Below are 113,238 nucleotides of genomic sequence, written 5' to 3' on the forward strand. Positions count from 1 at the left end.
TTGATGCCCATCTGGATGCCGTGTCTATTCATGGTTCGTCGCCAGCCAATTGATGTAAGGGGTCGAATGATGTCTGGGGAGCAGCCATAAAGCGGCGGCCAAGCCCGCGCAACCGCGCCGGGCCCGCCAAAAGCCGGTCTTCCGCTGGGCCAATCCAACGGCATGCGCGCCCAATAAAGCATCGCTATTGCCGAAGCGGATTTTGCTGCCTGGCCATGGATTCGCGACGACGCAACTTGACTGATTTGTTTGCATGGCCTGCCGGTTTCATGGCGCTCTTGTGCGCAGTTCAGGCATTTGCGGCAATTGCTTTTCAAACCTCCCGGGATTCGGTCATTTCCCTTGACCTCACAGGAATAATCGCCTTCGATGCGTTTCGTGAATGGGAGGCAGCGCATCGGCAACCGATGCGGGTCCGGGAGTGGGCCTTGAAGTGGGAGCTGCATTCACAAACGAAAAAAGATCAAGTGTCGCCTGGCAGCAGGGGCGCCTGTAACAGAAAAGGGTCTGTGGGTCATGAAACACATTGCAATCGGCATCCTTGGCGCCGCCGCGCTCGGGTTCATGGCGTCCGCCGCTTCGGCCGGCACGCTCGACACCGTGAAGCAGAAGGGCTTCATCCAGTGCGGCGTCTCGACCGGCCTCGCCGGCTTCTCGGCGCCGGACGACAAGGGTGACTGGAAAGGCATCGACGCGGACTTCTGTCGCGCCGTTGCGGCCGCTGTCTTCGGTGACGCATCCAAGGTCAAGTTCACGCCGCTCAGCGCCAAGGAGCGCTTCACCGCGCTGCAGTCGGGCGAGATCGACATCCTGTCGCGCAACACCACCTGGACCAGCAACCGCGACAGCGCGCTCGGCCTCGATTTCGTCGGCGTCACCTACTATGACGGCCAGGGCTTCATGATCAACGCCAAGAAGCTGCCGGGGGTGAACTCCGCGCTGCAGCTTTCGGGCGCCGCCGTCTGCGTGCAGAGCGGCACCACGACCGAGCTCAACCTCGCCGATTACTTCAAGAAGAACAAGATGGAGTACAACCCCGTCGTGTTCGAGAAGCTGGAAGAGGTCAACGCCGCCTATGACGCGGGCCGCTGCGACGCTTACACCACCGACCAGTCCGGCCTTTACGGCATCCGTCTGACGCTCTCTTCGCCGGCCGACCACGTCGTGCTGCCCGAGATCATCTCCAAGGAGCCGCTCGGCCCGGCCGTGCGCCAGGGCGACGACCAGTGGGCGCATATCGCGCGCTGGACCTATTTCGCGCTGCTCAACGCCGAGGAAGCCGGCATCACGCAGGCCAATGTCGACGAGATGAAGACGTCGACCGATCCCAACATCCAGCGTATTCTCGGCACTGAGCCCGACGGCAAGTACGGCGCCGATCTCGGCCTTTCCAACGACTGGGTTGTCAACATCGTCAAGGCTGTCGGCAACTACGGCGAAATGTTCGAACGCAATGTCGGCTCGGGCAGCCCGCTCAAGATCGCGCGCGGCATCAACGCGCTGTGGACCAAGGGCGGCCTGCAATACGGCCCGCCGATCCGCTGATTGAAACGTGATCCGGGAGGCAGGTCGTCTGCCTCCTGGTTTCTCTTTTCAGGGGACGGTCCATGGCTTCGCAAGAAATCCTTCGCGAGGAGCCGAGTCGCGGCTCCTTCATCAATGACCCGAGAATACGCAGCCTGTTCTTTCAGACGCTGGTCATCATCCTGGTGTTCGGCTCGATCTGGTGGATCGTCGACAACGTCATCGACAATCTACGGCGCCTGCACATCGCCTCGGGCTTCGGCTTCCTCAAGAGCAGGGCCGGCTTCGACATCTCCGACACGCCGATCGCCTACACGTCGGACTCGACCTATTTCCGGGCGCTCGTCGTCGGCCTGCTCAACACGATCATCGTCGCGGTCGCCGGCATCGTCCTTGCCACCGTCGTCGGCTTCGCGGTCGGCATCGGCCGCTTGTCGCAAAACTGGCTGATCCGCAAGATCTGCACGGTCTATGTCGAGATATTCCGCAACATCCCGCCGCTGCTGGTCATTTTCTTCTGGTACTCCGGGGTGCTGGCCGTGCTTCCGGCGCCGCGCGAGAGCATCCATCTGCCTTTCGGTTCCTTCCTCAACCAGCGTGGTTTCTATTTGCCGCGCGCTATCTGGGGGGACGGTTCCTGGCTGATCGGCGTCGCATTGCTGCTCGCCATCGCAATGGCCTGGTTCGTCGCCCACAGGGCGCGACAGCGGCAGAGGGCGACCGGCCAGCAATTCCCGGTCTTCTGGACGTCGGTCGCTCTCATCGTGGGACTGCCGGTGCTCGCTTTCCTGCTCAGCGGCATGCCGCTTACCTTCGATTTCCCGAAACAGTCGACCTTCAACCTGACCGGCGGTTTCTGGATCAAGCCGGAGTTCCTGTCGCTGCTCCTGGCGCTTTCCTTCTACACCGCCGCGTTCATCGCCGAGATCGTGCGCGCCGGCATCAGGGGCGTAAGCAAGGGCCAGAGTGAAGCAGCCGGCGCGCTCGGCCTGCGCTCAGGCCCGATCCTGCGCCTGGTGGTTGTCCCGCAGGCGATGCGCATCGTCATCCCGCCGCTGACCAGCCAGTATCTCAATCTGACCAAGAACTCCTCGCTGGCGATCGCCATCGGCTATCCCGATCTGACGGCCACGGCCGGCACGGTGCTGAACCAGACCGGACAGGCGGTGGAAGGCGTGTTCATCATGATGATCGCCTATCTGGTGCTGAGCCTGGTGACATCCTTTGTCATGAACATCGTCAACGCCAGAATGGCGCTGGTGGAGAGGTAAGGCCATGCAGGAACACGATATGTCCTGGGTGCGCACCGAGATGACGCTCGCGCAGCCGGCGCCTGCCGGTGAGCGCGGCGCCATCGCCTGGGTGCGCAAGAACCTGATCGGTTCGGTTGGCGACGCCGTCCTCACCGTCCTCGGTATCGCCATTGTGCTGTGGATCGTGCCGCAGGTCGTCAACTGGGCCTTCATCAACGCGCAGTGGACCGGGCCGGACCGCTCGGTCTGCGCCACGGCCGCGCAGGGCGGCATCCAGCCCGACGGCTGGACCGGCGCCTGCTGGGCCTTCGTCAACGCCAAGTTCGGCCAGTTCATGTTCGGCACCTATCCGATCGAGGAGCGCTGGCGGCCGATTCTGGTCGCCATCCTGTTCGTGGTGCTGCTGGTGCCGATGCTGATCCCGCGCGTGCCGCGCAAGGGGTTGAACGCCATCCTGCTGTTCGTGGCGCTGCCGATCGTCGCCTTCTTCCTGCTGGTCGGCGGTGCCTTCGGCCTGGAGCATGTCGAGACCGCGCGTTGGGGCGGACTTCTCATCACGCTCAGCCTCTCCTTCGTCGGCATCGCCGTGTCGCTGCCGATGGGCATCGTGCTGGCGCTCGGGCGCCGTTCGAAGATGCCGATCGTCAAGTGGCTGTGCATCGTCTTCATCGAGATGGTGCGCGGCATTCCGTTGATCACGGTGCTGTTCTTCGCCAGCGTCATGCTGCCGTTGTTCCTTCCCGAGGGTGTCACGTTCGACAAGTATCTGCGGGCGCTGATCGGCGTCTCGCTGTTTGCCGCCGCCTATATGGCCGAGGTGATCCGCGGCGGCCTGCAGGCGATCCCGAAGGGCCAGTATGAGGGCGCCGATTCGCTCGGCCTCGGCTATTGGCAGAAGATGAGCCTGATCGTGCTGCCGCAGGCGTTGAAGCTGGTCATCCCCGGTATCGTCAACACCTTCATCGGTATGTTTAAGGACACCAGTCTGGTGCTGATCATCTCGATGTTCGACCTGCTCGGCGTGGTGAAGCAGAATTTCGCTGATCCGAACTGGGCGACGCCGCAGACCCCCAAGTCGGGCCTGATCTTTGCCGCTTTCGTGTTCTGGCTGTTCTGCTTCGGCATGTCGCGCTATTCGATGTATACTGAACGCCGGCTCGACACCGGTTACAAACGCTGATGCATGTCGCGTGACGGTGCGCATCTAGTCAAAAGATAAAAAGGGGAAATTGGTCATGTCATCAGAAAACGCCGTCAGCGCGGAAGACCTCAAGGTCAATGCCGGAAAGATGCATGTCTCGACCACCGATGTCGCCATCGACATCGTCGGCATGCACAAATGGTATGGCGAGTTTCACGTGCTGAAGGACATCAACCTCAAGGTGATGCGCGGCGAGCGCATCGTCATTTGCGGTCCGTCCGGCTCCGGCAAGTCGACCATGATCCGCTGCATCAACCGGCTGGAGGAACACCAGAAGGGCAAGATCATCGTCGACGGAAAGGAGCTCACCAACGATCTGAAGAAGATCGACGAGGTGCGCCGCGAGGTCGGCATGGTGTTCCAGCACTTCAACCTGTTCCCGCATATGACCATCTTGGAGAACTGCACGCTGGCGCCGATCTGGGTGCGCAAGATGCCGAAGAAGCAGGCGGAAGAGATCGCCATGCATTTCCTCAAGCGCGTCAAGATCCCGGAACAGGCCAACAAATATCCTGGACAGCTCTCCGGCGGCCAGCAGCAGCGCGTGGCGATCGCCCGCTCGCTCTGCATGAACCCGCGCATCATGCTGTTCGACGAGCCGACCTCGGCGCTCGATCCGGAGATGATCAAGGAGGTACTGGAGACGATGGTGGGGCTGGCGGAAGAGGGCATGACTATGCTGTGCGTCACCCACGAGATGGGCTTTGCCCGCAAGGTCGCCAACCGCGTGATCTTCATGGATCAGGGCCAGATCGTCGAGCAGAACACGCCGGCCGAGTTCTTCGACCATCCGCGCCATGAGCGCACGAAGCTGTTCCTCAGCCAGATCCTGCACTGAGGCGGCGCGCCTCCGCTTCGTCATGTATGGGCGGAGCAAGGAGCGAAGCGACGCGGCGCAGACCCTGGAATCCATGCCGTGACATCGAGGCGTTGCCGCGGTTCAGAATTCCACACCGTTGCGCTTGCGGCAGGGGTGGGGGCGTGGGTCCTCGGCTGAAGCCGAGGATGACGAAGTCACGAACGGCTTCAGCCAATCTCGAAAGCTGCGGCAAATGCGGCCGACTTATCGCGCCTGATGCGAAAATTCCTGCGATATCTGGCAATGCTCGTAGGAGCGGTGCTGCTCGCCGCCGCGCTCGGCACGCTGGTGCCGCGCCCTCTCTGGCCTGCGACGATGGCCGAAGGCGAGGGGACGCGGCACATATTGGTGCTGAAGAACCCGATCCACACCGACATCGCCGTGCCCCTCGACGACGGCGTGCGCCGGCGATTTGCCTTCCTCGCCGATGCCGGCCTGCCGATCGAAGCGCCGGAGGCGCGCTATATCGTTTTCGGCTGGGGTGGCCGCGCCTTCTATCTGGAGACGCCGACCTGGTCGCAACTGAAGGCCGCGCCGGTGGTGAAAGCGCTGACGCTCGATGCCTCTGTGATGCATGTCGATATCGCGGGAGCGATCAAGGAGCCACATCCGGATGTCGCCGATTTCGACATCGACGAGACGCATTTTGCAGCGCTGCTCGACTATATCGCGGAGAGCTTCCAGCAGGGGCCCGCCGGGCCTGTGGTCATCGAGGATGCGGGCTATTCAACCTATGACCGTTTCTACGAAGCCAACGGTCATTTCAACGCGCTGGTCGGCTGCAACACCTGGACGGCGGCTGGGCTGCGCGTTGCCGGCCTTCGCACGGGATGGTGGAACCCGCTGCCGGTTTCGCTGTGGTGGTCGATGGGGTTGTATGATTAGCGCTCGTCTAGGCGAGCGCCGAGTTCCGTCACACCCCTCTCTGGCCTGCAGGAAAGAGGGGGGTGCTGTCCCGCCGGCCTATCCGGCCACCAGACGCGCTACCGCCGCACGACCTTCTGCTCCTCCCACCCGTAGAGCCAGTCCAGATCCGCCGCGAGCTTCTCCGCCGGCCGAGCTGCGAGCACCAGGTTGCGGGCGATCGCCACCGGTCCCCAGGCGTGCCAGGCCAAACGGTTCAGCGCACCGCGTTTCAGCACTCGTTCGACGCGCGGCCGCCTGAGATTCTCCCAGATGGTCAGGCTCTGCCTGGGATCGCCAGGAAAATCGGCGACCAGATCGGCAAGCATCGCGGCGTCCTCGATCCCCATGGCCGCGCCCTGCGCGGCGAAGGGTGTCATGGCATGCGCGGCGTCGCCGATCAGCGCGATGCCTTCCGGCATCGTCCAGCGGCGCTGCTCGACCGTGTGGATGGGGAAAGCCGTCCAGGGGCCGGCGAGCGCCACCAGCCTCGACAATGTTGCCGCCGTGCCGCGCACGGCCCCTGAGAGGATGGCGGGGTCGGCATGGCCGGACCAGTCTTCGGCGATGCGCTCGCCCTTGGTGAAGGCGGCAAGGTTGAAGGCGCTGCCCTTGCTCACCGGATAGGCGACCATATGGAAGCCGGGATGCAGGAAGGTGGTGACGCAGTCGGCAGCGCCGATTTGCATAAAGACCTGGCCGGCGGCGCTTTCCGCCGGGATCGTCGCGCGCCAGGCGAGTTCGCCCGAAAAGCGGCTTGCCGCAAAGCCGGCCGTCCGGGCAAGCTCGGCGCGGACCGAGGACCACACGCCGTCCGCTCCGACCACCAGGCCGCCCGTGACATGCGTCGTTTCGCCCTCGGTCTCGACAGTCGCGGTTACGCTTTGCGGGTCGGCGGCGATGCCGGTCACCCGCGCCCCGGTAACGAGCTCTACATCTGGCCGGTTTGCCGCCGCAACCATCAGCGCCGCCTGCAGGTCGGCGCGGTGCGCCACCAGATAGGGCGCGCCCCAACGGCTTTCACCAGCCTCCCCAAGCGGCACGCGCGCCAGCTCACGCAGGCTACTTGCGTCCTTCAGCACCACCGCTTCCGGCCGGATCGCGTCGGCCAGCAGGCGATCGAGCACGCCGAGCCGGCGCAGGATACGGGTCGCATTGGGGGAAAGCTGGAGCCCGGCGCCGGCCGCTTCGAGCTGCTTGGCCTGCTCCAACAGCGTTACCGGGAAGCCACGCGTCGAGAAAGCGATCGCCGCCGTCAGGCCGGCGATGCCAGCCCCGGCGATAATGATTTGCCGGGACCGTGTTTCAGCCATGGTTGGGAAAAAGGGTCAGGCGGCCTGATCGACATAGAGGCAGCCGGCCGGCTGCGTTTCCGTCGCCTTCAGCGACGGCGAATAGCGGTAGAGCGTCGAGCAGTAGGGACAGACCTTTTCATTGTCGTCGCCCATATCGAGGAACACATGCGGGTGGTCGAAAGGCGGGTTGGCGCCGGTGCACATGAATTCCTTGACGCCGATCTCGATGACCGGATGGCCCGCGTCGTTCTGGAAATGGGGGATGCTGCCGCCTGCCATCGTCGTCTCCAATTGGGTTTGGCCAGTGGTGTGACTAGCCTGCATCTGGAGCATAACAGGCCAGTTTGCAAGATCGATGAAATCAAACTGTCGCAAAAGCCTGGCAGAGGATAAGTTGAGCCGGTTAAGCGCATGCGGCTGGGCGCGGAGCGATTCCGTGACGATCATGCGTCACAAACAAATGTTAGAGCGTCGCTGAACGGCAATATGCGGCGCTCCCAGAAAGTTGCGGGCAGAGCGGGAAACCATGAACGAACTGAAGCCTGTACTGAGCGAGTTCATCACCGTCGAGGCGGCCAGCCCGGACGGCGGCAATCCCGACCGTTTCGTCAATCGCGAGTTCTCCTGGCTGCAATTCAACCGCCGCGTGCTGGAGGAATCGCTGAACGAGCATCATCCGCTGCTCGAACGCGTCCGCTTCCTGTCGATCTCGGCCGCCAATCTCGATGAATTCTTCATGGTCCGCGTCGCCGGCCTCGCCGGCCAGGTGCGCGAGGGCATCGCCCTGAAAAGCCCGGACGGCCGCACCCCCGAGCAGCAGCTCGAGCAGCTGCTGCGCGAGGTCGAACGCCTGCAGGAGGACCAGCAGAAGAGCCTGTCGACGCTGATGACCCTGCTCAACAAGGAGGGCATCGAAAGCATCACCCGCGATGCGCTCACCAAGGAAGAGAGGGCCTGGCTTGAAGACCATTTCCAGGAGCAGGTCTTCCCGGTGCTGACGCCGCTGTCGATCGACCCGGCGCATCCGTTCCCGTTCATCCCCAATCTCGGCTTCTCGATCGCGCTGCAGCTGCGCCATCGCAAGAATGGCGAGGCGATGAGCGCGCTCTTGCGCCTGCCGGTGGCACTCAAGCGTTTCATCCGCTTGCCCGACCGCAAGCACCATGTCCGCTTCATCCCGCTGGAGGAAGCAGTCGGCATCTATATCGGCAAGCTCTTCCCCGGCTACGAGGTCAAGGGCTCGGGCACGTTCCGCATCATCCGCGACAGCGATATCGAGGTCGAGGAAGAGTCCGAAGACCTGGTGCGCCTGTTCGAGACGGCGCTGAAGCGGCGGCGCCGCGGTTCGGTGATCCGCATCGAATTCGACACGCTGATGCCTGCCGAATTGCGCGATTTCGTCGCCGGCGAGCTCGGCGTCTCGTCGAGCCGCATCAGCGTGCTCACCGGCCCGCTGGCGCTCAACCAGATCTCCGAGATCGTCGCCATTCCGCGCGACGACCTGAAATTCACGCCCTACAATCCGCGCTTCCCCGAGCGCATCCGCGAGCATGGCGGCGATTGCCTGGCCGCCATCCGCGAGAAGGACATCGTCGTCCACCACCCTTACGAATCCTTCGACGTGGTGGTGCAGTTCCTGCGCCAGGCCGCGGCCGATTCCGAAGTGGTGGCGATCAAGCAGACGCTCTACCGCACCTCCAACGACAGCCCGATCGTGCGCGCGCTGATCGATGCCGCCGAGGCCGGCAAGTCGGTGACGGCGCTTGTCGAGCTCAAGGCGCGGTTCGACGAGGAGGCCAACATCCGCTGGGCGCGCGACCTCGAACGCGCCGGCGTCCAGGTCGTGTTCGGCTTCCTGGAGCTCAAGACCCACGCCAAGATGTCGCTGGTGGTGCGCCGCGAGGACGGCAAGCTGCGCAATTACGTGCATCTCGGCACCGGCAATTACCATCCGGTCACCGCGCGCATCTACACCGACCTGTCCTTCTTCACCACCGATCCGACCATCGCGCGCGATGTCGCGCAGGTCTTCAACTTCATCACCGGCTATGCCGAGCCGGCCGAGGAAATGCGCCTTGCGGTGTCGCCCTTCACGCTGCGCAATCGCATCCTGAAGCATATCTCGGAGGAGATCGTCCATGCCCGCGAGGGCCGGCCGGCCCGCATCTGGATGAAGATGAACGCGCTGGTCGATCCGACCATCATCGACGCGCTTTATGACGCCAGCCGCGCCGGCGTCGAGATCGACCTCGTCGTGCGCGGCATCTGCTGCCTCAGGCCGCAGGTGCCGGGCCTCTCCGAGAACATAAGGGTGAAATCGATCGTCGGCCGTTTCCTCGAGCACAGCCGCATCTTCTGCTTCGGCAACGGCCACGGCCTGCCGTCGGACGAGGCGGTCGTCTACATCTCGTCGGCCGACATGATGCCGCGCAATCTCGACCGCCGCGTCGAGACCCTGGTGCCCATCACCAATCCAACTGTGCATGAACAGGTGCTTGGCCAGATCATGCTGGGCAACATCATGGACAACCAGCAAAGTTTCGACGTATTGGCTGACGGGACCTCCCGGCGCGTTGTGCTGGAGGAGGGCGAAGAGCCGTTCAACGCGCAGGAATATTTCATGACCAATCCGAGCCTCTCCGGACGGGGTGACGCGCTGAAGTCGCATGCGCCCAAGCGCATCGCCCAGTTCAAGCGCCGCAAGAAGAACGGCGCCGCGTGATCGCAGTTTCCCAGGGCCGGCTTCAGGACCGGCGGCCGCTGTCGATCATCGACATCGGATCGAACTCGATCCGCCTTGTCGTCTATGAGGGGCTGGCGCGCTCGCCCACGCTGCTGTTCAACGAAAAGATGCTGGCTGGCCTCGGCCGCGGCATCGTTTCGACGGGCAGGCTCGACCCCGAGGCGGTGACGCGCTCGATGGAGGAATTCCGCCGGTTCCGCGCGCTGTCCGACCAGGCGGGCGCCGAGCACATGTATGTGCTGGCCACCGCCGCCGCGCGCGAGGCAGGCAACGGTCCTGATTTCATCCATCGCGCCGAGGACGTTCTGAAGACCGAGATCCGCGTGCTCACCGGTCGTCAGGAAGCCTATTATTCGGCGCTCGGCGTCATATCCGGCTTCCATCCGGCCAACGGCATCGCAGGCGACCTAGGCGGCGGCAGCCTGGAGCTGATCGACATCAATCGCGAAGCGATCGGCGATGGCATCACGCTGCCGCTCGGCGGCTTGCGCCTGCAGGACATGGCCAGGAACTCGCTTGTCCAGGCGCAGAAGATCGCGCGCCAGGAGCTGGCGCGGGCAAAGCTGCTCAAAAGCGGACAGGGCAGGGTCTTCTATGCTGTCGGCGGCACCTGGCGAAACCTCGCCAGGCTGCATATGGAGATGACCAACTACCCGCTCGGCGTCATGCATCACTATGAGATTTCAGCCGACAGCGCGCAGGCTTTCCTGAAGCAGGTGGCCAAGGGCGAGGTCGAGAAGGTGAGGGGCATCGAGGGCGTCTCCAAGAACCGCCGCTCGCTGCTGCCCTACGGCGCCGTCGTGCTGCAGGAGATCATGACGGCAATGCAGCCCTCGAAGATCGTCGTCTCGGCGCAGGGCGTGCGCGAAGGCTTCCTCTATTCGCTGCTCGACGCCGACGAGCAGAAATCCGATCCGCTGATCTCGGCGGCCGAGGAACTGGCGCTCTTGCGTTCGCGCTCGGTGCACCACGCGCATGACCTGGTCGAATGGACCGGCAAGGCGTTCAAGGCCTTTGGCATCGACGAGACGGAAGACGAGGCGCGCTACCGCCATGCCGCCTGCCTGCTCGCCGATATCGGCTGGCGCGCGCATCCCGAATATCGCGGCAGGCAGTCGCTCAACATCATCGCGCATGCCTCCTTCATCGGCGTCGACCACCCTGGCCGCGCCTATCTGGCCTTGGCCAACGCCTATCGCCATGACGGCATCTTCAACGACGGCATCGCGCCCGAGATCAAGGCGCTGGCACCGCCCAGGCTGCTCGAGCGGGCCCGCGTGCTGGCGGCGATGATGCGCGTGGTCTACCTGCTGACCGCGGCAATGCCCGGCGTGATGCCTAGGCTCAAATGGGAAAGCCGCGGCAACGGCGCGCTGGCGCTGGTGCTGCCGGCCTCGCTCGCCGATCTTTACGGAGAGCGCCCGGCTGGCCGCCTGGCACAGCTCGCGCGCATCACCAACCGCCGCCTGGTGCTGGCGGTCGAAGGGGGCCCGAGCGTTTCGGTGAAATAGGGTCGGGCTTAAGTCACTTCGGCACCGATGCCGAAGCCGCGCCCGTCGGCCGACCATGCGCCGGCGCCGGCCATGGCGAGCGCAAGGAAACCGCCGGCAATGGCGATATCCTTCATCAGCATCTGCTGGTGCAGGAAGGCGAGGCTCGCATCCTCGCCGCCCTGGCCGTAATGGCCGATGAAACCTGCAACCACACAGAAAGCCGCAAGCAAAAGCGCCACGACCCGCGTCTGGAAACCGACAAGGATCAGAAGCCCGGCAATCAGCTCGAACAGGCCGGTGCCCCAGGCCGCCAAAGTCGGCAGCGGCACGCCGAGACCGGTGAAATAGTTGATCGTGCCGCCGATGTTGGTGAGCGCCTGGAAGCCCGACGGCACGAAGAGCGCGGCAAGAAGGAGCCGCGAGACCAGAAGCAACGCGTTGCGAAACATGGCCACCTCCCTTGCCGTCAGCCGATGCAGTTTACGCCTGCATTGGAAAACGAAAAAGCGGCGCGGAAAATTCCGCGCCGCTTCAGTTGGGATCTTGGGAGGCAAAGATCAGGCGCGCTTGGCGTCGATCGAATAGGCGCCGGCGCCGGAAGAGGCGAGCAGGATGAAGCCGCCAGTGATGGCCAGGTTCTTGAGGAACTGGATCATCTGCATCTGGTCGGCCCAGCCGGTGTGCGCGACCAGCCCGGTGGCGATCGTGAAGATCGCGAGCACCCAGGCGGCGATGCGGGTCTGGAAGCCTACGAGGATGGCAAGGCCGCCAAGCAGCTCGATCAGGCCGACGACGATAGCGGTGACGGTCGGCGCCGGGAGGCCGAGAGCGCCAAAATAGCCGGCAGTGCCGGAAATGGCGGTGAGCTTGCCGAAGCCGGAAAGCAGGAAGATGACGGAAAGCAGGATGCGGCCGAGCAGGATCGTGGTGGAGCTGTTGGACGCTGCGCCGTTGCCGGCGACGGAAGAGTTGATGGACATGGCGGTTCTCCGAACGGGTTGAATGGTCCGTCAGATAGACGATGAGGACTGTTCACCAAAAGCCACCTATGCGGCGACACATTGTTCACAGAACCTATGTCCTACTGTTCTGGGGCGGCGCGAAATTCATGTCGGCGAACTGGGCACGAGGAGCAAATTGTGCTGCCGCAAAATCCCTGGGGCTTCGTCATCCACGGGCGAAGCAAGGAGCGAAGCGACGCGGCGCAGACCCGAGGATCCATTCCGTGACTTCAAAGCCGCCGCTGCGGTGCAGATTCTGCTCTGCTGTGCTCATGCCCGAAGTAACGGCATGCATTCCAGGGTCTCCGCGACGGAGATTCGCCCTGGAATGACGACCTCGCAGGCCTTCCGGCGTCGAGACCTACCCCGGATGCGTCATGTCCTCGGGGCGCACCAGCCGGTCGTAATCGGCTTCGCTGACCAGCCCGGTGGCAAGAGCCTCCTCGCGCAAGGTGGTGCCGTTCTTGTGCGCGGTCTTGGCGATCTTGGCGGCGTTGTCGTAGCCGATGGTGGGCGCAAGCGCCGTCACCAGCATCAGCGAGCGCTCGAGCGCCGCCTTGATATTATCCTCACGCGCCTCGATGCCGACCACGCAATTGTCGGTGAAGGAGACGGAGGCATCGGCCAGCAGCTGTACCGACTGCAGGAAGTTGTAGGCCATCAGCGGGTTGTAGACGTTGAGCTCGAAATGGCCTTGGCTGCCGGCGAAGGTGAGCGCTGCATTGTTGCCGAACACCTGCACGCAAACCTGCGTCAGCGCCTCGCACTGGGTCGGGTTGACCTTGCCCGGCATGATCGATGAGCCCGGCTCGTTCTCCGGCAGCGACAGCTCGCCGAGACCAGAGCGCGGGCCGGAGCCGAGCAGGCGGATGTCGTTGGCGATCTTGAAGAGGGCCCCAGCCGCCGCGTTGATCGCGCCGTGCGAAAAGACCATGGAATCGTGCGCGGCGAGCGCCTCGAACTTGTTCGGCGCGGTGACGAAGGCGATGCCGGTGATCGAGGCGATGCGGTCCGCCACCTTTTCCGCGAAGCCGACCGGCGCGTTGAGGCCGGTGCCGACGGCGGTGCCGCCTTGCGCCAGTTCCTGCAGGCCCGGCAGCGTGAGCTCGATGCGCTTGATCGACGAGGCGACCTGCGCGGCATAGCCGGAAAATTCCTGGCCAAGGGTCAGCGGCGTGGCGTCTTGCGTGTGGGTGCGGCCGATCTTGATGATGTGGTTGAAGGCACGCGCCTTGGCGTCGAGCGCCTTGTGCAGATGATGCAGGGCAGGGATCAGATGGTGCACGACCCGCTCGGCGCAGGCGACATGCATGGCCGTCGGATAAGTGTCGTTGGACGACTGGCTCATATTGACGTGGTCGTTGGGGTGCACCGGCTTCTTCGAGCCCATCACGCCGCCGAGCATCTCGATCGCCCGGTTGGAGATCACCTCATTGGCGTTCATGTTGGACTGCGTGCCGGAGCCCGTCTGCCAGACGACCAGCGGGAAATGATCGTTGAGCTTGCCGTCGATGACTTCCTGCGCGGCGTCGACGATCGCCTTGCCGACGGCGGGATCGAGCCGCTTCATCTCCATGTTGACCTCGGCCGCCGCCCGCTTGACGACCCCCAGCGCGCGCACGATCGAAGCCGGCTGCTTTTCCCAGCCGATCTTGAAATTGCCCAGCGAACGCTGCGCCTGCGCGCCCCAATAGCGGTCGGCCGCCACCTCGATGGGGCCGAACGTATCGGTTTCGGTTCTGGTCTTTTCAGCGCTCACGGGAAATCTCCGGTCTGTCGATTTGGGCAAGGGCGTATCGCGTTGCACAAACGGCATCAAGCGGAGATTGCGGGCGGGAAAGATGCAAATCGGTTGAAGGCAAGGCCATCTCCCCCACAAGGGGAGATCAGCCAATCATAGGCGGCCCGACAATGTCGATGCCGTTCTCGGCGCACAGTCTCGTCAGCATCTCGATCATCTCCGGTGTCGGCACCGCCGCCGGCGGCAACTCGGCTCGCTCCGCCGGGCGGCTGGCCTTGCGCACCATCGTCTCGAAATCCGAACCGCGCGTCACTGTGAGCGTGTGCGCGCCTTCGGCAGACTCGACCCTGTAAGCGTGCGGCAGGCCTTTCGGCGCGAGCACCGTTTCGCCGGCGCCGGCAATCCGCTCACGCCCGTCGACGACGAAACGTATCCGTCCTTCGAGGATATGAAACACCTCGTCCTCATTGCGGTGCACGTGCAGCGGCGCGGAATCACCGTAGGGCTGGCGATGTTCGATGACACAGATGCCATCCTCGCCGTCGGCCGACGAAACCTGGATGGCGACGAGCGTGTTGTTGAACCAGAGGAGCTCCTTGCCTGCGACGGTCGTATTGATCATTGTCATCACTGCTCTCCTTTGTTGAGCGCCGACGAAACGGTTTCGACGGTGACCTAAGCAAGGACGAGCCGGTGATGGAAATCGAATGATCGTATAGGGCGGATTGATGCGATGAATTTGAACGCGCTCGACCTCAATCTGGTGCGAGTGCTCGACGCGCTTCTGCGCGAGAAGAGCGTGACGCGCGCCGGCGAGCAGATCGGCCTCAGCCAGCCGGCGGTGAGTGCGGCGCTCAACCGCCTGCGCCATGCGTTGAACGACCAGCTCTTCGTGCGGCGCGGCAACGACATGGTGCCGACGCCGCGGGCCGAAAGCCTGGCCGAGCCGGTGCGCGCGGCGCTGCGCGAGATCGAGCGTGCTTTTCAGCCGGCGACCGATTTCGATCCGGCAAGGCTGGAACGGACCTTCACCCTCATGGGCGCCGATTTCTTCTCCATGCTCCTGATGCCGCCCTTTGCTGCCCGCATTGCGGCGGTGGCGCCCGGTATATCGTTCCGCTTCCTCGACAGCGCCATCGGCGACGTCTCGAAACTGCTGCAGGAAGATCGCATTGACCTGGCGCTGGAGCGCCCGCTGGAGGTCGCGGAGTGGGTCTCGAGCGTGGCGCTGTTCGGCTCACCGTTCGCCATCATCGCGGCGAAGGACAATGGCGCGCTCGGCCAGGCGGGCATCGTCGAAGGCGAAGAGGTGCCGCTCGAACTCTTCTGCGCGCTGCCGCACGCATTGCGCTCCATCGACGGCTCGATGTCGGGATTCACCGACGATGCGCTGGGCAGAATGGGCCGGACGCGCCGCGTCACGCTCGCCTTGCCGCATTTCCAGGCCGTCGCTCTGGCCGTGGCGGGCGGACCGTATCTGGCCGCCGTCCCGACACAGTTCGCGGTTGCGGCGGCAAAATCCTTGCCGCTCGGTATCTATAGAGCGCCGATCTCGATCCCATCGCCGGCCGTGAGGATGTACTGGCACGCGCGCCGCGACGATGAGCCACCGCATTGCTGGATCCGCGAGCAGATACTCGATGAGGTCGGAAAACTCGGGTTCAAGGACTGGGACGACCCCTCGAGCGCTCACCCGGCGGTATAGCCGCCATCCACCGCGAATATGCCGCCGCTGGTCCAGGCGGCCTCGTCGCTGGCGAGATGGACCGCCATGCCCGCAACATCCGAGGGGCGGCCGATGCGGCCGAGCGGGTAGCTGTGCTCGACATAGGCCTTGAGCTCGGCTTGCGCTTCGGCCGGCAGGTTGACGATCGATTTGCGCCGCATGGCGGTGTCGATGGTGCCGGGCGCGATGGCGTTGACGCGGATGCCGCGCGGGCCAAGCTCGAAGGCGAGCGACTTGGTCAGCGAGTTCAGCGCGCCTTTCGACAGCGAATAGAGGCTCGACGGCCGCTTGGGGATCATCTTGTTGGCGAAGTAGGACGAGATGTTGATGACCGAAGCGCCGGCGCTCAGATGCGGCAGCAGCCGCTGGGTGAGGAAGAACGCCGCTGTCACGTTGAGCGCGAAGGAATTCTGGAACTGCTCCGCGCTCACCGTCTCGAACGGCACCAGATAGGCGACGCCCGCGTTGTTGACGAGGATGTCGAGCGGCCGGCCGGATTGCCCGACATGGGAGGCAACCGCATCGACGCCGGCGCTGGTGGCGAGATCGGCCGAGAGCGTTTCGAGCGAGGCGCTGCCTTTCGCATGCCCCGCTATCGTTTCGCGCGCGGCTTGCAGCTTGGCGGCGTCGCGTCCGACGATCAAAAGGTCGGCGCCTTCGCGGGCAAAGGCTTCGGCAATCGCCAGGCCGATGCCGTCCGAACCGCCGGTGACCAGCGCCCGCTTGCCTTGAAGTCGCATCGCCATGCTCCTGCAATTGAAGCGGCAATGCAGCGCCGCACGGCTCAGGCGGTCAAGCCGGGGGCCTATCGCTCGGTATGAACTTTATCCGGCGGAGGCCAGCCCGACGGGCGACGGCTGGCGCAGGGCCAGCCGGCCCGCGACGAAGTCCTTGACCTGGCGCACCGCCTGGTCGCGCGTGACGCTGCCCGGCTGCAGGCCGAGCCTGAGCCACAGACCGTCGATCAGCGCGGTGACGCCGAGCACGATCTCCTCAGCCAGTTCCGGCGAAGCAAGGCCGCGCAGGCCGGACAAAAGGTTCGAGCGCATGCGCGCGTGGATCACCCTCTGGATGCGCGCGAGCTTCTCGTCGCGCGGCACCTCGGCGCAGAGCGACAGCCATGCATGGCAGAGCGGCGGCAGGAACAGGTGCTCCTCGAAATTGCCCTCGATCACCGCGTCCAGCCGTTCCATCGGCGTCCGCGCCCGCTGCAGCCGCGCGACCACGGCGTGGCAGAGCACGGCGTTGGCCTCGCGCATGGCGTGCTCGAACAGCTCCTGCTTGTTGCGGAAATAATGCAGCACGATGCCCTTCGAGGCGCCGGCCTGGGCCGCGACCTTTTCCAGCGTCGCGCCGGCGATGCCTTCGCGCTCCAGAACGGCGAAGGCCGCCTGACGCAACTCCTTGCGGCGTATGTCGCTGAGGCGCGTGAGTTTCACTGGATCGATCCATGCATGGCGAATCCATGTTGACATTTTCGTCCGCTCAGATCAACAATTGACCAATGGGACAATAAGTCGACCAAAAGGTCAATTTAACGATAAGGGGAACCGGAATGTTGCGCATGCTTGCGAATGGCGTCTGTGTCGCGGCCCTGATACTGGCTTCCCAGGCGGCCTGGGCCGCCGAGGCCGAGAGCTGTAAAGCGGTTCGCATGGCCGAGCCCGGCTGGAACGATCTCGCGTTCACCACCGGCGTGGCCAAGGTGCTGCTCCAGGCGCTCGGCTACGAGCCGCAGAGCGAGGTGCTGGGCATCAACGTCATCTATGAAGGCTTGAAGAACAAAGACCTCGACCTGTTCCTCGGTTACTGGGACCCGGCCATGGTCACCTACTACGAGCCCTACAAGAAGGACGGCTCCATCGAGAATGTGCGCGTCAATCTGGTAGGCGCCAAATACACTTTCGCCGTGCCGACCTATGTCTGGGACGCGGGCGTCAAGGACCTGTCGGACCTGCATAAGTTCGCCGACAAGTTCGGCAAGAAGATGTACGGCATCGAGCCTGGATCCAACCAGCTGATGATGGACGCCATTGCCGATCCGCAATACGGCCTGGACGGCTGGCAGGTGGTCGAGTCGAGCGAGGCCGGCATGCTTTCGGAGGTCGGCTACGAGATCAAGGAGAAGCAGTTCATCGTCTTCCAGGGCTGGGCGCCGCATCCGATGAACACGATGTACGACTTCAAGTACCTGACCGGCGGCGACAAGTTCTTCGGTCCGAATTTCGGCGCCGCCACCGTGACGACGCAGGTGCGCAAGGGCTATCTGCAGGAATGCCCGAACGTCGCGCAGTTCCTGAAGAACCTCGCCTTCGACATCGACATGGAAAATGTCGGCATGGGCTACCTCATCAATGACGGCATGAAGCCGGAGGATGGGGCGCTGAAGTCGATCACCCTGCACAAGGATCGGCTCGATGCCTGGCTCGCCGGCGTCACCACCTTCGACGGCAAGCCCGGCCTTGCCGCGGTCAAGGAAAAGCTCGGACTGTGAGGCCGGCGCTATCGGAGCCCAGAGAGCAGGAGGCCGAGCAGGCCGCTTGGGCGGGGCGCAAGCAGACCGTCGATGTCGGCGGTCTCGACCTTGCCTATGTCGAGATCGCCGGCTCGGAGCCGCCGCTTGTTCTCGTGCATGGCTTCACCGACACCAGCCGCAGCTTCTCCTTGCTGGCGCCGCATCTTTCCGGGCGCCGGCTGATCATGCCTGACCTGCGCGGCCATGGCGGCTCGCAGGCGGGCGAAGGCTGCGGCGTTGCCGATTTCGCCGACGACATTGCCCGGCTGATCCGGCGCCTGCGCCTAGACCGGCCGGTCGTCATCGGGCATTCGCTGGGCGGCATGGTGTCGATCGCGCTGGCCGCACAATATCCGGAACTGATCCGCGGGCTGGTGATCGTGGCCAGCACGCTGAAGCCCGATTTCGGATTGGATCACCAGTTGATCGACGGCGTGGCGGCGCTTCGTGATCCGATCTCGCCGTCCGATCCGTTCTATGACTGGTGGCATGCCTGTCAGCCAAGCGTGCCGCGGGCCTTTCTCGCCGGCCTCGCGAAGGATGCGTCGGCAATTCCGGCGGCACGCTGGCGCGCTATTCTCGAAGAAGTCCGCCGCACGGATCTGACCGCCGCGGCGCGGTCCGTGCAGGTCCCGACGCTGATCATCGCAGGTGGCCGTGATCCGCTTTTTGGCGCTGCTCATCAGCAGTCGATGGCAGGGGCGCTGGCTGGATCGCGTCTGGTATGGGCGCGGGATTGCGGCCACAACCCGCATTGGGAAGACCCGGCCTTTGTCGCCGAGACCATCGGCCGGACTTTCGGTGAAGGCTGAACTCAGCCGAACGCAGAGCGCAGCATCGACACCGGGTCGCCGATGAAGCCCAACGCATGCAGGATCATCGCTATCGCGAAGGCGACGATCAGGATCCGGCTGGCGATGGCGAAGGCAAAGCCCAGCGGGTTGCTGCCGATCTCGAAACGATAGATGTCGTCATAGGCCACGCCCGAGGACACCGACCTGTATATGCCCCAGACCGCTGCCAGTGCCAGAAGGCCGAAGACCGTTGCGGTGAACCATTGCGGCATGAGCGACATCCAGTTGGATGGCGGCACCATAGGCCCTGTCGATTAAGCAATCGCTGATGTGCCGAGCAGCGAACGCGCGGTCGGCGAGAGCCGCAGCACTTCTGTCGGCCGCGCCAGTTCCGCAGATCGCTGGAAAGCCCGCAGGGCAGGCGAGGCGGCAAGGGGTGCCCGGCTCAAGGCATGGCCATCCTCGTTGTCGAAGCCGATGGCGGACAGGAAGACGTTCTCGCCTGTCCGCACCGGCAGGCGCGGAAAAGTGTTTTCGGCGCTCTCCGTCATGAATGCTCCCAGCAGGCGAGCGCCGTTCGCTGCAAGCTGCGGAACCGCTTCTGTTCGAAAGCGCTCGGTGAAGCCCGCTTCCTTGCCTGGCTGCAAATGATGAATCGAAATCTCAACAATGCCGCCTAAAGCACTTTCAGAATTTTGTTTTCCGGCTTCGGCGCAGGCTGGCCTTTGCCGTCTCGACAAGTCGAAACCCGCGCTCGGCCATGCCGGTTTCAGAAGCAACACATTGTCGGAATCGATCATCGTCGCATTAGCGGCGTCGCGATGTTCGGCCCAGACCGGCCCGCCATAGAAGGCGGTCAGTGCATTTCTCCGCGCCTCCATGTCCTCGAAGCCGCGCAGCCAAACGAACATGTCGGGGCGGTCGAGGTCGCGGAACTGGCCGATGACCGTCATGCCGGTCGCCTCCTGCGTTTCGACGAACTCGCGGTCGAAGAGGGCAATCAGCGTTTCGCGTTGTCCGGACTTCAGCGTGTATTGCCGCAGCTCCACGACAGGCGAGGCAAGGCGAGAGGGTCGGTTAATGGTTGGAATCTCGAAACAGGGTGATTGTCCTGTTTTATAAACAGACCGGTTGTCCTGTTTTGTCAATCTGCTATCGTGCTTTCACCTTCTTGTGGGAGAAGGTGGCTCGGCGCGCAGCGTCGAGACGGATGAGGGTATTCCAGCGGAGTGAGACGCTGGCGTTCCCTCGAGCACCCTTCATCCGCCTTCACTTCGTTCGGGCAAGGGGAGAAGGGGAGATGGCGATGCGCAAGAAGCGCACCAATGACCCGGAAGGCATGCGCCGGCGCGTGCTCGATGTGGCGGATGACTCCTTCCAGGCGCGCGGCTATCACGCTTCGAGCCTGGGTGATCTGATGGCGGCGGCCGGTGTCACCGGCGGCGCGCTGCACCACCATTTCCCAACCAAGAAGGCGTTGGCGCTGGCCGTGATCGAGGAGCGGGTCGCGGCCGCGGTTCGGGAAACCTGGATCGACCCCGTGCTGGCGGCGCCCTCGGCTCGCGAAGGCGTGCGGGTCGTGTTCGAGGCGGTGGCGGCGGAGCTTGAGCGCCAAGGCTATGTGCGCGGCTGCCCGCTCAACAACCTCGCGCATGAATTGTCGCTGGCCGACGATGAATTTCGCTCGGCACTGGCCAGGATCTTTGCCAATTGGCGGCAGGCGATCGCCGACAAGATGCGGGCCGACCAACCGGACGGCGGGGCCGATCCGGAGCGTTTTGCAGCGCTGGTCGTGGCGGCCTATTCCGGCGCCATGTCGATGGCCAAGACTGCGCAGGACGCCGGGGTTTTGCGGGCGTGCCTGAGGGGGTTGGAAAGTTTCGAACCGTCGCCATCGCAGGGCAGGTTGACCGCAAAGCGGCGTCGCCGCGTGTTGTCACGGGCGAAGATCGGATAGTGCCGGCGGGCGACAATTACGCCTCACTCCTTCAGCGGCTTGATCGTCTCGAACCCAACTTCGCTTTGCGCGCTCGTCCCTTCGTCGTACCGCCGCGCCAGCACCGCCTGCAGGTCCGGCGAATAGAGCGCGGTGAAGGTGTCGATGACGTTGCCCGTATCGCCGGTGATCGTTTCGCTGACCACGAGCACGTTGTATTTGCAGTCGCCAAGCTTGTAGCTGTCCTTGCCCTTGACGATCAAAGCCAGTGTCTCGGTGCCCTTTGGCGCCTTCTTCGAAGATAGCCGAACGAATTCGGTCTTGCTCTTGGCGCCTGCTTTCAGCGGGAACAGCTTCTTCAGGTCGCCGAGCGGGATCATCGATAGCCGTCCGGTGTCGCTGTCGCGGAACACCTCGATCAGCCCGGCATAGAAATACTGCGTCTGCGGCGAGTCCGACTCGTATTTGTTGGCGACCGCGACCATGCCGCCGGGCCCCGGCCGGAACTCGCTGCTTATGCCGGCCTTTTCCAGCACGAAGCCGGCCTTGGCGGTTTCGGCGTCCACGCAATCCGCGGCCTGCGCGGCTCCGGCGAGCATGGCGAACGTCATGCCGGTTGTGAGGGTTTTCATGCCTTCCTCCCCTGGATGCATGTGCCAAAGCAATGACAGACCTCCGCCTTGCTGTCGACCAGGCGCTATTCACGATTGCACCGCGCGTGAAACGCCTTCGCGGCATTGAACTGGACGAGGCGGTTCGAGGATGTTTAATCGGGTGACGATGAATCGCTCTTTGCCAGCAACCGTTTCGCGCCGCACCTTCATCGCCCGGATGGGAGGCCTCGCTGCGGCCGGCGCCTTTCCGCGCATGGCCTTCGGCCAGACCGGGAAGCGCATCCAGCCGATCGACGCCACCTTCCTCTTCATCGCTGATATCCATGCCTGCCGCATGGCGAGCGGGCTCAGTCCCAGCTGCCTGCAGGAAGGCAAGACCGATGCAGCACTTCTGCGCAATGTCGCGGCCTTGAACGCGATTGCCGACAAGCAGTGGCCGGCCGAGATCAACGGCGTTGCCACCGGCCTGCATTCGGCCGGCACTCGTATCGGCACGCCGCTCGGCCTGGTCACCGGCGGCGACATCACCGACGATGGCGGCGGCCAGGTCACCGAGCCCAGCGAAGGCACGCAGCTTCTGCAGTTCTCGCAGCGCTATCAGGAAGGCGTCGGGCCCGACCGCGTCCACATCCCGGTCTATGTCGGGCTCGGCAATCACGATCTCGACCAGAATGGCTCGCCGCCGCATGTCGACTGGTATCGCCGCGAATTGCGCGACTATGTCGAGGTCAACCACCGCCCCGGCGTGTTCTTCAAGCCGCCGGTGCCGGCGACCGAATACGACGTCGACACCGACTGCTATTCCTGGGATTGGGGCGGCCTGCATCTTATCCAGACGCACCGCTTCGCCGGCGACACCGGCCATGGCGCGCCGAGCAGCCTGCCCTGGCTGAAGCAGGATCTCGCCACCTATGCCGGCGACGGCCGGCCAGTGATCCTGTTCCAGCATTATGGCTGGGACACTTTCTCGACCGAGCGCTGGGATCCGGCGAAGCGCACCTATGACGACGATGGCGCCGGCCGCCCGCATTGGTGGAGTGAAGCCGACCGCCAGGCGCTCCTGGCCGCGATCAAGGGCTACAATGTGATCGCCGTTTTCCATGGCCACCAGCACGAAGTGCCGATGATCTACCAGCGCGACGGGCTCGATATCGTCAAGCCGAAGGCGGCCTATATGGGCGGCTTCGCGCTGGCGCGGGTGACGGCCGACAACATGGATGTGGTGCTGGGCGAAGCGGTCGGCGATCACGGCGAGATCGTCTTCACCAACGCCTTGGCCAAGCAATTCCAGACATGAAAAGGCCGCCTTGCGGCGGCCTCCGCAGTCCGGTCGTCGAGGTCAGAACGCCTTCTTGACCTTGTCCTTCACGTCGCCATAGGCCTTCTGCACCTTGCCGGCGAGCTTGTCGGCGGTGCCTTCGACCTGGGTCCGCCGGTTGCCGGTGGCCTTGCCGGCCGCCTGTTTGACCGAACCCTTCATTTGTTTGGCAATACCGGCGACCTGATCCCTGTTCACCATGCGCGCATCTCCTGGGCCTGGATAGGAAGCTGGATACGGGAACCGCATCCGGGTCTGACAACGTGCTGGAGCGGTTTGGGTTCCAGGCCAAGGCGATCTCCTTCGCGGTGCGGTTGCATCGGATAAGGCAATCCGGTTAGGGTTCGCCCCGGCTGCGCGAGAGGGTAGCCTTGGGGGAAGCGGGTTTGCGTCTTCGTGTGGTCTTTGTCGCAGTTCTGATGGCGGTGGCCGGCTGCGTCGCCGACGATGTCGGGCCGATCAACCATCTGACCCCGCAAGCCGGCCACCCGTCGCTCACCTACATCCCCGATACCGCCGATGACGGTTCGACCGTCGTCGGGCTGGCGTTCTCGGGCGGCGGCACGCGGGCCGCCGCTTTCTCCTATGGCGTGTTGCGGGCGCTCGACGATATCGTCATCGACGAACAACCGAAGCGCCGCACGCTGGTCGACGACATCAGGATGATTTCGGGCGCCTCGGGAGGCGCCGTCGCCGCCGCCTATTTCGGCTACAAGGGCAGGGATGGCTACCTGGACTTCCGCGAGCGCTTCCTGACCCAGAATGCCGAGGCCGACCTCAGGACATCGTTCTCGCCGGTCAACTTCGTCCGCGCCTACTATGGCGGGGTCAACGACCGCAGCGGCTTCGCCAGATGGCTGAACGACCATCTCTTCGACGGCGCTACATTCAAAGCGTTGCACAGGCCGAACGGGCCGATCGTCTGGATCAACGCCTCCGACATCTACAATCGTACGCCGTTCCTCTTCACCTACGACACCTTCGCCGCCCTGTGCAGCGATCTCGACAAGGTGCGGCTTGCCGATGGCGTGGCCGCGTCCGCCGCCGTGCCGGTCGTCTTCGCGCCGATCGTGGTCGCGGCGACCAGCCCGGAGTGCGGCTACCGCAGGCCTGACTGGCTGAGCCAGGCCTTGGCCGACCACAATGCGTCGCTGCGCCTCAGGGCCTATGCCGGCGCGCTCGATTCCTACCAGAACGCCGGTCCGCAGACCTATGTGAAGCTGCTGGACGGCGGGCTGACCGACAATATCGGCGTCACCGGTTTCACGCTCGAACGCTCGGCCGCCGGCACGCCCTATGGACCGCTGTCGCCCTCGGCGGCGGTGCGCCTGAACACGCTGATCTTCATCGTCGTCGACGCCGGCAGCGGCTCGAACAAGGCCTGGACGAAGTCGCTGCACGGGCCGAAGGCCAGCGAGCTGTTCAACGTCGTCACCAGCACCACGCTCGCTGCCTCGGTGCGCGACGAGTTCGACGCGCTGACGCTCGCCGTCTCGCAATGGAAAGGCGAGCTGGTGCGCTTTCGCTGCGGCCTGCCGGCCTCCACCGTTTCCGCCTATCGCGGCTCGGCTGCCGGCTGGAACTGCCGCGACGTCCGCCTGGTCGTCCAGCACCTTTCCTTCGCCGATGTCGATCCGGCGATGCAGGCGAAGCTGAACGACATTCCGACCAGGCTGCGGCTGCCGGTCGACCAGGTCGACCTCGCGATCGAGGCAGGCCGCAAGACGATCGAGGTCAACCCCGACATAAAGGCAGCGGTCACCGCGATCCAGGCCCGCGCCGGCGTCAGGCCGGCGGCGATCACGACGGCCGAAGCGGATTGAAATCATCAGGAGACGGGTCTTGGCGGAATTCACCCTTTGTATCGGCAACAAGTGCTTTTCTTCCTGGTCGCTCCGGCCATGGGTGGCGATGAAGCACCTGGAGATCCCTTTCGAGGAAGGCTTCGTGCGGCTGCGCACGCCGGAGACGGCGGCCAACCTTGCCAAGATGTCGCCGACCGGCCTGGTCCCGGTGTTGACCCATAAGGGCAGGATCGTCTGGGAAACGCTGGCCATCCTTGAATATCTTGCCGACCTCTACCCTGAGAAGAAGCTCTGGCCGCAAGACCTCGGCGCCCGTCAACTGGCGCGTTCGGTGGCGACCGAGATGCACTCCGGCTTCCGCGAGCTGCGCTACGGTTGGCCGATGAACCTGCGCCGGCCGAAATCCCACAAGCCGCTCGATGTCGAGGGTGAGGCGCAGCGGGCCCGGATCGAAGCAATCTGGCGTCAGTGCCGCGAACAATATGGCCAGGGCGGCTCGTTCCTGTTCGGCCATTTCACCGCGGCCGATGCCATGTATGCGCCTGTGGTGACGCGCTTCGATACCTATGGCGGTGAGCTGGCGCCCGTCACCCGCGCCTATGTCGACGCGGTGCTGGCGACGCCCGCGATGCGGCACTGGTATGCGGAAGCCGCCAGGGAGCCCTGGCCGGAACCCGGGCCGCACGAGCAGGATTGAACCCGGGCCGTCCGCAAATTGCGTCAACTGCTCTGATGGGGGACTTCAAGCCCTGGCGGCGCGGCCTATGTGAAGGAGCGGGGCGGGTTCCTGGAGATTCCTCATGACAACTGCAAATTCACCACTCACGGGCAAGGTCGCGCTTGTCACCGGCGCTTCATCCGGCATCGGTGAGGCCACCGCCGTGGCCCTTGCCGCGGCCGGCGCGAAAGTCGGGGTCGCCGCCCGTCGTGCCGATCGCCTTGAAGCGCTGGTTGCGCGCATCGGAAAGGCGGGCGGTAAGGCACTCGCCATCGAGGCCGACATCGCCAAGGCCGGCGACATCACCGCGATGGTCGACAAGGTCGTATCCGAATGGGGACGTCTCGACATCCTTGTCAACAATGCCGGCGTCATGCTGCTCGCCCCCGCGGCCGAAGCCGATCTCGACGACTGGCGGCAGATGATCGAGCTCAACCTGATCGGGCTGATGGCGACGACCAAGGCGGCGCTGCCGCACTTGAAGACTTCGAAGGGTCATATCGTCAACGTCTCCTCGGTGGCCGGCCGCGTCGCCAACCCCGGCGCGACAGGTTACGCGGCGACCAAGTTCGGCGTGGTGGCTTTTTCGGAATCGCTACGTCGCGAGGTCTATGCCGACAAGGTGCGCGTCACCGTCATCGAGCCGGGCCTTGTGCGTACCGAACTCGGCGATCACATCACCAACGCGCAATCCAAGGCCGGGCTCGAACACCGTCTTGCCACGATGGAAGCATTGACCGCCGAGGACATCGCGAACGCCATCTTCTATGCCGTCAGCCAGCCGCCAAGGGTCAACGTCAACGAGATACTTATCCGTCCGACCGATCAGGAACGCTGAACAATAGAAAACGCCTCTCGCGCTTTTTATGGCGCGGGAGGCGTCTTTGCCGTCAACCGTTCTCGATTGCTCATGAACTGCCGACGACAGGGATAAAACCGGCAGCCGGCGAAAGAGTTCCCGGCAAGGCGCAAAAAAATCGTGCCGTCAATTATGTTGGTAGGATCGGCAGTTCGATGAATTGCCATATTGCTTTGTGCTCGCTCATGGCTGAAGACCGGCGCGAGCGGGAGAATGACGATGGCCACCAAACGCGTGCCTTCAATCCAGATAGCCAGCAATGCCACCATCGCCGATCTTGTCGGTGGCCTGGACAAGCCGGTCGAATATGTCAGGCGCGTGCTTGAAAGGCTTGAGCGATGCAAGCGCGCCTTTGGCAATGCGCAGGTGCGGATCGCCGTGCTCAGTCGCTCCGAATGTCCGAACTATCTGATCGAATACGTCCGGGAGGACCCCAAGACGCTTCAGCGGACAACCCATCAGGACGCGGCCTATAGCGGCAGCACCCATCGTGAGCTTGGAACGCATCACATAGACGCAGCCGGGATGTGGTCGCCGGAAGAAATGAACATCACGGCGGTCTCGGCGCTGATCGGCCGCTTGCGTAACCCGAATGCGCCATCATCGCGCTTTTCCGACGAGGACTGATACATGGCCATAAAATTCGCCCCCAAGGACCAGCCCGCAGGGTCGCCCGCTGCTGCGAAACCAGCCAAGCCTCCGCAGAAGGCGCCTGTCGAGGTTGCGACCGATCTGTTCAAGACGCCGGCCGAAGCACCGACGCGCAAGACCAAGAAGAAGTAGTAGCCTTGCCGCAAGACCTCGGTCGCACCACCTCCGGCCCTGCGCTGCTTGACCCGGCCGCTCAAGCCGGTTCGTCTCCGGATGTTGACCCTGCCGTCTTCGATTGCCAGAGCTGCGGCGCTTGTTGTGCTTATGCGGCGGATTGGCCGCGCTTTTCGACCGAGGACGACGCCGAGCTCGAGCGTATCCCCGAAGCGCTGGTCGCCGCCGACCTGTCCGGCATTCGCTTCGAAAACGGCCGCTGCGCCGCGCTTCGCGGCGAAGTCGGCAAAGCGACTGCTTGCGGCATCTACGACGCGCGCCCGCATGTCTGCCACGCCTGCATGCCGGGCGACCCCGAGTGCCTGATGGCAAGGGCGGCGCACGGGCTGGCGGTGCGCTAGTTTTCCTCGCCTCCGCAAGGCGGGGGAGAGGTGGCCGCCGCGACGCTAGCGGGTTTCCTCTGATTGCTTTCCAGAGGCGGCGCCGTTCCCCTCTCCGTCTCGGCTTCGCCGAGCCACCTCGCCCCATTTCATGGGGCGAGGAAAGCGCCGGCTTGCCGCCGCCCCAGCCTCCCGGTACCTTCCCGCCGGGCAGGGCTGCGGAGGAAATCCATGAGCATCGAATTTCTACTGACGTCGCTGATTATCGTCGCTTCGCCCGGCACCGGCGTCCTCTACACGCTGAGCGCCGGCCTTTCGCGCGGCGCGCGCGCCTCGATCGTCGCGGCTTTCGCCTGCACGCTGGGCATCATCCCGCACATGGCGGCCGCCATCACCGGCCTCGCCGCGGTGCTGCACACCAGCGCCGTCGCCTTCGAGACGCTGAAATATCTCGGCGTCGCCTATCTGCTCTACATGGCCTGGAACACGTTGAAGGAAAAAGGCGGTCTCAGCATCGACGAGAACGCCGCGCCGCGCTCTACCGCCAGGACCATCACCACCGGCATTCTGGTCAACGTGCTGAACCCGAAGCTGTCGATCTTCTTCTTCGCCTTCCTGCCGCAATTCGTCAGCACCACCGAGCCGCACGCCTTTGCCAGGATGCTGGAGCTCTCCGGTGTCTTCATGCTGATGACCTTCGTCGTCTTCGCCATCTACGGCGTGTTCGCGGCATCGGTGCGCAGCCATATCGTGTCGCGGCCGAAAGTGCTGACCTGGATGCGCCGCAGCTTCGCCGCCGCCTTCGTCATGCTTGGTGCGAAGTTGGCGTTGGCGGATCGCTAGCTCTCCGATCCGGTTTCGGAAGCCTCGTCGCTTCCGGAGCCGGCCGCAGCCCGAACCCCGAGCCGCCAGGCCGAAGGCGGTACGCCGATCATCTTCTTGAAGGCGCGGCTGAACGCCGCCTCGGATTCATAGCCGATGTCCGCCGCGATGCTGGCGACGTTGCTGTTGCCGGCGCTGAGCAGCTCCGAAGCGATCTGCATGCGCCATTTGGCGAGATAGTGCATCGGCGGCATTCCGACGATTCTGGTGAAGCGCTCCGCAAGCACCGTGCGCGACAATGCCGACTCCTTAGCCAGCGCCTCCACTGTCCAATTATGCGCCGGCCGGTCGTGGACCAGCGCCAGCGCCTTGCTCAGATGCGGATCGCGCAGGCCAGCGAGCCAGCCGGTCTGCTGCGGCGGCAGCGATTCCACATAGCGGCGCAGCACATCGACGAACATCAATTCGCTGAGCTTGGTCAGCACCGTCTCGCTGCCGGCCCGCTTCTCGGCCACTTCCGAGACCGCAAGCCTGATGAACTGGCCGAGCCAGCCGCCATTACCTTTGACGTCGCCGGCCTTGATGACCGGCGGCAGCGTTTCGAGCAGCGGATTGAAGGGCAGGGCATGGCAGGCGAGATAGCCGCAGACCAGCCGGGCCGACAGCGATCCGTCCTTGACGTAGTTGATGGGGAATGGCTGTTGGCTTGTGGCCGCGATCTCCAGCACATCCGCCGTCGGCGGTTCGGCCCTGAGGTCGGGCGTGCTCGACATGATATGCGGATCGCTATGGGTGAAGACCACGACCTCGCCGGCCTCCATCGGGATCGCTTCCTGGCCGACAATGCGGGCAAAGCAGTGGCCCGCCGTCAGCACGTGGTAGGAAATGAGGTGATCCGCGCCCGGCAGTATCCTCGGTAATATCGATGAAGGCGCCGGCGAGCGGATGGCCCACGGGTCCTGGGCCTCGATGTCGAAAAAGGTCGCGCCGGTGAGGCGCACCGTTTTCAAAAGGTCAGACAGAGCATCCCCGGCCATTCCACCCATATCCCGCTAGAGCAATTCCAGGAAAAGTGTGAGCGGTTAAGTTCGGCGCCTTCGCCGTAACCTCCCGTCCGGAATTGCGTCAAAACAAGAAGATAGAGCGGTTCGCCGTATCGGTGAAACGCTCTAGCTGCGCGGCAATCCGGCGCGATATCCCTTTCCAGTTCCGGACGCGCTGTCAAGTAAGGCGGACGCCCCGTCATTCCGTTCATTGCCGGAAGCTTTAAACCCGCCGGCACTGTGCGGTGCCGTCTAAGACGGGCGCCGAGCACGGTCGAACCAAACCTGGATAAGGATCAACAGTCATGACGATACATAAGGGCGGGTGCTTTTGCGGCGCCGTGGAAATCGAAGTCCACGGAAACGCGGAGGCAATGGGCTATTGCCATTGCAGTTCCTGCCGTTCGTGGTCGGCGTCTCCCGTGAACGCCTTCACCCTGTGGAAGCCCGGGAACGTCAAGGTCACCAAGGGCGCGGAGTTTCTATCCGGCTTCAAGAAGTCCGAGATGAGCGACCGCCAGTTCTGCACCAAGTGCGGCGGTCATCTGATGACCGATCATCCGCCGCTCGGGCTGGTCGACGTCTATGCGGCCACCATACCGACGGTGGAATTCACGCCGGGGGTCCACGTCAACTACGCCGAGACGGTCCTGCCGATGAAGGATGGGCTGCCGAAGCTGAAGGATTTTCCGGCCGAGCTTGGCGGCTCCGGCATCGCCGTCCCGGAATAGGCCCGGACCATGGCCGACGATTTCAAGCAACCGCAATTCAGGACGGGAGAACAGCAATGGATATCGCGACGTTTCGCGCCACGCAGGAGCCGATCAAGGATCTTTATCGCAAGGACGCGCGGGCCGCGCTTCTTACCTTGAAGGCCAAGGGCAGCGCAGACGATACCAGGGTGACCTGCAAGGTCGAGACCGGACGCGGGCTTGCGCTCGCCGGCATCCATCCGAAGGCCGGCGGCAGCGGGCAGGAGCTCTGTTCCGGTGATATGCTGCTGGAGGCGCTGATCGCCTGCGCCGGCGTCTCGATGCGGGCGGCCGCGGCCGTGCTCGAGATTCCCATCAAGTCGGCGGAAATCTCCGCCGAGGGCGATGTCGATCTTCGCGGCACGCTTGGGGTCACCGAAGGCGTGCCGGTCGGCTTCAAGGAAATCCGCCTGCGCTTCGACATCGAGTCGGATGTCGAGCAGAGCCGGCTGACACAACTGCTCGAGCTCACGGACCGGTACTGCGTGATCTTCCAGACCATCCAGCGCAGCCCCAAGACCTTCGTGAAACTCAACAGGGTGGTGTCGTAGGCCGCGACTTTGCCCGGAATCCAATCCGGGCGGGGGCGGATTCCGGGTTGGGCCTGAGCGCGGTTTTTCGCGCCAGGCCTATCCTTTCACATAGCCCATCGCCTCGACGATTTTGCCGTCCGCCACGCGCATCAGATTGACGCCACGCAGCGAGCTGCCGTCGGACTTCCAGAAGCGCCAGCGGATCGTCGCCCGGTCGCCGGCCACATATGTCTCTTCGAGGTCGAAGCGCGTGCCGGGTCCGGTGGCGATAGCCGACCACAATTCGACGCAAGCCGCCTTGCCGGTACGGCGGGCGCCGTCCGGCGCCGGCGTGGTGTTCTCGATCACGCAGTCCTGCGCCACCAGTTCGTCCAGTGCGGAAGGGTCGTGACGCTGGAAGACGTCGTTGTAGCGCCGCATGATTTCCGCTGTCCCGGCGGAGCGATTGGCCATCGCGATGTCGATGATCAGTTCCTGGCTCATTGGGTTTTCTCCTGTCGTTTCACTGAGCTGCGAGGCTCGCCTTGAGCGTGATGGTTGCGACACCGGCCAGCGCCCGCGAGACGAGGCAGGTCGCCTTGGCCTTTTGCGCCAGCCGCTCGAAATCCTCTGCCGAGATGCCGACGACGCGGGCCTGCGTTTCGAGCTCGATGCGGGTGAGCGTCGGTCCCGCCGTGGTGGCGCCGAGATGCACCTTGGCGATCGTATGGATGTTCTCGGCCGTATGGCCCTCGGCTCCGAGTATGGCGGTGAGCGCCATCGAGAAGCAGCCGGCATGCGCGGCCGCGATCAGTTCTTCCGGATTGGTGCCCGGGCCGTTCTCGAAGCGGGACGGGAAGGAATAGGCGCCTTCGAACACGCCGCTGCCCAGTCGCAGCCGGCCGGATCCTTCCTTGAGCGTGCCTTGCCATTGGGCCGAGGCTTCACGGATTGTCATGGCTGATCTCCTCTCTGTTTGCGGAAAGTACGGTGGTCACGCGCCGTCGATGACGACCTTGCCGAAGACGTCGCCCTGCTCGAAATAGCGGTACGCCTCGCGCGTCTTGGCGAAGGGGAAGACCTTGTCGATGACCGGTTTCAGCCTGTGCGTGGCAACGGCGGCAAGCATTGCCTCAAGCCCGCCGCGGCTGCCGACGAACAGGCGGCCGATGGTGACCAGGCTGCGCTGGTAGACGGCGCCCTGGATCTCGATCGACTTGCCGTTCTTGTCCTGAACAGTGAGCAGCACGATGCGCCCGTAAAGCGCGCTGGCGATCAGCGATTGCGGGAAGGCCGCCGGACCGCCGGTCTCGACGACCAGATCGATCCCGCCGGTCGCTTCGCGGAGGTTCATGCCCCATTCCGGCGTTTCGGCCGAAGCGACGACGAGGTCGGCGCCGAGCGCCCGCAACCTGTCGGCCTTTTCGGCGCGCGAGGTGACGGCGGCCACGCGGCAGCCCATGAGCTTGGCGAACTGCAGGGCAAACAGCGCGACACCGCCTGAGCCGATCACCAGAACCCATTGTCCGGGCTTTGGAATCTCGGCGCCAGTCAGCGCGCTCCAGGCGGTCAGCCCGGCGCAGGTGAAGGTCGCGGCCTCCTGCCAGGAAAGATGGTCGGGCAGCCGTACCGCCCATTGCTCGTCGAGCAGCGCGTATTCCGACAGCATGCCGTCCAGCGTGCAGCCGAGCTGGTCGATGATGCCTGGATGCATGCGGCCGTCGATCCAGCGCGCGAAATAGCTGCCGGTCACGCGGTCGCCGACGGCAAAGCGGGTCACGTCGTCGCCAACCGCCACCACTTCGCCGGCGCCGTCGCTCAGCGGCACGGTGCCCGTGCGGGGTGCCAGCGGATAAGTGCCGTTGAGGATCATCGTGTCGCGGCGATTGAGCGAGGTGGCGCGCACCCGCACCAGGATCTGGTTTGCTCCCGGCTCGGGCATTGGCACCTCGCGGGCCACCAGCTTCCCAATGTCGCCGAATTCCTCAAGCCGATAGCTCTGCATCGTTGCCTCCAAAATATGTAGACCGATTTACATATTATGTAGACCGATTGTCATATTATGGGCAAGCCTATAATGCGTACTGCTGACAAAGGTTGACATTCGAGAGGTCGACGTGGCGACGGACACACGCACCCGCATGATCGAGGCGACGGCGCTGCTTATCCGGCAGCGCGGCTATCACGGCACGTCGCTGAACGACATCTTGAGCGCCAGCGGCGCGCCGCGCGGCTCGCTCTATTTCCATTTTCCGGGCGGCAAGGACCAGCTTGTCATCGAGGTGACGCGCGCCAGCGTCGCCGACGTGACCGAGCGGCTGGGCGCCGCGCTGTCGGAGGAAAGCGATCCCGCCGTTGCCGTCCACCACATCTACCAGTCGGTGGCCCGCATGCTGGAGGAGAACGAGTTCTCGCTCGGCTGCCCGGTGGCGCCGGTCGTGCTCGACGCGCCGAACGATGTGCCGGACCTTGTTGAAATCTGCCGGTCGGCCTTCGAGCAGTGGATCGGACTGCTGCGTCAGGCATTCGTCAGGGCAGGGGTGCCGGAGCGGCGCGCGCAGGCGCTGGCGCTGCTGGTCGAATCCTCGCTCGAGGGCCTTATGGTGATCGCCCGGGCCACCCGCGACCGTACCCCGGTCTCGACCGTTGCCGATGAAGTGGCCGCGCTGGTCGAGCAAGCGGTGCTTGCGGGCAAGGTGGCGCAGCAGGCCGATGCTACCGCCTGACGGCAAAGGGCTTTGCCGGCTCCGAAAATATCGGCTTAACTTGCCGGACCTTGCCGCAACGGGCGGCAGGCGGAGTGGCTTCGGGAGCAGGCGTTGGGGCGCAAACAGTCGGATCAGGCGGTTCGCGGACCGCAATTCGCCAGGAATCTCGACTGGAATCTGCTGAAATTCTTCCATGAGATCGCCGACGCCCGTTCGGTGACCAAGGCGGCGCAGGAGCTGAACCGCAAGCAGCCGGCGCTGAGCCTCGCGTTGCGGCGCCTCGAGGAAAGGCTTGGCGTCACGCTCTGCCATCGCGGCCCGACCGGCTTCGAGCTGACGGAGGAGGGCCGCATCCTTGCCGAGCGCTGCCGGGAATTCGCCGGCGCGATCCGTGAAATCCCGGCGAAGCTCTCGGACGTCAAGTCCGAGATACGTGGACATTTGCGGGTGATGCTGGTCTCCAACCTCGTCGCGCCGCCGCTCGATGAGGCGATCGCCGCCTTCCATGCCAAATACCCGGCCGTCGAGCTGATCGTTGAAGTCGCGGCCTGGACCGAAGTGGTCAACTCGCTCATCCAGCACCGGATCGACGTCGGCATCTCGCCTTCGCGGGTGAAGCGCGCCGAGCTCGCCTACCTCCACCTCTTCACCGAGATCCACCGGCCCTATTGCGGGAGGCCGCACAGGCTCTTTGGCAGGAGCGTCGCCGATCCCGGCGATCTGGCGAGGGAAGCCTTCGTGCTGACCGGCGCCGACGAGGGCGACGAGCTCACCCAGTTCCGGCTCGAGCATGGCTTCGGCCGCAACATCGCCGGCATGTCCGATCATCTCGAGGAAGCCAAGCGGCTGGCGATCCTCGGCGTCGGCCTCTGCTTCCTGCCGGAAGGCTATGCGCAAACCGATGTCGAGGCCGGGCGGCTGTGGCCGCTGATCGCCGGCGCCGACGTGCCTCGCAACGACATCTTCATCGTCACCGATCCGCAAAGCCCGGCCCACATCGCGCGTGACCTTTTCATTGCGGAAATTGTCGAGCAGACGCAGGCGGACGGAGGAAGTGCATTGATCTGATTAATGCTTAACGTTCGATCTTTGGGCGTTGAAGGGAGGAAGTCTGGGTTTCATGGTCAAGCATGGCGACATTGCATCGGTTCCGTTGATGCTGCCGTAAGGCGAAGACGGGCCGGCACGTCGACCAGGGGAACACCTCGCAAAGGGGATACTGAGATGACCTTGCAAACACCGACTTCGTCCAGGCAGCCGTTGCCGGGCGAGGCGCAGCCGGCGATTGCCGACAGCGTCGAGACCATCCTGTCCGTCACCGAGGCGGACATTGCCGACTATACCGAATCCGTCGTGCCGCAGGCAAAGCGGCGTTCCAACTTCCGCATGCTGGCGCAGTTCCTGTCGATGCAGGCGGTGTTCGGCACCGTGCTGGTCGGCTATGGCGCGCGCTTCCAGGGGCTGACGCTTTCCGAACTGACTGTGGCGATGCTGATCGCCGCGGCCGTCATGAGCCTTTATTGCATCGGCTCGGCCAATGCTGGCGCCGCCACCGGCCAGACCCATTCGGTGATGGCGCGCAGCATCTTCGGCACCATCGGCAGCGGCCTCGTCTCGCTGCTCCTGGTGGTCAACGGCATGGCCTTCTACCTGTTCACGGTGAAGTTCATCATCGACATCGCCGGCGGGCTGATGACGGTGCCGGCGGTCGGGGCCATCACCGCGCTGCTGGCGATCGTGATGATCGTCAACACCTATTTCGGCTTCGAGGGCGTGCAGCGCTTCGCCCAGTTCGTCGCCGTGCCGGTCATCCTGGTCTGGGGCATCTTCGCCACCATCCTCGCCTTCACCACCGTCTCGCATGATGTGCTGGCGGCAGTGCCGCATGTCGACAGCAAGACCGCCATGATCATGGTCATCGGCTCGATGGTCGGCCTGTCCACCTGGGGCAACGAGCCGGACTTCTTCCGCTACGCCAAGGCCGGCCGCGCCTCCTGGTGGAACATCCCGACCATCGTCATTTCCTATCTGGTCGGTGCGCTGCTCTTCCCGGTCATGGGCTACATGATCGCGGCGCTCTCCAACCAGCCCGATTTCGGCCCGAGCATCAGCTACTTCGTCAACTTCACCATGTTCGGCAGCGCGTTGCTCGGCATCGCCGTCATCGTCATCAACCAGTGGGCGGTGCAGGACGGCAACCTCTATATCGCCGTCAACGGCGCGCAGAACGTTCTCTCCGGCATTCGCGGCTGGAAGCGCCAATATACCGTCGTCGGCCTCGGCCTCATCGCGGCCGTGCTCACCTTCTACCTGCCCAACCTGCAGGATACGTTCAACCTTGTCACCAGCATCGGCTCGACCACGGTGCCGGTCGCCAGCACGATCATGGCGATCGACCTTTTCCTGCTGCCCTGGCTGTTCGGCATCAAGCGGCCGATGTACCGCGTCGCCAACTGGAGCGAGCTCGGCATCGCCAACTGGCCGGGCGTCATAGCTCTGGCCGCCGGCACGGTGGTCGGCGTCTACACCGCGGGCCTCATCCCGGCGGTCAACAGCGACTATATCGGCTTCCCGGCTCTCCAGGCCTGGCTGACCGGCGCGGTCGTCTACCTGATCGGCGTGACGCTGGTCCACAAGCGGGCCGACGTGAAGGCTCTGCTCGGCTTCGCCCGTATCTGACGCGCAATCTGTCCGGAGGCTGCAGCCAGCCTCCGGACAGGGACCCCAAGCTCCAGTTCCGTCGCGGCAGGCCGCACGGGGAGGAATTGCCATGACATCCCTCGATCTCCTCATCCGCGCTCCGCGCGCCATCCTGCCGGAAGGCGAGCACGCCGTGTCGGTCGGCGTCGTCGGCGGCAAGATCGTCCGTGTCGCCGCGCTCGACGCTCCCGCCAACGCCCGTGAAACCGTCACGCTCGATGCCGACACGGTGCTGCTGCCCGGCCTCGTCGACAGCCACGTCCATATTTGCGAACCCGGCAACACCGGATGGGAAGGCTTTCTGACCGCGACCCGCGCGGCCGCGGCCGGCGGCATCACCACGCTGGTCGACATGCCGCTGGACAGCGTGCCGACCACCGTGACGCTCGAGGCATTTGCCGCCAAGCGCGAAGCCGCCGACGGCCAGTGCCATGTCGATGTCGGCTTCTGGGGCGGCGCCATCCCGTTGAACCTCGACGACCTGCCGAAGCTGCATGCCGCCGGCGTGCTCGGCTTCAAGTCCTTCCTCTGCGATACCGGCACGGACGATTTTCCGGGCATCGCGCCCGGGCATATGCGCAAGGTGATGGATGTCGTCGCCGGCCTCGGCTCGCTCTTCATCGTCCACGCCGAGAGCGCCGACGCGATGGCCGCGATGCCGGAGGTCCACACCCGCCATTATGCCGACTACCTCGCCTCGCGCCCCAAAGGCATCGAGAACCTGGCGATCGCCGAGGTGATCGAGGCGGCCCGCGCCAGCGGCGCCCGCGCGCATATCCTTCATCTCTCCAGCGCCGACGCGCTGCCGATGATCGCTTCGGCAATCGCCGACGGCGTGCGGCTCAGCGTCGAGACCTGCCCGCACTATCTTGCGCTTTGCGCCGAGGAGATCGGCGAGGGCGAGACCGCCGCCAAGGTCGGCCCGCCGGTGCGCGAAGCCGTCAACCGTGAACGGCTCTGGGGCGGCGTCGGGGAGGGCACGATCGGCATGATCGTCTCGGACCATTCGCCCTGCACGCCTGAGATGAAGGAGCTGGCCTCCGGCGATTTCGGCGCCGCCTGGGGCGGCATCTCCTCGCTGCAGCTCGGCTTGCCGGTGACCTGGAGCGAGGCGCGCAAGCGCGGCCATTCGCTGACCGACGTCGTTCGCTGGATGGCCGAGCGTCCCGCCGCGCTCGCCGGCCTTGCGCACAAGGGCCGCATCGCGACCGGTTGCGACGCCGATTTCACACTGTTTTCACCCGATGCCGAATTCGTCGTCGACGCGGCCAGCCTCCACCACCGCCATCCGATCACCCCCTATGCCGGCAGGACGCTGAGCGGCGTGGTGCAGGAAACCTTCCTGCGCGGCCGGCGCATCGACCTCTTCGGCCGCCCGATGGGCGAACTGATCGCCGGAAAAGCGCAGGCCGGAGAAACAAGCCGGACGCAAGAATTGAAAAGGAGTGCCTGAGATGAAGATCCTGGTCGTCAACGTCAACACCAGCCAGTCGATGTCCGATGTCATCGACGCGGCCGCCAAGACCGCCGCATCCCCCGGTACCGACATCGTCACGCTGACGCCCTTCTTCGGACCCGAAGCGGTGGACTGCAATTTCGAGAGCTACATTTCGGCCGTCGCCGTCATGGACCGCGTGGTGGCCTATGACGAACCCTTCGATGCCGTGGTCATGGCCGGCTTCGGCGAGCATGGCCGCGACGGGCTGCAGGAACTGATCGAGCAGCCGGTCATCGAGATCTGCGAGGCCTCCGCCCATATGGCGATGATGATCGGCCGCAGCTATTCGGTCGTCACCACCTTGCAGCGCTCGGTGCCGCCGATCGAGGACCGGCTGCGGCTCTCCGGCCTTGCCGACCGCTGCGCCTCGGTGCGCGCCAACGGCATGACGACGCTGGAGGTGGATCAGGATCCCGCCGGCGCCATGCGCTCCATCGTCGAGGAAGCGCGCAAGGCGGTCGAGCAGGATCATGCCGAAGTGATCTGTCTCGGCTGCGCCGGCATGGCCGGCCTGGAGGAAGCGATCACATCCGAGCTTGGCGTGCCCGTCATCGACGGCGTGGCCGCCGCGGTGCGGCTCGCCGAGGCGGTCGTCGGCCTCGGGCTCAAGACTAGCAAGGTCTCGACCTACGCGAAGCCGGATGCAAAGCGCATCGACGGCTGGCCGCTGTCGGAGGCGCTGGGGCTGAGGCCGCGTCCGGCGGGCTTGGCGCTGCGCGCGGGAGGCCGGCGATGAACATGATCGAGAAGGGCCCGGCGCATGACGCTTACGCCATGCCCGAGCTGAAGGAGGATTTCGCCGCCGAGGTCGATCTTGCCTCGCGTTGGCTGGGTGGCAGCGTGCTGGCCGCGAGCGACGAATCCTTCGGCGACAAGGAGAGCCTGCTCACGCCGACGCCCTCGGCTTTCGTCCCGGGCAATTACGGACCGCGCGGCGAGATCGTCGACGGCTGGGAGACGAAGCGGCGGCGCGAGCCCGGGCACGATTGGGCGTTGGTGCGGCTGGGTGCGGCCGGCATCATCACTGGCATCGATGTCGATACGTCCTTTTTCACAGGCAATTTCCCGACCACGTGCCGCATCGAGGCCTGCGGTGTCGAAGGCTATCCCGGCCCTAAGGCTCTGCAGTCGGCCGAGACCGAATGGATCGAGATCGTGCAGCGTTCGCCGCTCAAGGGCGACGCGCACAACCGCTTCGAGGTTTCCGATCGCCGACGTTTCACGCATATCCGCCTCTCGGCTTTTCCCGACGGCGGCATCGCCAGGCTGCGCGTCTATGGCCATGTCGTGCCGGACCCGCGGGTCTTCGACGGGCTTACCATCGACCTCGCCAGCCAGGACCATGGCGGCCAGGTGGTGGCCAGCAGCGACGGCTTCTACACCTCGGCCGCAATGCTCAACCGTCCCGACAAGGCGCGCAACATGGGCGACGGCTGGGAAACCCGGCGCCGCCGCGACGGCGGCAACGACCACGCCATCATCAGCCTTGCGCTGCCGGGCCATGTTAGGCTGGTCGAGATCGACACCGCGCATTTCAAATACAACGCCTCGGCCGAAGTCGCGCTCTCCGGCGCGGGGGAGGCGACGCCCGGCGACGATGGCTGGGCGCCGCTGCTGTCGCGCCGGCCGCTGCAGCCGGACACACGCCATGTTTTTCGCGTGGCGCGAACGAGCGAGCCGGTTTCTTGCGTCAGGCTCGATGCCTATCCCGATGGCGGTATCTCGCGGGTGAGATTGTGGGGCAAGGTCGACCCCGCCGCGCGTCTCGCCGCTGGTTATCGCTGGTTCAACGCGCTGCCGACAGGGCAGGCCAGGCAGGTGCTTGCGGAGCAGGGTGTTTCGGCCGAGATCGCCGAACGCCTGATCGCGGCGCGACCGCTGGCGGAAGAGTCTATCGCATCCTTCGCCGGTCTTGGGTTAACGGGCGTGAAAGCGATGCTCGAAGGATCGGGCGATGAGAACTGACGGGAAGATCTTGCTTGCATTGAAGATGCTGCGGCGGCTCGTTTTCGCAGCTATGCAATTCCGCTTCGGGCTGCATTCGCTCCGCCGCTAGCGCGGGAGAGATTGTGCTCCGGCGGCGGCGATTGGCCGGAACAATCCGTATGTCGTCATCCCAGGGCGGAGCAGCCGCGACGCGGCGTCGCGAAGACCCTGGGATCCATGCCGCGACCTTCGCTATGGAACACGGCAGGGCAGAATTCTGAACCGCTGCAACGCCTTGGCGTCGCGGCATGGATCCTCGGGTCTGCGCGTCGCTGCGCTCCTTGCTTCGCCCGTGGATGACGAAGTTGCGAAGGATACGCCAATCTCCCTTCGCCGCCATGAGCATATTTCAATGAAAAGGGCGCCTTTCGGCGCCCTTTCCGTATGTGCGATGGGTAGGACTTCTTAGAAATCCATGCCGCCCATGCCGCCCATGCCGCCGCCGCCCATGCCGCCAGGCATGCCGCCGCCAGCCGACTCCTTCTTGGGAGCCTCCGCGATCATGGCTTCGGTGGTGACGAGCAGGCCGGCGACCGAAGCCGCGTCCTGGAGAGCCGTGCGAACGACCTTGACCGGATCGACGATGCCCATGGCGATCATGTCGCCATACTCGCCGGTCTGGGCGTTGTAGCCGAAGGTGGCGCCCTTGTTGTCAAGGATCTTGCCGGCAACGATCGAGGCTTCCGCACCGGCGTTCGACGCGATCTGGCGGGCCGGAGCCTGCAGTGCACGACGAACGATGTTGATGCCGGCAGCCTGGTCGGCATTGACGCCGTTGGCCTTGATGTTGGCCGAAGCGCGCAGCAGCGCGACGCCGCCGCCTGCAACGATGCCTTCTTCCACGGCCGCGCGGGTCGCGTTCAGCGCATCGTCAACGCGGTCCTTCTTTTCCTTGACTTCGACTTCCGTCGCACCGCCGACGCGGATCACCGCAACGCCGCCCGCCAGCTTGGCGAGACGTTCCTGCAGCTTCTCCTTGTCGTAGTCCGACGTGGTCTCTTCGATCTGCTGCTTGATCTGGGCAACGCGGCCCTGGATCTCGGCCTTCTTGCCGGCGCCGTCGACGATGGTGGTGTTCTCCTTGGAGATCGACACCTTCTTGGCGCGGCCGAGCATGTTGAGGCCGACATTCTCGAGCTTGATGCCGAGGTCTTCCGAAATGACCTGGCCACCGGTCAGGATGGCGATGTCTTCCAGCATGGCCTTGCGGCGATCGCCGAAGCCCGGAGCCTTGACGGCGGCGATCTTCAGGCCACCGCGCAGCTTGTTGACGACCAGCGTGGCCAGGGCCTCGCCTTCGACGTCTTCCGAGATGATGAGCAGCGGCTTGGAGGTCTGCACGACGGCTTCGAGAACCGGCAGCATGGCCTGCAGGTTGGAAAGCTTCTTCTCGTGCAGGAGGATGTAAACGTCCTCAAGCTCGGCAACCATCTTGTCGGCGTTGGTGACGAAGTAGGGCGAGAGATAGCCGCGGTCGAACTGCATGCCTTCGACGACTTCCAGCTCGGTCTCGGCGGTCTTGGCTTCCTCAACCGTGATGACGCCTTCGTTGCCGACCTTCTGCATCGCTTCGGCGATCATGGCGCCGACCGACTCGTCGCCATTGGCCGAGATCGTGCCGACCTGGGCAACTTCCTCGGAGGTCTTGATCTTCTTGGCAGCCTTGCCGAGCGCCGCGACGACTTCGGTCACGGCCAGATCGATGCCGCGCTTCAGGTCCATCGGGTTCATGCCGGCGGCAACCGCCTTATGGCCTTCCTGAACGATCGACTGCGCCAGAACGGTCGCGGTCGTGGTGCCGTCGCCGGCGATGTCGTTGGTCTTCGAAGCAACTTCGCGGACCATCTGCGCGCCCATGTTTTCGAACTTGTCTTCAAGCTCGATTTCCTTGGCGACGGTGACGCCATCCTTGGTGATGCGCGGGGCGCCGAATGACTTGTCGATGACGACGTTGCGGCCCTTGGGGCCGAGCGTGACCTTCACGGCGTCGGCGAGGATATTGACGCCGCGCAGCATGCGCTCACGGGCGTCGCGGGAGAATTTTACGTCTTTAGCAGCCATGTTTTAGCTCCTGGCAAGGGCTTGCGATCAAGCCCGGAATTCAGTTGACGGTGAGGCCGATAATCAGCCGATGATGCCCATAATGTCGGATTCCTTCATGATCAGAAGGTCTTCGCCATTGAGCTTGACTTCGGTGCCCGACCACTTGCCGAACAGGATGCGGTCGCCAGCCTTGACGTCCAGGGGAACCAGCTTGCCGGCTTCGTCGCGGGCGCCGGAGCCGACAGCGATGATCTCGCCTTCCTGCGGCTTTTCCTTTGCCGTATCCGGGATGATGATCCCGCCGGCGGTCTTGGATTCGGATTCGACCCGGCGTACGACCACGCGGTCATGAAGCGGGCGGAACTTCGACTTTGCCATTTTTTCTTCCTCGATGAGAACGGTGAGAACAGTTCCTCCATCCGGCGATGCCGGATATCAGTTAGCACTCACCCAAGGCGAGTGCTAACGTGGCGCTGAAATAGGCTGGCGCCTTGCGAGAGTCAAGGCGCGCGCAAGGGGGCGGCGGCGCGAAATTTTTCTCGCGCGAAACGCCAGCACGAAAAAAAGCGCCGGCTGTCGCGAGACACTGACGAGCAATCTCGTCCGTTAGTCCCGGCGCCTCGGCGAGCGCAGTACCAGCAGCGGACACCGCTCGGCGAGCCCGTATGTGCCGGTCGAAGCCAGCCGGACATCACCGAAAAAGGTCCGGGCTTCCTCGATCGGCGCTGCCGCGGGGGCGAAACTGTAGACGACGGACGACTTCCGGTAGACATCGATGGTGCCGATGATCGGCAGCTCCCAGCCTGTGCGAGCCGAAAGCTCCGCACGATCGGGGAACAGCGCATCGAACTGCTCGAGAATTCCCGTCACCGGTATGATGTAGTCGGGCGCGCCGCCGATCGCGGTCATGGCCACGCGCCATTTGAGCTCATGGAAAGTCGAGACGCCGCCGCTGAGCACCATGGCGCGGACATCCTTCGGGTCGTCCGGTGTCTCGGGAGAGGCGTAAAGCCTGATGCCGGCGCGGCCGTCGGACTTGAGCGCACGCGCGATCGACGCGAACAATTTGCGCCTGAGCTCGGCGGCGCCGATGACCGAGAGACATCCGTCGCCGATCAGTGCCTCGACGCTTGCATCGCCGAACGGCAGATCGAACCAGTCGCCCTGCATCGCCTTGCGCGTATCGGTGTCGCCAGGCCAGATGCCGGCAATCATGGCGGCGGACTCGTCGACCGACGTTATCGTGGCGCCCAGCCCGGCGAGCTCCGGCGTCACACCGAGCATCACGACATGCGACCGCGCAAGGTCGAGCTCCCGGTCATAGGTTTCGACCACCTCCGCCGGCGGCCGCAGGGGCGAGCCGAGCAGCTGCCAATGTTTGCGAATTGCATTCCAATGCTCCGTCATGCAAACCCCAGCCCGGTAGCGCGTTGTATTCGATCGAATAATCGACGGCACTTGATAAGCCAAGTGAGGAACAATGGCGCGCATCGCGGTCATCACGCATGAGTTCGACCGCTTCCAGAGCCGGCGCGGGCTGCTGATGCGCCGCGACAGTCCTTACCTGCTCTTCGACGTGCTGGAAGAACTGAAGCGCCGCGGCCATTCGGTGCAGATATTGAAAGGCACCTCGGCGAAGCCGGCCGCCGATATCGCGGTGCTGCATCTCGACGTGACCGTGACGCCGCCCGAGTACGCCGACTATGCGCGCCGCTTTCCTTTCTGTCTCAATCTCGGCGCCACAGACATTTCGAAGCGCCGCGTCAGCGGCGCCGCCATTGGCCGGGGCGATGGCTGGAAGGGACAGGTCATCGTCAAGAGCAGCCTCAACCATTGGGGAACGCCGGAACAGCAGTTGAACCAGCGCGCGCGGCGCGCCGCCAAGCCGATGCCGTTTCCCGGCGTCGAAGCTTTCGACAAATACGAGATCCATGCCTCGCTCGCCGACGTTCCGGCCGAGGTCTTCGAACGTCAGGATCTGGTCGTCGAGAAATTCATTCCCGAACCCGAACCAGACGGCTTCGGCGCACGGTTCTGGCTGTTCTGCGGTGAGCGTGAGCGCTGCACCCGCCATGTCTCGCCGCAAAGCCTCGTCAAGGGCGACGACACCATCCGCCGCGAGGCGGTTCCGGTGCCGGACGAGCTTCGCGCGCTAAGGCGCCAGCTTGGCTTCGATTACGGAAAATTCGATTTCGTGATGCATGACGGCAAAGCGGTGCTGCTTGATGCCAACAAGACCCCCGGGCGCGCCAGGAACCTTTCGAGCTTCATCGCCGCCGGCAACGCCAATCTTGCCGACGGCTTCGAAGGGTTGATCCGCCAAGTCACATAACCGATCACCTAGATGTTCATGCCGCCCGACACTTCGATCCGCTGCGCGTTGACCCAGCGATTGTCGTCGGAGAGCAGCGAGGCGATCATCGGACCGATATCGTCGGCGACCCCGGCGCGGCCAAGTGCGGTGACGCCGGCCACCATGCGGTTGATCTCGGCATTGTCACGCACATGACCGCCGTTGAAGTCCGTGGCGATCGCGCCGGGCGCCACAGTGTTGGCGGTGATGCCGCGTTGGCCGAGCTCCTTGGCGAGGTAGCGCGTGAACACCTCGATGCCGCCTTTCATCATCGCATAGGCCGACGATCCGGGCGCTGCGAAGCGGGCCAGCCCGCTGGAGATGTTGATGATGCGGCCGCCATCGTTGATCAGCGGCAGCAGCGCCTGGGTGAGGAAGAACACGCCCTTGAGATGGGTGTTCATCAGCGTGTCGAATTCCTCTTCGGTCGTCTCGGCGATCATCTTGCGCAGGCCGGTGCCGGCATTGTTGACGAGATAGTCGAAACGGTCGCGCTGCCAAGTCTCCTGCAGCGTCTGCTTCAGCGCCGCGACGAAGGCGGGGAAAGTGGCGACGGCGCCGGTGTGGAGTTCAAGTGCCGCGGCACGGCCGCCGGCGGCCTCGATCTCGACGATTGCGGTCTTCGCCTCATCGGCGCGCGAACGATAGGTGACGATGACGTCGACGCCCTTGCGGGCGAGGTGGAGCGCGGTGTTGCGGCCGAGGCCGCGGCTGCCGCCGGTGATGAGGGCGATGGGACGGGTGGTCATGGCGAAATCTCCTTCTGTCTGGATGGAGATGCATATACTCGCCTGAGTGAGCGATATAATCGGGGATGGATTGCCAACACTATTCAGTCCGTGCGAACAATCGGCCATGGATCGGTTCGACAGCATGCGGCTTTTCACCCGCGTCGTGGAGCGGCGCAGCTTCACCGCGGCCGCCGCCGATCTCGGCCTGCCGCGTTCCAGCGCCACCGCCGCGATCAAGCAGCTCGAGGAGCGGCTCGGCGTGCAACTGCTCCGGCGCACCACCCGCCATGTCACGACGACGCTCGACGGCGAAGCCTATTACCAACGCTGCATCGGCATCCTCGCCGAGATCGAGGACGCCGAAGGGGCCTTCGGCGCGCATGAAGTGCGCGGGCGCTTGAGCATCGACATCAACGGCAACATGGCCCGCACACTCGTCATTCCAGAACTGCCGGCGCTGCTTACCCGCTATCCCGGGCTCAGCGTGCATATCGGCGAGGGTGACCGCTTCGTTGATCTGGTGCGCGAGGGCGTCGATTGCGTGGTCCGCGCCGGCACGCTCCCCGACAGCGACATGATCGCGCGCCGCATCGGCATGGCGCGCGAGGTAACGCTTGCCAGCGCCGCCTATGTCGAGCGCCACGGCCTGCCGAAAACCCTGGAGGAGCTTGCCGGGCATATGATGATCGGCTTTGTTTCGTCTCGCACAGGGCAGGTGATGCCGCTGGAGTTCACCGTCGATGGCAAGATCCGCGAGATCGTGCTGCCGTCGCGCGTCACGGTTTCCAATTCCGACACCGCCGCCACGCTGGTGCGCCAGGGGTTTGGCCTCTACCAGGCGCCGCGCCGCCGCTTTGCCGCCGACATCGATGCCGGCCGGCTGGTAGAGGTGCTGCCCGGCAACCCTCCGACGCCGACGCCGATCTCGGTGCTCTATCCGCCGAGCCGACAGTTGTCGCCGCGGGTGAGAGTGTTCGTGGATTGGCTGGTCAAGATTCTGGGGCCGAAGCTAGACGCCTGATCGCGTTCAGAGAAACAGCTTCAACTGCGTGTGGATGATCGAGCGATAATCCTCGATCGTGCGCCGGCCTTCTTCCTTGTCCTGCGTCAGCGCCAGCCGCACGACGCCGCCGGCAAGCTGGAAGATCAGGAACACCACGCGCCCGAACGCCTCGCGCTGCTCGGCTTTAAGCATCGGCGCGACATGGTCGCAGAACATCTTCGCCTGGTGCCGCGTCTCGGCGATGTCGAGATGCTGCAATGCCTTGTCGGCCTGGATGGCGTTCTGCAGGTCCTGGATCGCCGGGTCCGCCGCGACGCGACCGTAATAATCATCGAGCAGCCGGTCGGCCGCCGCGGTCACGTCGCCCGGCCCGCTTATCCCGGCGATGATCGCGCCGAAACGCGCGCGGCTTTCCTCGGAAAACCGCTCGTAGAGCATCGCCAGGATCGCCGATTTGCTCGGAAAATAATGATAGACGGTGGCGATCGGCCCGCCGGCCAGCGCGCCGACTTCCTTCATCGTCACCGCGTCGATGCCTTTTTCGCCGATCAGCCGCATGGTGGTGGCGAGGATCGCGTCGATGCGCTCGCGGCTGCGCTCCTGTTTCGGCCTTCGCCGCGGTTCCGTCGCCGCTCGCCTAATCTGCGTCATGCGCCAAATCTCGTGAGAACTCGCGAATTCGCGGTTGACAAGAAACATGATCAAGTATCAGTTTCGCCAAATGCTGACAACTTGTCAGTTTTTCGATCGAGCTGCAAGGGAGGGCACCTCGTGACTGCATCGCAAGCCGTGCAAGCGGAAAACGGCGATTGGCTTGTCGGCAACCCGACCGGCCTGCAACTGGCCTCGGCGCTATGGATCGGCTCGGTCGGCCTGCTCATCCTCGGATTGCAGCCGGTGCTGCTCGGCGCGCTCTACACGGAAGGCCATGTCAGCGGCGACGAGCTGGCGCTGGTCGCCACCGCCGAGATGATCGCGATCGCCATCGGCTCGGCGATCGTGGCGATGCTGCTCCCCGCCAGGAACATGCGCTGGAAGAGCGCGGTGCTGCTCGTGCTCTTGGCGCTCGCCAACTTCTGGACTGCTTATGCCGGCAGTCCCAATACGCTGATCGGCGCACGCACGCTGGCCGGTCTGGCGGAGGGCGGGCTGGTCGCCGTCGCGACGGAGCTGATCGCCCGCTCGCGCCGGGCCGAGCGCATCGGCGGCTATTTCGTCACGCTGCAGACCTTGGCGCAGTGCGCGCTGGCGCTGATCCTCGCGCTCTATGCGGTGCCGAGAGCGGGTTCGGCCGGCGGCTTCATCGCGCTCGGCATCGTCTGCCTGCTGTCGCTGGTCGTCGCCTGGACCGTGCCGGACGACTATGCCGACCTGCCCAAGGAAGAGCAGTTTGCCAATGTCGCGACCGTGCCGGCGATCACCGCGCTCTTGTCGATCTTCTGCTATTTCATGTTCTTCGGCGCCGTCTGGGCTTTCCTCGAGCCCATCGGCGCGCAGTTCGGCATCGACGGCCGGACCGTCGGCCTGATGGTTTCGGCAAGCCTTGCCGCGCAGGTGATCGGCGCCCTGACCGCGACAATCTTCGAGGCCCGCATCGACTACCGTTTTGCCATCACGATCATCGGCATCGTCGCGGCGATCAGCTCGGTGCTGCTTGCCTCCGGCCCGGGGGTTTCGGTGTTCTGGGCGGTGGCGCTGGTGATGGGCTTCATCCTGCTCTTCATCGTGCCTTACCAGATCCGCCTCGCCATCACCGCCGACGAGACGCGCACCGCGGCACTTCTGGTGCCGGCAGCCCAACTCTTCGGCCTCGCCATCGGCCCGATCGCCGCCTCGCTGCTGATCGACGGCGCGAATTTCCGGCCGGTGCCCGAATTCGCCGCCGCCACCGCTTTGGCCAGTGTGCTTCTGCTCGGCGTCTTCGTGCTGGTCGCGCGGCGGCGCGGCCGGGCCTGAGCGGGAGAACCAATATGGCAAACGCCTGGAGCAACTGGTCCGGCTTCGTCAAGGCTTCCCCGAAGCGGATCGCGACGCCGGCCGATGCCGGCGAACTGGCCGAGCTGGTGCGCTCGGCGCCCGGTCCGCTGCGCGTCGCCGGCGCCGGCCATTCCTTCACGCCGCTGGTGCAGTCCGAGGGCACCATCGTCTCGCTGGAGAAGATCGAAGGGCTGGTCTCGCATGACGCCGCGGCCAACCGGGCGCGGGTGAGAGCGGGAACGCGGCTCGGCGCCCTGATGCACATCCTCCAGGACATCGGCCAGGGCCTGCCCAATATGGGCGACATCGACAAGCAGGCGATCGGCGGCGCGCTGGGCACCGCAACGCATGGCTCAGGCCCGACGCTCGGCGCTTATCACACGCAGCTCGAGGCGCTGCAACTCGTGGATGGGCGAGGCAAGCTGCGTGAGTTCAGCCGTGCGAACGACCTGGATATGATCCACGCCACCGGCGTCGCGCTGGGCGCTTTCGGCGTGCTGACCGAAGTGGCGGTGAACAACATTGCGACCTATCGGCTGCGCCGCCGCAAATGGGTGCTGCCGGTCGGCGACATGCTCAAGAATTTCGAGACGATGATGGCCGCGCATCGCTCGGCGGAATTCTACTACATCCCCTTCGCCGACTATGTGCAGTTCATCGCCAGCGATATCAGCGACGCGCCGACGACGGCGCGGCCGACCGAGGACGATGAGGAAGGGCTGGCGACACTGCGAAAGCTGCGCACGGCCTTGCGCTGGCTGCCGTCGCTGCGCCGCGCGCTGATCCGGGGCGCGGTGAAGAAAGTGTCCTCCGAGGATTATGTGCAGGACTGGCTCAACGTCTACGCCAGCGACCGTCGCACCAAATTCAACGAGATGGAGTACCACCTGCCTTACGAGGAAGGTCCCAAAGCGTTGGCCGAGATCATCGCGCTGACGGAAAAGCACTTTCCGGAAGTCTATTTCCCGATGGAGGTGCGTTCGGTGGCGCCCGACGAATTCTGGCTTTCGCCTTTCCACAAGAGGCTGACCTGCTCGATCGCCATCCACCATGATGCGGCCAACGATCCGCTGCCCTTCATGCGCGCCGCCGAACCGATCTTCCGCAAATATGGCGGCCGGCCGCATTGGGGCAAGATGCATAGCCTGAAGGCGGCGGATTTCAAAAAACTCTATCCGCGCTGGGACGACGCGCTTGCCGTGCGCCGAGACATCGATCCGCAAAACCGTTTCGTCTCGCCCTATATGGCCGGCCTGTTCGGCATCCAACCATGAACGCCTATTTTGCTGCCCTGTCCGAAGCATTGAGGGCCGCCGACATTTTCCGGCCCTGCCTGGTGCTCGACCGCGACCGGCTGGACCGCAACATCGCGCTGGTGAAGGATAGGCTGGCGCCAGGCCTTGGCGTGCGGCTGGTCGACAAGTCGCTGCCTTGCTTGCCGCTGCTTTCGCATATCGCCAGGGCGCTTGGCACCAACCGCTTCATGACCTTCCATCCGCCGGTGTCGCAGGCCGTGCTTGACGCCTTTCCCGAGGGCGACTTGCTCTACGGCAAGCCGATGCCGGTCGGTGCCGCCAAGGCCGCGCTGACCAGGGGCGGCGCTGGCTGGTGGTCGCGCGTCTGCTGGCTGATCGACACATCGGAGAGGCTAGCCGAATATGGCGCCTTGGCCGCCGCGCTCGACACCGAATTGCGCTTTGCCTTCGAGGTGGATGTCGGCCTGCATCGCGGCGGTTTTGCAGACCCCGCGCAGATCAAGGCGCTGACGATACCGGAGCGCCTGCACTGCGAAGGCCTCATGGCCTACGAGGCGCATGCGCCGGAGATTCCTGGTCTGTTCGGCGGTGCGACCAAGGCGCTGAAGCAGGCCTCGGCCAAGGCCGCGGAGTTCGTCGCGGCGCTGGAGCCAGACCAGCGCCGCATCCTCAACATCGGCGGCTCGAAGACGGCGCTGCTGCATGGCGCGGCAGTCGCCAACGAAGTCTCGATGGGCTCGGCCTTCGTGCTGCCCAAGGATTTCGACACGCCCGGCCTGGACGGCCTCCAGCCAGCCGCCTTCATCACAACGCCGATCCTGAAGACGGGTGATGCGCTGCTGCCGGGACCCGCGTGGTTGTCCACGGCCTTGCAGGCGCTTGGCCTCTTTCCGCGCAAGGGCTGCTACCTCTATGGCGGCAAGTGGATGGCCGAGCCGGTGTTTCCCGAAGGCATGAAGCCGAACGGCCTGATGGGCCTTTCCTCCAACCAGCAATTCATGGGCTTGCCGGCGAGAGTGGACGTGAAGCCGGGAGACTATGCCTTTCTGCGGCCGACGCAGAGCGAGGCCGTGCTCCAGCATTTCGGTGCGATTGCGGTGTTCGCCGGCGGACGGATCGTGGAGTTCTGGCCGGTTCTGCCGATGGGGTGAGGGGCACCACTGCGGGCGTACTTGGCGCTGGCCTTCCGGCAACCTCGTCATTCCAGGGCGTAGCGACGCGAAGCGGAGCGCAGACCCTAGAATCCATTCCGTTACCTTTCCGCTATGCAACGAATTGGATCCTTGGCACCTGATGCAGGGTCCATGAACTCCGTTCTGCGGCGTAGCACTCCCTGACCACCGTCCCGGCATGGATTCCAGGGTCTGCGCGCGTCGCTCCGCTCCTTGCTCCGCCCTGGAATGACGAAGTTGTGAGGCGGCTCGCCACAACCATTTTATTGACTCAGTCAACTAAATGATTGATCCTGTCCAAGACAGGAGGACTTCCCATGACCATCCACGATCATCCCGGCAAGGAATGCATCGATACGGTGCGCGCCTTCAACCGCTTCTACACGCGACAGATCGGCCTGCTCGACGAAGGCCTCCTGAAGAGCCCGTTCTCGCTGACCGAGGCGCGGGTGCTTTATGAACTTGCCAATCGCGACGGGCTGGTCGCCAGCGACCTGGTGCGCGATCTCGGTCTCGACCCCGGCTATGTCAGCCGTCTCCTCAAAAAATTCGAGGAACGCGGCTTGGTCGAGCGCGAGGCAAGCGAGGCCGATGCGCGCCGCGCCTCGATCGCGCTGACGCTGGCGGGCAGCCAGGCCTTCGCGCCGCTCAACCAGGATTCGCACGACCAGGTGCGTGCGCTGCTCGATCGCCTGGCGCCGGCCGACCAGGAGCGGCTGGTCAAGGCCATGCGCACCGTCCACGATCTGCTCGGCGACAGGCCCGAACCGAAGGTGCCGTATATCCTGCGGCCGTTGCAGGTCGGCGATATCGGCTGGGTCACGCGTCGCCAGGGGATGCTCTATGCGCAGGAATATGGCTGGGACGAGACCTTCGAGGCGCTGGTCGCTGAGATCCTCGGCGAGTTCGTCAAGAACTTCGTCCCGCAATGGGAGCGAAGCTGGATCGCCGAGCGCGAAGGCGAGGTGGTCGGCTCGGTCTTCGTCGTGCGCAAATCGCCCAAGGTCGCGAAGCTCAGGCTGCTTTATGTCGAACCATCGGCGCGCGGCCTCGGCATCGGCGCGCGGCTGGTCGACGAGTGCATCACCTTCGCTCGCGCCAAGGGCTATCGGACGCTGACGCTTTGGACCAACGACATATTGGGCGCGGCCCGCCGCATCTACCAGGAAGCGGGCTTCAGGCTGGTCGACGAGGAACGCCATCATTCCTTCGGCAAGGACTTGGTCGGCCAGACCTGGAACCTGGAGCTTTAGTTCGCGGGTCGCCCAGCAGCGTTTGCCCGAACCAGTCTGCAATGCTATCACGAAATGGTCGAAAAGGACCTGGAGCGGCACCCGGTAAGTCCGCTCCCTTCCGCCTTATGGAAGCTCCGTTCCCGCCCGATAACGCTCGCCGAGGCCGGCGATGAGGAAGGGCCGGCTGGTTTCGAAGCGCGGCGGCTCGAGTGCGGTGAGAAGCGAACTGTCCATCAGAATGGGCTCCACGAGGTCGAGGTTTTGGGTCGAGCCTTGCGCGCGCACCAACTCCGGCGTGGTGCCGAATTGCTCGCGAAAAGCCCGCGTGAACGCCTCATGCGAGCCGTAGCCGGCATCGAGCGCGACGCAAAGAATGTCGGGCGCGCCGCCGGCCAGCTTGCGCGCCGCTTCGCTCAGGCGGCGCGCCCGCATATAGCCCATGACCGATCGTCCCGTGGCCGCGCCGAAGGCGCGCGTCACATGGAAGCGCGACACGCCACTGCTTGCCGCTATTTCGTCGAGGCTGATGGCGTCGGGCAGGTGGCTTTCGACAAACCACAGCGCTTTCTCGGTCGGGTTCATGGTTCCTCGCATTTGGCAGGCCGACCCTAGCCGCCGCGCCGCGCGCCAGTTTGATCGAAATTGCGTTTCAAGCGAAGTCGAACGACGTTGACAGGCCAAGTAGCGTACGCTAGTTGGTAATGTTATTACATATCAAAAGGGTCAGAAACTTGCGGCAACGACACGACGATCCCGCCACGTCTCTCGCGCAAGGAGCGGACAGAGGCCCGTTGCGACTCGGACGGCGACAACCTACGATGGCTGCGTCATGGTCCCCGAGCCGCAAGGCGAGGGGTGAAAAGGGAACACGGTGAGATCCGCTTTGGGTCGAACCCGTGGCTGCCCCCGCAACTGTGAGCGGCGAGCTCCATCCGAAATGCCACTGGCCGGCAAGGCTGGGAAGGCGGATGGCGCAGCGACCCGCGAGCCAGGAGACCTGCCATCGACACGAGTTGACCGGACGGGGTGTGCCGGGAGGAGACGCGGGCACCGTCCTGTCGGCCGGCTCGCCCAGCATCCTTCCGTCGCCATTTTGGAAAGTGACGGAAATGTTGGAAGCCTCAAGCCATCGTATCATCGTCTGTTCGCTGTGCCGCGACACCCTGACCGGGCTGAGGTGCGGCGGGGATTTATGCGCCGACCTTCGCTCCAGGCTCTCCTTGCGGCAGACACCTTCCTTTGCCATCGAGACCATCGACTGCATGGCCGGCTGCGCGCGGCCGCTGACCGTGGCCTTCAAGGCGCAAGGCAAAGCCACCTATCTCTTCGGTTCCATCGACAGGGGCACCGATGCCGGCCCGCTGGTCGAATTCGCCAGGCTCTATGCCTCGCTGCCCGACGGCTGGTGCAATTCCGGCCAGCGTCCGGCAAGGCTCGCCGGCAAGATACTGGCGCGCATCCCCACCGCGGGTAAGGCAACGGAGCAAGTCCGGTGAGCGCGCCCCTGCTTGAAGCCCGCGATCTGCGCGCCACGGCAAACGGCCGGACCCTGGTCGAGGATCTCAGCCTGTCGCTGGCGGCGGGTGAGCGCCTTGCCATCATCGGCCCGAACGGCGCCGGCAAGACGACGCTGCTGCGCATGTTGTGCGGGGCGTTGTCGCCGAGCCGCGGCGAGGTTCGCTTGGCCGGGCGTCGGCTGGACAGGATCACCGCCGCCGAGCGGGCCCTCAGCATCGCCGTCGTCGGCCAGACCGACCAGCCCGATCCACGGCTGGCGCTCATCGACTATGTCGAGCTTGGCCGCGTCCCGCACGCCGGCCTGAGGCGCCGGCACGACGACCGCGACATCGTCGTCGAGGCGCTGCGCCGAACCGGGCTCTTGCCATTGCTTGCGCGCGCCATCGGCTCGCTCTCCGGCGGCGAGCGCCAGCGCGCGCAGCTCGCCCGTGCCATCGCGCAAGAGCCGAAGATCCTGTTCCTCGACGAGCCGACCAATCACCTTGACCCGCGCGCCCGCGCAGAACTGCTCGAGCTGGTGGCCGAATTCAACATGACCGTGGTCGCCGTGCTGCACGACCTCGCGCTTGTGGCGCCCTTCGCCACTCGCGTCGCGGTGATGAGCAACGCCCGGCTGCATGCGCTGGCGCCGCCGCGCGAGGCGTTGGCGCAGCCGCTTATCCGCGAGGTGTTCGGCATCGATGTGCTGCGCCTGCGGCACCCGACCGAGGACCGCGAGCTCACCGTTTTCGAGCTGCCCACGCGCGCGTCGCCATCCTGAACCTGCCCACCCCAAAACAAGGAGCACCATCCCGTGAAACGCCTCGCTTTGTCGTTTGCCTTCTCGCTTCTCGCCTCGGCCGCTTTCGCTTTCCCCGTCACCGTCGACAGCTGCGGCAAGCCGCTCACCTTCGACGCGCCGCCGAAGCGCGCTGTCATCCAGGACCTCAACATGGCCGAGATGGCTTTTGCGCTGAAGCTGCAGCCGTCGATCGTCGGGCTTACCGGTATCACCGGCTGGTACAAGGTCGGGCCGGAGTTCAAGGCCGAGCAGGGCGCCATCCCGGAGCTGGCGCCGAAATATCCGACGCTTGAAAACCTCGTCGCCGTGCAGCCGGATTTCTTCTTCGCCGGCTGGTATTACGGCATGAAGCCGGGCGGCGAGGTCACCCCCGACACGCTCGCTCCGCACGGCATCAAGACGCTGGTGCTGACCGAGAGCTGCGTCCATCTCGACAAGAACCGTCCCGCCGCCTCGATGGACCTGCTCTACGGCGACGTCGAGAAGCTGGGCAAGATCTTCGGCAAGGAGGCGGAGGCCGAAAAGCTGGTTGACGGCTGGAAGGCCGAGCTTGCCGGCATCACCGCGAAAGTGGGCAACGCCAAGGGCACGCGCGTCTTCCTCTACGATTCCGGCGAGGACAAGCCCTTCACCTCCGGCAAGTTCGCTATTCCCAACGCCATGATCGCCGCCGCGGGCGGGCAAAACATCATGGCCGACATGGAGACGAGCTGGGGCAACACTGATTGGGAAACGGTCGCGTCGCGCAATCCGCAATTCCTGATCCTGCTCGATTACCAGGATGGCGGCGGCTACAGGAAGCTGATCGATTTCCTTAAAGTCCACCCGGCGATGAAAGAGACGGACGCCGTCAGGAACGAGCGCTTCGTCGCCTTGCGCTACGCCGAGCTGACGCCCGGACCCGCCAATATCGAGGCGATCGGCAAGATCGCCAGGGCCATGCATCCGGAAGCGTTTTGAGACCACACCGCAAGCCCTTCGTCCTAGCGATGGCGCTGGGCGCGATCCTGCTGGTCGCGCTCGCGCTGCTTTCGATCGCCTATGGCTCGACGCTGATACCCTTGCGCGAGGTCGTCGGCGCGCTGGCGCATGCGGCGGGGCTCGACAGCCAGAGCCCATCCGGTCCGGTCGGCAGCATCGTCGTGGACTTGAGGCTGCCGCGCACGCTGCTGGCGATCGCCGTCGGCGCTGGTCTCGGCGTTGTCGGCGCGCTGTTGCAGACCGTCACCCGCAACGACCTCGCCGACCCGTTCCTGTTCGGCCTCTCCTCGGGCGCGGCCGCGGGCGCCGTTTCGGTCATCACCGTCTTTGGCGACAGTTTCGGCATCTGGACGCTCCCGCTCGCCGCCTTCACAGGCGGCATGCTGGCAGCGGCGATCGTGCTCCTGCTCGTTCCGCGGGTGAGGGGGCAGGGACCGGAGCGGCTGATCCTTGCCGGCCTCGCGGTCTCCTTCCTGTTCACCGCGCTGACCAACTATCTCGTCTTCGCCGGCGACCAGCGCGCCGCGCATTCGGTGCTGTTCTGGACCATGGGCGGGCTCGGTCTTGCGCGATGGGACAATATCGGCCTGGCGGCGCTGGGTGCCGGCATCATCCTCGCCTACGGCCTGTGGAACCACCGCCGTTTCGATGCCTTCCTCGCCGGCGAAAGCGCCGCGGAGAGCCTCGGCGTGCCGGTGGCAAGGATGCGTCGAACGACATTCCTCGTCGCTGCCCTGGCGACCGCCATTCTCGTTGCCGTGGCCGGCGTCATCGGCTTCGTCGGCCTGATGATCCCGCATCTCGGCCGGCCGCTGGCCGGTCCGCTGCACCGGCCCCTGATAGCGACCTGCGCGCTGTTCGGCGCGATCCTGCTTCTGGCCAGCGATCTGCTTGCCCGTACGCTTTTGCCGCCGCAGGAACTGCCGATCGGTATCATCACCAGCTCGCTCGGCGCCTTCTTCGTCGTCACCATGCTGATGCGACGTCGGCCATGACCTCCCGGTCTTCGGGCACAGTTGCGCAGGCGCCACTGGTCGTTCAGTTCCGTCGGCCCAACATCTCCCTGCGGATCCATCGGCCGATCTCGCGCGGAACGTTGCGCAGCGGCGTGCCTGGACGCGAGCGTTTGCCTGGCGCCGCTGCGATTGAGATCGGCAGCGAGAAGGCGGCGTTGAGCGACTGCCGGCGGCCAAGCCGTTCCCAATGGATCAGCCCGCGCATGATGCGATCCCATGCAAGCACGGTGGCCACGGCGGTCGAAAGCTCACCGTCCTGCGAGGGCTCGTGTCGCCTGGCGAATTCGGCATGAGCCTCGGCCAGGTAGATGCCGAAGTCGAATTTTTCGGGATCGGGGTCGTAGTCGTCGGTGAGCGCGTAGCGCACCTGCTTGGCGATGAACGAGGCGATGTCGGGATAGTTCTCGTGGTGGATGTGCACGCAATGCGGCGGCTCCAGCTGGCGAAGCCGTTGGCGGCCGGTCAACACCTTGGGCAGGCGATGATGCCCGGGCTGCCACGCCACGGTTCCTCTGCGAAACAAGCGCACCTGGTGGTCGGGATAAAAGCCGGACCCCCGCATGACATGGCCGGCGATGGAATTGAAGCGCGGAATGGCGAAGGCGTCGGCATTCGCCCCGTGCTCGCGGATCAGCTGCTGAAGCGCCTCATGCGCGTCTGCCGCGAGGTATTCGTCGGAATCGAGCACCAGGATCCATTCATGACTGGCCTCGGCCAGGTACTGATTGCGGATCGGATCGACGGCATCGACGACCGCCGTGAACATCACCCGGCAGCCGGCGGCGTTGGCGATCTCGACAGTCTTGTCTCGGCTTTGCATGTCGACGACGATACGCTCGGCCGCCCATCGCGTGCCATCCAGGAGCCGCGGCAAGGTGGCTTCCGAATCCCGCGTATGGACGATCAGCGATATTGCGTGTTCCCGCGTCACCCGTTCTCGTCTCCATCGATTGCGTAGCGGCCCCGCCAGCGCTCCAAGAATAGGCGTCGCGATGCCTGATGGCGATCGGGCCGCCGGTCGGAAAAGGATTCCAGATGCAGGGAATCCCAGCCTTGCGCGCAGGCTATGCGGACGCCCAGCTGCCGTGCCCGCAGGCATAGGTCGGCATCTTCATAGCCGAAGGGAAACACCTCGTCGAAGCCGCCAAGCGCCGTGAAGACGGCATGGTCGATCACCATGGCGGCGCCCGTGACCGCCTGGGGAAAGCTCGTCACCCGGGTGACGATGGCGCTAGGCTTGCCATGGTCCTGATGATAGGGCCCGCGCTCGCCACCATCGAACCTCACGCCGCAGTGCTGGATCGTGTCGTCGGGCAGTACGAGTCTGGCGCCGACTATCCCGGCCTCATGATCGCGCATGACGTCGAGCATCTCCAGCAGCGCCTCGGGATGGAGAAAGACGTCGTTGTTGAGGAAGAGATAACGCGCGGCGGGTATTTCGCGGGCCCCGCGGTTGCAGGCGACCGAGAAGGGATGCCGGTTGTCGAAACGCACGATCCGCGCATCGGCGACGCCGAGCTCGGCGGGGCGGTACGGTATGAGGGTGCCGTTGTCCATGACGACAATCGCCGTGCTGCGAAGTTCTGCACGCGCCAAGGCACGTTCAAGCATTATCAGGCAGGTGCGCAGCAGCGCGGGCTGGCCGTAGGAGGAGATGACCGCGGTCAGTTCCATGAAAGGGCGTTCCGCAAGCCGGCCTGCATGGCGTCACGCAGTTTCCTGCGCTGCGCTGCCATGCGATAGCGGCCGGCCATCGCCGCGCCTTTCTCGCGCAGCATGGCGCGGGCGCCGCGGGCATGTTCGGCGCTGAGTTCGGCCAGCGCCTCCGGCAGATCGACCGGAGCAACGACCCGCGCGTTTTCGCCGTCCTTGAGGTATTCCATGCCGCCGAGGACGGGAACCGAAACGACGGTGCAGCCCGCGGCCATGGCTTCCAGGGCCGGCAGTCCGAACCACTCACCCTCGGCCGTGGCCAGGAAGTAGCCGCTTCGTTTCAGGATGGCGGCGCAGGAGATCTCGTCGCTGTCGCCGATCGGTGCGTAGTGGAGATGCCGCACGCGCGCCATCGCGGCCTGGGCTGTCGCCGCGCCGCGGCGCGGCATGTAGGCGACCGTCCGCTCGTCCTTCGGCGTGCCGTCATGGAAGAAGACGTCGGAGATCGAGATGCCGACATCTGTCGGCTCGCGTCCGGCGATGGCGTTTACATAATGCGCGGCCTGCTCCCAGCAGGTCAGCAGGACCACATCCTTGTCCCGCAGCACGGGATCGATCAGGGGATCCGTCCCTTGGCAGTGGAACATCAGCCGGGCGCCCGTGGCCTTGAGCACCGGATAGTCGTGCGGCAGCGAGAAGATCAGCGTGTCGTCCCTGCCGACCCTGGCGATGGTCTCTTCCCGGCTGACCACCGGCCGGTCCGACCCGAACCAGCGAGGCGCCATGCCGCCGGGTGTCGCCACCGCGATTGGAGCGCCCAATTCACCAAGCAGTCGCGCGAACTGGAAGCCGACCTTTATGCCGCCGTAGATCCCTATGCCGGGCAGGACGTAGTAATTCATCCGTTTGCCAGGAAGGTGACGGCGCGCCGCCCGTGCCGGAGCGCATCCTTGACCGCACGACGACCGTGCAGAAGCGAGCGCAGGGCTGTCAGCGCGATGGCGAAAGTCCGGCCGTAATACAGGCGGGCAAACTGAATCCGCGCCGCGCTGAGCATCTGCGCGCGCAGGACGGGAGCGACGTCGGCGCCGTGCCGACCGAAATGCGGCAGAACCTGGTCGAGCCTGACGATCTCGAGTCCCCGCTTGACCATTTCGACCCCGATCGCGACGTCCTCCATATAGCAGAAATAGCGCTCGTCGAAGCCGCCGAGCCGCGCGAAGCTGCTGCGGTTTGTAAAAAGGGCGGCGGCAAGCGGCCAACTCCAACTGTCGCAGTCATAACCCGGCAACTGCTTCAGCCGCTCGGCAAGCCGGGCCTTGCCGTGACTGTGCAGCATGTCGGCAATGAGTTTGATCCGCGAATAACCGGGCTGCCGGCCTGCCGTTCGTTTCCCATGCCAGTCGACATAATCAGGCACCGCTATCGCTCCGGGTTTTGCCCGAAGAACCGCCAATGCCGCTTCCGCCGCCGCAAGCGTCATCACGCAATCCGGGTTGAGAAAACAGAGTTGGTCAGCCCGCGCCGCCTTGGCCCCGCGATTGGCCGCTGCCGCGAAGCCCTCATTGCGCGTATTGCGCAGGATCGTGACGCCCGGCCGCGCGATCTTCTCAAGCGTGTCGTCCATCGAGCCGTTGTCGACGACGATGATCTCGCTTGGCAGGTGCGCCGAGAGGTCGGCAAGCTTGTCCAGACAATAGCCGATCAACTTGCTCGAATTATGTGTGACGATAACGAAGGCCAGCGCGGCTGGCTTGTCGCCATCAGGCGCGGCTGGGATACGGGCTTCGCCGGCCAGCGCGTGCATTGCCGCGACCGCCTCGATGTCGGGGCCGTTGCAGAAATTGCTGAAATGAGCAATCAGCGCGCCCTCTCGCGGAAAGCCGTCATCCCAGTGGCGGCAGTGGTTCCATTGCCAGGGAAGCTCGCGCCGCCGCTCAGGGGCCAGCGTGTTCGTCCAGATCTGGAAATAGTCTTGGTCGGCCACCATTTGCCCGCCGATCGCATGGTCGGGCGGAAGCAGCCGAAGGCGTGCGCTCGTCCAGTCGAGGAAGCGCCGCAACTCGTCGGCGCGCGCAATCACCACGCCGCTGTTGAAATAGCGGAAATCCTCTTCGCCTGGTGCTGCCAGGGAGCCGTCGACGAACGCCAGGGTGTAATTGCGGTAATGCGCAAGGAAATCGCGTCGGCCCATGGCCGACCCGGCGATGCCGGTCTGCTCGACCATCGCCATGCCGCGATCGCCGAGGGCGTCCGCGACGTCCTGCGCCGTAAGCCGGCGCAAGAGCACGGCATCGGCATCGACCTGCAGCACGATCTCCGCGCCTGACCGTTCGAGGCACCATGCCAGCGCCTCGAATTTGGCGAGAAAGCCGCTGGCCCGGCTGGATTGGCCGGTTGTGTCGACCAGATTGAGATGAAGGCGCGGCGAGCACGGAAGCAAGGCGGACGAGCCTGGATCCGTCGTCACATAGATTTCGAAATCGCTGTGGCGAAGGAATGATTGCAACGCCTCGTGAGCCGCCAGCGCGTAGCCTGGTTTGCCCGACGCAAGCGTGCATATGACGACCTTCCGGTGTCCGGTCACCTTCTCCAACGGTCAGATCACACGCGTCGACATAGGCGATCCGCGCCAGCTTCGCGGCTTCGCCAGCATGTATTGGTGCATTGAGTTCAGGCCCCCGAACGCCTGGTGGATGACGGTAGTCTGGCCTGATCCCCGAGCCGCCGTCAACAGGGGTTGGATTGAGGGTGAATTGGTTTCCGGGAAAGCCGAGGTGCAATATTTTGCCGATTGCATCGGCAACGTCTTCACTGGCCGCTAACCATGAATGCATCGAATGCCTGATATGTCGATTTGCCGGCTTCTGGCGCGAAGCATCCACTTGAATAGTAAGCACGCTTATTATATGTATCGCTCATGGTTTCAGATGGTATCGACAGACTGGGATTTTTGATCCACGATGTGCAGCGCCTGATGCGCAAGCGTTTCGAGGCGCGCGCCAGTGGATTGGGTCTTTCATCGGCGCAATGGCGGCTGCTCGTCCGCGTCGCCAAGGAGGCCGGCGTCGCGCAGGCGCGGCTTGCCGAGCTCCTCGAAATCGAGCCGATCAGCGTCTCGCGCCTGGTCGACCGCATGGAGGAGGGCGGCTGGATCGAGCGCCGCCAGGACGCGACCGACCGGCGCGTGCGCATGATCTTCCCGACCGAGAAGGCGAACGCGGCCTATGCCGACGTCAAGAGCCTTGCTGGCGAGGTCTATGAGGAATCGCTGACCGGCGTGTCGGCGGAAGAACGCCGCGTCCTGATCCGCGTGCTGGACACCATCGTGCAGAATTTGACGGACGCCGAGACGTCGTCCCTGGAAAAGATAAAGAGTGCGGAAGGCGCAGCAGCATGAACGCGGCAGCCAAGGTAGAAGACGACAACGTCACCAAGCTTGCGCCGGCGCAGCCGGTTGCCGAAGCGCCGGCCCAGCCGGTCGCCGCGCCGGTCGCGATGGCTCCCGAGCCGCAGCGGGCCGCGCCGAAGAAGAAGCGCCGCCTCGGCCGTTTCCTGTTGATGGTCGCGTTGCCGCTCGCTCTGCTCGCCGGCGGCGCGTATGTCTGGGTGACGGGCGGACGCTATCAGGAAACCGAGAACGCCAATCTGCAGCAGGCCAGGATTTCGGTCGCTTCCGACACGGCCGGCCGTATCGTCCAGGTCGGCATCGCCGACAACCAATTGGTCAAGCAGGGCGATCTTCTCTTCGTCATCGATCCCGAGCCCTACAGGATCGCGCTCGCCCAGGCCGATGCGGCGGTCGCCGCCGCGCGCCTCAATGTCGAGCAGTTGCGCGCCGCCTACAGCCAGGCGACGGCGCAGGAAAAGTCCGCCTCCAGCGAGGTCGACTATGCGCAGTCGCAATATGGCCGCGCCGCCGATCTCGCCCAGAAAGGCATCAATGCCAAGTCCTCGCTCGACCAGGCCCGCAACGACCTCGACAAGGCCAAGCAGCAACTGGCCGTCGCGGAGCAGGGCATCGTCAGCGCCAAGGCCGCGCTCGGCGGCAATCCGGACATCGAGACCGACAAGCATCCGACCGTGATGGCGGCGCTCGCCGCGCGCGACAAGGCCGCTTACGACCTGGCGCAGACCACCGTGAAGGCGCCGGCCGAAGGCGTCATCTATCAGGCCGCCTCCTTCAAGGTCGGCCAGTATGTTTCCGTCGGCACGCCGCTCTTCGCGCTGGTCGAGACAGGCGACACCTGGATCGACGCCAACTTCAAGGAGACCCAGCTCACCAACATGAAGCCGGGCCAGAAGGCCGAGATCGTCGTCGACACCTATCCGGGCCGCACCTTCGAGGCGACGGTAAAGGCGATCGGCGCCGGCACCGGCGCTGAGTTCTCGTTGCTGCCAGCGCAAAACGCCACCGGCAATTGGGTCAAGGTCACGCAGCGCATTCCGGTGCGCCTGGAACTGACCGATCCCGATGCCAAGATGGCGCTGCGCACCGGCATGAGCGCCACCGTCACCGTCGACACCGGCGTGGCGCGCGGCCTGCCGTCGATCTTCGGCAACGCCACGGCAGGGGAGCACGCGCAGTAACGACAGCGAAGCCCGCCGCGATCCGGCGGGCATCGAGGGGATTGGTCCGATGGGAGGAGTGGCGAGGATCAGCAAGGCAAGCCGCATGGCGGCTCGTTCGAAAGCTGGGACCTCGGCGCGGACCCGTTGGTCCTCAGGTTTCCGGGCGGCAGGCATCCGCTCCAACAGAGACTTTCGGTCGATGTAACCCCCACATCGATAGTCGCGTCCCACCGCGATGAAGGTCTCTCAACGGAAGGCTTTGCCGCCCGGAAACCTAGTCTACACGTTTTTGTTACCTGCTGGAAGTTCAGCATCATGAGCACGCCCGAAGCCTTCAAGGAAGTGCCGCATCGCGGACTGATCACGGTCGCGCTGATGCTGGCGACGATCATGCAGGCGCTCGACACCACGATCGCCAATGTCGCGCTGCCGACCATGACCGGCGACCTTGGCGCGTCGCCCGACAACATCAACTGGGTGCTGACCTCCTATATCGTGGCCGCGGCGATCATGACGCCGGTCACCGGCTGGCTCGCCGACCGGCTCGGCCGCAAGGAACTGTTCCTTGGCTCCGTCGTCGGTTTCACGATCTTCTCGATGCTCTGCGGCCTTGCGTGGAGCCTGGAGACGATGGTGCTGTTCCGCCTATTGCAAGGCGTGTTCGGCGCCGCAATCGTGCCGCTGTCGCAAACCTTCCTGCTCGACATCAACCCGAAGGAACGCCACGGCCAGGCGATGGCGATCTGGGGCGCCGGCATCATGCTTGGGCCGATTTTGGGGCCGACGCTCGGCGGCTGGCTGACGGAAAACTTCAACTGGCGCTGGGTGTTCTTCATCAACCTGCCGGTCGGCATCCTCGCCTTCCTCGGCATGGCCGCCTATCTGCCCGTCGTCGCCAAGCGCGTGCGGAGCTTCGACTTCTTCGGCTTCGCTATGATCTCGCTCGGCGTCGGCGCGCTGCAGCTCATGCTCGATCGCGGCGGCGAGATAGACTGGTTCAACTCGGCCGAGATCTGGATCGAGCTCGCTTTGTCGCTCACCGGCTTCTGGGTGTTCATCATCCACACGGTGACATCAGAGCATCCTTTCATCGATCCCAAGATCTTCCTCGACCGCAATTTCGTGACCGGGCTGGGCTTCATCTTCATCATGGGCGTGCTGATCCTGGCGTCGATGTCGCTGTTGCCGCCGATGCTGGCCAACATCTTCGGCTATCCGACCGTGACCATAGGCGTCGTGCTGGGGCCGCGCGGCATCGGCACGATGATTTCGATGCTGGTCGTCGGCCGCATCATGCACAGGATCGACGCGAGGATCCTCGTCGCCATCGGCTTCCTGCTCACCGCGCAGTCGCTCTACACGATGGCGAGTTTTACGCCGCAGATGGACAATTGGCTGATCATCTCCTCCGGGGTTATCCAGGGCCTTGGCATGGGCATGGTGTTCGTGCCGCTGTCGACGGTCGCCTTCGCCACGCTCGACGCGCGCTACCGCACCGACGCCACCTCGCTGTTCAGCCTGGTGCGCAATCTGGGCTCGTCCATCGGCGTGTCGGTGGTCGCGGCGCTGATGGTGCGCAACACGCAGATCAACCACACCGAGCTTTCGGCCTTCATCAACCCGTACAATCCGAATCTCTGGGCGGCCTCGCCTGCGGCGGCCAGCGGCGATCCGGCCGCGCTTTCGCAGGTCAACTTGGCCGTCAACGCCCAGGCGATGATGATCTCCTACATCAACGACTTCAAACTCCTCATGGTGATGACGCTGGCCGCGATCCCGTTCGTGATATTGCTGCGCAAGCCGAAGGCGGCGCCGGCGGGTGGGGCGCCCGCAGCCCATATGGACTAGGACCGCCACGCCGGTTGGTCCTAGATCACAGCCGGGACAGACTGCATCGTTCCGGTATTGAGCGGTTGGATGAACGTGATGCAGAACCCGTCATTTCCTGTATTCGATCTCGGAAAGTTCGAGGCTGCGAGCCCCGCGGAAAAGAAGGCGCTCGGCCGCGAGGTCGACCATATCTGCCGCAGCACCGGCTTCCTGGCGGTCACGAACCACGGCGTTCCGCAGGCCGTGATCGACGCCGCCTGGTCGAAGGCGAAGGCCTTCTTCGACCTGCCGCCCGAGGAAAAGCAGCGCTCGAAGGCGCCCTACAAGGGTTATCCCTATGGATATCTCGGCCCGGAGCTCGAGGCGCTGGCGAAATCCCGTAACGTCGACACGCCACCGGACTTGAAAGAGAGCTTCAACGGCGGGCCTCTGCGCGTGCCGCCGGGCGTCAAGGACCCGGAGGCGCTGGCCTTCTGCTATGCCGAGACGATCTGGCCGGCCGAGCCCCTGGGCTTCGTCGATGCCTGGAAGACCTATTACGCGGCTCTCGAGGATCTGGCGTTGCGCATCATGCGGGTCTTCGCTACCGCGCTGGGCTTGCCGGAAGCCTATTTCGACGCTTTCCTCGATGCGCCGATCAGCGCGCTGAGGGCGCTGAACTATCCCGAGCAGCATGTCGCGCCGAAGCCCGGCCAGATCCGCGCCGGCGCCCATACCGACTATGGCAGCCTGACGATCCTGCTGCCGCAGCCAGGGTCGCGCGGACTTCAGATCGTCACGCCGGACGGCGAATGGGCGGAGGTGCCCCCGATCCCCGGCGCCTTTGTCATCAACATCGGCGACCTGATGGCGCGTTGGACCAATGACCGTTGGGTGTCGACCGTGCATCGCGTCGTCAACCCGCCGCTGGAGGAGGGCGGCAAGGATCGCCGGCAGTCCATGGCCTTCTTCCATCAGCCGAACTGGGACGCGGAGATCACGGTTCTGGGCGCATGCCTGGCCGAGGGTGAGACGCCGAAATACGGGCCGGTGCGCTCCGGGCCCTACCTGATGGGCAAGTTCAAGGCGACGACAAAATAGGGGGGCCGCCGGCTATCGGCCCAGCACGAGCGCCCAGTAGCGCAAGGCGGGATCGCGGCCGTCGCGCACATAGGCCAGCCCGAAGCGGCTGAAGTCGGGGTCGAGCATGTTGCGGCGATGGCCGGCCGAATGCATCCAGATGTCGAACAATTTCTCAAGGTCGAAGCGGCCCTCGGCGATGTTTTCGGCCGCCGCGCCCCGTACGCCATTGTCCTTCATGCGCGAGGCGAAATCCTTGCCCCAGCCGGTCGTGTGGCTCATGCGCTCGCGCGACGCCATGTAGCCGGCCTGCTGCAGCGCCGCCTGTTCGAGCTGGGCGTCCGGCGTCAGCACCGGCAGTCCGGCGGAGGCGCGAATGCCGGCCAGCGTCGCCGTGGCGGACGAAGAGGCGCCGGCGCCTTCGCCGGTCGGGACCGTGACGGTGCTGCAGGCGGCGATGCCGGCAAGTGCTGCAAGGCCGGCGGCCTTGAGCAGAAAACGGCGGTTCAGGTCGGCTGTGGTGGCGATGCTCATCCGGCTTCTGATACCGGCGATCGTGGCTTTTGCCGGGCAGGGCGGTGAAAATCGCCAGGACGGCGCAGCGATTCGACGACAGGAGGTCCGCCATGCTCCACCACATTGCCCTCGGCGTTTCGAACATCGAGCGCGCGGCCGCCTTCTATGACGCGGCGTTGGCGCCGCTCGGCTATGTTCGCGTCTGGGACGATCTCAGGCCCGGCGAGGCCGATCAGGCTGTCGGCTACGGTCCGCCCGGCGGCGGCGACAAGCTGGCGATCAAGTTCCGCCCGAAGGGTCAGCGTCCGCCCGGGCCGGGATTCCACCTGGCGTTTGCCGCTCCGGATCGGCGGAGCATCGCGCGGTTCCACGCGGCCGCGCTCGCCCATGGCGGCAAGGACAATGGCGGGCCAGGCCCGCGTCCCGACTACGGCCCGCACTATTACGCGGCCTTTGTCATCGACCCGGACGGGCATCGCCTCGAGGCGGTGTTCAACGCGCCCGAATAGGCAGAACGAGCTTCGCCGCGATGAAAATCGCGTGAAGCGACGACTTTTCCCGGAAGATCGATTATGATGCGATCGTTCTTGAAGTGGCAGCCACGGGCGGCCACCCACAGGCGGTGACCGACCCGCGTTGATCTGGCGCATGATTGCTTGGCGAGAACCTCCCGGTTTTCGGGCTCATGCACTGACAAACGGAGGACGGTTATGGCCGGTTTTCATGTCATGGCGGATGCGTACGGGATGCATGTGCAGCCCACGGTGCGCCACATTTCCACCTCGGACCTCTGGGACGCGCTGAAGCTCGGCGCCGAGGATTTCTGGGCCAAGCCCTCGCACTACGTGTTCCTGTGCCTGGTCTACCCGATCGTCGGCTTGATCCTGACGCAATGGACCTCGGGCTCGAACGCCATCCAACTCGTCTATCCGCTGATGTCCGGTTTCGCGCTGATCGGCCCGTTCGCGGCCATCGGCCTCTATGAGATCAGCCGCCGGCGCGAGCTCGGCATGAACACCCATTGGCGGCATGCGCTCGATGTTCGCCATTCGCCTGCGCTGCCGTCGATCGCGGTCATCGGCATCCTGCTCTTCGCGCTGTTCCTGTTGTGGCTGTTCACCGCGCAGTCGCTCTACACCAGCCTGTTCGGCGCCGAGCCGCCCGCTTCGGTCGGCGCTTTCGTGCGCGACGTGCTGACGACCGGCAAGGGCTGGACGCTGATCCTCGTCGGCAACGCCGTCGGCCTCGTTTTCGCAATTGTCGTCTTGGCCACCACGGTCGTCGCCTTCCCGCTGCTGCTCGACCGCGACGTCGGCGCCGTCTCGGCGATCGAAACCTCGGCCCGCGCGGTGATGGCCAACCCGCTGACAATGGCGCTTTGGGGGCTGACCGTCGCCGTGTTGCTGGTGGTCGGCTCGATCCCGCTGTTTGCCGGGCTCGCCGTGGTCATGCCGATCCTCGGCCATGCCACCTGGCATCTCTACCGCAAGGTGGTCGAGCCGGAGCAGATCCGGCCGGTCCGCCGGCCGATGTAGACGGCTGCGTTCTTGGGGTGACGGCTATCTTTGCGCTTCGGTCGCCATCCTCAGGGCCAGCCCCGTCAACACCGTGCCCATCATCCAGCGCTGGACGACCAGCCAGAACGGTCGTCCGGCGAGGAAATTCGCGATGGAGCCGGCCGTCACCGCGATGATGGCGTTGACGGTGAGGCTGATCGAAATCTGCGTCACGCCGAGCACCAGCAACTGCGACAGAACATGGCCCTTGGCCGGATTGATGAACTGCGGCAGCAGCGACAGATAGAGCACCGCCACCTTCGGATTGAGCAGGTTGGTCATCAGCCCCATGATGAAAAGCTTGCGCGGCCTGTCCCTGGGGAGTTCGCGGACCTGGAAGGGCGAGCGTCCGCCGGGCTTCAGCGCCTGCCAGGCGAGCCACAAGAGATAGAGCGCGCCGGCAAAGCGCAGCACGTCGTAGGCGTAAGGCACGGCGAAGATCAGCGCGGTGATGCCGAAGGCTGCAGACACGACATAGAACAGGAACCCCAGCGCCACGCCGCCGAGCGAGATCAGCCCGGCTTTCGGCCCTTGCGATAGCGAGCGCGAGATCAGGTAGATCATGTTCGGGCCCGGCGTCAGCACCATGCCGAGGCAGATCAGCGCAAAGGTCAGATGATTGGCGGCGTCGGGCATTGATGGCTCCAGCAAAGCGCGGCGGCAGATGTGCGCGGCTTCGCGGGAGGGCGCAAGGGCTTGCGGTTAGCACCTGTTGCGCCAGCGCAAGGCGTGTTGAGATTCAGGTAAGGCCGGCCTCACCTGAAATATCGGCATGCCTTACCCGACCACCCGCAGGTTCGACAACTCGTTGGCGATTTCCTTGAAATTGTCCGACAGCGTTGCGCCGGTCGCGTTCCAAAACAGCTTGGCCGGCTTGCTGGGATCGGTCGGATCCTTGCGGAAGCGGGAGTCGGAAGAGCAGGCTTTCAGCGCGGCCATCGCCTTCTGGTCGCTCGAACTGGTCGACGACATGTCGAGCGCCACCGTCATCACCATGACATTGGCCGCCTTGGCGTTGTCGCACAGCTTCGCCATCTGCTCGTTCATCGCCGCGGTGTAGTTGCTCGACGAATAGTTGAACTGGCCGATGGCGCTCGACGTGCCGCCGAACAGGCGGGTGACCGAGGTGCCGTTATAGCCGACGCCGGTATAGCCATAGGCGGCATAGGTCGACTTGTTGCCGGCCGGGTCGGGATTGACCGTCGAATAGGTGTTTTCGCCGTCGGTGAGCACGATGACGACCTTGTCGTTGCCGCGCTCCGTCTCCGGCCGTCCCTCGGTGAAGGGCGCAGCACTCGACACGGTGCGCCAGCCCCAGGCCATGCCTTCGGGCACATTGGTGTTGCCGTTGGGCTGCATCAGGTCGATCGCCGCCTTGATGGCCGCAAGCCCATCCGTCTGCGTGACATCGGTGAGCGGCGTGATCGGTGTGGTGGTGCAGCTGTAATTCGGGCCGGCGCCGGTGCTCAGCGTCGGGGCATCGATCGGCCGCGGCATGAAGTATTTGGCCATGTTCGACTGCCTGGTCTTGCCGGTGGTGCTTGACGGATCGTCGTTCCACCAACTGTTGGCGGCGCCGTAGGTGACCGGGTTCGGCTCGTCTGGATCCTGCGTCACCTTCCAGCGGTTGCCGGGCTCATCGGGCGCGAACATCGGCACGAACATCGTCGCCGGGTCGCCGACGCCGATGCCGGTGTTGTTGGGGCCACCCGAGGCCGGCGTGTCGTCGATATTGTATGGATAGGGTCGTACTTCCACGCAGCCCTGCCAGCTGGCGAACGGCCCGTAGGTATCGGTGTAGTCGTATTCGTTGTGGCTGCGCTTGCAGGTGTTGTCGGAGCGGTATTGGTCGCACACGACGCGCTTGCTGCCGACGATGCGCTCGTGGCTGGTCACCACCTGCATGTCGCGATAGAGCGAAAAGCGGCTGAGCACCTGGTCTTGCGTGTCACCCCAACCGGCGCCCTTCTTGTACCAGATGCCGTTGACCTTCTGGGCGTATCTGTCGGGTGCGTTCAGCGTCGACCAGTCGAAATTCTCATTGGCGACCGGTGACAGCCCATAGACGTCCATCCAGGGGGCGTTGTCGTTGTCCGGCCCCACATTGACCGAGGCCGCGAACGGCACCAGGCTGAATTGGACCGGCTTGTCGATCTGCTTGATCTGCGCCGCCTGCTGCGCCAGCGTGTCGACAAGCTGCTTGGCGGCCTGCTTGAGCAGGTCGATGCGCTTCTGACCCGAGCCGGTGCCGGGGGTCGTCATCGAGCCCGAATTGTCGAGCACCATCGCCACTTCCAGCGTGTTCTTCAGCCGGACCTGGGAGTCCATATCGAGGTTGATCGACTTGTTTGCATCGACCGTGGATGCGCCGACGAGCAGCGAGGAGGACGGATAGAAGTAAGGGTGATAGTTCAGCGTCGCGCTCATCTTAAGCAGGCCGCCGCCGGCCTGGCTGGTGGGCAGCGTGATGTTGAGCGAGATGTTGGCGGGGTCGATATTGTTGAGGTTGGCGTTGAAGAAGTCGGCCGCGTAGGCTCTGATCTGATCGTCCGTGGCGCCTTCGGCAAGCCGCCGCGCCGCGGCGAAATTGGCGGCATCGAGCGCATTCAGCACCATCTGCTTCTGGCGGTTGAGCTCGCTGAAGTCGACCGCCATCGCCACCGCGCCCATCAGCGGCACCATGGCGATTGCTGTCATAAGCGCATAATTGCCGCGGCGGTCGCGGCAGAATTGATGCCAGAATTTGCGCATTGTAGTTGAAGCGGCCCCCCGCCGACGGATTCTCTGTCGGGCCACACTTCCACAAAACGCTGAAGGACCGGTTTGGCAAACCGCTCGATTGCTTAATGGCGGCTTCACCAACCGCTAACCAAATCAATTCCATGGCATGGCCACGATGAAAAACGCCCGCCTTGCGGGCGGGCGTCGTCGATCGTTTGTCCGAGCAGATCAGCTGACGATGCGCAGGTTCGACAATTCGTTGCCGATCGCCTTGAAGTCATCGGACAGCGTGGCGCCGGTCGAGTTCCAGAACAGCTTCGCCGGCTTGCTCGGATCGGTCGGATCCTTGCGGAAGCGCGAGTCCGACGAGCAGGCCTTAAGAGCAGCCATGGCTTTCTTTTCGTCGGTCTTGGTGTCGACCAGATCGAGCGAGACAGTCATCACTATGACCCCGGCAGCTTTGGCGTTGGCGCACAGGGTCTGCATGTTCTCGTCGAGCGCTGCGGTATAGTTGCTGTCGGTATAGGTGGTCTTCGGAACGGCACTGCTGGTGTTCATGAACAGGCGCGTAACGCTGCCTGAGCCGGGGTAAGTCAGCCCGGTATATCCGTAAGCTGCGTATGTGGACCGGTTGTTGGCATAGCCGGAATCGCTGATGGCGCTATAGGTATTGGCGCCGTCGGTCAGGACGATAACGACTTTATCGTTGCCCTTTTCTGTATTCGGTCGTCCCTCGGTGAAGGGCTCATTGCTGGACACGGTTCGCCAGCCCCAGGCTAGACCTTCCGGCACATTAGTGTTGCCGGTCGGCGCCATGTCGTCGATGGCGTCGTCCAACTCCTGCTTTTCAGCCGCCGCCGTGACGTCTTTAAGCGGAGTGATCGGACTGGTGGTGCAGGCCGCATTCGGACCGTCGCCGGCACTCGCCGAAGCCGACCCGTAGGGCTTTACCAGAAAGTATTTGCGCATGTCGGACTGGCGCTGCGACGCCGTCGGGTTGGGCGAGTACGGCCAGTCGGCCCACCAGTTGTTGCTGTAACCATAGCTGGCGCTACTGACGTCATTGACGCCGTCGCGATTGAAGTCGCGCCACAATGTGCCGGCCTCGTCGGATGCGAACATCGGCACGAAAAGCGTAGCGGGATTGGATGTCGTAGGCGTGGTGTCGTCATCGTTGTATGGATAGGGCCTGGCCTCGACGCATCCCTGCCAACTCGCATAGCGGCTCGTGGTGTAGACGTATGTCGGGGACGGAGTGACCCAATGGCCTTTGCTGCAGGTGCCGTCCTTCTTGGTGACGTCGCAGACATACTGCTTCGGAGGCTGCACTGTTTCGCGGTCGGACTCGACGGTCATGTCGGAATAGAGGCTGAAACGGGTGATGGCCTGACCCTTGGTGTCTCCCCAGCCATCACCGCGTTTGTACCATATGCCGCCGGCCTTCTCGACATACTTGTTGGGATCGTTGGCGGCGTTCATCGTCGACCAGTCGAAATCCTCGTGGTGGATTGGCGAGACGCCATTTAGATCCATCCACGCATCCTGATCATGTGTCGGGCCAATATTGACGGAGGCGGAGAACGGAACCAGCGAAAACTGCACTGGTTTGCTGACCTGCTTCATCTGCTGAGCCTGCGCGGCCAGCGTGTCGACCAGTTGCTTGGCCGCGTTCTTCAGCAGATCGATACGTTTCTGGCCGGTCCCGGAGCCGAGGGTCGACATCGAACCGGAGTTGTCGAGCACCAGCGCAACTTCAAGCGTATCCTTTAACCGGATTTCGGACGTCGCGACGACGTTGATGTCGGTTTCGCCGGCAGTTTTACCGAGCAGCATGGCGGCTGCCGGCAGAAAGTAGGGGCGATATTTTAGCGTCGCCTGCATTTTCAGCGTGCCGCCGCCGGCGTTGTTATTGGGTAAGGTAACCGTCAAGGTCGTGTTTGCCGGGAGAACGTGTCTCAGATTGGCCTCGAAGAAATCCTTGGCGTAGGCTTTTACGGCGTCGTCGCTAACACCGGAGACGATCTGCTGCGCTGTCGCAATGCCAGCGGCGTCCAGCGCATTCAGCATTTCCTGCTTTTGCCGCACCAACTCGGTATAGTCTATCGCCAATGCCACGCCGCCCATCAGCGGTATCATCGTGATGGCCGTCATCAAGGCATAGTTGCCTCGTCTGTCACGTAAAAATTTGCGGATCAATGCCCTTAGCCCCCGCCAAGATCCTATAGTTTCTGGTTCAGCATGATCATAAATCGTTAAATTTTAGCCCTCCCGAAAGCAGCAAGATCGCCCGGCCCCCTTGACGGGGCATTAACCCTGTGCACCCGACAAACCGCCGAAGGTCGATGTCGGAAAGCGAGTGACAGGATGAAGCGCTTCGGTTATGCGGAGCCGACTGCCGCGGAGCCTTGGCTTTGCATCAAGACAAGACCAGGAGCGCGTCGCTGGAATCCGTTTCAGCGCTAGGCGCCTCAAGACCAAATCAGGGACACGGCATGGCGGATTCGCCTGACATCATCGCTGGGCTCGACGATCTGGCGGGGCGCTACGCCGCCATCCTGTGCGACGTATGGGGCGTAGTGCACAATGGCGAATGGCACTTTCCGCCTGCCGCCGCGGCGCTTGCCCGGGCACGCGCGGCCAACGTGCCTGTCGTGCTCATCACCAATTCTCCGCGTCGCAGCGCCGACGTCGTCGCCCAAATGAAGGTCATCGGCGTCCCCGCCGATGCCTGCGACCGGGTCGTCACGTCCGGCGACGTCACCCGCGACCTGATCGCCGATGGTCCGAGGAAGATCTTCCATATCGGCCCCGACCGCGATTTCACGCTCTATGACGGGCTCGACGTCGATCTCGTCGAGGAATTCGAGGCCTCCGGCGTTGTCTGCACGGGCCTCTATGACGACGAGGTCGAGAAGCCCGCCGACTATGCCGAGCTGCTGCAGCGGCTGCGCGCCCGCAATCTGCCGTTCATTTGCGCCAATCCGGATATCCTGGTGGAGCGTGGCGAGCGCACCATCTGGTGCGCCGGCGCCTTGGCCCGCGACTATGCGCAGCTTGGCGGGCGTACGCTGATTGCCGGCAAGCCCTTCGCGCCGATCTACGATGTCGCCATGAAGGAGGTCGCCGCCGTTCTTGGCCGTGCCGTCGAGCGCTCAGAGGTTCTCGCCATCGGCGACGGCATGATGACCGATGTCAAGGGCGCGGCCGACAATGGCTTCGACGTGCTCTATGTCTCGGGCGGCATCCACGCTCGCGACTATGGCGATCCGCTCCGCCCCGATCCCGAAAGGCTGGCTGGCTTCCTTGAAAAGCACGGCTACCAGCCGGTTGCCGTCATTCCGCGTCTGCAATAGGTGGTCTGGCCATGACGGGCGCCTCGACATGATGCAAGCCTTCGAACGTCTTTCGGCGGTCGCGCCGCTGCCCGCGCATCTGCGCGGCGGCGTCGTGGCGATCGGCAATTTCGACGGTGTCCATCGCGGTCACCAGTCCGTCCTGGAACGCGCGCTGGCCGAAGCCCGCCGCAATGGCGTGCCCGCTTTGGTGCTCAGTTTCGAGCCGCATCCGCGCAAGGTCTTCCGGCCGGAGGTGCCGCTCTTCGTGCTGACGCCGCCGCCGATGAAGGCGCGGCTGCTCGCCGGACTTGGCTTTGTCGCTTTGGTCGAGCAGCCGTTCACGCGCGATTTTGCCTCGCTCTCGCCCGAGGCTTTCGTGACCGACGTGCTGGAGAAGAACCTCGGCATCCGCCACGCCGTCACCGGTTTCGACTTTCATTTCGGCAAGGACCGCCAGGGCGGCCCGGCCTTTCTGATGGCGGCCGGAGAACGGCACGGCTTCGGCGTGACGCTGGTCGACGCCTTTCGCGACGAGGGCGCGGAGGTGGTTTCGTCGAGCCGCATCCGGGGGCTGCTTGCCGAAGGTCACGTGGAGGAGGCCGCCGGCCTGCTCGGTTACCGTTTCACCGTCGAGGCTAAGGTGATCGGCGGCCAGCAGCTTGGCCGCACGCTCGGGTTCCCGACCGCCAACATGCGGCTTTCGCCGGAAGCGGCCTTGAAGGAAGGCATCTACGCCGTCCGCTTCCGTCGCGCCGACGGCACGCTTCACGATGGCGTCGCCAGCTTCGGCCGCCGCCCGACCGTCGACGACAATGGCGCGCCGCTGCTCGAGACATACGTCTTCGATTTTTCCGGCGATCTCTATGGCCAGAACTGCCAGGTGTCGTTCTTCGGCTTCCTGCGCCCGGAACTCAAATTCGATGGCCTCGACGCGCTGGTGGCACAGATGAAAAAGGACGAGGCCGAGGCGAGGGCGCTGCTGGCGGGCGTGCGCCCACTCTCGCAACTGGACGCCCAGATCGCGTTCTAGATCGTTTCACGGAAACGGTGAAACGTGGGGCAATTCCTGACGGGAGGTTACGGCAAAGCCGCCGGGCCTAGCCGTGTCAAACCTTCCCGGCTGCAGGCGAGGACTATCGCTTCAGCGCCAGCCCGATGGCGATGAAGCTCCAGCCCTGGAACACCAGGTCGATCGCCAGGAAAATGCCCAGCACCCAGAGACTGTTTACCGGCCAGCCCATGGCGATCATCAGGCCGAGCAGGATGGTGATGATGCCGGCCGCGAGCAGCCATCCCCAGCCTTGCTGCGGCCGGTGATTGAAGGCCACCCAGGATCGCAGAAGGCCCGAAGCGACGAGCGCGATGGCCAATAGCAGCGTCAGTACCGCCGAGGCGAGCAACGGGTTGTCGAAGGCGAAAAAGCCGGCGACGGCGTAGAGCAGGCCGCTCAGCAGCCAGTAGAAGAAACGTCCCCAGGTCTTGACCCCGAAGGCGTGGATGATCTCGATGACCCCTGCCATCAGCATCAGCCAGCCGACGACATAGACCGAGGCGACGGTGGCGATGAACAGATTGCCGAAGGCGATGCCGCCGAAGATCAGCAACAGCACGCCGAGCGCCACGAACCATCCCCATTTGTCCCGCGTCTGGCCGATCGCGTCCTTGAGAGCGTCGCTTGGCAGAGTCATGGTTTCATCTCCCTCGAAATTCACCACCGGTCGTGCGGCGAAAGGAAGCTAGACCCAACCGCATTGTCCGTCCAGCAACACGGGCCGAACCCGCGGCCGGCCGGCTGTCCGTGACCGTAACGCGGTCATTGTCGCGATGGCCGGACTTCGTCCGCGAACGGCGCAAGCGTCGCCTCCAGCGTCTCCCGGCCGGCCTGCTCCCAGCTTCGCGCCACGAATTCCGCAGCCTTCGCTTCGTACGGAGCACGGGCCGCGGGCGAGGCGATCCACTCCCGCATGGCGTTTTCCCATCCTTCGACGTCGAGCGGATCGAGGCACAGTCCCGACGAGCCGACCACTTCGGCGATGGCTCCGCCCGTAGAGGCGATCAGCGCCTTTCCGTAAGCCAGCGCCTCGACGGGCGGCAGCCCATATCCTTCATACAGCGACGGATACACGCAAAACGCACTGTTGCGGTAAAGCAGGGACAACGTTGCGTCATCGACATTGTCGAGATGGACAAGGCTCTTGCCGTAGTCGGGATGACTGTGAAGCTTCGCCAGGACCCCGTCGACCATCCAGCCGCTGCGACCGACGAAAACCAGCTTCATGCCGCTACGCGCGATCGTTCCGTCCAGGACGAGGCGCCTCCAGACGTCCATCAGCAGCGAATGGTTCTTGCGCGGTTCGATGGTGGAAACGAACAGGATATAGCGATCCGTATCGAGCCCGTCCGGCAGGCGGCCGTCCGCCTTCGATTTGCGGGCGCTGTCGCAGCCGAGAGGAACCTGTTTTAGCTCCGGCAGCCGGACGTCGAGCTTGGCGGCATAGTCCTCGACGTCAGTGGTGACGCGCCTCGACGTCAGGATGAAGCGGTCCGCCAGGCCGACCGCCAGATTCACATAGTCCGTGAATCTCTTGACGTCGTGCGGCTTGTACCATTCGGGAAACTGGATCGGAATGATGTCGTTCAAAAGCACGACCAGCTTTGCGCCGGCCAAGCGCGCCTCGCGCGAAATGACCTCGATATCGGTATGCGCCCAGTCGTTGTTCATCAACAGCAGATGGTCGCCGGGCGAAAGATTGTATTCGTTGCCGGCCACCGTCCTGAGCGGGACGATGCGGGCGCGTGAACCGTCCTCGCGAGCGACTTGCCGCCGCTCGTTTTCCTTCATCAGCCGGCTTTCGATCCGCTCGAGGAAACGAAGAAAAGGGCTGCCGGGATTGCGTCGGCCAAACGCGCCGATCTCGGTTATCAGGATACGGCGCGGTCTTATGATCGCCATCAGCAACCGCCGCGCCCAGTTCGGCCAGCGATCGTAAAAACGCATCTTGATGCGGGCCGGGTCCGGATAAAAGCTCATGTCGCACGAAATGTCGCCGGCGATGATTTCCGCCGCCATACCAGGCGAAACCTGTCTAAGGGCCCGCTCGATCGGGTCGAACACCGTGAATGCCACCTCGGAGGCCTTAAATGCGGCCGCCGCGGCCGCGTAGTGGCGTTGCACGCTGACCAGGCCGACAGGAGGGCCGAGCCAGCGCACCATGCTCGAGAGATCGACGACAAGACGCATCATTCGGGCCGCATCAGTTGAGCCGCATTCTTGGCGAGCACGCGATCATCCTGCGCCAGGCCAGTCGAGGTCCCAACGCGAACGTCCTGAAGGAGGGGGCGCCGACAGCCGCGAGGAGCAGCAGCCTGCAGGTGACGGCCATCGGTATCTCCGGGGTTCGCAACAGCAACTCGATGTCGCGTCTTTCCTGGCTGGAGATGCCGACCCCCGTGGCGGCGCGCGATGCCAGAAAGCTTGCGATGGCCTGCGCGGGTTGGCCGTTCGCATCGAAGGGCTCGGCGCGATGGCAACGCAGCAGCGCCGACTGCCTGGCCAATGCCGCGGCCGCCTTTTGCTGATCCTGCTTCACACGCGATACCTGTCCCGGATGCGATCTCAGCTTAACCAGTCGCGCACCCATGTTGGTCAGTTTCCCCGTCTCGGAAAGCCGCAGCCATAGATCGTAGTCTTCGGCATAGGTGAAGGCGCGGCGGTAGCCTCCCGCGCGCCGGACGGCCTCGGTCCGGAACATCACCGTCGGGTGAAGCATGGGATTGTATCTGGCGAGCGCGTCCCGCAACGGGTTGTCGCCGACAGGCACGTCGATCGGCCTCAACAGGTTTCCGTCCCGGTCGATCTGCAATCCCGCCGTACCGAGCAGCTGCAAATCGGCATCCGCCTCGAAACACGCCACCTGCAGGCGCAACCTGTCGGGCAGCGAGACATCGTCACAATCCATGCGCGCCACGAGAGGGGCCCGCGCGAGTGAAATCCCCATGTTCAGCGCATCGACGATCCCCTTGCCGCTGTTGGCGACAACTTTGACGCGGCCGTCGCGCTCGCCGATCGACGTCGCGATCGCCGCGCTGTTGTCGCGGGATCCATCGTCGACGACGATGACTTCGATATCCGCCAGATCCTGGTCCAGGATGCTTTGCAGGGCTTCGCCGACATATTGCGCGCCGTCTCTCACCGGAATGATCACGCTTACCGTCGGCAATAGAATGTTCCTTGCAATGATCGACCGTCTCAATGGCCGTTGGATTGTCGGCAGGCTGGTCTCGAAACTCCAATTTCAAAGTTCCGTCGATCTGTCGACTGTCAATTTTCTCTGTCCGGCCGATCCGAGCGCGACCTCAAGGGCGGGGCGAGCAGTCGCACGACCGATACGCGCCCTCTTGGCCTTCGAAGAAAGGTCGCCGTCGAGGCCGACTTTATGGAGCCAGCTTCCCCGCCATCCGCAACAGGTCCGTCTGAACTCGATCCTCGGCAAGACGGCGAATGCGGTTATCGGCCGTTGCGGCACCGCGTTCGGGCCTGCATCGATCCCGCGCGGCGCGCTCGAGTCGGCTTTTGGGGAAAGGCCGAACGCGACAGCATCCAGGTCTCTTGATAACCGGCTATATACAGCATATTCGTCTTTTCAACACGACCAACATTTGAGCGCCCGGCTGTGTTTGTTTGTATGGGGAAGTCTGGGGCGCACCCGGAGATCTCTCCGTCCGATCTGACTTTGGGGGTAGGCGGCGCTCTGGAAAATGTGATGAGAATCTGCTGCGCAATCTCTGCCCTCTTCATGAACGGGGGGCTGCAAAGGGATTGTCTCAACATCAGTGAGCGACTGGTCGGCCGAGGCCATAACGTGACGATCCTGACAACCCGTCAGGTGGGTCATGTCGAGAGTTCGGCGACGATAAAAGTCCATCCGGCACGGGTCCTTTCCAACCCGGGCACCGAATATGCGTTGGGAAGGACCGTGCAGACAGCCAGGCGCGACTTCGACTGCGTCGTCGGTTTCAACAAGATGGCGGGCCTGGATATCTACTATGCCGGCGACCCGCCTTATTTTGCGTCGAAGCTCGGGTGGTGGCGGCCGTTTTCCCCCCGTTTCATGCGCCAGCAGAACCTCGAATCGATGATCTTTGCTCCCGGCAACGCCGTGCAGATCATTGCGCTCAGCGAACAGCAGGCAGCGCTCTACCGCGGCTTCTGGCGGACCGAGGAATCCCGCATTCACGTCGTCGGGCCAACGCTTGATCCGAAACGCCGCAGACCGGAGCTGCTGGCCGTCGACCGCAATGAAATCCGCGATCGTTTCGGGCTTCCGCGCGAGGCGGTCATCGCCTTGACCATCGCCAACAGGTTGAAGGTGAAGGGTCTCGACCGGGCGGTGAAGGCCCTGCAACCGTTTCCGGGAATCCACTGGCTGATCGCCGGTCTTCGGAAGAATAGCGAGGAAGAGACGCGGCTTCGCGGCATGATTGCCAAATTCGGCATGTCGGAACGGGTTACCCTGCTGGGCATCCAGGAGGATATCCCGGCGATCGTGGTTGCGAGCGATTTCATGATGCACGCGGCTCGCCTGGAAAATACCGGCACGGTGATCCTCGAGGCGCTTGCGAACGGCCTGCCGGTCATTGCCTCGGACGCTTGCGGATATGCAAAATATGTCGAGGCCAGCGGTGCCGGACTGGTTGTGGCCAATCGCGACGATCCCGAAATCTGGCGGCAGGTGATTCAGAAGGCCGGCAACCCGGCGATCCGGGGCCAATGGCGCGAGGCGGCTCTTGCCTACGGCGCATCGAACTCGCTTACCGGCGGACTGGAAGCGGCCTGCGACCTGATAGAGACGTTCCGCCGCAGCCGGCGTGTCGCCTAGTTGGCCAGTCGGTTCCGATGTTACCGATTTTAAGTCAAATTTTACCGAATGCACGGCATGGCTGGAGCGTCGGCAGGTGGTGTTGCCGGCCTGTTTCGCGTAAGGGGTGACGATGCGTATTGTCGGGAAGATTCCTCTGGCCGTCGCCTTGGGCCTGTTCACCGCGCCTGTCGCCCAGGCGGGCGAAGGCGGCAGCTGGATATCCGGCGATTGGTACCTGACGCTCGGCGCCACCGGCCTGGTCGCGCCGAATTTCGAGGGCGGCAAGAAATATATGTTCAGCGCCCAGCCGATCATCTCGCTGGGCAAGGTCGGCCCAGAGGCGCGCTTCACCTCGCGCAACGACAACATCTCGCTGGCGCTGATCGACGACGGCTCCGTGCGCGCCGGTCTGACCGGCAAGTTCCTGTTCCATCGCACCAGCAAGGACGAGCTCCAAGGCCTCGACCCGGTGCGCTTCGGCGGTGAGGTGGGCGGCTTCTTCGAGTTCTATCCGCTGGATTGGCTGCGCGCCCGCGCCGAGTTGCGGCATGGCATCCGCTCCCACAACGGCTTCGTGGCCGACATCGCGGCAGACGCTTTTTACGACATCACGCCGACGGTGCGCGTCTCGGGCGGGCCGCGGGTGTCCTTCGCCTCGTCCAACTATTTTGATGCCTATTACGGCGTCAACGCCACCGAGGCGGCGGCATCGGGGCTCAGCGAATATCATCCAGGCGGCGGCGTGAAGTCGACAGGCCTCGGTGGCGCGATCACCTGGAAAGTGACCGAGCCGATGACGGCGAGCGTCTTCACCGAATATTCGCGCTTGATGGGGCCGGCAGCCGATTCCAGCCTGGTCAAGGAGCGCGGCGACCGCAACCAGTGGATGTTCGGCGTGTCGACCACCTACCGCTTCAATTTCACGATGTAGGCACCAAAACCGGCGCTAGCCCTCGAAATCCGTGCTTTATTCCTGCCGCGCCATCCGCTAAAAGCCACGCCATGACGAGCTTTTCGCGCCTTTTCGCGATCGCGATACGAATTACGGGCCCGGTGTTCCGGGCGGCCTGAGCGCCGCTGGAGCCGCCGGGAGTTTTCGCGCGCGCCCCTCGCGCTTTTTCAAGAAAATGCTGGTTCAACGCCCGGGCTTTCCGCCGCCGGGCAACGCAGATGGCAGATCAATGACCGACATCCCGATGACCGACACTGCTGAGACGATCGACTATTCCAAGACGCTTTATTTGCCGCAGACGGATTTCCCGATGCGCGCCGGGCTGCCCGAGAAGGAGCCTGGCCTGGTCAAGCGCTGGGAGGACATGGACCTTTACAAGAAGCTGCGCGAGGAGGCCGCAGGCCGCGAGAAGTTCGTGCTGCATGACGGCCCGCCCTACGCCAACGGCAACATCCATATCGGCCATGCGCTGAACAAGATCCTCAAGGACGTCATCAACCGCTCCTTCCAGATGCGCGGCTATGACGCCAACTACGTGCCGGGCTGGGACTGCCACGGCCTGCCTATCGAATGGAAGATCGAGGAGCAGTACCGCGCCAAGGGCAAGAACAAGGACGAGGTGCCGGTCAACGAGTTCCGCAGGGAATGCCGCGACTTCGCCGCCCATTGGATCAAGGTCCAGGCCGGCGAGTTCCAGCGCCTCGGCGTCATCGGCGATTTCGACCACCCCTATACGACCATGGCTTACCATGCCGAGTCGCGCATCGCCGGCGAACTGCTGAAATTCGCCATGTCCGGCCAGCTCTACCGCGGCTCCAAGCCGGTGATGTGGAGCGTTGTCGAGCGCACCGCGCTCGCCGAGGCCGAGGTCGAGTATCAGGACTATGAGAGCGACACGATCTGGGCGAAGTTCCCGGTCGCGAGCCTCGCCCAGCCGGTCGCCGGCGCCGCGCCGGCGCTGGATGGAGCCGCGCTCGACCTGGTCGAGGCCCATGTCGTCATCTGGACGACCACGCCCTGGACCATCCCCGGCAACCGCGCCGTGAGCTATTCGCCGCGCATCGCCTATGGCCTCTATGAGGTGACGGCGGCCGAGAACGCTTTCGGCCCGCAGCCCGGCGAGAAGCTGATCTTTGCCGACGCGCTGGCCGAGGAATGTGCCGCCAAGGCCAAGGTCACCTTGAATAGGCTTCACAGCGTCTCGGCCGAACAGCTTGGGAAGCTTACGCTCTCGCATCCTTTCAAAGGGCTCGGCGGCGGCTATGAGTTCCCCGTGCCGATGGTTGCGGGCGAGCATGTCACCGACGATGCCGGCACAGGCTTCGTGCACACCGCGCCCGGCCATGGCCGCGAGGACTTCGACGCCTGGATGGAAGCGGCCGCCGATCTTCGGGCACGCGGCGTCGACACCACGATCCCGTTCACTGTCGACGATGCCGGCTTCTTCACCAAGGATGCGCCGGGCTTCGGTCCGGGACGCGAGGGCGGTGCGGCGCGCGTCATCGACGACAACGGCAAGAAGGGCAACGCCAACCAGGCGGTCATCGACGAGCTGATCAAGCGCAACGCGCTCTTCGCGCGCGGCCGGCTGAAGCACAGCTATCCGCATTCCTGGCGCTCCAAGAAGCCGGTCATCTTCCGCAACACGCCGCAATGGTTCGTCTATATGGACAAGGACTTCGGCGACGGCACGACGCTGCGCAGCCGCGCGCTGAAGGCGATCGACGACACGCGCTTCGTCCCGGCGGCAGGCCAGAACCGCATCCGCGCTATGATCGAGGAGCGCCCCGACTGGGTGCTGTCGCGCCAGCGTGCCTGGGGCGTGCCGATCGCCGTCTTCGCCGACGAGGACGGCAATGTGCTGAAGGACGAGGCCGTCAACCAGCGCATCATGGAGGCTTTCGAGAAGGAAGGCGCCGACGCCTGGTTCGCCGAAGGCGCCAAGGCGCGCTTCCTCGGCAACCACGATGCCTCGAAATGGCACCAGGTGATGGACATCCTGGACGTCTGGTTCGATTCCGGCTCGACGCACGTCTTCACGCTGGAGGACCGTCCGGACCTCAAATGGCCGGCCGACGTCTATCTCGAGGGCTCGGACCAGCATCGCGGCTGGTTCCATTCCTCGCTGCTCGAAAGCTGCGGCACCAGGGGCAGGGCGCCTTACGACACGGTCATCACCCATGGCTTCACCATGGACGAGGAAGGCCGCAAGATGTCGAAGTCGCTCGGCAACACCGTCGTGCCGCAGGACGTCATCAAGCAGTCCGGCGCCGATATCCTGCGGCTCTGGGTGGTGACGACCGATTATTGGGAAGACCAGCGGCTCGGCAAGAACGTGCTGCAGACCAATATCGACGCCTACCGCAAGCTCAGGAACACCATCCGCTGGATGCTGGGCACGCTCGCCCATGACGACGGTCAGGATGTGCCGGTCGAGGCGATGCCGGAACTGGAGCGGCTGATGCTGCACCGGCTGTCCGAGCTGGACGAGGTGGTGCGCCAGGGCTACGACGCCTTCGAGTTCAAGCGCATCACCCGCGCGCTGCTCGACTTCATGGTGGTGGAGCTTTCGGCCTTCTATTTCGACATCCGCAAGGATGCGCTGTACTGCGACGGGCCGTCGAGCCTGCGCCGCAGGGCAGCCGTGCAGGTGGTGCGCCACCTCTTCGAATGCCTGGTGAAGTGGCTGGCGCCGATGCTGCCCTTCACCACCGAGGAAGCCTGGCTAGACCGCCATCCGGAAGCCGTCTCGGTGCATCTCGACCAGTTCCCGGCGATCCCGCGGAACTGGCGCAACGAGGCGCTGGCCGAGAAATGGCGCAAGGTGAGGCAGGTGCGCCGCGTCGTCACCGGCGCGCTGGAGATCGCGCGCGCCGAGAAGTTGATCGGCTCCTCGCTCGAGGCCGTGCCGGTGGTGACGCTCGACGACGCGGCGCTGGAAGCCGCGATCGCCGATGTCGACATGGCCGAGATGGCGATCACCAGCGACCTCGTCGTCAAGCACGGCAAGGCCCCGCAAGGCGCCTTCGCGCTCGACGATGTCAAGGGCGTGGCGGTGGTGGTGGAGAAAGCCGAGGATCGCGGCCTGGTCAAATGCGCGCGCTCCTGGCGTTACACCGCCGATGTCGGGCAGGACCCGGAATTTCCGGACGTCTCGGCCCGCGACGCCGCCGTGCTGCATGAGCTAAAGGCGCTTGGCCGTTCATAAGCCGGTGCAAAAGTGCCACGCCGGGCGGCCCGAAACGGCCCGTGCGTTGCCCTTAACAAGTGGTTGAGGTAAACACGCGACACTCCGGAAGACAAATTGTCGCCGGATTTCCATCGCAAGTGCGGGGAAGAAGGGGACCGCGCCGTTGGCCGGTGGCGACCGAAAGGCTGTTAGAGTGGGACTTTTTGGCATGACCGACAGAACGTTTGCGCGCGCCGTGCTGGTCGCGCCGCTTGTGGTATCGGCCATCGCCCTGTCGGGCTGCATGAGCTCGCCCACCTACGGAACCGACAAGACGGCTGCCGCGCAGCTCTTCGACGATGTTTCCGCCGCTGCCTCGATCACGCCGAAGCGTAAAGATCCGATCGACTACAAGCCGCGTCCCGACTTGGTGAAGCCCGCTCCCGGGCAGAAGGAAAGCCTGCCGCCGCCGCAGCAGAGCATCGAGACGGCGAGCGCCGACTGGCCCGAATCGCCGGAGGCGCGCCGCGCCCGCATCCGCGCCGACGCCACCGCGCACCAGAACGATCCAAACTACCAGCCGGAAGCAGTCGAGGATATCCAGACCGATCCCGAGGCGGTGAAGAAGGCGTTGGCCGAATCGGGCTCCAGCCATCCGCCGCGCTGGACGCCGGACGATTCCAGCGGTGCCGCCCGCAAGGCCGCGATTCAGCGCAACCTTGCGGAACAGAAGCAGGGCGACCCGACCACGCGCAAATATCTGAGCGAGCCGCCGCTTGCCTATCGCCAGGCCTCCGCCGACGCGCCGCAGAACGAGCTCGGCGAGGACGAGTACAAGAAGGAGCGCCGGCTCAAGGCGCAGGCGGAAGGCAAGAAGGGCGGCTGGTTCGACTGGCTCGGCCTGTAGGTCGGAACGGGCCGCGCAGGCCTACGTTTCCCGTCTCTCGCGAAAGAAATCCTTGAGGATGAGGGCGGCTTCGCTTTCGCCGATCCCCGGATAGATGTCCGGCGCATGGTGACAGGTCGGCGAAGCGAAGAAGCGCGTGCCGCTCACCACCGCGCCGCCTTTCTCGTCGGCGGCGCCGAAATAGAGCCGCCGCAGCCTGGCGAAGGAGATCGCGCCGGCGCACATCGCGCAGGGCTCCAGCGTCACATAAAGGTCGTGACCGGTCAGCCGCTCGCTGGCCAGCTCCCGGCAGGCCTCGCGAATCGCCAGCATCTCGGCATGCGCCGTCGGATCGGCAAGCTCGCGGGTGCGATTGCCGGCTTTCGCGATCACCGTGTTGCCATTGGCGATAACAGCGCCGACCGGCACTTCGCCGCGGCTGGCGGCCGCCTCGGCCTCTTCAAGCGCCAGGGCCATGAAATCCGGTCGTTTCAAGCGGTTTCCACTCCGATTACGCCTCGCCACCCGAGAGCGATCCTGTTATCTAGCGCGAGACCCTGAAAACCGGAATCGGTTTTTGCCGCGCCGCCGGATGCGCAAAATCAAGATGATACTGCCTGCGTTGGCGTCCGCGAGGGCGCGCGACGCCGTAGCAGGCGAAGACGAGCAAAGTAATGGACGACGACAAGAAATCTTCACGCGGGCCGCGCAAAGGCGGCTCGAAACCGGCGGACCAGCGTGACCGCAACGGCAAGCCGGGCTTCGGTGCCAAGAAGCCGTTTGTGAAGCGCGATCGGCCGGTGGCCGCCGAAGGCGAGCGCCCCGCGCGCGACTTCAAGCGCAGTTACAAGCCGCGCGAAGCGGGCGAGAGCGCCGAGCGGGCCGAAAGGCCGTTCCGCAAAGGTCCGCCGCGCGACGGCAAGCCCTTCGAGAAGCGTGAGGGCCGCAAGCCCTACGCACCGCGCGGAGACCGGCCGATGGCCGCCGAAGGCGAGCGCCCGGCCCGCGATTTCAAGCGCAGCCACAAGCCGCGTGAAATGGGTGAAGGTGGCGACAGGCCGTTCCGCAAAGGCCCGCCGCGCGACGGCAAGCCCTTCGAGAAGCGTGAGGGCCGCAAGCCTTACGCACCGCGTGGCGACCGGCCGGCGGCCGCCGAAGGCGAGCGGGGCGAACGACGTTTCGAGCGCCCCAAGCGCGAGTTCGGCGACCGCCCGGCACGCGACTTCGCCGATCGGCCGAAGCGCGATTTCAGCGATCGTCCGCGCGGAGCTGGCGGAAAGCCGGAGGGTGGCTTCAGGCCGAGGCCGCGTCCCGCGGAAGCCGCGCCGGAAAGCGGCGAACGCATCGCCAAGCGGTTGGCGCGCGCCGGCATCGCCTCGCGCCGCGACGCCGAGGAACTGATCGCGGCCGGCCGCGTCAAGGTCAACGGCAAGGTGCTGGACTCGCCGGCCTTCAATGTCAGCGCCTCCGACGTCATCCATCTCGACGGCACCGAGATCCCGCCGATCGAGCGCACGCGCCTCTTCCTGTTCCATAAGCCGGCGGGCGTCGTCACCACCAACCGCGATCCGGAAGGCCGCAAGACCGTCTTTGACGTGCTGCCGTCCGATCTGCCGCGATTGATGACGATCGGCCGGCTCGACATCAACACCGAGGGCCTGCTGCTTTTGACCAATGACGGCGGGCTGTCGCGCGTGCTCGAACTGCCGGCCACCGGCTGGCTGCGGCGCTACCGTGTGCGCGTCCACGGCAAGGTCGAGGAGAGCGCGCTCGCCGGCTTGCGCGACGGCATCGCCGTCGACGGCGTGTTCTACGGTTCGATCGAGGCCTCGCTCGACCGCGAGCAGGGCACCAACGCATGGCTGACGCTGGGGCTCCGCGAAGGCAAGAACCGCGAGGTGAAGAACATCCTGGGCGCGCTTGGCCTCGACGTGACGCGGCTGATCCGCATCTCTTACGGACCGTTCCAGCTCGAGGATCTTCCCGAGGGCCATGTTCTGGAGATCAAGGGCCGGGTGCTGCGCGAGCAGCTCGGCGAAAGGCTGATCGAGGAATCCGGCGCCAATTTCGACGCCGAGATCCAGAAGCCGTTTTCCAACAAGCCGGTGCGCGGCGGCGGACCCCGCCACGAAGAGGCCGACCGGCCGAAATTCACGCGCGACGGCGACCGCAGGCCGATCGGCGAGGGCGGGCTGATCAAGGCGCGCAAGCGCCGCGAAGGCAGCCGCGACGAGGCGCTGAGCAAGCTCTCGACAAAACCTGACAGGGCATTTGGGCCGGACAAGGCCTTCGGCGAGCGCGGCCCGAAACCCGATCGCGGCGGCTTCGGTGACAAGCCGCGTGGTGGTTTCGGCGACAAGCCCCGTTTCGGCGGCAAGAAATCCGAGCGCGAGCAGCGGCCGATCGAGCCGCCGGGTCAGCGCAAGGCCAATGTCTGGATGGCGCCTGGCGCCCGGCCGATCGGCAAGGGAAGGGCGGAGGCCGATGCCGCCAGGGCTGCCGAGGCGAAGGCGCGCAAGGCATCCTATAAGCCGGGCGGCAAGGGCAAGCCGGGCGCGAAACCGTTCGGCAAGCCTCGCGGCGAGCGCCCGGAAGGCGATGGCGGCGACAGGCCGCGTGGTCCGAAGAGGGGCGGCGATGCGGATCGTCGGCGGTGAATTCCGTGGGCGTCCGCTGGCGACGCCGAAAAGCAATGCCATCCGCCCGACCACAGACCGCACCCGCGAGGCGGTGTTCAACGTCCTGGCGCACCGTTACGCTGAAAAGCTCGAAGGCGGCCGCGTGCTCGATCTCTTCGCCGGCACGGGCGCGCTCGGAATTGAGGCGCTGTCGCGCGGCGCCTCCTACTGCGTCTTCATCGAGGAATCGACCGAGGGGCGAGGCCTGATCCGCGAGAACGTCGAGGCCTACGGGCTCACCGGTCGCACCAAGATCTTCCGCCGCGACGCCACGCATCTCGGCGAAGCCGGTACGATCTCGCCCTTCGGGCTGGTCTTTGCCGATCCGCCCTATGGCAAGGGGCTCGGCGAGCGCGCGCTGCGCTCGGCCAAGACCGGCGGCTGGCTTCTGCCTGGCGCGCTCTGCGTCGTCGAGGAGGCTGCCTCGGCGCCGTTCGAACCGGGCGCCGGTTTTTCCGTGATGGATGAACGCAATTACGGCGAAACCATTATCCGCTTCGTCGAGGCGGAGTGAGCGAGGCGCGTCTTCCTTCTTCCGCAAGGGAAGAAGGAAAAGGCACAAGCGCCTCGAAAATGCCGAACAATTCACTTTGCCTCGCCTGCGAACCTTGCCTATCGTCGCGCAACCGGAACCGGAGACCTTGATGACACCAACGGGGATTGGGCTGCGAGCGGCGCTTCTTGTCGGCACGCTGGCGCTCGCCGCGGCTCCGGCCCGCGCGGCCGATGACGGCGCGGTCAAGGATTTCCTGCTCGACAACGGCATGGAAGTGGTTGTCATCCCCGACCATCGCGCTCCGATCGTCACGCACATGGTATGGTACAAGATCGGCAGCGCCGACGAGCCGCCCGGCAAATCCGGCATCGCGCATTTCTTCGAGCATCTGATGTTCAAGGCCACGACCACCCATGCCGCAGGCGAGTTCGATCGCGCCGTGTCCGAGATCGGCGGCTCCAACAACGCCTTCACGTCCTACGACTACACCGCCTTCCACGAGACGGTGCCGCCTTCCGCGCTCGAAGAGATGATGGGCTTCGAGGCCGATCGCATGCGCAACCTCATCCTGACCGACGATGTCATCAAGACCGAGCGCGACGTCATCCTGGAGGAACGTCGCTCGCGCATCGACAGCAATCCGCAGGCGGTGCTCGACGAGGAGGTCGACGCGACGCTCTGGCAGAACCAGCCATACCGCATTCCGGTCATCGGCTGGATGCAGGAAATGGAGCAGTTGAACCGTCCGGACGCGAAAGCCTTCTACGACGCCTACTACCGGCCGAACAACGCCGTGCTGGTGGTGGCCGGCGACGTCGATCCCGACGCGGTGAAGGCGATGGCCGAAAGGACCTATGGCAAGGTCGCCCGCGGCCCGGACCTGCGGCCGCGCATCCGCCCCGTGGAGCCGGAGCAGAACACCAAGCGCACGGTGACGCTCACCGACGCGCGCGTTTCCGTGCCGAGTTTTTCGACGCAATGGGTCGTGCCGTCCTATCACACGGCCAAGCCCGGCGAGGCGGAGGCGCTCGACCTGCTTGCCGAGATCCTCGGCGGCGACAACCGCAGCAGGCTGTACCAGCAGCTCGTCGTCAAGCAGGGTATCGCGTCCGAGGCCGGCGCCTACTTCCAGGGCACCATGCTCGACGCCACCAACTTCACCGTCTATGGCGCCCCGCGCGGCGACGCCAAGCTTGCCGACGTCGAGGCAGCGGTCGATGCCGAGATCGCCCATATCGTCAAGGACGGCGTGAGCGACGATGAGCTGGAGCGGGCAAAGACCCGCTATGTGCGCTCCATGATCTTTGCGCGCGACAAGCAGGACGACATGGCCAACATGTATGGCTCGACGCTTGCCACGGGCGGCGATGTCAAGGACGTTCAGGAATGGCCGGACCGTATCCGCAAGGTGACCGCCGATGAGGTCAAGGCGGTGGCTACCCGCTATCTGGTGCTCGATCGTTCCACCACCGGCTATCTTCTGCCGCAGCAGCAGGCGGGGAATTGACGATGAGCATGGTTCTTGGCCGTATGGTCGTTTCTCCTTCTGCGGCGAATGAGGAAGGCAAGCTCTATCGCGCCGTCGTCACCCTTTGCTTCGCCCTGTTCTTCCTGCTTTTGCCGGTGCTTGCCGCGCGCGCCGAAATGAACATCCAGGAGGTGAAGTCGAAGAAGGGCGTCACCGCCTGGCTGGTGGAAGACCATTCGATCCCGCTGGTTGCGATCCGTTTCGTCTTCGACGGCGGCACCGCGCAGGACCCTGCCGGCAAGGAAGGCCTGGTCAGCCTGATGACCGGCCTGTTCGACGAGGGCGCCGGCGACCTCGACAGCGAGGCCTTCCAGCTGAAGCTCGACGATGCCGGCGCCGAGATGAGTTTCCAGGGCGCGCGCGATGGCACCTATGGCTCGATGCGGATGCTGTCCGATCAGAAGGACGAGGCTTTTGGCCTGCTGAAGCTGGCGGTGAACAGCTCGCGTTTCGACCAGGCGCCGATCGACCGCATCCGCGCCCAGATACTCTCCGGCATCCTCGCCAATGAACGGGACCCCAATACGATCGCGCAGCAGCGCTGGCTGCGCGCGATCTATGGCCAGCATCCCTACGCGCGGCCGGACGAGGGCAACAAGGGCAGCCTCGCCACCATCACCGCCGCCGACCTCAGGGCCTTCCACAAGGCGAACTTCGCCCGTGGCGGCCTGCATGTGGCGGTGGTGGGCGATATCGACGCCGCCACGCTGAGCGGCAGGCTCGACGAGGTGTTCGGCGACCTGCCGGACAAGCAGACGCTGGCTCCGGTTGCCGACGTCAAGCCCAAGCTCGGCCAGCAGCTCGAAGTGAATTACGACCTGCCGCAGACATCCCTGCAGCTTGCTTGGCCGGGCGTGAAGCGCAGCGACCCCGATTTCTACGCCGCCGTGCTGATGAACGAGATCCTCGGCGGCTCGACATTTACCTCGCGCCTTTACGAGCAGGTGCGCGAGAAGCGCGGCCTTGCCTATAGCGTCAGCTCCGATCTCGTCGATCACGAGCATTCCAACGCGCTGCTGGTGACGACGGCGACGCGTTCCGACCGCGCCGCCGAAACGCTTTCGATCGTGCGCCAGGTGGTGAAGGACATGGCGCAGAACGGCCCCACCGAGGAGGAACTCGCCGCGATCAAGAAATACATGGTCGGCGCCTACGCCATCAGCAATCTGGATTCGTCCAGCTCCATCGCGGCGACGCTGGTGGAGCTGCAGATCGACGATCTCGGCATCGATTACATCAAGCGGCGCGCGGCTCTCATCAACGCGGTGACGCTGGCCGACGTCAAGGCGGCGGCGAAGAAGCTCCTGTCGACCGACCCCGCGGTGATGGTCATCGGGCCGCCGCTGGTGCAGGTGGCGGGAGGCGGCAAGGGATGAGCCCGACCTTCGGGGTGGCCTTCGGCGGCGGCGGCGCGCGCGGTCTTGCGCATATCCACATCATCGAGGCTCTCGACGAGCTGGGCATCAAGCCGGTGGCGATCGCCGGCTCCTCGATCGGCGCCATCATGGGCGCCGGCATGGCGTCGGGCATGAAGGGCGCCGAGATTCACGATTATGCACGATCGATCCTCGGCAGCCGGGCCGAAGTGGCGGCGCGCATGTGGCGCTCGCGGCCGGGCACGATCGCGGAGGCCATGCAGGGCGGCATCCGCGTCAGCCAGTTCAACATCGAGCGCATTCTGAAGGCTTTCCTGCCCGAGGCGATCCCGCAGAATTTCGAAGCGCTCAAGATCCCGCTCAAGGTCACGGCGACCGACTATTTCGGCCACAGCCTCGCGGTGTTTGCCGAGGGCGACCTGCATTCGGCGCTTGCCGCTTCGGCGGCCATCCCGGCGGTCTTCCGCCCGGTGACGCGCGAGGGGCGTGTGCTGATCGATGGCGGCATCTACAACCCCGTGCCTTTCGACCTCATCGAGAAGGACGCCGACATCATCATCGCCGTCGATGTCGTCGGAGCGCCGAGCGAGGCCGAGCGCCGGCACCCGACCACCGTCGACCTGATGTATGGCGCCACGCAACTGATGATGCAGTCGATCATCGCCAACAAGCTCAGGCAGCACCCGCCGGACATTCTGATTCGGCCGAATGTCTCGAAATACCGCGTGCTCGAATTCCTCAAGATCGAGACGCTGATGGCCGAGACGGTCGAGATCAAGGACGAACTGAAGCGCGCCGTCGAGAAGGCCGTGGAAGCGCATGGCGGCAGGCGGGGCAAGAAGAAGGTGGTCTGAGAGGCTCTCCCGACCGCATCCCTTCAGGCGCATGCAATGGCGACCGAGGTCCGACAACCGAAGTCCGATAGGTCGGCGCATAGGTCTTCACTCAAGCTGGACCTAAGAATAACGCAAAGTATTCTTTATACTGATTAGTCGCCTTTTATGCATAGATTTCAGGCATGTCGCAAACTCTTCATTGAGTTACCCGTTGACGCACGCTCCGGTAGAGTTAATAATCTCCTAATATAAGGTAGCGCAAAAAATCTCCCGACCGGCAACAACGAGTTACGGCGCTACCAGGGGTAGGGAGGCACCGGGCGCGGCTTTTATAGTCGCCTCAGCCATCAACCACCGCGTCACCGCCTGTCCGTGAGCCGCCATTGGGCCGGCTGTTCATGGGCCGGCCTTGTTCGGGGCGTGGCTGGTCGCATGGCTTTGTGATCTTTCTGCTCCCGCGAAGTTGGGCGCGAACGCTTTCGGCATGAGGTAGCCAGCCGCCTGGCGCGGCAGGTATGCCTGCGGCCGCAGCTGACGCGTTCGCGGATGTGAGAGGCGTGTCGTGGCTGTGGGGTTCAGTAACGCGTCGCCCAGGTTGATGGGCACAACCTTGGGCTCGGCGCAGGCGAAGGTGAGGCTTGTCGGCCTTATCCTCGTCGCTTGCGTCGCCATGTTTTTCCTCTTCGGCTCCGGCCGGCATGCATCGATAGGCTCGATGCTCGTCGCGGCAGCGATGGCGGGTTTCGGTGGCCTGGCCATGTTCCGCGCCCGCGGCGATGCGGCGCAAAGTGCCGTGGATGCCGCAACCCCCAGCGCTGTGACACGCAGCAAGTCATCGGCGAGAGCGGCCGGCCGTCGGCCGACAGGCTCCGCTCGTTCGGAACTCTCTGCGGCGCTTGCCAGCTGCCGCTCGGCCTTCCTCGCGGTCGGCCTGTTCAGCGGCATGCTCAACGTGCTGATGCTTGCTGGCTCGCTTTACATGCTCGAGGTCTATGACCGCGTGCTGCCAAGCCGCAGCCTGCCGACGCTCGTCGGCATTTCGATACTGCTCGTCATCCTCTATTGCGGGCAGGGCTTTCTCGATTTCGTGCGCGCGCGGGTTCTGGTGCGGATCGGCGGCGCCCTCGACGAGGCTCTTGGTCACCGCGTCTATACCTCGATGCTGAGATTGCCGCTGAAGGCTGGGCGCGAGGGCGACAGCCAGCAGCCGATGCGCGATCTCGACAGCGTGCGCGGCTTCCTGTCCGGCATGGGGCCGACGGCGCTCTTCGACCTGCCATGGATGCCGATCTATCTGATCATCATCTTCATGTTTCACTGGGTGCTCGGCGTGGCGGCGCTGTTCGGGGCGATCGTTCTGGTCATGCTGACCTTGTTCGCCGAGCGGTTGACGCGGAAACCGGTATCGTCCGCAACCATGAGCGGGAACCGGCGCAGCGGGCTGATCACGGCTGGCAGCCGCAATGCGGAAGTCGTTGCCGCCATGGGCATGGCCGGTGGGCTCGCCGCCCGCTGGGAAAATGCCAACCTCGAATACATTGCCGACCAGCGCAAGGTGAGCGACGTCGCCGGCAGCTTCGGCGCGGTATCGAAAGTGCTGCGCATGCTGCTGCAATCGTCCATGCTCGGCATTGGCGCCTGGCTGGTCATCGAGGAGCAGGCGACGGCGGGCGTCATCATCGCCGCCTCCATCATCAGCGGCCGCGCGCTGGCGCCGGTGGATCTTGCAATCGCCAATTGGAAGGGCTTCGTCGGCGCGCGCCAGGGTTGGCAACGATTGAGTCGGGTGCTTGCGGCCTTGCCCGCCGAGACTGAACCGATGCTGCTGCCGGCGCCAAGCGCCAATGTCATGATGCACGGTGCGGCCATCGCGGCCCCGGGAACCCAGCGGCTGCTGGTGCAGGATGCCAGCTTCGCCATGGAGGCCGGTCACGGGCTGGGCATCATCGGCCCGAGCGGCTCGGGAAAGTCGACCTTGGTGCGGGCACTCGTCGGGGCCTGGCAGCCCGTAAGCGGCCGCGTCAAGCTTGACGGCGCCGATCTCGACCAGTGGTCCTCGCAAGAGCGCGGCCGCCATATCGGCTACCTGCCGCAGGACGTGGAGCTGTTTGCCGGCACTGTCGCCGAAAACATCGCCCGCTTCGAGCCGGACGCCGACGCGGACGCAATCATCGCCGCGGCCAAGGCCGCCGGCGCGCACGAGCTGATCGTGGGTTTCCGCCAGGGCTACGAGACCGAGATCGGCGAGCATGGTGAGGCGCTTTCGGCCGGCCAGCGCCAGCGCATTGCGCTCGCCCGCGCGCTCTACCGCGATCCGTTCCTGGTGGTGCTCGACGAGCCGAATTCCAATCTCGACATGGATGGCGAGCAGGCGTTGATCCGGGCCATGCTTGGCGTCCGCGAGCGCGGCGGCGTGGTCGTCATCGTCGCCCATCGTCCGAACGTGCTGACCGCCGTCGATTTCGTCCTGGCGATGAACCAGGGGCGCATCCACGACTTCGGCCCGAAGGACGAGGTTTTCGCCAAGATGTTCCCGACGCTGCGGCCGGTCCCCTCGGTCAATCCGCCGCTGAGGGTGGCCGCGGAAGGCGGTGCCCCGGCAGTCGCCAACGGAACCGAGGGAGGGAACTGACATGGTTGCGTCGGGCGCCTCGCACGCGTCGATCCGCTTCTACACACGGCTTGGGCTAGGAGCCGTGCTGCTGCTTGGCGGAGGTGTCGGCGGCTGGGCCTCGGTCACCGAGATTGCCGGCGCGGTCATTGCGCCCGGCACGCTCGTCGTCGATTCCCACGTCAAGAACGTGCAGCATGCGACGGGCGGCATCATTGCCGAGATCGATGCCCGCGACGGCGACAAGGTGAAAGCCGGCGATCTTTTGCTGCGCCTCGACCGTACCGTTTCGGCCGCCAATCTCGCGGTGGTGAGCAAGGCGCTCGACCAACTCACGGCGCGCAAGGCCCGTCTCGATTCAGAACGCCGTGGCAGCGACGCCATCATCTTTCCGAACGAGCTTTTGGACCGCGTCGCCGATCCCGACGTCGCCGAGGCGGTGGCCGGTGAAAAGCAGCATTTCGAGACCCGACGCACCTCCCGCGCCGGCCAGAAAGGCCAGCTCGGGGAGCGCATTGCCCAGCTCGAGAAGGAGATCGCCGGCGACGTCGCCCAGGCCGATGCCAACAGCAAGGAGATCGAGCTGGAGCAAAAGGAGCTCGCTTCGGTGCGCGCCCTCTGGGCCAAGAAGCTCATTTCCATCGATCGCCTGACCTCGACCGAGCGCGAGGCCACGCGCCTCGACGGCGAACGCGGCCAGCTCGTTGCCGCGCAGGCGCAGGCCGAGGGAAAGATCGCGGAAATCAAACTGCAGATCATCCAGATCGACCTCGACCTCAGCACCGAAGTGAACAGCGACCTACGCGACATCGACGGCAAGATGGGCGAGCTCTTGGAGCGCAAGGTCGCCGCCGAGGATCAGTTGAAGCGGGTCGACATCCGCGCGCCGCAGGACGGCGTCGTACAGCAGTCGCTCGCCTACACGATCGGCGGTGTGGTCACGCCCGGCCAGACGATCATGCAGGTCGTGCCGGACAATGACAGCCTCGCGGTCGAAGTCAGGATCGCGCCCAGCGACATCGACAAGCTGTGGGTCGGCCAGTCGGCCTCGCTGCGCTTTTCGGCATTCAATACACGCACGACGCCGCAAATCGACGGCGTGGTCGAGAGAACCTCGCCCGACGTCACCACCGATCAACGCACCGGCGTCAGCTACTACACCGTGCGCATCAGGACGACCGCCGCACAGGTTGCGCGCCTCGGCGAGGTCAGGCTTGTGCCCGGCATGCCGGTGGAATCCTTCATCAAGACCGAAGACCGTTCGGTGATCTCCTACCTGGTGAAGCCATTGCAGGACCAGATCACCCGAGCCTTCAGACAGTAGGCCCGCCTGGAGCGGGAAATGAAAATAGAAACGACGATAAGTAACCGCACCCGACGGGTGCCGCATTCAAAGTTAAGGGGAATGTCATGACCTCTAGCGATATCACCGACAATCTGACGACCGATCAACTCGCGACAACGGACACCACCACAACCGGAAGCACCGACCCTGTTCCGCCGCTTGCAATCTCGCTCGACCAGGCGGATGCGGACTACGCGCCCGGCGAGGCGGTAGGGATTAGTGCCACCGAAGTCGCTGATGGTGGCACACTCACGTTCCAGGTCGCCCACCTCAGCGCCGGCGCCGACGGCGTCCTCGGCACCGCGGACGACACGCTCGCCTACGATCTTACCGGCACCGGCACGCCCTGGACCGTCACCGACGGCGGCGCCGGCGATCTCGACGGCGTTGTCAACGGCTCGATCCAGACGTCGTGGTACGTCAACGGCGACGCGGTAGGCCAGGCATTCGTGCTCACGGCGACCGATCAGGCAAGCGGCCAGACCGCGACCGCGAACTTCACCGATGCCCTGACGCCCAACCCGCCACCCCACGATCTGACCTTTCAAAACACCGTAAACATTAACGGTGCGCTCTTTTCGTCCTCGAACGTCATCGTCGGTGCCGGAACGGGTCTGCTCGATCCTTTCTCCCAAGTCCAGGCCCAGGGCAACGGCACCACGGAGCAGGGGTATAACACCGATTATAATAATTTCGTCCTGGATAACGCCGGAAAAGGCGGTACAAACTTCATTCATTCATTGAATATTGCCGACATCCCGATTCAATTCGTAAACGGTGTTGGCTATTATCGGTTTGATCTTGATATCAATCAGGCCAACAAAGCGGTCGGTCAGAACCTTTCCCTGGATGCGGTCCAGATCTGGCAGGCGTCTGCCGCTGATTTGCACAATTACGATCCCGGAGTCACCCCGCAACAGGGTACCGGCAGCTTCCCGGGAGCATCGCTGCGCTACAACATGGATGCCGGCGGCGATACGTTCGTCGGGTTGAACGGCCAACTCCAGCCGGGCAGCGGCAACACCACCGACATGTCGCTGCTGGTTCCGGTCGCCAATTTTGATCCAAGCCAACCCTATATCTATCTCTATTCCGCGTTCGGCTACCAGACCGGCGGTTATCAAGGACCGGGCGAAACCGACCTGAGCACGTGGACGGCTAATTCCGGCTTCGAGGAGTGGAACCGCCAGACCGGCCAGGTGATCGATGGTCACAAGTTCAACGACCTGAACGCCGACCACATTTGGGAGGCCGGAGAACCAGCGCTTGCCGGCTGGACGATCTATCTCGATGCCAACAACAACAACGCATTGGATCCGGGCGAGCCGTTCGCGGTCACCGATGCAAGCGGGTATTATAAATTCACCGTCACGCCTGGCACTTACACGATCCGCGAGGTCCCGCAGGCGGGATGGGGCCAGGACGCGCCAAACAACGCGGAGGGCGAGTACTCCGTCACCTTGGCGGCGGGACAGGCCAGCCACAATAACGATTTCGGAAATTTCCAGCTCGGCTCGATCTCGGGCACCAAGTGGCAGGACGCCGACGGTCTGGCCTCGACGACGAACGACCGCACGACGCTCGCCGGCTGGGAGATCACGCTGCATGGCGACACCAATGGCGACGGCGTGGTCGACGTCACCTTGACGACGACGACGGATGCCAATGGCCACTACACCTTCTCCAACCTGAAGCCCGGTCTCTACACCACCGACGAGACCATGAAGAGCGGCTGGTTCCAGGTCTCCGGCTCGAGCGCCGAGACGCTGACCTCGGGCGAGAACGACACCACCGGCAACGACTTCGTCAACACGCAGCTCGGTTCCATCCATGGCTTCAAGTTCAATGACATGGACGCCAACGGCAAATACGATGGAACCGATGTCCCGATGCAGGGCATCACGATCCAGTTGGTGGGCGATGTAGACGGCAACGGCACGCTGGACACCCTTACGACCACGACCGATGCAAAGGGCTACTTCTCGTTCGAGAACCTTCGTCCGGGGACCTACACGGTCAGCGAGCTGTTCACGGATGGAACGACTTGGGGTGCGACCGTCGATCACAACAATGACGGTACCGGTGACGCCACCACGACGGTGAAAGTCCTGAGCGGACAGGAACTCGTCGCGGTCGCTGGAGAAGAGGGGCAGCTCGACTCGTTGCATACGGAAGTCAATGTCGGCAACGCCCTGACCTTCGGCAACCATGAGCTTGGCGCTCTCGGGCTCACCCCGGGCTTCTGGTACAATCACGAATATGTATGGGACGCTCCGATCCTTGGTTCCGACACCAGCAATGGCGGCGTGGACGGCAAGGGCGTCTCGCTCGCCTCCAAGCTCGCTGCTGCCGGTACGATCGTCGCGCCGGACATCGCCAATCTGTTGCCCGGGAATCTCGATGTCGACAAAGACGGTCACAAGGACCTGCTATTCACGGATGCAAGCGGCAAGTCCCTGGTGATCGAATGGGACGACGCTCGCGAGATCGTCGGCGGGGCCAATGGTACAGGCGGCGACAAGCTCGGCGATTTCGTCCGCTATGCGATCACCACGCTGCTCAATGATGCCGGTGTCCCGAACTTCAGCGCGCCAGCGGGCATGATTGCCAACATCGCCGACTGGCTGATTGCAAATGGCGGTGTGACGCATACCGACTTCAACGGAGACGGCCAGATAACAAATGCCGACCCTTATATTCTCAACTACAACAACGCCAAGGAACCCGGCAAAGACGGCTTCACCAAGACGGTCAAGGCAAGCAGCGCCGCCTGGCAGAGCGGATCCGGCGGCCTGCCGTCCGGCGCCCAAATCTTTGCCGACATGAACGCCACGACCGATGGCGCCACCGGCAACAATATGATGATGTCGTTGAACCAGTCGCATGTCTTCACGACGCAGGACGAGGGCGATCACTTCGGCGTCATATCGTCCGTGCTGAATTACTCGGGCAGCTACCTGCAGCTCCACGTCTGACGAAGCCGTGCGCAAATCTGATGCAAACACCGATCGAGGGCGATTCCATGTCGCCCTCGATCCCTCCGCGCCGGTGCGATCGGCATCTGGATCGCGCGATCAGAGGTCAAGAAAAGGCAGAGAGGACCGATATGAACCAGCGCGTTGAGAAGATCATCGACCGGCCCGACGCGCCGGAGATTTTTTGCGACGGCACGCTGGCCATAAGTTTCCGCCAGGACGTGTTGCGCCTTACGCTCTATTCGGATCGCATCGATGCCGCAGAGCGCGCGAACATCAATCGCGTCGTCGTCGGGCAACTGTCAATCCCGCCGGCAGGTTTCGTCGATCTCTACAATCAGATGACCGCGGTCATGGCGCGACTGACGCAAGCCGGAAAGGTGCATCCGGTCGAACTACCCCAGCAGCAGGCTTCCCAGGAGCAATTCCAGCAAAAGTAACGGTTTCCTGGAATTGCCCTCGGGCTTTCGCAACCGGCCTGTATTCCATTGCCACCACACCGTTGCCAAGCGGCGCGGCCGAGACCAGCTCGAGCGCGACCGGCGCGTCGGGCGGGAACAGCTGGTTACCCTGGCCGGCAGCCCCCGGATAGACGAGCAGCCGCACGCGATCGACCAGACCGGCGCCGAAAAGCTGCCGGGCGACGCTCAGGCTGCCATGCACATAGACGTTGCCGCCGGACTGTTGCTCAGCCCGGCGACGGCCGCGGGCAGGGGGCCTTCGAGGAGCTCGGCCGGTTTCCAATCGACCGCCTTGAGGCTGGCCGATGCAACATATTTCGGCAGCGCGTTGAAGCGGTCGGCGAAGTCGCCGGTCTCCGAGGGCCAATGGCGGCAAAGATCTCGTAGGTAACGCGTCCGAGAAGCATGGCGCCGCTGTCGGCAAGCTCATCCTCCTTGAACCTGTTCATCGCGTCGTTCCAGACGACATTGGGCAGCCGCTCATGCTCGGCAATGCCGTCGACGGTAATGAACTCCGTAACGGTCAATTCCCGCATTGCGTCCTCCGCATTCGACCAAATGCCACATTAATTCGAATATCGAATAATATGGCAATGGAAATATGGCGAGGCGAGGCGAGGCTCAACTGCCCGATTGTCGTGCACCTTTGGCCGCCGACTTACGCAGGACAATCCGCACAAAAAAACCCGCCATTCGGCGGGCTTTCTTTGCTTTGGCTGGAGGCCTTTGCTTAGTTGAACTTGTACTTGGCGCCAAGGCGGACGGTCTGGATCCGCGGGGTGTCTTCGAGGAAGCCGCCGGAGCCGAAGTCTTCCTTCTGGTACTGGGAATAGCGATATTCGAGACCGACGGTCATGTTGTTGGAAACGGCAGTTTCGAGGCCGCCGCCGATCGAGAAGCCGCTGGAGCCCCAGTCGTAGATATCGCCGCCACCACCGCCTGCGACGGAGCCATGCAGGTTGAAGTGCTGCCAGCTGTAACCGCCGATGACATAAGCCAGGGTCGATTCGTTGACCTTGGCGCCGATACGCGCCAGTGCATCGAAGCCGTAATCGGCGTCGCCCTTGATCGAGAGCGGGCCGAGGTCGAGCTTGGAACGGATGCCGGAGTACCGCGCGTCGAATTGAACGCCGGCGACCCAGGCGCCAAAGTCCTGATCGTAGCCGACACTGGCTTCGCCGAACACGCCTTCGCCGCCGATGCCGTCAAGCTCCCCTCCGGTGATCGAAAGGTCATGCACCTGGGCGCCTGAGCCGAGGGCGCCGCCGACATAGAAGCCGGTCCAGTTATAGGTCGGCGCGGCAAACGAGGAACCGCCGCCATTCTGGGCGTTGAAGCGGTAGTTGGCGCCGATGAGGAAGGTGTGGGTCGAAGGCTCGACATTGAGCGACGCGCCGCCCAGATCGAGCACCGACTTGTCACCATAGTCGGCATAGCGGTATTCGGTCTTCAGCGTCCAGTTGCCGCGGAGGACCGTTTCCATGCCAACGCCAAGCACATAACCGCTGCGATTCTGGGTGAAGCTGAACCCATCGCCGCCGATCGACCCGTCAAGCTTGAAGTGCTGCCAGCCATAGCCGCCGAGCACGTAACCCAAGGTGCTCGGGTTCAGCAGGTAACCCGCGCGTAGGCCGACATCGAAGCCGTAGACGTTCTGGAGGTCGGCGTCGATGAAACCGGACGCGTTCAGCGACGGGCCGATATTGCCGTAGTGAGCGTCGATGAAGCCGCCGAGCAGGAAGCGATCGCTGACCATGAAGTCGTAGCCGGCCGACAGTTCGCCGAAGACGCCATTGCCGCCAATGCCGTTGAAGCTGACGCCGGGAACGCTGATCTGGTGAACGGTCGCGCCGGCGCCGACGCCGAAGCCGACATAGACGCCGCTCCAGTTGTAGCCGGGAGCCGCCTGCTCCTGGACGACATCAGCGGCGTGCGCGGCCGACATCAAAGCGACGGCCGAAACAGCGCCCAACAGAACGGATTTCGCAGAAAGACGAAGAAACATAGCCCCATAACCCCAAGTTAAAACCCGGCGACTTTCTAGCAGGGGTTGTTGAAATTTGTAGTTGCATAAATGCCACACCGATGTGCTGACCTGCCCACCCTTGGGTGGTTTTCCGCGGGATTCGGGCAGTTCAGGTAAGATGCACCCAGAAAAGGTCAGTTTGGTTGTGGTGGCGCGTCTTCTGGCCCGACCACTTGTCCGACGGTGGACCAAGTCGCAGAAATGATCCTTGCGCGACGTCGGCCTTCAGTCTACCCTCAATCTGAGAAAACCTTTTCTCAAACCGTCGCTTTCGACATCCGCCCCCCGTCCGAATGCAACAGGCTCTTATGAGAAAAGGTTTTCTCAACTGGGAGGTCCTTCGCCGAATATGTCTTCCGACGCCGAGTCAGCACCTGTCTTTGCCCGGCCGCCGGTCACGCTGCGCGAGGTCGCCGCCGCGGCCGGCGTCAGCGTCGCCACGGCCTCGAAGGCGCTGAACGGGCAGGGGCGCATGACGGCGGAAACGCGCGAGCGCATCCGCGAGACGGCGCGGCTGCTCGGCTTCCGGCCGAACAGCCTGGCGCAGAGCCTGCTCAGAAAACGCTCCTTCACCGTCGGGCTGCTCACCAACGATACCTATGGCCGCTTCTCGCTGCCGCTGATGGCCGGCGTTTCGGATGCGCTGGTCGACAAGGGCGTCTCGGTGTTCCTGTGCAATGTCGAAGACGATCAGCGGCTCGGCCAGCTGCATGTCGAGGCCATGCTCGACAAGCGCGTCGACGGCATCGTCGCCACCGGAAAACGCATCGACCGCCATTTGCCGGTCGATCTCTCCAATCTGCGCATTCCGGTCGTCTACGCTTTCACCCAGCCCGACCCCGGCGCGGTCGGCCTCGTCTCCGATGACGCCGGCGGCGCGCGGCTGGCGGTCGAGCAGTTCGTGCGGCTCGGGCGCCGCCGTATCGCCCATGTCGCCGGACCGGCAAGCTTCGCCGTGGTGCACACGCGGGCCGATGCCTGGCGCGACGTCCTGAAGGAGAACGGCCTGGCCGCGGGCGAGCCGCTGCTCGGCGCCTGGTCGGAGGCCTGGGGCCACGATGCGGTGGCGCAACTGTTCGGCAAGGCGGGCAGGGAGGGTTGGCCGGACGCGGTCTTCTGCGGCAACGACCAGATCGCCCGCGGCGTCATCGACGCGCTGCGCGAGCGCGGTATCCGCGTGCCCGACGATGTCGGCGTCATCGGCTTCGACAATTGGGAGATCGTGGCCGAGGCGACACGTCCGCCGCTGACCTCCGTCGACATGAACCTGGCAAGTCTCGGCCGAGAAGCCGGGCTTGCCCTGCTTTCGCTCGTCGACGGCCATCCAGCCGCGCCGGGCATCAGGAAACTGCCGTGCCGGCTGGTGGTGCGTCAGTCATGCGGCAGCCCGCCGTAGTGGAGCAACAAGGCCGCGCCTCCGCATCCGCCGGGCGGCGTGGCCAAAACAGGGAGGAGAACCATGAGGAGGAGTAACGTGAAGACCATGTTTGCCAAGCTGGCTTTGGCCGCGGCCGTCATCGGCGGCGGCCTGCAGGCGGCGTCCGCCGAGACCGCCAACATCTGGGTGCGCGCCGACGGCTCGAACTTCATGCCGCGCATCGTCGACGCCTTCAACAAGGCGAACAAGGACCAGATCAAGCTCGACATCATCCCCAATGCCGAGATCATCCCGAAATATGGCGCCGCCGCCGCCGGTGGCACCGCGCCCGACGCGCTCTCGCTCGACCTGATCTACACGCCGTCCTTCGCCGCCGCCGGCCAGCTGGAGGACATCACCGACTGGGCGAAATCCTTGCCCTATTTTGCCAGCCTCTCGCCAGCGCATGTAAAGACCGGCACCTACAAGGACCGCATCTACGGCCTGCCGTTCTCGGCCGACGCCTCGGTGCTGATCTGGAACAAGAAGCTGTTCAAGCAGGCGGGGCTGGACCCAGAGAAGGGGCCGACCAACTGGGCCGAGATCGAGGCCGACGCAGAGAAGGTCAACGCGCTTGGCGGCGACATCAAGGGCTTCTACTTCTCCGGCAATTGCGGCGGCTGCAACATCTTCACCTTCACGCCGCTGATCTGGGCCTCGGGCGGCGACATCCTGTCGGAGGACGGCTCAAAGGCGACGCTCGACAGCCCGCAGCTGCGCGGCGCGATCGACCTCTACCGCTCGATGGTCAAGAAAGGTCTGGTGCCCGAGGGCGCGCAGACCGATACCGGCGCCAATTTCTTCGCGGCCTTCGCCGGCGGCAAGATCGGCCTCTCGCCCTCCGGCGCCTTCGCCATCGGCGCGCTCAACACGCAATATCCGGACGTCGACTACGGCATCACCTTCCTGCCGGGCAAGGATGGCGGCTGGTCGTCCTTCGCCGGCGGCGACAATTTCGTCGTCACCAAGGGCACCAAGAAGATCGCCGTGGTGAAGGAGTTCCTGGACTTCGCCTATTCGCTGGAGGGCCAGACGATCCTGGCCAAATATGGCAGCCTGCCGGTGCGCAACGACATCGCCAAGGACGCGCTGAAGGATCTCGACCCGCGCTACCAGGTGGCGGCCGAGGCGATGGCCAAGGGCAAGACGCCCTATTCGGTGGTGTTCAACGACCTGATCAACTCCGCCAACGGTCCGTGGACACAGATGGTCAACGAGGTGTTCTTCGGCGACGATGTCGATGGCGCCATCAAGAATGCGCAAGACACCATGCAGTCGATCATCGACCAGGCGCCGAACAAGTAGACTCCAGGGCCAGCCGGCGGCGAGGATTGCGAAACGCCTCGCCGCCAAGGCTCTGACCGGCCGCCCGCCCCGTCTCCCTGGCCGGGCGGCCGGATGATGCATCGCTAAAGATAGGGCTAGGCGTTTGATACAGCTCACTTGCACTGTCGGTTCAGGGCGACGCGAGGTTCGCGCCTCCCTTCTCCCCTTGTGGGAAAAGGTGGATCGGCGCGCAGCGCCGAGACGGATGAGGGGTGTTCCAGGGAAAGCCAGCGTCTCACTTCGCTGGAACACCTCTCATCCGTCGCCTTCGGCGACACCTTCTCCCACAAGATGGGGAGAAGGGGGAGCGCGACCATGACCTCCATCACCGCAACCTCCGTTCCCGCTCGCGCCAGGACACGCGCCGGCGTCGGCCTGCGGCAATGGGTAGGCCTGCTCTATGTCCTGCCGGCCGTCGCCTTGGTCACCGTCTTCTTCGTCATCCCGCTCGGCATGACGGCCTGGATGTCGCTCAACAACTGGCCGCTGATGGGCGAGCATTCCTTCATCGGTCTCGACAACTACGTCGCGATCCTGCGCGACACGCGCTTCTGGAACGCGCTGAAATTCACCTTCTACTATACGGTGATCGTCACCATCGCGATCTTCGCCGTCGCCTTCCCGCTGGCGATCTTCATCGAAAGGCCGCGGCCGCTCACCAATCTCTACCGCACCGCCTTCTTCATGCCGGCGGTGGTCGGCTTCGCCTCGGCGAGCCTGCTCTGGTCCTGGCTGCTCAATGTCGATTCCGGCCTGTTCAGCCCGGCCGCTTACGACCTCGGGCTGACCGCGAAGAAGGTCAATCTTCTCGCCACCTTCCAGCCGGCCTTCTGGTCGATCATCGCCATGGTGGTGTGGAAGGTCGCCGGCTTCACCATGATCATCCTGATGACCGGCCTGCAGTCGATCCCGCAGGACCTGCAGGAGGCGGCCGTCATCGACGGGGCAGGGCCGTTTGCGAGATTCCGGGCGATCACCTTGCCGCTGATGCGCCGCACGCTGGCGCTGGCGCTGATCCTGTCGGTCGCGGGCTCGATCCTTGCCTTCGACCAGTTCTACATCATCCTGCGCGGCGGCCCACGCAACCAGACGCTAACGGCCGTCTACTGGATCTTCAACCAGTCCTTCGTCTCGTTCAAGCTCGGCTACGGCGCGGCGCTCTCCATGGTGCTGCTGGCCATCCTGGTGGCGCTCAGTCTCGTCCAGCTCTGGCTGCTGCGCAAGCCCGAGGGGCTCGACTGATGGCCGAGGCGATGGCGCAGAACCGCAGGGCCGCCTTCAGCCTCGCCAGGCATTCCACCGGCGTCATCGCCTCGGTGCTGTTCCTGGCGCCGATCGTCTGGACCGTTCTGTCGACCTTCAAGCCGGCGCAGGAGGCACGCCAGCCGCCGCTGCCGCCATGGCCGACGACCGGTTTTTCGATCGAGAATTACGAGACGCTGAACTCTTTCGGCGACGGGCTGTGGGTCTCGGCGCAGAACAGCATCTATGTCTCGGTGATGACTGTGCTGCTCTCGGTGCTGGTCAGCGTGCTTGCCGGTTACGGCTTCTCGCGCTTCCGCTTTCCGTTCCGCGATTTCTTCTTCGTCCTCATCCTGTCGACGATCATGATCCCGTTCCAGTCGATCCTGACGCCGATCTTCCTGGTGCTGACGAAGCTTGGCCTGCACAACACGTTGACCGGGTTGGTCTGCGTCTATGTCACGCTGCAGCTGCCCTTCTCGATCTTCATGATGCGCAACGCCTTCGACGCCGTGCCGCGCGAGATCGAGGAGGCCGCGCGCATGGACGGCGCCAACAACGTCACCATGCTGGTCAAGGTAATGCTGCCGCTGGTCTGGCCGGGCGTCGTCACCATCGCGCTGTTCGCCTTCCTCGGCGCCTGGAACGAGTTCCTGGCAGCCCTTGTGCTGATGACCGACCAGTCCAAATTCACCTTGCCGGTGATGATGACCGCACTTCAGTCCGGCCGCTTCGGCGCCATCGACTGGGGCGCGGTGCAGGCCGGCGTCACGGTGATGATGGTGCCTTGCCTGATCCTGTTCCTGGCGCTGCAGCGCTTCTACATCCGCGGCCTCATGGCCGGAGCCGTCAAGTAATTCGAATGGAGTGACGTTCATGACAGCATCGCAGCCCGCCGCGCAGACCGGCACCTCCGCCAGGCTGAAGCTCGCTTTCCGCCCACTGCCCGTGCCGCAGGTCGATGTCCGCGGCTTCTGGGGCGACCGTGTCGACGCCGTCGCCGCCAAGACCGCCGGCATCCTCTACGACCGCTGCGTCGAGGCGCGCATGCTGGAGCAGATCGACCCGGACGTGCCATCGCCCGGCGTCGTCATCCCGTTCCATGTCAGCGACGGCTTTACCGCGCGCACCGTGACGACGCAGATGTTCTGGGATTCCGACTGGGGCAAGACCATCGAGACCGCGGCCTATTCGCTCTACCGCCGCCGCAATCCCGAACTCGAAAAGAAGATCGACGCCGTCATCGACATGTACGGCAAGCTGCAGCAGGAGGACGGCTATCTGTCCAGCTGGTACCAGCGCATCCAGCCCGGCCTGCGCTGGACCAACCTGCGCGACTGCCACGAGCTCTATTGCGCCGGCCATCTGATCGAGGGCGCGGTCGCCTACTATCAGGCGACCGGCAAGCGCAAGCTGCTCGACATCATGAGCCGCTATGCCGACCACATCGCCGACACTTTTGGCCCGGAGCCCGGCAAGCGGAAGGGCTATTGCGGCCATGAGGAGATCGAGCTGGCTCTGGTCCGGCTGGCGCGTGCCACCGGCAGCGACAGATATATGAAGCTGGCTAAGTATTTCATCGACCAGCGCGGCCAGCAGCCGCATTATTTCGACGAGGAGGCCCGCGCCCGTGGCGCCGACCCCAAGGACTTCCACTTCAAGACCTATGAATACAACCAATCGCACAGACCGGTGCGGGAGCAGGACAAGGTCGTCGGCCATGCGGTCAGGGCGATGTATCTCTATTCCGGCATGGCCGACATCGCGACGGAGTATGCCGACGACACGCTGAAAGTCGCGCTCGAGAGGCTCTGGGACGATCTGACGACGAAGAGCCTTTACGTCACCGGCGGCCTCGGCCCGTCGAAAGACAATGAGGGTTTCACCGACGACTACGACCTGCCCAACGAAACCGCCTATGCCGAGACCTGCGCTTCGGTCGGCCTGGTGTTCTGGGCAAGCCGCATGCTCGGCATGGGCCCGAACGCCCGCTACGCCGACATGATGGAGCGCGCCCTCTACAATGGCTCGATCTCCGGCCTGTCGCTCGACGGTTCGCTGTTCTTCTACGAGAACCCGCTGGAGAGCCGTGGCGGCCACCATCGCTGGAAATGGCACCGCTGCCCGTGCTGCCCGCCCAATATCGGCCGCATGGTGGCGTCGATCGGCAGCTATTTCTACGGCCTGGCCGACGATGCGCTGGCGGTGCACCTTTATGGCGACTCGACCGCCCGTTTCGAGATCGCCGGCCGGCAGGTCACCCTGGTCCAGACCAGCAACTATCCCTGGGACGGCGCGGTCGCTATCGAGGTCGGACCGGAGGCGCCGGTTACGTTCACGCTCCATCTGCGCGTGCCTGCCTGGTGCCGCAAGGCAGCACTTCGGGTCAACGGCAAGATGCTTGATCTCGAAGCGGCGACGGTCGAGGGCTATGCCGCGATCCGCCGCGAATGGCGTCAGGGCGACCGGGTCGAACTCGACCTCGAAATGTCGATGGCGCGCCTCTTCGCCAACCCGAATGTGCGCCAGGACACCGGTCGCGTAGCACTTGCGCGCGGCCCGCTGCTCTACTGCGTCGAGGAAACCGACAATGGCGGCGGACTGCATCGCATCGCCTTGCCGCGCGAGGCAAGGCTCGAGGCGCACAAGGAGCCGAACCTGCTCGGCGGCGTCGTCACCCTTTCGGCCATCGGCAGCCGGGCCGAAACGGAGAACTGGGGCGCCGATCTCTACCGTCCCCAACCGCCCGCCACACAGGAAACGAAACTCAAGGCGGTTCCCTATTTCGCTTGGGACAATCGCGATCCCGGCGAGATGCTGGTCTGGCTCAGGGAAGGGTGAGCGCGGCTCCGGCTTCCGCATATGGCGGGCCGGCCGTTCTCATCGAGGATGGCCGTGCAAGCCTATCGAGGATCGGCAGTTGGCGCGGACTGCGCCGGTGCCTGTACATGCGTGTCGATGTTCATGCTCACTTCCGTCACCAGCTTGCGGCGAAGGGCCGTGACGTAGTCGTGCGGTTCCTTCGGTGACATCACAAAGGCTTGTGAGCCGCCGATGACGGATCGGGCAAAGTAGGAAGCCAGCGGCTGGTGGGGATCCTCGTCATCCGCCGGGATGGCGATCGCGTTGATCGTGTAGCCCTTGGCGATCGCGTTCTCCCGGCTCGGCTGAACAGGCAGCCCGTCATTGTTCTCGCCATTTGAAGAGATGTCGATCACCTTCTTCATGGCGGTCCCGGGGAACTCGTCGAGCAGGAGGCCTCCGACATCGATTGCCGTCGACACCGAAGTTCCGCCCCGGCCCCTGCGGATATGACCGGTATCGCCTTTATTCCTGATCACCGACGCGGCCGCCTTGGCATCTTCCAGTCCGCAGATGCGTGTCCACGGCAGCACGGTGCGCGAGCGGCCTGGGCTCGACCATTCGAAATAGGCCACGCCTATGCAGCCGAGGTAATTCTGGGCGATGGCTCTGATGATCTCGGGCGAGGTGAGTGCCGTGGCATGCCCTTCGCGCTGCAGGTCGGCGATCTTCGGATCGATCGAAGAGGAGAAGTCCACCGCGAAGACGACGGCGACGTCAACCTTCATCGATGCCGGATCGATGTTGGTTGCATCAGCGGCATGCCCCCAAAGGACCGCGGCAGCCAGCGTCGTCAGCCTGGCCAATGAAAGGGCATGCCTTGCCCGCCCGGCGTCAGTATCCGATTTCCCGTGAGGACCTTCGAGCATCCTACCCTCCATCTCGATACAGGTCGTTTTCGATGCGATGCGGTTTCGGCCGGTGAGATGAGCGCGAGTAGCCGCCAGCAAGGTCAACCGAGGGCGTCTTTCCAGCCTGCATTGGCGATGACGCGCGGCTCGCAGCCGGCCAGGCGCCTGCTGGCGAAGCCGAGTCGGCTCTGCCGGGATTGGTTCGCAAAGACGCGGTCGGCGTCCGGCTGGACATCGCGACCGACAGGATCGATCCAAGGATGATCGCCGCGCCGAGCGCGCCTGCCGGCGAAGACCGCTCGCCGAGGAAGATCGCCGCGCCCACAGCGCCAAAGGCGCTTTCCGCGCTGACCATCACCGCGGCGTGGCTGGCTGAGGTGAAACGCTGGGCGGCAATCTGCATGCTGAAGGCGATCGCGGTGGAGAAAACTCCGAGCACCACCAGTTCAGGGCCAGCCTCCAGGACAGCGGCCGATGACAGATTGCCTTTCACCGCCCCGAGCGGCAGGGCAATCGCGGCGGCGCCGAGGAACTGCGCGGCGGCAGCCGTGAAAGGGCGGGCATGGGCGTGCATGTGGCGCCCGAGCTCGACCGTCCACAGCGCATAGCAGCCGGCCGACAAGAGGGCGGTGAGGTCGCCGCCGCCGAAACCGGCAACCCCGCCTGACAACAGCAGGCAGCCGATCACGGTCGATCCCGCGGCGACGATGAGACCTGCCGTCGGATGTTCGCCTATGAGCAGCCAGGCGGCCAGCGGCGTGATCACCGTTGCCGTGCTTATGAAGAAGCTTGCATTGGTGACGCTGGCGCCGAGATAGCAGAGCTGTTGCAGCATGACGGAGATGGCAAACAGCACAACCACCCGGGCCAGGCTGGAAGAATGCGCGGCGTCGGCCGGCGTTCGCCGTTCCGTCAAGACGAAGGGCAGCACCAGCAGCCCGCCGATCAGGCAGCGCAGCCCAACAGCGCTTAGCGCGTCGAGGTGATCGAGCACCGTCTTTTGCGCCACGTTTCCGAAGCCCCAAAGCGCGGCCGCAAACAGCAGCAGCAAATTGGCTGTGAGTTTTGACATTCGCCGCACCCCTGGGCAGAACCATGTTTCGGGTTCAGCTACCCCTAATTCAGCAAACTCTAAATGAAGTGCGTCATGGTAACGCTTGAGTCGCGCGGCTGTGGAGCTTGCGAGGCGTTAGTTTTGAGTTAGGATTTCGTCAGGCTGGGGGAGCTATTAAGCAATGCAAAGTGCGGAACGCCTTGCCGCCAGTAGAATCTTGCTTTTCGGCGGCTTCCAGATTGAGAAGGAAGCTGGCGGTCCAATTTGGCTGACCGGAAAGCGTGGCCCTGCAATCCTTGCCTACCTGGCTCGGTGTCAGGGTATGGCAGCGCCGCGCGAGAGGCTGGCCGACCTTCTTTGGAGCGATAGCGACAGCGGACATTCGCGCAACAGCCTGCGGCAAACGCTCAGCGTCCTGCGGCGGGATCTGTCGCGTCAGGGCCTGGATATCGTCTATTCCCACAAGGATCTGATCGGCCTCAGGCCGGAAGCGGTGCGGGTCGACGTCGACGAGTTTGAAGCGGGTCTGTCGGCCCGTTCCGCCTCCGAACTCCAAACTGCCTTGGCTCTCTACAATGGACCGTTTCTCGACGGTTTTTATGTCGGCACCAATGCTTTCGACGATTGGGCGGCATCGGAACGCGAAAGGCTGCTGGGTCGGGCGCTTGGATCGCTGGAGAAGCTCACCTGTCTTGTGGACCCTGAAAGCGGGCTGGCCGTGGTCGATCGAATTCTCGCCATGGAGCCGACGCGGGAGGAAGCCTACCGGCTGAAAATGGAACTGCTCGTTGCATGCGGTCAGCGCGACAAGGCGTTGCGAACCTTCGAGGCTTGCAGAAGCGTCTTGAGGAAGGAGTTCGGTGTCGACGTCAGCGCTGAGACGCGCGCGCTCTGGCAATCGCTGCTTTCCTCCACCGAGCCATCGTCAAACCCTCAGGCGGCCAATGGAGCCATCGCCGGTCAGCGCTCGGGACGCCCATCCATCGTCGTGGCCGACATCGTCAATCTGACGGGACAGCGCGGTGACGACTTTTTCGCCAAGGGTCTCGTTCACGATATCACCACGGCACTTTCCGAGGTGGCCGACTATATCGTGCTTTCGGCCCCCGAGAAAAACGGCGGGGAACCGAGGGCGCCGGCTGGCGTGCGGGCGCGCTATACGCTCAAGGGCAGCATCCAGCGGTCCGGAGACGAGCTCAGGGTGAACATCCAGCTTGTCGACGCCGCCGACGGGCGCAATGTCTGGGCGCAGAAATTCGACGACCACTCGCAGAACGCACTCGATTTCCAGGACAGGATCGCGCAGTCGGTCGTGTTGGCTGTCAGCCTCGAGCTTCAATTGACCAACTGGAAGGTTCGCGACAAGAGCCCGCCCGGTCCCCCCGAAGTGCGCAGGCTGGTGAACGAAGCCCTGATGAAATACTTCGAGATGACACGGGACTCGCTCCTGGTCTCGAAGGATCTCGCCGAAAAGGCTCTTTTGCTGGCGCCCGATAACGTTCGCGCGAAACGGACGCTGTCCATCGCGACGACCATGGGTGTTGCGTTCGGTGCTTTGCCTCGCGAGCAGGAGCACATCGACCGTGCGATTGAGCTTGCCGAGGACTCGGTAAGGGCTGTGCCCGATGACGAAATTGCCCGTTGCATCCTGTCATTCGCCTACGAATGCGATGGCCGGATTGACGAGGCAATCGTGCAATGCCAGCACGCGATCAGTCTCAATCCGAGCTACCCCAGCGGCCACGGCGATATTTCGATGCTCTTCGCCTTGCGCGGACAGGTCAGCGAGGCAATGCGCGAGGCCAACGAGGCGGTCCGGCTTGGAACGCATGACGTCATCGACTTCTGGCGCCATCACGGCTTGGTTATAGCGCTGTTCGCCGGCGGAGACGATCGGCGGGCGCTCGAAGTCGCCCGCAAGGTGGTCAGGACAAAGCCGGGATTCGTGCGCGGCGCCCTTTATTGGGCGGCCGCTGCTTCCGCGACGGGAAACAATGAAGAGGCGTCACGGGCTATCCACCATTGCCTGTCACAACTTCCGCATCTCAATATCGACAATGTCTGCCCAGGCTTTCTGCCGCGATATGTGAATGACAATCATCACGCGCGCTTCCTCGACATGCTCTCGAAGGCCGGCCTTCCTGCCGCTGATCCGCGTTGAAATTGCCGCACCCGCGACAGCCCTGGCGGTTCTGTCTGGTATCCTACAGATGCACGAAGGCTGTCAGCGGCAAATGGTCGGAGGCGACGCGCGACAGCGGCGTGTCATGCGCTTCGACGCCCGAAACCAGGTCGTGCCGGTTGCCCATGATGCGGTCGAGCGCCAGCACCGGCAGGCCCGACGGGAAAGTCGGCACCGCCGGCGGCGTCGGGCCGAAGGTCGTGTGCAGCGTGTTCAGCGCCGAGCGGTTGCCGAGCCGCCATTCGTTGAGATCGCCGAGCAGCAGCGTCGGCCTTTCGTCAGCGCTGCTCATGATGTCGAGCACGACGCGGGCCTGTTCGGAGCGTGAGCGGCGCAAGAGGCCGAGATGGGCGGCAATGACGCGTACAGACCGTTTCTCGTCGAGATCGATCTCGGCGACCAGCGCGCCGCGCGGCTCCAGTCCCGGCAGCTTGATCTGGTGGACGTCGCGCACGGTGCCCCGCTTGAACAGAAGCACGTTGCCGCGCCAGCCATGCCCCTTGCCATTGCCGCTGACCGGCACCGGCACCAGCCCCGTTTCCAGTTCCAGGCGGGCAAGGTCGAGCAGCCCGGCCCTGTCGCCGAAACGGTTGTCGGCCTCCTGCAGCGCGATCACGTCGGGGCTCATTTCGCGGATGACGCGCGCCGTCCTTTCGGGATCGAACCTCCGGTCGGTGCCGATGCATTTGTGGACGTTGTAGGAGGCAACGACGATTTCGGTGTCGTTGACGCGCTTGCGCGGCGTCGCCTTCGCCTTACGCGCATTTCTGCCGCGTATCGACAAGATCACGGTCTCCGGCAGGCTGCGTCCTTTGATGTCGTCTATCTCCATGATCCTGCTGCTCGATTTCCTGCTCTAAAGATAGGGCGATCCCAGCCACAGCAAACGGTCGAAGACGCGGATTATGAATGGCCTTTCCTTCAACGTCTGCAGCGTCACCGGCTGAGCCGTGGAGATGGCCGCCGCGATGCGGGCGTCGATCTCGGCGGCGAAGTTTTCATCCAGCACTTCCATGTCGATCTCGAAATTCAGCCTCAGCGAGCGGGCGTCGAGGTTGGAGGAGCCGACATAGGCCCACACGCCATCGATCGCCATCAGCTTGGAATGGTCGAACGAGCCCTCGTGGCGCCAGACGCGGCAATAATGCTTCAAAACCTGGTCGAACTGCGCCGTCATCGCATGGTCCACGAGGAAAAGGTTGTTCACCGCCGGCACGACGATGTCGATCTCGACACCGCGCCGGCCGGCCGTGGTCAACGCGCTGATGAACTCGCGGTCCGGCAGGAAATAGGGCGACATGATGCGGATCGATTTGCGGGCGACCGAAAAGGCGCCCATCAGCAGCTTGAGATTGGTTTCGTTGGACGCGTCCGGCCCAGTCGCCACCGCGCGCACCAGCATCGGCTGACCGGGCGGCGGCACCGGGCGCTCGACCTGCCAGGGCCCGTCTTTCAAGGCCTCGTTGCCGGCAAAGCGCCAGTCCTCGGCGGCAACCGAGAACAGGTCGGCCACCACCGGCCCGGTGACCTCGAAATGGGTGTCGCGCGAACTGTCGGAACCGGCGAATTCGGCCGAGAATCCCTTGCGGATGTTCATGCCCCCCGTGAACGCCACCGTGCCGTCGACGATCAGGATCTTCCTGTGGGTCCTGAGATTGGCGTAGGGAAGTCTCAACCCCATGACGATGTTGCCGTTGAAGAGATCGACCGGGACGTCGGCCTCCCTGAGTTGTTTCAGAATGCTGGGTACCGAATAGCGCACGCCGACCGCGTCGATCAGCACCCGCACGGCGACGCCGCGCTTGACCGCGCTGCCGAGCGACTGGACGAAAAGCGCGCCTACCGCGTCATTGTCGAAAATATAGGTCTCCAGAAGCACGCTGCTTTGCGCAGCGTCGATCCCCCGGCACATCGCCGTATAGGCCTCGTCGCCGGTCTTGAGCACGGCGATGGTGTTTCCCGAGGTGAGCGGACGCCTCGCCACCCTGTCGCCAAGCGTCTTCAGCCCGGTGAAACGCTGGCCAAATTCGGCGCTGATCAGGGCTTCTAGCGCGACGTCGCGATCGTGCGTGGCCGCGGCCGCCTCGCTGGAGACAGGGCGCATGGCGCTGATCGTCGCCCGGCGGATGCGGTTGATGCCGGCAATGGCGTAGATGATCGCGCCGAGGAAGGGCGACAAGAGCATCACGCCCACCCAGCCGGTGGCCGCGCGCACGTCCTCCTTCGTCATGATGGCGTGCACGATGCCCACCGCCGCCATCGCCAGCGAGAGGAGCAGGATAAGCGTCGACCAGTGACTCGCAATCGCCTCGAACATCGGCCCGACTATTGT

General features: G+C 64.3%; 103 protein-coding genes, 1 pseudogene and 1 riboswitch. Of the genes and pseudogenes, 64 read left to right on the plus strand and 40 right to left on the minus strand.

Going from position 1 to position 113,238, the window contains the following annotated elements; all coding sequences use genetic code 11:
- Positions 1-516: 516 nt before the first annotated feature.
- The 5 genes from FJ471_RS00005 to FJ471_RS00025 all read left to right on the plus strand — a co-directional run bounded on the left by FJ471_RS00005 (position 517) and on the right by FJ471_RS00025 (position 5,722).
- On the plus strand, positions 517-1,545 hold the full coding sequence (locus FJ471_RS00005) for an amino acid ABC transporter substrate-binding protein (RefSeq protein ID WP_140801128.1): 1,029 nt from the start codon (positions 517-519) through the stop codon (positions 1,543-1,545).
- 62 nt (positions 1,546-1,607) lie between these two features.
- On the plus strand, positions 1,608-2,795 hold the full coding sequence (locus tag FJ471_RS00010; protein ID WP_140801129.1) for an amino acid ABC transporter permease: 1,188 nt from the start codon (positions 1,608-1,610) through the stop codon (positions 2,793-2,795).
- Positions 2,796-2,799: 4 nt separating this feature from the next.
- Positions 2,800-3,957, plus strand: a complete 1,158-nt coding sequence (locus FJ471_RS00015) for an amino acid ABC transporter permease (RefSeq protein ID WP_140801130.1) — start codon at positions 2,800-2,802, stop codon at positions 3,955-3,957.
- Between the two features lie 55 nt (positions 3,958-4,012).
- Positions 4,013-4,816, plus strand: a complete 804-nt coding sequence (locus FJ471_RS00020; protein WP_140801131.1) for an amino acid ABC transporter ATP-binding protein — start codon at positions 4,013-4,015, stop codon at positions 4,814-4,816.
- 237 nt (positions 4,817-5,053) lie between these two features.
- On the plus strand, positions 5,054-5,722 hold the full coding sequence (locus FJ471_RS00025) for a TIGR02117 family protein (protein ID WP_140801132.1): 669 nt from the start codon (positions 5,054-5,056) through the stop codon (positions 5,720-5,722).
- Positions 5,723-5,820: 98 nt separating this feature from the next.
- Here FJ471_RS00025 and FJ471_RS00030 read toward each other — a convergent pair whose 3' ends face one another.
- Together FJ471_RS00030 and FJ471_RS00035 are read right to left on the minus strand one after the other, a co-directional pair.
- Positions 5,821-7,053 (minus strand): FAD-dependent monooxygenase, encoded by a 1,233-nt coding sequence (locus tag FJ471_RS00030; protein ID WP_140801133.1) that lies wholly within the window; start codon positions 7,051-7,053, stop codon positions 5,821-5,823.
- 15 nt (positions 7,054-7,068) lie between these two features.
- A complete protein-coding gene (locus FJ471_RS00035) occupies positions 7,069-7,314 on the minus strand; it encodes a zinc-finger domain-containing protein (RefSeq protein ID WP_027169907.1) in 246 nt (81 codons plus the stop codon).
- A gap of 247 nt (positions 7,315-7,561) precedes the next feature.
- Here FJ471_RS00035 and FJ471_RS00040 point away from each other — a divergent pair, with 247 nt between their 5' ends.
- Both FJ471_RS00040 and ppx read left to right on the plus strand, forming a co-directional pair.
- On the plus strand, positions 7,562-9,757 hold the full coding sequence (locus tag FJ471_RS00040; protein ID WP_140801134.1) for an RNA degradosome polyphosphate kinase: 2,196 nt from the start codon (positions 7,562-7,564) through the stop codon (positions 9,755-9,757).
- Positions 9,754-11,289: an exopolyphosphatase gene (ppx, locus tag FJ471_RS00045; protein ID WP_140801135.1), complete on the plus strand. Its 1,536-nt coding sequence runs from the start codon at positions 9,754-9,756 to the stop codon at positions 11,287-11,289. Before FJ471_RS00040 ends, ppx begins: the two co-directional genes overlap by 4 nt.
- 8 nt (positions 11,290-11,297) lie before the next feature.
- On the opposite strand, the gene FJ471_RS00050 is transcribed toward ppx, so the two are convergent.
- The 4 genes from FJ471_RS00050 to FJ471_RS00065 form a co-directional block, all read right to left on the minus strand.
- The gene (locus FJ471_RS00050; RefSeq protein WP_140801136.1) at positions 11,298-11,720 is read right to left on the minus strand and encodes a DoxX family protein; all 423 of its coding nucleotides are present in this window, start codon (positions 11,718-11,720) and stop codon (positions 11,298-11,300) included.
- A gap of 108 nt (positions 11,721-11,828) precedes the next feature.
- Complete coding sequence (locus FJ471_RS00055; protein WP_140801137.1) at positions 11,829-12,251, minus strand: DoxX family protein; 423 nt, start codon at positions 12,249-12,251, stop codon at positions 11,829-11,831.
- Between the two features lie 382 nt (positions 12,252-12,633).
- Complete coding sequence (gene fumC / locus FJ471_RS00060; RefSeq protein ID WP_140801138.1) at positions 12,634-14,031, minus strand: class II fumarate hydratase; 1,398 nt, start codon at positions 14,029-14,031, stop codon at positions 12,634-12,636.
- 127 nt (positions 14,032-14,158) lie between these two features.
- Positions 14,159-14,641, minus strand: coding sequence for a cupin domain-containing protein (locus FJ471_RS00065; protein ID WP_140801139.1), 483 nt, complete (start codon positions 14,639-14,641; stop codon positions 14,159-14,161).
- A 105-nt stretch (positions 14,642-14,746) separates the two neighbouring features.
- Here FJ471_RS00065 and FJ471_RS00070 point away from each other — a divergent pair, with 105 nt between their 5' ends.
- Complete coding sequence (locus FJ471_RS00070; protein WP_140801140.1) at positions 14,747-15,718, plus strand: LysR family transcriptional regulator; 972 nt, start codon at positions 14,747-14,749, stop codon at positions 15,716-15,718.
- Here FJ471_RS00070 and FJ471_RS00075 read toward each other — a convergent pair.
- Positions 15,703-16,479, minus strand: coding sequence for an SDR family oxidoreductase (locus FJ471_RS00075; RefSeq protein WP_140801141.1), 777 nt, complete (start codon positions 16,477-16,479; stop codon positions 15,703-15,705). The two genes, FJ471_RS00070 and FJ471_RS00075, sit on opposite strands and share 16 nt — an antisense overlap.
- An 84-nt stretch (positions 16,480-16,563) precedes the next feature.
- Positions 16,564-17,214, minus strand: coding sequence for a transcriptional regulator BetI (gene betI, locus FJ471_RS00080; RefSeq protein ID WP_140801142.1), 651 nt, complete (start codon positions 17,212-17,214; stop codon positions 16,564-16,566).
- An 80-nt stretch (positions 17,215-17,294) separates the two neighbouring features.
- Between betI and choX the strand changes: the two genes are divergently transcribed.
- Together choX and FJ471_RS00090 are read left to right on the plus strand one after the other, a co-directional pair.
- Entirely contained in the window at positions 17,295-18,233 is a 939-nt protein-coding gene (choX, locus tag FJ471_RS00085) for a choline ABC transporter substrate-binding protein (protein ID WP_140801143.1), read from the plus strand.
- Positions 18,230-19,066: an alpha/beta hydrolase gene (locus FJ471_RS00090; protein WP_140801144.1), complete on the plus strand. Its 837-nt coding sequence runs from the start codon at positions 18,230-18,232 to the stop codon at positions 19,064-19,066. The genes choX and FJ471_RS00090 overlap by 4 nt, the downstream gene beginning before the upstream one ends.
- 2 nt (positions 19,067-19,068) lie before the next feature.
- On the opposite strand, the gene FJ471_RS00095 is transcribed toward FJ471_RS00090, so the two are convergent.
- Both FJ471_RS00095 and FJ471_RS00100 read right to left on the minus strand, forming a co-directional pair.
- A complete protein-coding gene (locus FJ471_RS00095) occupies positions 19,069-19,350 on the minus strand; it encodes a hypothetical protein (protein WP_140801145.1) in 282 nt (93 codons plus the stop codon).
- A 12-nt stretch (positions 19,351-19,362) separates the two neighbouring features.
- Entirely contained in the window at positions 19,363-20,139 is a 777-nt protein-coding gene (locus FJ471_RS00100) for an NIPSNAP family protein (protein ID WP_140801320.1), read from the minus strand.
- A gap of 209 nt (positions 20,140-20,348) precedes the next feature.
- Between FJ471_RS00100 and FJ471_RS00105 the strand changes: the two genes are divergently transcribed.
- Positions 20,349-21,005 (plus strand): TetR/AcrR family transcriptional regulator, encoded by a 657-nt coding sequence (locus FJ471_RS00105; RefSeq protein WP_140801146.1) that lies wholly within the window; start codon positions 20,349-20,351, stop codon positions 21,003-21,005.
- Between the two features lie 23 nt (positions 21,006-21,028).
- Here FJ471_RS00105 and FJ471_RS00110 read toward each other — a convergent pair whose 3' ends face one another.
- Positions 21,029-21,616 carry a hypothetical protein gene (locus tag FJ471_RS00110; protein WP_140801147.1) on the minus strand — a complete coding sequence of 196 codons (588 nt, stop codon included), beginning with the start codon at positions 21,614-21,616 and terminating at the stop codon, positions 21,029-21,031.
- Positions 21,617-21,746: 130 nt separating this feature from the next.
- Between FJ471_RS00110 and FJ471_RS00115 the strand changes: the two genes are divergently transcribed.
- Positions 21,747-22,895, plus strand: coding sequence for a metallophosphoesterase (locus FJ471_RS00115; RefSeq protein ID WP_140801148.1), 1,149 nt, complete (start codon positions 21,747-21,749; stop codon positions 22,893-22,895).
- A gap of 42 nt (positions 22,896-22,937) precedes the next feature.
- On the opposite strand, the gene FJ471_RS00120 is transcribed toward FJ471_RS00115, so the two are convergent.
- Positions 22,938-23,117, minus strand: coding sequence for a CsbD family protein (locus FJ471_RS00120; protein ID WP_140801149.1), 180 nt, complete (start codon positions 23,115-23,117; stop codon positions 22,938-22,940).
- A 218-nt stretch (positions 23,118-23,335) separates the two neighbouring features.
- Here FJ471_RS00120 and FJ471_RS00125 point away from each other — a divergent pair, with 218 nt between their 5' ends.
- From FJ471_RS00125 to FJ471_RS00150, 7 genes are all read left to right on the plus strand, one after another.
- Positions 23,336-24,739: a patatin-like phospholipase family protein gene (locus FJ471_RS00125; protein ID WP_140801321.1), complete on the plus strand. Its 1,404-nt coding sequence runs from the start codon at positions 23,336-23,338 to the stop codon at positions 24,737-24,739.
- Between the two features lie 19 nt (positions 24,740-24,758).
- Positions 24,759-25,418 (plus strand): glutathione S-transferase family protein, encoded by a 660-nt coding sequence (locus FJ471_RS00130; RefSeq protein WP_140801150.1) that lies wholly within the window; start codon positions 24,759-24,761, stop codon positions 25,416-25,418.
- A gap of 103 nt (positions 25,419-25,521) precedes the next feature.
- Positions 25,522-26,277 carry an SDR family NAD(P)-dependent oxidoreductase gene (locus FJ471_RS00135; protein ID WP_140801151.1) on the plus strand — a complete coding sequence of 252 codons (756 nt, stop codon included), beginning with the start codon at positions 25,522-25,524 and terminating at the stop codon, positions 26,275-26,277.
- A gap of 240 nt (positions 26,278-26,517) precedes the next feature.
- Positions 26,518-26,925: a hypothetical protein gene (locus FJ471_RS00140; protein ID WP_140801152.1), complete on the plus strand. Its 408-nt coding sequence runs from the start codon at positions 26,518-26,520 to the stop codon at positions 26,923-26,925.
- Positions 26,926-26,928: 3 nt separating this feature from the next.
- Positions 26,929-27,081: a hypothetical protein gene (locus FJ471_RS34645; protein ID WP_181179021.1), complete on the plus strand. Its 153-nt coding sequence runs from the start codon at positions 26,929-26,931 to the stop codon at positions 27,079-27,081.
- A gap of 44 nt (positions 27,082-27,125) precedes the next feature.
- Positions 27,126-27,464 (plus strand): YkgJ family cysteine cluster protein, encoded by a 339-nt coding sequence (locus FJ471_RS00145; RefSeq protein WP_140801322.1) that lies wholly within the window; start codon positions 27,126-27,128, stop codon positions 27,462-27,464.
- A gap of 210 nt (positions 27,465-27,674) precedes the next feature.
- Complete coding sequence (locus tag FJ471_RS00150) at positions 27,675-28,286, plus strand: LysE family translocator (RefSeq protein WP_140801153.1); 612 nt, start codon at positions 27,675-27,677, stop codon at positions 28,284-28,286.
- Here FJ471_RS00150 and FJ471_RS00155 read toward each other — a convergent pair.
- Positions 28,283-29,302: an AraC family transcriptional regulator gene (locus FJ471_RS00155; RefSeq protein ID WP_181179023.1), complete on the minus strand. Its 1,020-nt coding sequence runs from the start codon at positions 29,300-29,302 to the stop codon at positions 28,283-28,285. The two genes, FJ471_RS00150 and FJ471_RS00155, sit on opposite strands and share 4 nt — an antisense overlap.
- A 311-nt stretch (positions 29,303-29,613) precedes the next feature.
- Between FJ471_RS00155 and FJ471_RS00160 the strand changes: the two genes are divergently transcribed.
- Together FJ471_RS00160 and FJ471_RS00165 are read left to right on the plus strand one after the other, a co-directional pair.
- Positions 29,614-30,039 carry a GFA family protein gene (locus FJ471_RS00160; RefSeq protein ID WP_140801155.1) on the plus strand — a complete coding sequence of 142 codons (426 nt, stop codon included), beginning with the start codon at positions 29,614-29,616 and terminating at the stop codon, positions 30,037-30,039.
- 56 nt (positions 30,040-30,095) lie between these two features.
- Positions 30,096-30,611 (plus strand): OsmC family protein, encoded by a 516-nt coding sequence (locus FJ471_RS00165; RefSeq protein WP_140801156.1) that lies wholly within the window; start codon positions 30,096-30,098, stop codon positions 30,609-30,611.
- 78 nt (positions 30,612-30,689) lie between these two features.
- On the opposite strand, the gene FJ471_RS00170 is transcribed toward FJ471_RS00165, so the two are convergent.
- Genes FJ471_RS00170 through FJ471_RS00180 form a run of 3 tightly spaced genes read right to left on the minus strand, consistent with a single transcriptional unit; the run spans position 30,690 to position 32,577 of the window.
- Positions 30,690-31,076, minus strand: coding sequence for a nuclear transport factor 2 family protein (locus FJ471_RS00170; protein WP_140801157.1), 387 nt, complete (start codon positions 31,074-31,076; stop codon positions 30,690-30,692).
- Between the two features lie 19 nt (positions 31,077-31,095).
- Positions 31,096-31,530, minus strand: a complete 435-nt coding sequence (locus FJ471_RS00175) for an OsmC family protein (protein WP_140801158.1) — start codon at positions 31,528-31,530, stop codon at positions 31,096-31,098.
- A 36-nt stretch (positions 31,531-31,566) separates the two neighbouring features.
- Positions 31,567-32,577: an NAD(P)-dependent alcohol dehydrogenase gene (locus tag FJ471_RS00180; RefSeq protein ID WP_140801159.1), complete on the minus strand. Its 1,011-nt coding sequence runs from the start codon at positions 32,575-32,577 to the stop codon at positions 31,567-31,569.
- 112 nt (positions 32,578-32,689) lie between these two features.
- On the opposite strand from FJ471_RS00180, the gene FJ471_RS00185 reads away from it, so the two are divergent.
- The 6 genes from FJ471_RS00185 (at position 32,690) to alc (ending at position 39,443) form a co-directional block, all read left to right on the plus strand.
- Positions 32,690-33,298: a TetR/AcrR family transcriptional regulator gene (locus FJ471_RS00185; protein WP_140801160.1), complete on the plus strand. Its 609-nt coding sequence runs from the start codon at positions 32,690-32,692 to the stop codon at positions 33,296-33,298.
- Between the two features lie 93 nt (positions 33,299-33,391).
- Positions 33,392-34,348, plus strand: coding sequence for a LysR family transcriptional regulator (locus FJ471_RS00190; RefSeq protein ID WP_140801161.1), 957 nt, complete (start codon positions 33,392-33,394; stop codon positions 34,346-34,348).
- A 156-nt stretch (positions 34,349-34,504) separates the two neighbouring features.
- Complete coding sequence (locus tag FJ471_RS00195; protein WP_140801162.1) at positions 34,505-35,959, plus strand: hypothetical protein; 1,455 nt, start codon at positions 34,505-34,507, stop codon at positions 35,957-35,959.
- A gap of 91 nt (positions 35,960-36,050) precedes the next feature.
- Positions 36,051-37,433, plus strand: a complete 1,383-nt coding sequence (gene allB, locus FJ471_RS00200; RefSeq protein WP_140801163.1) for an allantoinase AllB — start codon at positions 36,051-36,053, stop codon at positions 37,431-37,433.
- 1 nt (position 37,434) lies between these two features.
- Positions 37,435-38,214: an aspartate/glutamate racemase family protein gene (locus tag FJ471_RS00205; RefSeq protein WP_140801164.1), complete on the plus strand. Its 780-nt coding sequence runs from the start codon at positions 37,435-37,437 to the stop codon at positions 38,212-38,214.
- On the plus strand, positions 38,211-39,443 hold the full coding sequence (gene alc / locus FJ471_RS00210) for an allantoicase (protein ID WP_210241986.1): 1,233 nt from the start codon (positions 38,211-38,213) through the stop codon (positions 39,441-39,443). The genes FJ471_RS00205 and alc overlap by 4 nt, the downstream gene beginning before the upstream one ends.
- A 426-nt stretch (positions 39,444-39,869) precedes the next feature.
- Here alc and groL read toward each other — a convergent pair whose 3' ends face one another.
- The 3 genes from groL to FJ471_RS00225 all read right to left on the minus strand — a co-directional run bounded on the left by groL (position 39,870) and on the right by FJ471_RS00225 (position 42,914).
- On the minus strand, positions 39,870-41,525 hold the full coding sequence (groL, locus tag FJ471_RS00215; RefSeq protein WP_140801165.1) for a chaperonin GroEL: 1,656 nt from the start codon (positions 41,523-41,525) through the stop codon (positions 39,870-39,872).
- Positions 41,526-41,588: 63 nt separating this feature from the next.
- The gene (gene groES / locus FJ471_RS00220; protein ID WP_006203049.1) at positions 41,589-41,885 is read right to left on the minus strand and encodes a co-chaperone GroES; all 297 of its coding nucleotides are present in this window, start codon (positions 41,883-41,885) and stop codon (positions 41,589-41,591) included.
- 228 nt (positions 41,886-42,113) lie between these two features.
- Positions 42,114-42,914, minus strand: coding sequence for a methyltransferase domain-containing protein (locus tag FJ471_RS00225; protein ID WP_140801166.1), 801 nt, complete (start codon positions 42,912-42,914; stop codon positions 42,114-42,116).
- Between the two features lie 73 nt (positions 42,915-42,987).
- Here FJ471_RS00225 and FJ471_RS00230 point away from each other — a divergent pair, with 73 nt between their 5' ends.
- Positions 42,988-43,839: a hypothetical protein gene (locus FJ471_RS00230; protein ID WP_140801167.1), complete on the plus strand. Its 852-nt coding sequence runs from the start codon at positions 42,988-42,990 to the stop codon at positions 43,837-43,839.
- 8 nt (positions 43,840-43,847) lie between these two features.
- Here FJ471_RS00230 and FJ471_RS00235 read toward each other — a convergent pair whose 3' ends face one another.
- Positions 43,848-44,609, minus strand: coding sequence for an SDR family oxidoreductase (locus FJ471_RS00235; RefSeq protein ID WP_140801168.1), 762 nt, complete (start codon positions 44,607-44,609; stop codon positions 43,848-43,850).
- Positions 44,610-44,715: 106 nt separating this feature from the next.
- On the opposite strand from FJ471_RS00235, the gene FJ471_RS00240 reads away from it, so the two are divergent.
- Positions 44,716-45,612, plus strand: coding sequence for a LysR family transcriptional regulator (locus FJ471_RS00240; RefSeq protein WP_140801169.1), 897 nt, complete (start codon positions 44,716-44,718; stop codon positions 45,610-45,612).
- Positions 45,613-45,618: 6 nt separating this feature from the next.
- Here the strand turns inward: FJ471_RS00240 and FJ471_RS00245 are convergent, their stop codons facing one another.
- Entirely contained in the window at positions 45,619-46,245 is a 627-nt protein-coding gene (locus tag FJ471_RS00245; RefSeq protein ID WP_140801170.1) for a TetR/AcrR family transcriptional regulator, read from the minus strand.
- A gap of 120 nt (positions 46,246-46,365) precedes the next feature.
- Between FJ471_RS00245 and FJ471_RS00250 the strand changes: the two genes are divergently transcribed.
- From FJ471_RS00250 to FJ471_RS00265, 4 genes are all read left to right on the plus strand, one after another.
- Positions 46,366-47,550: an MFS transporter gene (locus FJ471_RS00250; protein WP_140801171.1), complete on the plus strand. Its 1,185-nt coding sequence runs from the start codon at positions 46,366-46,368 to the stop codon at positions 47,548-47,550.
- A 14-nt stretch (positions 47,551-47,564) separates the two neighbouring features.
- On the plus strand, positions 47,565-48,845 hold the full coding sequence (locus FJ471_RS00255; RefSeq protein ID WP_140801172.1) for a D-arabinono-1,4-lactone oxidase: 1,281 nt from the start codon (positions 47,565-47,567) through the stop codon (positions 48,843-48,845).
- Positions 48,842-49,978: an alanine racemase gene (locus FJ471_RS00260; RefSeq protein WP_140801173.1), complete on the plus strand. Its 1,137-nt coding sequence runs from the start codon at positions 48,842-48,844 to the stop codon at positions 49,976-49,978. Before FJ471_RS00255 ends, FJ471_RS00260 begins: the two co-directional genes overlap by 4 nt.
- A 338-nt stretch (positions 49,979-50,316) precedes the next feature.
- Positions 50,317-51,252 carry a helix-turn-helix domain-containing GNAT family N-acetyltransferase gene (locus FJ471_RS00265; RefSeq protein ID WP_140801174.1) on the plus strand — a complete coding sequence of 312 codons (936 nt, stop codon included), beginning with the start codon at positions 50,317-50,319 and terminating at the stop codon, positions 51,250-51,252.
- 129 nt (positions 51,253-51,381) lie between these two features.
- Here FJ471_RS00265 and FJ471_RS00270 read toward each other — a convergent pair.
- Positions 51,382-51,816, minus strand: a pseudogene (locus FJ471_RS00270) (AraC family transcriptional regulator); the annotation flags it as partial.
- 231 nt (positions 51,817-52,047) lie between these two features.
- Positions 52,048-52,254: riboswitch (cobalamin riboswitch) on the plus strand.
- A gap of 89 nt (positions 52,255-52,343) precedes the next feature.
- Here FJ471_RS00270 and FJ471_RS00275 point away from each other — a divergent pair.
- From FJ471_RS00275 to FJ471_RS00290, 4 genes are read left to right on the plus strand one after another with little or no spacing between them, the layout of a single operon-like run.
- Positions 52,344-52,730 carry a DUF1636 family protein gene (locus tag FJ471_RS00275; RefSeq protein WP_140801175.1) on the plus strand — a complete coding sequence of 129 codons (387 nt, stop codon included), beginning with the start codon at positions 52,344-52,346 and terminating at the stop codon, positions 52,728-52,730.
- On the plus strand, positions 52,727-53,512 hold the full coding sequence (locus FJ471_RS00280) for an ABC transporter ATP-binding protein (protein ID WP_140801176.1): 786 nt from the start codon (positions 52,727-52,729) through the stop codon (positions 53,510-53,512). The genes FJ471_RS00275 and FJ471_RS00280 overlap by 4 nt, the downstream gene beginning before the upstream one ends.
- Before the next feature lie 33 nt (positions 53,513-53,545).
- Positions 53,546-54,493, plus strand: a complete 948-nt coding sequence (locus FJ471_RS00285; RefSeq protein WP_140801177.1) for an ABC transporter substrate-binding protein — start codon at positions 53,546-53,548, stop codon at positions 54,491-54,493.
- A 29-nt stretch (positions 54,494-54,522) separates the two neighbouring features.
- Entirely contained in the window at positions 54,523-55,509 is a 987-nt protein-coding gene (locus FJ471_RS00290) for an iron ABC transporter permease (protein ID WP_140801324.1), read from the plus strand.
- Positions 55,510-55,552: 43 nt separating this feature from the next.
- Here FJ471_RS00290 and FJ471_RS00295 read toward each other — a convergent pair whose 3' ends face one another.
- From FJ471_RS00295 to FJ471_RS00310, 4 genes are read right to left on the minus strand one after another with little or no spacing between them, the layout of a single operon-like run.
- The gene (locus tag FJ471_RS00295; RefSeq protein ID WP_140801178.1) at positions 55,553-56,461 is read right to left on the minus strand and encodes a glycosyltransferase family 2 protein; all 909 of its coding nucleotides are present in this window, start codon (positions 56,459-56,461) and stop codon (positions 55,553-55,555) included.
- The gene (locus FJ471_RS00300; RefSeq protein ID WP_140801179.1) at positions 56,458-57,204 is read right to left on the minus strand and encodes a glycosyltransferase family 2 protein; all 747 of its coding nucleotides are present in this window, start codon (positions 57,202-57,204) and stop codon (positions 56,458-56,460) included. Before FJ471_RS00300 ends, FJ471_RS00295 begins: the two co-directional genes overlap by 4 nt.
- Positions 57,195-58,085, minus strand: a complete 891-nt coding sequence (locus tag FJ471_RS00305) for a glycosyltransferase (RefSeq protein WP_140801180.1) — start codon at positions 58,083-58,085, stop codon at positions 57,195-57,197. Before FJ471_RS00305 ends, FJ471_RS00300 begins: the two co-directional genes overlap by 10 nt.
- Positions 58,082-59,497 (minus strand): glycosyltransferase, encoded by a 1,416-nt coding sequence (locus FJ471_RS00310; protein WP_140801181.1) that lies wholly within the window; start codon positions 59,495-59,497, stop codon positions 58,082-58,084. Before FJ471_RS00310 ends, FJ471_RS00305 begins: the two co-directional genes overlap by 4 nt.
- Before the next feature lie 606 nt (positions 59,498-60,103).
- Here FJ471_RS00310 and FJ471_RS00315 point away from each other — a divergent pair.
- The 4 genes from FJ471_RS00315 to FJ471_RS00330 all read left to right on the plus strand — a co-directional run bounded on the left by FJ471_RS00315 (position 60,104) and on the right by FJ471_RS00330 (position 64,665).
- The gene (locus tag FJ471_RS00315; protein ID WP_140801182.1) at positions 60,104-60,583 is read left to right on the plus strand and encodes a MarR family transcriptional regulator; all 480 of its coding nucleotides are present in this window, start codon (positions 60,104-60,106) and stop codon (positions 60,581-60,583) included.
- A complete protein-coding gene (locus FJ471_RS00320) occupies positions 60,580-61,773 on the plus strand; it encodes an HlyD family secretion protein (protein ID WP_140801183.1) in 1,194 nt (397 codons plus the stop codon). Before FJ471_RS00315 ends, FJ471_RS00320 begins: the two co-directional genes overlap by 4 nt.
- A gap of 297 nt (positions 61,774-62,070) precedes the next feature.
- Complete coding sequence (locus FJ471_RS00325) at positions 62,071-63,603, plus strand: DHA2 family efflux MFS transporter permease subunit (protein ID WP_140801184.1); 1,533 nt, start codon at positions 62,071-62,073, stop codon at positions 63,601-63,603.
- A 69-nt stretch (positions 63,604-63,672) separates the two neighbouring features.
- The gene (locus tag FJ471_RS00330; protein WP_246684554.1) at positions 63,673-64,665 is read left to right on the plus strand and encodes a 2-oxoglutarate and iron-dependent oxygenase domain-containing protein; all 993 of its coding nucleotides are present in this window, start codon (positions 63,673-63,675) and stop codon (positions 64,663-64,665) included.
- Positions 64,666-64,677: 12 nt separating this feature from the next.
- On the opposite strand, the gene FJ471_RS00335 is transcribed toward FJ471_RS00330, so the two are convergent.
- Entirely contained in the window at positions 64,678-65,178 is a 501-nt protein-coding gene (locus FJ471_RS00335; protein WP_140801185.1) for a CAP domain-containing protein, read from the minus strand.
- Positions 65,179-65,270: 92 nt separating this feature from the next.
- Here FJ471_RS00335 and FJ471_RS00340 point away from each other — a divergent pair, with 92 nt between their 5' ends.
- Positions 65,271-65,669: a VOC family protein gene (locus tag FJ471_RS00340; RefSeq protein WP_140801186.1), complete on the plus strand. Its 399-nt coding sequence runs from the start codon at positions 65,271-65,273 to the stop codon at positions 65,667-65,669.
- Between the two features lie 201 nt (positions 65,670-65,870).
- Positions 65,871-66,695, plus strand: coding sequence for a DUF2189 domain-containing protein (locus FJ471_RS00345; RefSeq protein ID WP_140801187.1), 825 nt, complete (start codon positions 65,871-65,873; stop codon positions 66,693-66,695).
- Positions 66,696-66,719: 24 nt separating this feature from the next.
- On the opposite strand, the gene FJ471_RS00350 is transcribed toward FJ471_RS00345, so the two are convergent.
- The 3 genes from FJ471_RS00350 to FJ471_RS00360 all read right to left on the minus strand — a co-directional run bounded on the left by FJ471_RS00350 (position 66,720) and on the right by FJ471_RS00360 (position 71,633).
- Entirely contained in the window at positions 66,720-67,352 is a 633-nt protein-coding gene (locus tag FJ471_RS00350; protein WP_140801188.1) for a LysE family translocator, read from the minus strand.
- 141 nt (positions 67,353-67,493) lie between these two features.
- The gene (locus tag FJ471_RS00355) at positions 67,494-69,467 is read right to left on the minus strand and encodes a pilus assembly protein (protein WP_181179025.1); all 1,974 of its coding nucleotides are present in this window, start codon (positions 69,465-69,467) and stop codon (positions 67,494-67,496) included.
- 198 nt (positions 69,468-69,665) lie between these two features.
- Positions 69,666-71,633: a pilus assembly protein gene (locus tag FJ471_RS00360; protein ID WP_140801190.1), complete on the minus strand. Its 1,968-nt coding sequence runs from the start codon at positions 71,631-71,633 to the stop codon at positions 69,666-69,668.
- Positions 71,634-71,929: 296 nt separating this feature from the next.
- Here FJ471_RS00360 and FJ471_RS00365 point away from each other — a divergent pair, with 296 nt between their 5' ends.
- Both FJ471_RS00365 and FJ471_RS00370 read left to right on the plus strand, forming a co-directional pair.
- Positions 71,930-72,790, plus strand: coding sequence for a TIGR01459 family HAD-type hydrolase (locus tag FJ471_RS00365; protein WP_140801191.1), 861 nt, complete (start codon positions 71,930-71,932; stop codon positions 72,788-72,790).
- A 31-nt stretch (positions 72,791-72,821) separates the two neighbouring features.
- Positions 72,822-73,802 carry a bifunctional riboflavin kinase/FAD synthetase gene (locus FJ471_RS00370; RefSeq protein ID WP_140801326.1) on the plus strand — a complete coding sequence of 327 codons (981 nt, stop codon included), beginning with the start codon at positions 72,822-72,824 and terminating at the stop codon, positions 73,800-73,802.
- Positions 73,803-73,905: 103 nt separating this feature from the next.
- Here FJ471_RS00370 and FJ471_RS00375 read toward each other — a convergent pair whose 3' ends face one another.
- From FJ471_RS00375 to FJ471_RS00385, 3 genes are all read right to left on the minus strand, one after another.
- Positions 73,906-74,460 (minus strand): HdeD family acid-resistance protein, encoded by a 555-nt coding sequence (locus FJ471_RS00375; protein ID WP_140641117.1) that lies wholly within the window; start codon positions 74,458-74,460, stop codon positions 73,906-73,908.
- Between the two features lie 125 nt (positions 74,461-74,585).
- Entirely contained in the window at positions 74,586-76,016 is a 1,431-nt protein-coding gene (locus FJ471_RS00380; RefSeq protein WP_140801192.1) for a glycosyltransferase family 1 protein, read from the minus strand.
- Positions 76,017-76,026: 10 nt separating this feature from the next.
- Entirely contained in the window at positions 76,027-76,992 is a 966-nt protein-coding gene (locus tag FJ471_RS00385; protein WP_181179029.1) for a glycosyltransferase, read from the minus strand.
- Between the two features lie 513 nt (positions 76,993-77,505).
- On the opposite strand from FJ471_RS00385, the gene FJ471_RS00390 reads away from it, so the two are divergent.
- The 4 genes from FJ471_RS00390 (at position 77,506) to FJ471_RS00405 (ending at position 83,661) form a co-directional block, all read left to right on the plus strand.
- Positions 77,506-78,651 carry a glycosyltransferase family 4 protein gene (locus FJ471_RS00390; RefSeq protein ID WP_181179031.1) on the plus strand — a complete coding sequence of 382 codons (1,146 nt, stop codon included), beginning with the start codon at positions 77,506-77,508 and terminating at the stop codon, positions 78,649-78,651.
- A gap of 112 nt (positions 78,652-78,763) precedes the next feature.
- Complete coding sequence (locus tag FJ471_RS00395) at positions 78,764-79,564, plus strand: MipA/OmpV family protein (protein WP_140801195.1); 801 nt, start codon at positions 78,764-78,766, stop codon at positions 79,562-79,564.
- Between the two features lie 265 nt (positions 79,565-79,829).
- Positions 79,830-82,793, plus strand: coding sequence for an isoleucine--tRNA ligase (ileS, locus tag FJ471_RS00400; protein WP_140801327.1), 2,964 nt, complete (start codon positions 79,830-79,832; stop codon positions 82,791-82,793).
- Between the two features lie 190 nt (positions 82,794-82,983).
- Complete coding sequence (locus FJ471_RS00405; RefSeq protein WP_140801196.1) at positions 82,984-83,661, plus strand: hypothetical protein; 678 nt, start codon at positions 82,984-82,986, stop codon at positions 83,659-83,661.
- A gap of 21 nt (positions 83,662-83,682) precedes the next feature.
- On the opposite strand, the gene FJ471_RS00410 is transcribed toward FJ471_RS00405, so the two are convergent.
- The gene (locus FJ471_RS00410; RefSeq protein WP_140801197.1) at positions 83,683-84,135 is read right to left on the minus strand and encodes a nucleoside deaminase; all 453 of its coding nucleotides are present in this window, start codon (positions 84,133-84,135) and stop codon (positions 83,683-83,685) included.
- 179 nt (positions 84,136-84,314) lie between these two features.
- Here FJ471_RS00410 and FJ471_RS00415 point away from each other — a divergent pair, with 179 nt between their 5' ends.
- The 9 genes from FJ471_RS00415 to FJ471_RS00455 all read left to right on the plus strand — a co-directional run bounded on the left by FJ471_RS00415 (position 84,315) and on the right by FJ471_RS00455 (position 97,925).
- Positions 84,315-86,297 carry a pseudouridine synthase gene (locus tag FJ471_RS00415; RefSeq protein ID WP_140801198.1) on the plus strand — a complete coding sequence of 661 codons (1,983 nt, stop codon included), beginning with the start codon at positions 84,315-84,317 and terminating at the stop codon, positions 86,295-86,297.
- Positions 86,278-86,832, plus strand: a complete 555-nt coding sequence (gene rsmD, locus FJ471_RS00420) for a 16S rRNA (guanine(966)-N(2))-methyltransferase RsmD (protein WP_140801199.1) — start codon at positions 86,278-86,280, stop codon at positions 86,830-86,832. The genes FJ471_RS00415 and rsmD overlap by 20 nt, the downstream gene beginning before the upstream one ends.
- A 130-nt stretch (positions 86,833-86,962) precedes the next feature.
- The gene (locus FJ471_RS00425; protein WP_140801200.1) at positions 86,963-88,321 is read left to right on the plus strand and encodes a pitrilysin family protein; all 1,359 of its coding nucleotides are present in this window, start codon (positions 86,963-86,965) and stop codon (positions 88,319-88,321) included.
- Positions 88,322-88,323: 2 nt separating this feature from the next.
- Positions 88,324-89,718 (plus strand): pitrilysin family protein, encoded by a 1,395-nt coding sequence (locus FJ471_RS00430; RefSeq protein ID WP_246684555.1) that lies wholly within the window; start codon positions 88,324-88,326, stop codon positions 89,716-89,718.
- Positions 89,715-90,572 carry a patatin-like phospholipase family protein gene (locus tag FJ471_RS00435; RefSeq protein WP_140801201.1) on the plus strand — a complete coding sequence of 286 codons (858 nt, stop codon included), beginning with the start codon at positions 89,715-89,717 and terminating at the stop codon, positions 90,570-90,572. The genes FJ471_RS00430 and FJ471_RS00435 overlap by 4 nt, the downstream gene beginning before the upstream one ends.
- Positions 90,573-91,152: 580 nt before the next feature.
- On the plus strand, positions 91,153-93,186 hold the full coding sequence (locus FJ471_RS00440) for a type I secretion system permease/ATPase (RefSeq protein WP_246684556.1): 2,034 nt from the start codon (positions 91,153-91,155) through the stop codon (positions 93,184-93,186).
- 1 nt (position 93,187) lies between these two features.
- Entirely contained in the window at positions 93,188-94,489 is a 1,302-nt protein-coding gene (locus FJ471_RS00445) for an HlyD family type I secretion periplasmic adaptor subunit (RefSeq protein ID WP_140801202.1), read from the plus strand.
- A gap of 86 nt (positions 94,490-94,575) precedes the next feature.
- On the plus strand, positions 94,576-97,485 hold the full coding sequence (locus tag FJ471_RS00450; protein WP_140801203.1) for an SdrD B-like domain-containing protein: 2,910 nt from the start codon (positions 94,576-94,578) through the stop codon (positions 97,483-97,485).
- Between the two features lie 20 nt (positions 97,486-97,505).
- Complete coding sequence (locus FJ471_RS00455; protein ID WP_140801204.1) at positions 97,506-97,925, plus strand: hypothetical protein; 420 nt, start codon at positions 97,506-97,508, stop codon at positions 97,923-97,925.
- Here the strand turns inward: FJ471_RS00455 and FJ471_RS00460 are convergent.
- Both FJ471_RS00460 and FJ471_RS00465 read right to left on the minus strand, forming a co-directional pair.
- Positions 97,837-98,376 (minus strand): dihydrofolate reductase family protein, encoded by a 540-nt coding sequence (locus FJ471_RS00460; protein ID WP_246684557.1) that lies wholly within the window; start codon positions 98,374-98,376, stop codon positions 97,837-97,839. The genes FJ471_RS00455 and FJ471_RS00460 overlap by 89 nt on opposite strands.
- A 300-nt stretch (positions 98,377-98,676) precedes the next feature.
- On the minus strand, positions 98,677-99,951 hold the full coding sequence (locus FJ471_RS00465) for an outer membrane beta-barrel protein (RefSeq protein WP_181179033.1): 1,275 nt from the start codon (positions 99,949-99,951) through the stop codon (positions 98,677-98,679).
- A gap of 370 nt (positions 99,952-100,321) precedes the next feature.
- Here FJ471_RS00465 and FJ471_RS00470 point away from each other — a divergent pair, with 370 nt between their 5' ends.
- The 5 genes from FJ471_RS00470 to FJ471_RS00490 all read left to right on the plus strand — a co-directional run bounded on the left by FJ471_RS00470 (position 100,322) and on the right by FJ471_RS00490 (position 106,798).
- On the plus strand, positions 100,322-101,368 hold the full coding sequence (locus tag FJ471_RS00470; RefSeq protein ID WP_140801205.1) for a LacI family DNA-binding transcriptional regulator: 1,047 nt from the start codon (positions 100,322-100,324) through the stop codon (positions 101,366-101,368).
- 78 nt (positions 101,369-101,446) lie between these two features.
- Positions 101,447-102,694, plus strand: coding sequence for a sugar ABC transporter substrate-binding protein (locus tag FJ471_RS00475; RefSeq protein ID WP_140801206.1), 1,248 nt, complete (start codon positions 101,447-101,449; stop codon positions 102,692-102,694).
- A 336-nt stretch (positions 102,695-103,030) separates the two neighbouring features.
- Positions 103,031-103,957 carry a sugar ABC transporter permease gene (locus tag FJ471_RS00480; protein WP_140801207.1) on the plus strand — a complete coding sequence of 309 codons (927 nt, stop codon included), beginning with the start codon at positions 103,031-103,033 and terminating at the stop codon, positions 103,955-103,957.
- On the plus strand, positions 103,957-104,814 hold the full coding sequence (locus FJ471_RS00485; protein ID WP_140801208.1) for a carbohydrate ABC transporter permease: 858 nt from the start codon (positions 103,957-103,959) through the stop codon (positions 104,812-104,814). The genes FJ471_RS00480 and FJ471_RS00485 overlap by 1 nt, the downstream gene beginning before the upstream one ends.
- A 19-nt stretch (positions 104,815-104,833) precedes the next feature.
- Entirely contained in the window at positions 104,834-106,798 is a 1,965-nt protein-coding gene (locus FJ471_RS00490; RefSeq protein WP_140801209.1) for a glycoside hydrolase family 127 protein, read from the plus strand.
- Between the two features lie 62 nt (positions 106,799-106,860).
- Here FJ471_RS00490 and FJ471_RS00495 read toward each other — a convergent pair whose 3' ends face one another.
- Positions 106,861-107,547 (minus strand): DUF1194 domain-containing protein, encoded by a 687-nt coding sequence (locus FJ471_RS00495; RefSeq protein ID WP_224669906.1) that lies wholly within the window; start codon positions 107,545-107,547, stop codon positions 106,861-106,863.
- A 142-nt stretch (positions 107,548-107,689) separates the two neighbouring features.
- Positions 107,690-108,742: a DMT family transporter gene (locus FJ471_RS00500; protein ID WP_140801210.1), complete on the minus strand. Its 1,053-nt coding sequence runs from the start codon at positions 108,740-108,742 to the stop codon at positions 107,690-107,692.
- A 163-nt stretch (positions 108,743-108,905) separates the two neighbouring features.
- Here FJ471_RS00500 and FJ471_RS00505 point away from each other — a divergent pair, with 163 nt between their 5' ends.
- Positions 108,906-110,885 (plus strand): BTAD domain-containing putative transcriptional regulator, encoded by a 1,980-nt coding sequence (locus tag FJ471_RS00505; protein WP_140801211.1) that lies wholly within the window; start codon positions 108,906-108,908, stop codon positions 110,883-110,885.
- 43 nt (positions 110,886-110,928) lie between these two features.
- Here the strand turns inward: FJ471_RS00505 and FJ471_RS00510 are convergent, their stop codons facing one another.
- Together FJ471_RS00510 and FJ471_RS00515 are read right to left on the minus strand one after the other, a co-directional pair.
- Positions 110,929-111,738 (minus strand): endonuclease/exonuclease/phosphatase family protein, encoded by an 810-nt coding sequence (locus tag FJ471_RS00510; RefSeq protein WP_181179035.1) that lies wholly within the window; start codon positions 111,736-111,738, stop codon positions 110,929-110,931.
- A gap of 24 nt (positions 111,739-111,762) precedes the next feature.
- A complete protein-coding gene (locus tag FJ471_RS00515; protein ID WP_140801212.1) occupies positions 111,763-113,223 on the minus strand; it encodes a phospholipase D-like domain-containing protein in 1,461 nt (486 codons plus the stop codon).
- Between the last annotated feature and the right edge of the window lie 15 nt (positions 113,224-113,238).

This window comes from Mesorhizobium sp. B2-7-1, assembly GCF_006440735.1.
Classification (GTDB): domain Bacteria; phylum Pseudomonadota; class Alphaproteobacteria; order Rhizobiales; family Rhizobiaceae; genus Mesorhizobium.

Coding starts and splice junctions, on each gene's coding strand:
- FJ471_RS00005 (WP_140801128.1), top strand. CDS start 517: ATGAAACACATTGCAATCGGCATCCTTGGCGCCGCCGCGCTCGGGTTC.
- FJ471_RS00010 (WP_140801129.1), top strand. CDS start 1,608: ATGGCTTCGCAAGAAATCCTTCGCGAGGAGCCGAGTCGCGGCTCCTTC.
- FJ471_RS00015 (WP_140801130.1), top strand. CDS start 2,800: ATGCAGGAACACGATATGTCCTGGGTGCGCACCGAGATGACGCTCGCG.
- FJ471_RS00020 (WP_140801131.1), top strand. CDS start 4,013: ATGTCATCAGAAAACGCCGTCAGCGCGGAAGACCTCAAGGTCAATGCC.
- FJ471_RS00025 (WP_140801132.1), top strand. CDS start 5,054: ATGCGAAAATTCCTGCGATATCTGGCAATGCTCGTAGGAGCGGTGCTG.
- FJ471_RS00030 (WP_140801133.1), bottom strand. CDS start 7,053: ATGGCTGAAACACGGTCCCGGCAAATCATTATCGCCGGGGCTGGCATC.
- FJ471_RS00035 (WP_027169907.1), bottom strand. CDS start 7,314: ATGGCAGGCGGCAGCATCCCCCATTTCCAGAACGACGCGGGCCATCCG.
- FJ471_RS00040 (WP_140801134.1), top strand. CDS start 7,562: ATGAACGAACTGAAGCCTGTACTGAGCGAGTTCATCACCGTCGAGGCG.
- FJ471_RS00050 (WP_140801136.1), bottom strand. CDS start 11,720: ATGTTTCGCAACGCGTTGCTTCTGGTCTCGCGGCTCCTTCTTGCCGCG.
- FJ471_RS00055 (WP_140801137.1), bottom strand. CDS start 12,251: ATGTCCATCAACTCTTCCGTCGCCGGCAACGGCGCAGCGTCCAACAGC.
- FJ471_RS00065 (WP_140801139.1), bottom strand. CDS start 14,641: ATGACAATGATCAATACGACCGTCGCAGGCAAGGAGCTCCTCTGGTTC.
- FJ471_RS00070 (WP_140801140.1), top strand. CDS start 14,747: ATGAATTTGAACGCGCTCGACCTCAATCTGGTGCGAGTGCTCGACGCG.
- FJ471_RS00075 (WP_140801141.1), bottom strand. CDS start 16,479: ATGCGACTTCAAGGCAAGCGGGCGCTGGTCACCGGCGGTTCGGACGGC.
- betI (WP_140801142.1), bottom strand. CDS start 17,214: ATGTCAACATGGATTCGCCATGCATGGATCGATCCAGTGAAACTCACG.
- choX (WP_140801143.1), top strand. CDS start 17,295: ATGTTGCGCATGCTTGCGAATGGCGTCTGTGTCGCGGCCCTGATACTG.
- FJ471_RS00095 (WP_140801145.1), bottom strand. CDS start 19,350: ATGGTGCCGCCATCCAACTGGATGTCGCTCATGCCGCAATGGTTCACC.
- FJ471_RS00105 (WP_140801146.1), top strand. CDS start 20,349: ATGGCGATGCGCAAGAAGCGCACCAATGACCCGGAAGGCATGCGCCGG.
- FJ471_RS00110 (WP_140801147.1), bottom strand. CDS start 21,616: ATGAAAACCCTCACAACCGGCATGACGTTCGCCATGCTCGCCGGAGCC.
- FJ471_RS00115 (WP_140801148.1), top strand. CDS start 21,747: ATGTTTAATCGGGTGACGATGAATCGCTCTTTGCCAGCAACCGTTTCG.
- FJ471_RS00120 (WP_140801149.1), bottom strand. CDS start 23,117: ATGGTGAACAGGGATCAGGTCGCCGGTATTGCCAAACAAATGAAGGGT.
- FJ471_RS00125 (WP_140801321.1), top strand. CDS start 23,336: ATGGCGGTGGCCGGCTGCGTCGCCGACGATGTCGGGCCGATCAACCAT.
- FJ471_RS00135 (WP_140801151.1), top strand. CDS start 25,522: ATGACAACTGCAAATTCACCACTCACGGGCAAGGTCGCGCTTGTCACC.
- FJ471_RS00140 (WP_140801152.1), top strand. CDS start 26,518: ATGGCCACCAAACGCGTGCCTTCAATCCAGATAGCCAGCAATGCCACC.
- FJ471_RS34645 (WP_181179021.1), top strand. CDS start 26,929: ATGGCCATAAAATTCGCCCCCAAGGACCAGCCCGCAGGGTCGCCCGCT.
- FJ471_RS00150 (WP_140801153.1), top strand. CDS start 27,675: ATGAGCATCGAATTTCTACTGACGTCGCTGATTATCGTCGCTTCGCCC.
- FJ471_RS00155 (WP_181179023.1), bottom strand. CDS start 29,302: ATGGCCGGGGATGCTCTGTCTGACCTTTTGAAAACGGTGCGCCTCACC.
- FJ471_RS00160 (WP_140801155.1), top strand. CDS start 29,614: ATGACGATACATAAGGGCGGGTGCTTTTGCGGCGCCGTGGAAATCGAA.
- FJ471_RS00165 (WP_140801156.1), top strand. CDS start 30,096: ATGGATATCGCGACGTTTCGCGCCACGCAGGAGCCGATCAAGGATCTT.
- FJ471_RS00170 (WP_140801157.1), bottom strand. CDS start 31,076: ATGAGCCAGGAACTGATCATCGACATCGCGATGGCCAATCGCTCCGCC.
- FJ471_RS00175 (WP_140801158.1), bottom strand. CDS start 31,530: ATGACAATCCGTGAAGCCTCGGCCCAATGGCAAGGCACGCTCAAGGAA.
- FJ471_RS00180 (WP_140801159.1), bottom strand. CDS start 32,577: ATGCAGAGCTATCGGCTTGAGGAATTCGGCGACATTGGGAAGCTGGTG.
- FJ471_RS00195 (WP_140801162.1), top strand. CDS start 34,505: ATGACCTTGCAAACACCGACTTCGTCCAGGCAGCCGTTGCCGGGCGAG.
- allB (WP_140801163.1), top strand. CDS start 36,051: ATGACATCCCTCGATCTCCTCATCCGCGCTCCGCGCGCCATCCTGCCG.
- FJ471_RS00205 (WP_140801164.1), top strand. CDS start 37,435: ATGAAGATCCTGGTCGTCAACGTCAACACCAGCCAGTCGATGTCCGAT.
- alc (WP_210241986.1), top strand. CDS start 38,211: ATGAACATGATCGAGAAGGGCCCGGCGCATGACGCTTACGCCATGCCC.
- groL (WP_140801165.1), bottom strand. CDS start 41,525: ATGGCTGCTAAAGACGTAAAATTCTCCCGCGACGCCCGTGAGCGCATG.
- groES (WP_006203049.1), bottom strand. CDS start 41,885: ATGGCAAAGTCGAAGTTCCGCCCGCTTCATGACCGCGTGGTCGTACGC.
- FJ471_RS00225 (WP_140801166.1), bottom strand. CDS start 42,914: ATGACGGAGCATTGGAATGCAATTCGCAAACATTGGCAGCTGCTCGGC.
- FJ471_RS00230 (WP_140801167.1), top strand. CDS start 42,988: ATGGCGCGCATCGCGGTCATCACGCATGAGTTCGACCGCTTCCAGAGC.
- FJ471_RS00235 (WP_140801168.1), bottom strand. CDS start 44,609: ATGACCACCCGTCCCATCGCCCTCATCACCGGCGGCAGCCGCGGCCTC.
- FJ471_RS00240 (WP_140801169.1), top strand. CDS start 44,716: ATGGATCGGTTCGACAGCATGCGGCTTTTCACCCGCGTCGTGGAGCGG.
- FJ471_RS00245 (WP_140801170.1), bottom strand. CDS start 46,245: ATGACGCAGATTAGGCGAGCGGCGACGGAACCGCGGCGAAGGCCGAAA.
- FJ471_RS00255 (WP_140801172.1), top strand. CDS start 47,565: ATGGCAAACGCCTGGAGCAACTGGTCCGGCTTCGTCAAGGCTTCCCCG.
- FJ471_RS00260 (WP_140801173.1), top strand. CDS start 48,842: ATGAACGCCTATTTTGCTGCCCTGTCCGAAGCATTGAGGGCCGCCGAC.
- FJ471_RS00265 (WP_140801174.1), top strand. CDS start 50,317: ATGACCATCCACGATCATCCCGGCAAGGAATGCATCGATACGGTGCGC.
- FJ471_RS00275 (WP_140801175.1), top strand. CDS start 52,344: ATGTTGGAAGCCTCAAGCCATCGTATCATCGTCTGTTCGCTGTGCCGC.
- FJ471_RS00290 (WP_140801324.1), top strand. CDS start 54,523: ATGGCGCTGGGCGCGATCCTGCTGGTCGCGCTCGCGCTGCTTTCGATC.
- FJ471_RS00300 (WP_140801179.1), bottom strand. CDS start 57,204: ATGGAACTGACCGCGGTCATCTCCTCCTACGGCCAGCCCGCGCTGCTG.
- FJ471_RS00305 (WP_140801180.1), bottom strand. CDS start 58,085: ATGAATTACTACGTCCTGCCCGGCATAGGGATCTACGGCGGCATAAAG.
- FJ471_RS00315 (WP_140801182.1), top strand. CDS start 60,104: ATGGTTTCAGATGGTATCGACAGACTGGGATTTTTGATCCACGATGTG.
- FJ471_RS00320 (WP_140801183.1), top strand. CDS start 60,580: ATGAACGCGGCAGCCAAGGTAGAAGACGACAACGTCACCAAGCTTGCG.
- FJ471_RS00325 (WP_140801184.1), top strand. CDS start 62,071: ATGAGCACGCCCGAAGCCTTCAAGGAAGTGCCGCATCGCGGACTGATC.
- FJ471_RS00330 (WP_246684554.1), top strand. CDS start 63,673: ATGAACGTGATGCAGAACCCGTCATTTCCTGTATTCGATCTCGGAAAG.
- FJ471_RS00335 (WP_140801185.1), bottom strand. CDS start 65,178: ATGAGCATCGCCACCACAGCCGACCTGAACCGCCGTTTTCTGCTCAAG.
- FJ471_RS00340 (WP_140801186.1), top strand. CDS start 65,271: ATGCTCCACCACATTGCCCTCGGCGTTTCGAACATCGAGCGCGCGGCC.
- FJ471_RS00345 (WP_140801187.1), top strand. CDS start 65,871: ATGGCCGGTTTTCATGTCATGGCGGATGCGTACGGGATGCATGTGCAG.
- FJ471_RS00350 (WP_140801188.1), bottom strand. CDS start 67,352: ATGCCCGACGCCGCCAATCATCTGACCTTTGCGCTGATCTGCCTCGGC.
- FJ471_RS00355 (WP_181179025.1), bottom strand. CDS start 69,467: ATGCGCAAATTCTGGCATCAATTCTGCCGCGACCGCCGCGGCAATTAT.
- FJ471_RS00365 (WP_140801191.1), top strand. CDS start 71,930: ATGGCGGATTCGCCTGACATCATCGCTGGGCTCGACGATCTGGCGGGG.
- FJ471_RS00370 (WP_140801326.1), top strand. CDS start 72,822: ATGCAAGCCTTCGAACGTCTTTCGGCGGTCGCGCCGCTGCCCGCGCAT.
- FJ471_RS00375 (WP_140641117.1), bottom strand. CDS start 74,460: ATGACTCTGCCAAGCGACGCTCTCAAGGACGCGATCGGCCAGACGCGG.
- FJ471_RS00380 (WP_140801192.1), bottom strand. CDS start 76,016: ATGATGCGTCTTGTCGTCGATCTCTCGAGCATGGTGCGCTGGCTCGGC.
- FJ471_RS00395 (WP_140801195.1), top strand. CDS start 78,764: ATGCGTATTGTCGGGAAGATTCCTCTGGCCGTCGCCTTGGGCCTGTTC.
- ileS (WP_140801327.1), top strand. CDS start 79,830: ATGACCGACACTGCTGAGACGATCGACTATTCCAAGACGCTTTATTTG.
- FJ471_RS00405 (WP_140801196.1), top strand. CDS start 82,984: ATGACCGACAGAACGTTTGCGCGCGCCGTGCTGGTCGCGCCGCTTGTG.
- FJ471_RS00415 (WP_140801198.1), top strand. CDS start 84,315: ATGGACGACGACAAGAAATCTTCACGCGGGCCGCGCAAAGGCGGCTCG.
- rsmD (WP_140801199.1), top strand. CDS start 86,278: ATGCGGATCGTCGGCGGTGAATTCCGTGGGCGTCCGCTGGCGACGCCG.
- FJ471_RS00425 (WP_140801200.1), top strand. CDS start 86,963: ATGACACCAACGGGGATTGGGCTGCGAGCGGCGCTTCTTGTCGGCACG.
- FJ471_RS00430 (WP_246684555.1), top strand. CDS start 88,324: ATGAGCATGGTTCTTGGCCGTATGGTCGTTTCTCCTTCTGCGGCGAAT.
- FJ471_RS00435 (WP_140801201.1), top strand. CDS start 89,715: ATGAGCCCGACCTTCGGGGTGGCCTTCGGCGGCGGCGGCGCGCGCGGT.
- FJ471_RS00440 (WP_246684556.1), top strand. CDS start 91,153: ATGGGCACAACCTTGGGCTCGGCGCAGGCGAAGGTGAGGCTTGTCGGC.
- FJ471_RS00445 (WP_140801202.1), top strand. CDS start 93,188: ATGGTTGCGTCGGGCGCCTCGCACGCGTCGATCCGCTTCTACACACGG.
- FJ471_RS00450 (WP_140801203.1), top strand. CDS start 94,576: ATGACCTCTAGCGATATCACCGACAATCTGACGACCGATCAACTCGCG.
- FJ471_RS00455 (WP_140801204.1), top strand. CDS start 97,506: ATGCAAACACCGATCGAGGGCGATTCCATGTCGCCCTCGATCCCTCCG.
- FJ471_RS00460 (WP_246684557.1), bottom strand. CDS start 98,376: ATGAGCTTGCCGACAGCGGCGCCATGCTTCTCGGACGCGTTACCTACG.
- FJ471_RS00465 (WP_181179033.1), bottom strand. CDS start 99,951: ATGTTTCTTCGTCTTTCTGCGAAATCCGTTCTGTTGGGCGCTGTTTCG.
- FJ471_RS00470 (WP_140801205.1), top strand. CDS start 100,322: ATGTCTTCCGACGCCGAGTCAGCACCTGTCTTTGCCCGGCCGCCGGTC.
- FJ471_RS00480 (WP_140801207.1), top strand. CDS start 103,031: ATGACCTCCATCACCGCAACCTCCGTTCCCGCTCGCGCCAGGACACGC.
- FJ471_RS00485 (WP_140801208.1), top strand. CDS start 103,957: ATGGCCGAGGCGATGGCGCAGAACCGCAGGGCCGCCTTCAGCCTCGCC.
- FJ471_RS00490 (WP_140801209.1), top strand. CDS start 104,834: ATGACAGCATCGCAGCCCGCCGCGCAGACCGGCACCTCCGCCAGGCTG.
- FJ471_RS00495 (WP_224669906.1), bottom strand. CDS start 107,547: ATGAAGGTTGACGTCGCCGTCGTCTTCGCGGTGGACTTCTCCTCTTCG.
- FJ471_RS00500 (WP_140801210.1), bottom strand. CDS start 108,742: ATGTCAAAACTCACAGCCAATTTGCTGCTGCTGTTTGCGGCCGCGCTT.
- FJ471_RS00505 (WP_140801211.1), top strand. CDS start 108,906: ATGCAAAGTGCGGAACGCCTTGCCGCCAGTAGAATCTTGCTTTTCGGC.
- FJ471_RS00510 (WP_181179035.1), bottom strand. CDS start 111,738: ATGGAGATAGACGACATCAAAGGACGCAGCCTGCCGGAGACCGTGATC.
- FJ471_RS00515 (WP_140801212.1), bottom strand. CDS start 113,223: ATGTTCGAGGCGATTGCGAGTCACTGGTCGACGCTTATCCTGCTCCTC.